The sequence below is a fragment of the Gilvirhabdus luticola genome (assembly GCF_040117515.1).
GTDB classification, from domain to species: Bacteria; Bacteroidota; Bacteroidia; order Flavobacteriales; family Flavobacteriaceae; genus Gilvirhabdus; species Gilvirhabdus luticola.
Genome location: NZ_JBEEEN010000008.1, coordinates 1 through 115,343 on the forward strand (window position 1 = coordinate 1; position 115,343 = coordinate 115,343).

The 115,343-nt window shown below is 32.4% G+C and carries 93 protein-coding genes and 4 tRNA genes; 54 read left to right on the plus strand and 43 right to left on the minus strand.

The window, feature by feature from the left end:
• Positions 1 to 1,536, plus strand: a 1,536-nt coding sequence (locus AAFP94_RS12435; RefSeq protein WP_409628708.1) for a thrombospondin type 3 repeat-containing protein, incomplete at its 5' end; no start/stop codon positions are given.
• A 70-nt stretch (positions 1,537 to 1,606) separates the two neighbouring features.
• Here the strand turns inward: AAFP94_RS12435 and AAFP94_RS12440 are convergent.
• On the minus strand, positions 1,607 to 4,156 hold the full coding sequence (locus AAFP94_RS12440; protein ID WP_316663066.1) for an ATP-dependent Clp protease ATP-binding subunit: 2,550 nt from the start codon (positions 4,154 to 4,156) through the stop codon (positions 1,607 to 1,609).
• 259 nt (positions 4,157 to 4,415) lie between these two features.
• Here AAFP94_RS12440 and gyrA point away from each other — a divergent pair, with 259 nt between their 5' ends.
• Complete coding sequence (gyrA, locus tag AAFP94_RS12445; protein WP_316663067.1) at positions 4,416 to 6,980, plus strand: DNA gyrase subunit A; 2,565 nt, start codon at positions 4,416 to 4,418, stop codon at positions 6,978 to 6,980.
• A 17-nt stretch (positions 6,981 to 6,997) separates the two neighbouring features.
• A complete protein-coding gene (locus AAFP94_RS12450) occupies positions 6,998 to 8,251 on the plus strand; it encodes a tetratricopeptide repeat protein (RefSeq protein ID WP_316663068.1) in 1,254 nt (417 codons plus the stop codon).
• A 49-nt stretch (positions 8,252 to 8,300) separates the two neighbouring features.
• On the opposite strand, the gene AAFP94_RS12455 is transcribed toward AAFP94_RS12450, so the two are convergent.
• Complete coding sequence (locus AAFP94_RS12455) at positions 8,301 to 9,050, minus strand: C40 family peptidase (protein WP_316663069.1); 750 nt, start codon at positions 9,048 to 9,050, stop codon at positions 8,301 to 8,303.
• 7 nt (positions 9,051 to 9,057) lie between these two features.
• Positions 9,058 to 10,236, minus strand: coding sequence for an acetyl-CoA C-acyltransferase (locus AAFP94_RS12460; protein WP_316663070.1), 1,179 nt, complete (start codon positions 10,234 to 10,236; stop codon positions 9,058 to 9,060).
• Positions 10,237 to 10,360: 124 nt separating this feature from the next.
• Between AAFP94_RS12460 and AAFP94_RS12465 the strand changes: the two genes are divergently transcribed.
• From AAFP94_RS12465 to AAFP94_RS12565, 21 genes are all read left to right on the plus strand, one after another.
• The gene (locus tag AAFP94_RS12465; protein WP_316663071.1) at positions 10,361 to 12,409 is read left to right on the plus strand and encodes an HD family phosphohydrolase; all 2,049 of its coding nucleotides are present in this window, start codon (positions 10,361 to 10,363) and stop codon (positions 12,407 to 12,409) included.
• A gap of 93 nt (positions 12,410 to 12,502) precedes the next feature.
• Positions 12,503 to 12,586: transfer RNA gene (locus tag AAFP94_RS12470), tRNA-Ser, on the plus strand.
• An 18-nt stretch (positions 12,587 to 12,604) separates the two neighbouring features.
• Positions 12,605 to 12,679 (plus strand) — tRNA-Pro (locus tag AAFP94_RS12475).
• Positions 12,680 to 12,862: 183 nt separating this feature from the next.
• The gene (locus AAFP94_RS12480) at positions 12,863 to 13,720 is read left to right on the plus strand and encodes an AraC family transcriptional regulator (RefSeq protein ID WP_316663072.1); all 858 of its coding nucleotides are present in this window, start codon (positions 12,863 to 12,865) and stop codon (positions 13,718 to 13,720) included.
• 107 nt (positions 13,721 to 13,827) lie between these two features.
• Positions 13,828 to 15,138, plus strand: coding sequence for an L-fuconate dehydratase (locus tag AAFP94_RS12485; RefSeq protein ID WP_316663073.1), 1,311 nt, complete (start codon positions 13,828 to 13,830; stop codon positions 15,136 to 15,138).
• Between the two features lie 10 nt (positions 15,139 to 15,148).
• Complete coding sequence (locus AAFP94_RS12490; protein ID WP_316663074.1) at positions 15,149 to 16,492, plus strand: alpha-L-fucosidase; 1,344 nt, start codon at positions 15,149 to 15,151, stop codon at positions 16,490 to 16,492.
• Positions 16,493 to 16,498: 6 nt separating this feature from the next.
• A complete protein-coding gene (locus tag AAFP94_RS12495; RefSeq protein WP_316663075.1) occupies positions 16,499 to 17,281 on the plus strand; it encodes an SDR family NAD(P)-dependent oxidoreductase in 783 nt (260 codons plus the stop codon).
• Positions 17,282 to 18,898 (plus strand): sulfatase family protein, encoded by a 1,617-nt coding sequence (locus AAFP94_RS12500; protein ID WP_316663076.1) that lies wholly within the window; start codon positions 17,282 to 17,284, stop codon positions 18,896 to 18,898.
• Positions 18,899 to 18,990: 92 nt separating this feature from the next.
• Complete coding sequence (locus tag AAFP94_RS12505; protein ID WP_316663077.1) at positions 18,991 to 19,845, plus strand: fumarylacetoacetate hydrolase family protein; 855 nt, start codon at positions 18,991 to 18,993, stop codon at positions 19,843 to 19,845.
• A gap of 10 nt (positions 19,846 to 19,855) precedes the next feature.
• Complete coding sequence (locus AAFP94_RS12510) at positions 19,856 to 20,680, plus strand: amidohydrolase family protein (protein WP_316663078.1); 825 nt, start codon at positions 19,856 to 19,858, stop codon at positions 20,678 to 20,680.
• A gap of 11 nt (positions 20,681 to 20,691) precedes the next feature.
• Complete coding sequence (locus tag AAFP94_RS12515; RefSeq protein ID WP_316663079.1) at positions 20,692 to 21,603, plus strand: alkaline phosphatase; 912 nt, start codon at positions 20,692 to 20,694, stop codon at positions 21,601 to 21,603.
• A 20-nt stretch (positions 21,604 to 21,623) separates the two neighbouring features.
• Positions 21,624 to 23,702 carry an alpha-L-fucosidase gene (locus AAFP94_RS12520; RefSeq protein WP_316663080.1) on the plus strand — a complete coding sequence of 693 codons (2,079 nt, stop codon included), beginning with the start codon at positions 21,624 to 21,626 and terminating at the stop codon, positions 23,700 to 23,702.
• A gap of 17 nt (positions 23,703 to 23,719) precedes the next feature.
• Positions 23,720 to 24,499: an L-fucose dehydrogenase gene (locus tag AAFP94_RS12525; RefSeq protein ID WP_316663081.1), complete on the plus strand. Its 780-nt coding sequence runs from the start codon at positions 23,720 to 23,722 to the stop codon at positions 24,497 to 24,499.
• A gap of 68 nt (positions 24,500 to 24,567) precedes the next feature.
• Positions 24,568 to 25,872 (plus strand): L-fucose:H+ symporter permease, encoded by a 1,305-nt coding sequence (gene fucP / locus AAFP94_RS12530; RefSeq protein WP_316663082.1) that lies wholly within the window; start codon positions 24,568 to 24,570, stop codon positions 25,870 to 25,872.
• Positions 25,873 to 25,900: 28 nt separating this feature from the next.
• Positions 25,901 to 26,239 carry an L-rhamnose mutarotase gene (locus AAFP94_RS12535; RefSeq protein WP_316663083.1) on the plus strand — a complete coding sequence of 113 codons (339 nt, stop codon included), beginning with the start codon at positions 25,901 to 25,903 and terminating at the stop codon, positions 26,237 to 26,239.
• 16 nt (positions 26,240 to 26,255) lie between these two features.
• A complete protein-coding gene (locus AAFP94_RS12540; protein WP_316663084.1) occupies positions 26,256 to 27,956 on the plus strand; it encodes a beta-N-acetylhexosaminidase in 1,701 nt (566 codons plus the stop codon).
• A 17-nt stretch (positions 27,957 to 27,973) separates the two neighbouring features.
• Complete coding sequence (locus AAFP94_RS12545) at positions 27,974 to 29,122, plus strand: alpha-hydroxy acid oxidase (RefSeq protein ID WP_409628798.1); 1,149 nt, start codon at positions 27,974 to 27,976, stop codon at positions 29,120 to 29,122.
• 26 nt (positions 29,123 to 29,148) lie between these two features.
• Positions 29,149 to 30,057 (plus strand): nucleotidyltransferase family protein, encoded by a 909-nt coding sequence (locus tag AAFP94_RS12550; protein ID WP_316663086.1) that lies wholly within the window; start codon positions 29,149 to 29,151, stop codon positions 30,055 to 30,057.
• Positions 30,044 to 31,126 (plus strand): phosphotransferase, encoded by a 1,083-nt coding sequence (locus tag AAFP94_RS12555; RefSeq protein WP_316663087.1) that lies wholly within the window; start codon positions 30,044 to 30,046, stop codon positions 31,124 to 31,126. The genes AAFP94_RS12550 and AAFP94_RS12555 overlap by 14 nt, the downstream gene beginning before the upstream one ends.
• A gap of 211 nt (positions 31,127 to 31,337) precedes the next feature.
• A tRNA-Arg gene (locus AAFP94_RS12560) sits at positions 31,338 to 31,411 on the plus strand.
• A gap of 139 nt (positions 31,412 to 31,550) precedes the next feature.
• A complete protein-coding gene (locus tag AAFP94_RS12565) occupies positions 31,551 to 32,750 on the plus strand; it encodes a tyrosine-type recombinase/integrase (protein ID WP_316663088.1) in 1,200 nt (399 codons plus the stop codon).
• A gap of 14 nt (positions 32,751 to 32,764) precedes the next feature.
• Here AAFP94_RS12565 and AAFP94_RS12570 read toward each other — a convergent pair whose 3' ends face one another.
• Both AAFP94_RS12570 and AAFP94_RS12575 read right to left on the minus strand, forming a co-directional pair.
• Positions 32,765 to 33,115, minus strand: a complete 351-nt coding sequence (locus tag AAFP94_RS12570) for a hypothetical protein (protein ID WP_316663089.1) — start codon at positions 33,113 to 33,115, stop codon at positions 32,765 to 32,767.
• Positions 33,116 to 33,920: 805 nt separating this feature from the next.
• Positions 33,921 to 35,000, minus strand: coding sequence for a toxin-antitoxin system YwqK family antitoxin (locus AAFP94_RS12575; protein ID WP_316663090.1), 1,080 nt, complete (start codon positions 34,998 to 35,000; stop codon positions 33,921 to 33,923).
• 305 nt (positions 35,001 to 35,305) lie between these two features.
• Here AAFP94_RS12575 and AAFP94_RS12580 point away from each other — a divergent pair.
• Positions 35,306 to 35,374: transfer RNA gene (locus tag AAFP94_RS12580), tRNA-Arg, on the plus strand.
• Between the two features lie 258 nt (positions 35,375 to 35,632).
• Here the strand turns inward: AAFP94_RS12580 and AAFP94_RS12585 are convergent.
• The 11 genes from AAFP94_RS12585 to tsaD all read right to left on the minus strand — a co-directional run bounded on the left by AAFP94_RS12585 (position 35,633) and on the right by tsaD (position 44,067).
• The gene (locus tag AAFP94_RS12585) at positions 35,633 to 36,274 is read right to left on the minus strand and encodes a hypothetical protein (RefSeq protein ID WP_316663091.1); all 642 of its coding nucleotides are present in this window, start codon (positions 36,272 to 36,274) and stop codon (positions 35,633 to 35,635) included.
• 370 nt (positions 36,275 to 36,644) lie between these two features.
• Entirely contained in the window at positions 36,645 to 37,100 is a 456-nt protein-coding gene (locus AAFP94_RS12590; RefSeq protein ID WP_316663092.1) for a hypothetical protein, read from the minus strand.
• A 249-nt stretch (positions 37,101 to 37,349) separates the two neighbouring features.
• Positions 37,350 to 37,766: a DM13 domain-containing protein gene (locus AAFP94_RS12595; RefSeq protein ID WP_316663093.1), complete on the minus strand. Its 417-nt coding sequence runs from the start codon at positions 37,764 to 37,766 to the stop codon at positions 37,350 to 37,352.
• A gap of 65 nt (positions 37,767 to 37,831) precedes the next feature.
• Positions 37,832 to 39,010 carry a THUMP-like domain-containing protein gene (locus tag AAFP94_RS12600; protein ID WP_316663094.1) on the minus strand — a complete coding sequence of 393 codons (1,179 nt, stop codon included), beginning with the start codon at positions 39,008 to 39,010 and terminating at the stop codon, positions 37,832 to 37,834.
• A gap of 7 nt (positions 39,011 to 39,017) precedes the next feature.
• The gene (locus tag AAFP94_RS12605) at positions 39,018 to 40,106 is read right to left on the minus strand and encodes an AI-2E family transporter (protein WP_316663095.1); all 1,089 of its coding nucleotides are present in this window, start codon (positions 40,104 to 40,106) and stop codon (positions 39,018 to 39,020) included.
• A gap of 20 nt (positions 40,107 to 40,126) precedes the next feature.
• Positions 40,127 to 40,630 (minus strand): TrmH family RNA methyltransferase, encoded by a 504-nt coding sequence (locus AAFP94_RS12610; RefSeq protein WP_316663096.1) that lies wholly within the window; start codon positions 40,628 to 40,630, stop codon positions 40,127 to 40,129.
• Between the two features lie 5 nt (positions 40,631 to 40,635).
• A complete protein-coding gene (locus tag AAFP94_RS12615; protein ID WP_316663097.1) occupies positions 40,636 to 41,280 on the minus strand; it encodes a DUF4159 domain-containing protein in 645 nt (214 codons plus the stop codon).
• A 1-nt stretch (position 41,281) separates the two neighbouring features.
• Complete coding sequence (locus AAFP94_RS12620) at positions 41,282 to 41,986, minus strand: 16S rRNA (uracil(1498)-N(3))-methyltransferase (RefSeq protein WP_316663098.1); 705 nt, start codon at positions 41,984 to 41,986, stop codon at positions 41,282 to 41,284.
• Positions 41,986 to 42,621: a peptidylprolyl isomerase gene (locus AAFP94_RS12625; protein ID WP_316663099.1), complete on the minus strand. Its 636-nt coding sequence runs from the start codon at positions 42,619 to 42,621 to the stop codon at positions 41,986 to 41,988. The genes AAFP94_RS12620 and AAFP94_RS12625 overlap by 1 nt, the downstream gene beginning before the upstream one ends.
• A 93-nt stretch (positions 42,622 to 42,714) precedes the next feature.
• Positions 42,715 to 43,041, minus strand: a complete 327-nt coding sequence (locus AAFP94_RS12630; RefSeq protein WP_316663100.1) for a TfoX/Sxy family protein — start codon at positions 43,039 to 43,041, stop codon at positions 42,715 to 42,717.
• A gap of 3 nt (positions 43,042 to 43,044) precedes the next feature.
• Positions 43,045 to 44,067, minus strand: a complete 1,023-nt coding sequence (gene tsaD / locus AAFP94_RS12635; RefSeq protein ID WP_316663101.1) for a tRNA (adenosine(37)-N6)-threonylcarbamoyltransferase complex transferase subunit TsaD — start codon at positions 44,065 to 44,067, stop codon at positions 43,045 to 43,047.
• Between the two features lie 162 nt (positions 44,068 to 44,229).
• Here tsaD and AAFP94_RS12640 point away from each other — a divergent pair, with 162 nt between their 5' ends.
• The 4 genes from AAFP94_RS12640 to AAFP94_RS12655 all read left to right on the plus strand — a co-directional run bounded on the left by AAFP94_RS12640 (position 44,230) and on the right by AAFP94_RS12655 (position 51,714).
• Entirely contained in the window at positions 44,230 to 48,639 is a 4,410-nt protein-coding gene (locus AAFP94_RS12640; protein WP_316663102.1) for a translocation/assembly module TamB domain-containing protein, read from the plus strand.
• Between the two features lie 142 nt (positions 48,640 to 48,781).
• Complete coding sequence (gene pfkA / locus AAFP94_RS12645; protein ID WP_316663103.1) at positions 48,782 to 49,768, plus strand: 6-phosphofructokinase; 987 nt, start codon at positions 48,782 to 48,784, stop codon at positions 49,766 to 49,768.
• A 13-nt stretch (positions 49,769 to 49,781) separates the two neighbouring features.
• Positions 49,782 to 50,783 carry a type I glyceraldehyde-3-phosphate dehydrogenase gene (gap, locus tag AAFP94_RS12650; protein WP_316663104.1) on the plus strand — a complete coding sequence of 334 codons (1,002 nt, stop codon included), beginning with the start codon at positions 49,782 to 49,784 and terminating at the stop codon, positions 50,781 to 50,783.
• Positions 50,784 to 50,838: 55 nt separating this feature from the next.
• Entirely contained in the window at positions 50,839 to 51,714 is an 876-nt protein-coding gene (locus tag AAFP94_RS12655) for an N-acetylglucosamine kinase (RefSeq protein ID WP_316663105.1), read from the plus strand.
• Between the two features lie 8 nt (positions 51,715 to 51,722).
• On the opposite strand, the gene AAFP94_RS12660 is transcribed toward AAFP94_RS12655, so the two are convergent.
• Positions 51,723 to 52,766, minus strand: coding sequence for a GMP reductase (locus AAFP94_RS12660; RefSeq protein WP_316663106.1), 1,044 nt, complete (start codon positions 52,764 to 52,766; stop codon positions 51,723 to 51,725).
• A gap of 119 nt (positions 52,767 to 52,885) precedes the next feature.
• Between AAFP94_RS12660 and AAFP94_RS12665 the strand changes: the two genes are divergently transcribed.
• Positions 52,886 to 53,815 carry a transporter gene (locus AAFP94_RS12665; RefSeq protein WP_316663107.1) on the plus strand — a complete coding sequence of 310 codons (930 nt, stop codon included), beginning with the start codon at positions 52,886 to 52,888 and terminating at the stop codon, positions 53,813 to 53,815.
• An 8-nt stretch (positions 53,816 to 53,823) separates the two neighbouring features.
• Here AAFP94_RS12665 and AAFP94_RS12670 read toward each other — a convergent pair whose 3' ends face one another.
• Together AAFP94_RS12670 and AAFP94_RS12675 are read right to left on the minus strand one after the other, a co-directional pair.
• Positions 53,824 to 54,204: a RidA family protein gene (locus AAFP94_RS12670; protein WP_316663108.1), complete on the minus strand. Its 381-nt coding sequence runs from the start codon at positions 54,202 to 54,204 to the stop codon at positions 53,824 to 53,826.
• 18 nt (positions 54,205 to 54,222) lie between these two features.
• Positions 54,223 to 56,988 carry a putative LPS assembly protein LptD gene (locus tag AAFP94_RS12675; protein ID WP_316663109.1) on the minus strand — a complete coding sequence of 922 codons (2,766 nt, stop codon included), beginning with the start codon at positions 56,986 to 56,988 and terminating at the stop codon, positions 54,223 to 54,225.
• Positions 56,989 to 57,077: 89 nt separating this feature from the next.
• On the opposite strand from AAFP94_RS12675, the gene AAFP94_RS12680 reads away from it, so the two are divergent.
• The 9 genes from AAFP94_RS12680 (at position 57,078) to bshA (ending at position 67,644) form a co-directional block, all read left to right on the plus strand.
• Positions 57,078 to 58,187 (plus strand): N-acetylmuramoyl-L-alanine amidase, encoded by a 1,110-nt coding sequence (locus tag AAFP94_RS12680; protein ID WP_316663110.1) that lies wholly within the window; start codon positions 57,078 to 57,080, stop codon positions 58,185 to 58,187.
• Positions 58,188 to 58,243: 56 nt separating this feature from the next.
• Positions 58,244 to 59,176 (plus strand): MlaD family protein, encoded by a 933-nt coding sequence (locus tag AAFP94_RS12685; protein ID WP_316663111.1) that lies wholly within the window; start codon positions 58,244 to 58,246, stop codon positions 59,174 to 59,176.
• A gap of 18 nt (positions 59,177 to 59,194) precedes the next feature.
• Positions 59,195 to 60,496 (plus strand): (Fe-S)-binding protein, encoded by a 1,302-nt coding sequence (locus AAFP94_RS12690; RefSeq protein WP_316663112.1) that lies wholly within the window; start codon positions 59,195 to 59,197, stop codon positions 60,494 to 60,496.
• A gap of 7 nt (positions 60,497 to 60,503) precedes the next feature.
• A complete protein-coding gene (locus AAFP94_RS12695; protein WP_316663113.1) occupies positions 60,504 to 60,857 on the plus strand; it encodes a hypothetical protein in 354 nt (117 codons plus the stop codon).
• 9 nt (positions 60,858 to 60,866) lie between these two features.
• Positions 60,867 to 61,658, plus strand: coding sequence for a (Fe-S)-binding protein (locus tag AAFP94_RS12700; RefSeq protein WP_316663114.1), 792 nt, complete (start codon positions 60,867 to 60,869; stop codon positions 61,656 to 61,658).
• Positions 61,658 to 62,143, plus strand: coding sequence for an ABC transporter ATPase (locus tag AAFP94_RS12705; RefSeq protein WP_316663115.1), 486 nt, complete (start codon positions 61,658 to 61,660; stop codon positions 62,141 to 62,143). Before AAFP94_RS12700 ends, AAFP94_RS12705 begins: the two co-directional genes overlap by 1 nt.
• 80 nt (positions 62,144 to 62,223) lie before the next feature.
• Positions 62,224 to 63,447 (plus strand): phosphoserine phosphatase SerB, encoded by a 1,224-nt coding sequence (gene serB, locus AAFP94_RS12710; protein WP_316663116.1) that lies wholly within the window; start codon positions 62,224 to 62,226, stop codon positions 63,445 to 63,447.
• A gap of 137 nt (positions 63,448 to 63,584) precedes the next feature.
• Positions 63,585 to 66,503 carry a glycoside hydrolase family 3 N-terminal domain-containing protein gene (locus tag AAFP94_RS12715; protein ID WP_316663117.1) on the plus strand — a complete coding sequence of 973 codons (2,919 nt, stop codon included), beginning with the start codon at positions 63,585 to 63,587 and terminating at the stop codon, positions 66,501 to 66,503.
• Position 66,504: 1 nt separating this feature from the next.
• Positions 66,505 to 67,644, plus strand: coding sequence for an N-acetyl-alpha-D-glucosaminyl L-malate synthase BshA (gene bshA / locus AAFP94_RS12720; RefSeq protein ID WP_316663118.1), 1,140 nt, complete (start codon positions 66,505 to 66,507; stop codon positions 67,642 to 67,644).
• A 48-nt stretch (positions 67,645 to 67,692) separates the two neighbouring features.
• On the opposite strand, the gene AAFP94_RS12725 is transcribed toward bshA, so the two are convergent.
• Positions 67,693 to 68,172, minus strand: coding sequence for a hypothetical protein (locus AAFP94_RS12725; protein ID WP_316663119.1), 480 nt, complete (start codon positions 68,170 to 68,172; stop codon positions 67,693 to 67,695).
• Between the two features lie 232 nt (positions 68,173 to 68,404).
• Here AAFP94_RS12725 and aroC point away from each other — a divergent pair, with 232 nt between their 5' ends.
• Genes aroC through AAFP94_RS12755 form a run of 6 tightly spaced genes read left to right on the plus strand, consistent with a single transcriptional unit; the run spans position 68,405 to position 74,691 of the window.
• A complete protein-coding gene (gene aroC, locus AAFP94_RS12730) occupies positions 68,405 to 69,469 on the plus strand; it encodes a chorismate synthase (protein ID WP_316663120.1) in 1,065 nt (354 codons plus the stop codon).
• 2 nt (positions 69,470 to 69,471) lie between these two features.
• Positions 69,472 to 70,797, plus strand: coding sequence for a dicarboxylate/amino acid:cation symporter (locus tag AAFP94_RS12735; RefSeq protein WP_316663121.1), 1,326 nt, complete (start codon positions 69,472 to 69,474; stop codon positions 70,795 to 70,797).
• 44 nt (positions 70,798 to 70,841) lie between these two features.
• A complete protein-coding gene (gene gshB / locus AAFP94_RS12740) occupies positions 70,842 to 71,879 on the plus strand; it encodes a glutathione synthase (protein WP_316663122.1) in 1,038 nt (345 codons plus the stop codon).
• A 2-nt stretch (positions 71,880 to 71,881) separates the two neighbouring features.
• A complete protein-coding gene (locus AAFP94_RS12745) occupies positions 71,882 to 72,691 on the plus strand; it encodes a sulfurtransferase (protein ID WP_316663123.1) in 810 nt (269 codons plus the stop codon).
• 5 nt (positions 72,692 to 72,696) lie between these two features.
• Positions 72,697 to 73,527: an N-formylglutamate amidohydrolase gene (locus AAFP94_RS12750; protein ID WP_316663124.1), complete on the plus strand. Its 831-nt coding sequence runs from the start codon at positions 72,697 to 72,699 to the stop codon at positions 73,525 to 73,527.
• Positions 73,528 to 74,691 carry a flavohemoglobin expression-modulating QEGLA motif protein gene (locus AAFP94_RS12755; protein ID WP_316663125.1) on the plus strand — a complete coding sequence of 388 codons (1,164 nt, stop codon included), beginning with the start codon at positions 73,528 to 73,530 and terminating at the stop codon, positions 74,689 to 74,691. It abuts the gene before it with no gap.
• 230 nt (positions 74,692 to 74,921) lie between these two features.
• Here AAFP94_RS12755 and AAFP94_RS12760 read toward each other — a convergent pair whose 3' ends face one another.
• Positions 74,922 to 75,596 carry a hypothetical protein gene (locus AAFP94_RS12760; protein ID WP_316663126.1) on the minus strand — a complete coding sequence of 225 codons (675 nt, stop codon included), beginning with the start codon at positions 75,594 to 75,596 and terminating at the stop codon, positions 74,922 to 74,924.
• Positions 75,597 to 75,625: 29 nt separating this feature from the next.
• Positions 75,626 to 76,348, minus strand: a complete 723-nt coding sequence (locus tag AAFP94_RS12765; RefSeq protein WP_316663127.1) for a DUF3575 domain-containing protein — start codon at positions 76,346 to 76,348, stop codon at positions 75,626 to 75,628.
• A 362-nt stretch (positions 76,349 to 76,710) separates the two neighbouring features.
• Here AAFP94_RS12765 and AAFP94_RS12770 point away from each other — a divergent pair, with 362 nt between their 5' ends.
• Positions 76,711 to 76,965: a hypothetical protein gene (locus AAFP94_RS12770; RefSeq protein WP_316663128.1), complete on the plus strand. Its 255-nt coding sequence runs from the start codon at positions 76,711 to 76,713 to the stop codon at positions 76,963 to 76,965.
• 96 nt (positions 76,966 to 77,061) lie between these two features.
• Here the strand turns inward: AAFP94_RS12770 and AAFP94_RS12775 are convergent, their stop codons facing one another.
• From AAFP94_RS12775 to AAFP94_RS12795, 5 genes are all read right to left on the minus strand, one after another.
• The gene (locus AAFP94_RS12775) at positions 77,062 to 77,475 is read right to left on the minus strand and encodes a thiol-disulfide oxidoreductase DCC family protein (RefSeq protein ID WP_316663129.1); all 414 of its coding nucleotides are present in this window, start codon (positions 77,473 to 77,475) and stop codon (positions 77,062 to 77,064) included.
• Positions 77,476 to 77,570: 95 nt separating this feature from the next.
• The gene (locus tag AAFP94_RS12780; protein WP_316663130.1) at positions 77,571 to 79,745 is read right to left on the minus strand and encodes an endonuclease MutS2; all 2,175 of its coding nucleotides are present in this window, start codon (positions 79,743 to 79,745) and stop codon (positions 77,571 to 77,573) included.
• Between the two features lie 239 nt (positions 79,746 to 79,984).
• On the minus strand, positions 79,985 to 80,671 hold the full coding sequence (locus AAFP94_RS12785; protein ID WP_316663131.1) for a DUF1214 domain-containing protein: 687 nt from the start codon (positions 80,669 to 80,671) through the stop codon (positions 79,985 to 79,987).
• A 177-nt stretch (positions 80,672 to 80,848) separates the two neighbouring features.
• On the minus strand, positions 80,849 to 82,306 hold the full coding sequence (locus tag AAFP94_RS12790; RefSeq protein WP_316663132.1) for a bifunctional metallophosphatase/5'-nucleotidase: 1,458 nt from the start codon (positions 82,304 to 82,306) through the stop codon (positions 80,849 to 80,851).
• A gap of 31 nt (positions 82,307 to 82,337) precedes the next feature.
• Positions 82,338 to 83,831: a YfcC family protein gene (locus tag AAFP94_RS12795; RefSeq protein ID WP_316663133.1), complete on the minus strand. Its 1,494-nt coding sequence runs from the start codon at positions 83,829 to 83,831 to the stop codon at positions 82,338 to 82,340.
• A gap of 63 nt (positions 83,832 to 83,894) precedes the next feature.
• Between AAFP94_RS12795 and AAFP94_RS12800 the strand changes: the two genes are divergently transcribed.
• Complete coding sequence (locus AAFP94_RS12800) at positions 83,895 to 84,560, plus strand: uracil-DNA glycosylase (RefSeq protein ID WP_316663226.1); 666 nt, start codon at positions 83,895 to 83,897, stop codon at positions 84,558 to 84,560.
• 272 nt (positions 84,561 to 84,832) lie between these two features.
• Here the strand turns inward: AAFP94_RS12800 and AAFP94_RS12805 are convergent, their stop codons facing one another.
• From AAFP94_RS12805 to AAFP94_RS12815, 3 genes are read right to left on the minus strand one after another with little or no spacing between them, the layout of a single operon-like run.
• Complete coding sequence (locus tag AAFP94_RS12805; RefSeq protein WP_316663134.1) at positions 84,833 to 85,687, minus strand: substrate-binding domain-containing protein; 855 nt, start codon at positions 85,685 to 85,687, stop codon at positions 84,833 to 84,835.
• A gap of 36 nt (positions 85,688 to 85,723) precedes the next feature.
• Positions 85,724 to 86,665, minus strand: a complete 942-nt coding sequence (locus AAFP94_RS12810) for a DUF1835 domain-containing protein (protein ID WP_316663135.1) — start codon at positions 86,663 to 86,665, stop codon at positions 85,724 to 85,726.
• A gap of 2 nt (positions 86,666 to 86,667) precedes the next feature.
• Positions 86,668 to 86,997, minus strand: coding sequence for a translation initiation factor (locus AAFP94_RS12815; protein ID WP_316663136.1), 330 nt, complete (start codon positions 86,995 to 86,997; stop codon positions 86,668 to 86,670).
• A 231-nt stretch (positions 86,998 to 87,228) separates the two neighbouring features.
• Between AAFP94_RS12815 and AAFP94_RS12820 the strand changes: the two genes are divergently transcribed.
• From AAFP94_RS12820 to AAFP94_RS12830, 3 genes are all read left to right on the plus strand, one after another.
• Positions 87,229 to 89,148 carry an alpha-ketoacid dehydrogenase subunit alpha/beta gene (locus tag AAFP94_RS12820; protein WP_409628801.1) on the plus strand — a complete coding sequence of 640 codons (1,920 nt, stop codon included), beginning with the start codon at positions 87,229 to 87,231 and terminating at the stop codon, positions 89,146 to 89,148.
• A 67-nt stretch (positions 89,149 to 89,215) separates the two neighbouring features.
• Positions 89,216 to 92,476, plus strand: coding sequence for a VPS10 domain-containing protein (locus AAFP94_RS12825; protein ID WP_316663138.1), 3,261 nt, complete (start codon positions 89,216 to 89,218; stop codon positions 92,474 to 92,476).
• Between the two features lie 152 nt (positions 92,477 to 92,628).
• On the plus strand, positions 92,629 to 93,108 hold the full coding sequence (locus tag AAFP94_RS12830; protein ID WP_316663139.1) for an Hsp20/alpha crystallin family protein: 480 nt from the start codon (positions 92,629 to 92,631) through the stop codon (positions 93,106 to 93,108).
• A gap of 46 nt (positions 93,109 to 93,154) precedes the next feature.
• Here AAFP94_RS12830 and AAFP94_RS12835 read toward each other — a convergent pair whose 3' ends face one another.
• Positions 93,155 to 94,450, minus strand: coding sequence for a dipeptidase (locus tag AAFP94_RS12835; RefSeq protein WP_316663140.1), 1,296 nt, complete (start codon positions 94,448 to 94,450; stop codon positions 93,155 to 93,157).
• 93 nt (positions 94,451 to 94,543) lie between these two features.
• Here AAFP94_RS12835 and AAFP94_RS12840 point away from each other — a divergent pair, with 93 nt between their 5' ends.
• On the plus strand, positions 94,544 to 94,939 hold the full coding sequence (locus tag AAFP94_RS12840) for a 3D domain-containing protein (RefSeq protein WP_409628748.1): 396 nt from the start codon (positions 94,544 to 94,546) through the stop codon (positions 94,937 to 94,939).
• Between the two features lie 33 nt (positions 94,940 to 94,972).
• Here the strand turns inward: AAFP94_RS12840 and AAFP94_RS12845 are convergent, their stop codons facing one another.
• A complete protein-coding gene (locus AAFP94_RS12845; protein WP_316663142.1) occupies positions 94,973 to 95,110 on the minus strand; it encodes a hypothetical protein in 138 nt (45 codons plus the stop codon).
• A 529-nt stretch (positions 95,111 to 95,639) separates the two neighbouring features.
• On the opposite strand from AAFP94_RS12845, the gene AAFP94_RS12850 reads away from it, so the two are divergent.
• Positions 95,640 to 96,323, plus strand: a complete 684-nt coding sequence (locus tag AAFP94_RS12850; protein WP_316663143.1) for a hypothetical protein — start codon at positions 95,640 to 95,642, stop codon at positions 96,321 to 96,323.
• Positions 96,324 to 96,396: 73 nt separating this feature from the next.
• Here the strand turns inward: AAFP94_RS12850 and AAFP94_RS12855 are convergent, their stop codons facing one another.
• Entirely contained in the window at positions 96,397 to 98,613 is a 2,217-nt protein-coding gene (locus AAFP94_RS12855) for an APC family permease (RefSeq protein WP_316663144.1), read from the minus strand.
• A 414-nt stretch (positions 98,614 to 99,027) separates the two neighbouring features.
• Here AAFP94_RS12855 and AAFP94_RS12860 point away from each other — a divergent pair, with 414 nt between their 5' ends.
• Positions 99,028 to 99,933: a DUF6268 family outer membrane beta-barrel protein gene (locus tag AAFP94_RS12860; RefSeq protein ID WP_316663145.1), complete on the plus strand. Its 906-nt coding sequence runs from the start codon at positions 99,028 to 99,030 to the stop codon at positions 99,931 to 99,933.
• 12 nt (positions 99,934 to 99,945) lie between these two features.
• On the opposite strand, the gene AAFP94_RS12865 is transcribed toward AAFP94_RS12860, so the two are convergent.
• From AAFP94_RS12865 to ppdK, 5 genes are all read right to left on the minus strand, one after another.
• A complete protein-coding gene (locus AAFP94_RS12865) occupies positions 99,946 to 100,707 on the minus strand; it encodes a CPBP family intramembrane glutamic endopeptidase (protein WP_316663146.1) in 762 nt (253 codons plus the stop codon).
• 85 nt (positions 100,708 to 100,792) lie between these two features.
• Positions 100,793 to 101,866 carry a helix-turn-helix domain-containing protein gene (locus AAFP94_RS12870; protein WP_316663147.1) on the minus strand — a complete coding sequence of 358 codons (1,074 nt, stop codon included), beginning with the start codon at positions 101,864 to 101,866 and terminating at the stop codon, positions 100,793 to 100,795.
• Positions 101,867 to 102,139: 273 nt separating this feature from the next.
• A complete protein-coding gene (locus AAFP94_RS12875) occupies positions 102,140 to 102,871 on the minus strand; it encodes an NAD(P)-dependent oxidoreductase (RefSeq protein ID WP_316663148.1) in 732 nt (243 codons plus the stop codon).
• A gap of 98 nt (positions 102,872 to 102,969) precedes the next feature.
• Entirely contained in the window at positions 102,970 to 106,236 is a 3,267-nt protein-coding gene (locus tag AAFP94_RS12880; RefSeq protein ID WP_316663149.1) for a glycosyl hydrolase, read from the minus strand.
• A gap of 206 nt (positions 106,237 to 106,442) precedes the next feature.
• Entirely contained in the window at positions 106,443 to 109,175 is a 2,733-nt protein-coding gene (gene ppdK / locus AAFP94_RS12885; RefSeq protein ID WP_316663150.1) for a pyruvate, phosphate dikinase, read from the minus strand.
• Positions 109,176 to 109,471: 296 nt separating this feature from the next.
• Between ppdK and AAFP94_RS12890 the strand changes: the two genes are divergently transcribed.
• A complete protein-coding gene (locus AAFP94_RS12890; protein WP_316663151.1) occupies positions 109,472 to 109,744 on the plus strand; it encodes a hypothetical protein in 273 nt (90 codons plus the stop codon).
• Between the two features lies 1 nt (position 109,745).
• On the opposite strand, the gene AAFP94_RS12895 is transcribed toward AAFP94_RS12890, so the two are convergent.
• The 5 genes from AAFP94_RS12895 to AAFP94_RS12915 all read right to left on the minus strand — a co-directional run bounded on the left by AAFP94_RS12895 (position 109,746) and on the right by AAFP94_RS12915 (position 115,323).
• The gene (locus AAFP94_RS12895) at positions 109,746 to 110,900 is read right to left on the minus strand and encodes an MFS transporter (protein ID WP_316663152.1); all 1,155 of its coding nucleotides are present in this window, start codon (positions 110,898 to 110,900) and stop codon (positions 109,746 to 109,748) included.
• Between the two features lie 91 nt (positions 110,901 to 110,991).
• A complete protein-coding gene (locus tag AAFP94_RS12900) occupies positions 110,992 to 112,644 on the minus strand; it encodes a tetratricopeptide repeat protein (RefSeq protein ID WP_316663153.1) in 1,653 nt (550 codons plus the stop codon).
• Between the two features lie 87 nt (positions 112,645 to 112,731).
• Entirely contained in the window at positions 112,732 to 113,661 is a 930-nt protein-coding gene (locus AAFP94_RS12905) for an EamA family transporter (RefSeq protein WP_316663154.1), read from the minus strand.
• A gap of 70 nt (positions 113,662 to 113,731) precedes the next feature.
• Positions 113,732 to 114,841, minus strand: a complete 1,110-nt coding sequence (locus tag AAFP94_RS12910; RefSeq protein WP_316663155.1) for a D-TA family PLP-dependent enzyme — start codon at positions 114,839 to 114,841, stop codon at positions 113,732 to 113,734.
• An 11-nt stretch (positions 114,842 to 114,852) separates the two neighbouring features.
• The gene (locus AAFP94_RS12915) at positions 114,853 to 115,323 is read right to left on the minus strand and encodes a DUF1569 domain-containing protein (protein WP_316663156.1); all 471 of its coding nucleotides are present in this window, start codon (positions 115,321 to 115,323) and stop codon (positions 114,853 to 114,855) included.
• Positions 115,324 to 115,343 lie beyond the last annotated feature (20 nt).

The window sequence follows — 115,343 nt, forward strand, 5'->3', positions numbered from 1 at the left end:
AGTGACGGCACACCAGATTGTATTGATAACTGTCCATCAGACCCTAACAAGACAGAACCAGGAGCTTGTGGTTGTGGTATATCAGATACAGATTCAGATGGTGATGGTACACCTGATTGTAATGACAATTGTCCGAGCGATCCGAATAAGACGGAACCCGGTATTTGCGGTTGCGGAACACCTGATACAGATTCTGATGGTGATGGTACACCTGATTGTAATGACAACTGTCCAAGTGATCCAAATAAAACAGAACTAGGCGATTGTGGTTGTGGCATAGCAGATACAGATGCAGATAGCGACGGTACACCAGATTGTAATGACAATTGTCCGAGCGATCCGAATAAGACGGAACCCGGTATTTGCGGTTGCGGAACACCTGATACAGATTCAGATGGTGATGGTACACCAGATTGTAATGATAATTGTCCAAGTGATCCAAACAAGACCGAACTAGGAGACTGTGGTTGTGGCGTAGCAGATACAGATTCAGATGGAGATGGCACTCCTGATTGTAATGATAATTGTCCATCAGATCCAAACAAGACCGAACTAGGAGACTGCGGTTGTGGCGTAGCAGATACAGATTCAGATGGTGATGGTACACCTGATTGTAATGACAACTGTCCATCAGACCCAAACAAGATCGAACCAGGCGATTGTGGTTGTGGCATAGCAGATACAGATGCAGATAGCGACGGTACACCAGATTGTAATGACAATTGTCCATCAGATCCAAATAAAACAGAACCAGGAGCTTGTGGTTGTGGCGTAGCAGATACAGATACAGATAGTGATGGCACACCAGACTGTAATGATAATTGTCCAAGTGATCCAAACAAGACCGAACTAGGAGACTGCGGTTGTGGCGTAGCAGATACAGATTCAGATGGTGATGGTACACCTGATTGTAATGATAACTGTCCATCAGACCCAAACAAGACAGAACTAGGAGACTGTGGTTGTGGCGTAGCAGATACAGATTCAGATGGAGATGGTACACCAGATTGTAATGACAACTGTCCATCAGACCCAAACAAGACAGGACTAGGAGACTGTGGTTGTGGCGTAGCAGATACAGATTCAGATGGTGATGGTACACCAGATTGTAATGATATCTGTCCAGGATTTGACGATTCAGTTGACACAGATTTAGATGGTGTTCCTGATGAATGTGATAATTGTTTTGATATTGTAAATCCTGATCAGAGTGATGAAGATAATGACGGTATCGGTGATTTATGTGAAAGTTTTGGATTAGAAGACATTGATATAAAAAGTATTAGAGTATTTCCAAATCCGTTTGACAACTCAATTACATTGCAGTTGTCAAATAATGTAGTTTTTGAGAGTTTAGAGATATCTATATATAATTTATTGGGGCAACGCATTTTTTCAAATAGATTTGAAAATGTTGATAGGATTATTGTAATAAAAGATCTAAATTCAGTTCTTTCTCAACAAGGAACATATATATTAAAAATTAAAAATTTAACTAATGATCAAACTGTAATAAAACAGTTAATTAAAAAGTAAATTCTTATTTATTTCAAACAAAGAAACCGCATTATACAAATGCGGTTTTTCTTTTTAATAAAATATAAATTTATGATTCAGCAGGTTTTTCTGCCTTTTCAATTTTTATCTTAAGCTTGCTTTCTTTTTTATCTAAATCCATAATAATTTTATCACCTTCATGAACTTTCGAAGTTATTATTTCTTCGGCCAAAGCATCTTCGATATACTTTTGTATGGCGCGTTTTAAAGGTCTAGCTCCATATTGTTTATCAAAACCTTTTTCAGCAATAAAATCTTTTGCACTTTTACTTAATTTAAGAATGTACCCTAGATCGTTTATTCTGGATAATAGTTTTTCTAACTCAATATCAATAATTTTATTGATATGCTCTTTTTCTAGTACATTAAACACCACTACATCATCAATTCTGTTTAAAAACTCTGGAGCAAAAGATTTTTTAAGTGCATTTTCAATAACACTTCTGGCATTCGCATCTTCTTGTGCCTTTTGTGACGCAGTACCAAAACCAACACCAGTTCCAAAATCTTGAAGTTTTCTTGATCCAATATTCGAAGTCATGATAATGATAGTATTCCTGAAATCTATTTTTCTTCCTAAACTATCAGTTAAATAGCCATCATCTAGAACTTGAAGTAGCATATTAAACACATCAGGATGCGCTTTTTCTATCTCATCCAAAAGAATCACTGCGTAAGGTTTACGTCTTACTTTTTCAGTAAGCTGACCGCCTTCTTCATAACCTACATATCCAGGAGGAGCACCTATTAATCTTGATATAGCAAACTTCTCCATGTACTCACTCATATCAACGCGTACCAATGCATCTTCACTATCAAATAATTCACGAGCTAAAACTTTGGCTAACTGCGTTTTACCAACTCCTGTTTGGCCTAAAAATATAAATGAACCAATAGGTTTATTTGGGTCTTTAAGACCAGCTCGATTACGTTGAATAGCTTTAACAACTTTTGCAACAGCCTCATCCTGACCTATAACTTTTCCTTTTATTAATTCCGGTAACTTTGCTAAACGATTGCTTTCAGTTTGAGCAATTTTATTCACAGGTATTCCAGTCATCATTGAAACGACATCTGCAACATTATCTTCAGTAACGATTTCTCTGTGTTGTTTTGTTTCCTCTTCCCACTTTTCTTGAGCGATTGATAGTTCTTTTTCAAGGCGTTTCTCATCATCACGAAGCTTGGCAGCTTCTTCATACTTTTGTTTTCTTACAACCGAATTCTTTGTTTCCTTAACGCCTTCAAGTTGTTTTTCTAATTCCAATATTTGTTTAGGAACAGCGATGTTGGTAATATGTACACGAGAACCTGCTTCGTCCAGAGCATCTATAGCTTTATCTGGAAGGAAACGTTCTGTCATGTACCTATTTGTTAATTTAACACAGGCTTGAATAGCTTCATTTGTGTAATCCACATTGTGGTGATCTTCGTACTTACCTTTTATATTGTTGAGTATTTCAATAGTTTCTTCAACACTTGTTGGCTCAACAATTACTTTTTGGAAACGTCTTTCTAAAGCTCCATCTTTTTCAATATATTGCCTATATTCATCCAACGTTGTAGCACCTATACATTGAATTTCTCCTCTAGCTAAAGCAGGTTTGAACATATTTGATGCATCCAAACTTCCTGTAGCGCCTCCAGCACCTACAATGGTGTGTATTTCATCTATAAACAGAATAACATCATCATTCTTTTCAAGTTCGTTCATAACAGCTTTCATCCGCTCTTCGAATTGTCCCCGATATTTTGTTCCAGCAACAAGGCTTGCCAAATCTAGTGTAACAACACGTTTGTTGAATAAAATTCGTGAAACCTTTCTTTTAATGATGCGCTCTGCCAAACCTTCTGCAATTGCAGATTTACCAACACCTGGTTCACCAATAAGTAGTGGATTATTCTTTTTTCTTCTACTTAATATTTGTGAAACTCTTTGAATTTCTTTTTCTCGTCCTACAACAGGATCAAGTTTGCCTTCTTCAGCTAGAGCTGTAAGATCTCGTCCAAAATTATCTAAAACAGGAGTTTTTGATTTCTTGTTACTTTTAGTTGTAGATTGACTAAAAGGGTTGTCTTTTGATGTTTCTTCAGAAGTATCGTCTTCATCAGAAAATGATTCAGCTTTTGGCGAATCAAGATAATTATCGTCGCTAGTAATCATAAGTTTAAATTGTTCTTTTACGTTATCGTAATCAACTTTTAATTTATTTAAAAGTTTTGTAGTTGGGTCGTTTTCATTTCTTAAAATGCACAAAAGCAAGTGTGCTGTATTTATAGAAGTGCTTTGAAATAATTTCGCTTCTAAAAAAGTTGTTTTTAAAGCTCGTTCTGCTTGTCTAGTCAGGTGTAGATTTTTCTTTTCGTTTGACAGTTCAGAAACATTTGGATTGGCAGGGCTTAAAATTTCTACTTTTCTTCTTAAATGATTTAAATCAATTTCTAAAGCATTTAATATATTAATAGCTTTTCCACTTCCATCACGTAAAAGACCAAGCATTAAGTGTTCAGTGCCAATAAAATCATGGCCTAAACGCAATGCCTCCTCTTTGCTATAAGCAATCACATCTTTTACTCTTGGTGAAAAATTATCGTCCATAAACTTTCCTCTTTCTGCATTAAAAATACTAAAACATATTTATTAATGGCAAAAACTATACCTTAAATTAATATTAACTGGACTAATTGACAAAAAAAGGCGACTAAATCAAAATATTTTCGTTCATATTTATTAACCAATAAACCGCTTTAAATTGTTAATAAAAAACAGAAAAAACAAGCTATTATGCCTTACTATAACTTATGAAATAATTATATTAGCACGATTTAAAAAATTGTAAAAAAACTAATAAATAATTATGGCAGAAGGAGAAAAACTGATACCAATTAATATAGAAGATGAGATGAAATCGGCTTACATTGATTATTCAATGTCGGTCATAGTGTCACGTGCTTTGCCAGATGTAAGAGATGGTTTAAAACCAGTGCATAGAAGAGTTCTTTATGGAATGCATGAGTTAGGTGTAAGGTCTAATACTGCACATAAAAAATCTGCAAGAATTGTTGGAGAAGTTTTAGGTAAATATCATCCTCATGGTGATACGTCGGTATACGATACTATGGTGCGTATGGCTCAAGAATGGAGTTTGCGATATATGCTTGTTGATGGCCAAGGTAACTTTGGATCAATTGATGGAGATAGTCCTGCTGCAATGCGTTATACCGAAGCGCGTATGCGCAAGATTTCAGAAGACATGTTGGCAGATATAGATAAAGAAACGGTTGATCATAAATTAAATTTTGATGACACGCTTCAAGAGCCTACAGTTCTGCCAACAAGAATACCCGGTTTACTAGTTAATGGAGCATCTGGTATTGCAGTTGGTATGGCAACAAACATGCCTCCACATAATTTGAGTGAAGTTGTTGATGGTACTGTTGCGTATATCGATAACCCAAATATTGAGATTGATGAATTAATAACACATATAAAAGCACCAGATTTTCCTACAGGAGGAACCATCTACGGTTATGATGGTGTTAGAGAAGCTTTCCATACCGGTAGAGGACGTATTGTTATTAGAGCAAAAGCTATTATTGAAGAAGTTGATGGAAGAGAGTCCATTATTGTAACCGAAATACCTTATCAAGTAAATAAGGCAGACATGATTAAGAAAACTGCCGATTTGGTTAATGATAAAAAATTAGATGGCATTTCTACTATTCGTGATGAATCAGATAGAAATGGTATGCGTGTTGTTTATGTGTTGAAGCGTGATGCCATTCCTAATATAGTTTTAAACAAGTTGTATAAATATACAGCATTACAATCGTCTTTTAGTGTAAATAATATTGCATTAGTAAAAGGCAGACCTCAATTATTAAATTTAAAAGAGCTAATACATCATTTTGTAGAGCATAGACATGATGTTGTTGTAAGACGTACTGCGTATGAATTACGCAAAGCCGAAGAAAGAGCGCATATTTTAGAAGGTTTGATTATTGCTTCAGATAATATTGATGAAGTAATTGCATTAATAAGAGCATCTTCAAATGCGGACGAGGCAAGAATGAAGTTAGTCGAACGTTTTGAGCTGTCTGAAATACAAGCTAAAGCCATTGTAGAAATGCGTTTAAGACAGCTTACAGGTTTAGAACAAGACAAGTTACGTTCTGAATATGATGATTTAATGAAAACCATTGAAGATTTAAAAGATATTCTTGATAAAAAAGACCGTAGGATGAGTATTATCAAAGAAGAGCTTTTAGTGGTTAAAGAAAAATATGGAGATGAACGTCGCTCAATTATTGAATATGCAGGTGGAGATTTAAGTATAGAAGATATGATCCCTAACGAAAAGGTTGTTATTACCATTTCGCATGCAGGATATATCAAACGAACCTCTCTTACAGAATATAAAACACAGAATAGAGGTGGAGTAGGACAAAAAGCTTCAACGACCAGAAATGAAGATTTTCTTGAGCATTTATTTGTTGGCACAAACCATCAATATATGCTCTTCTTTACTCAAAAAGGAAAATGTTTCTGGATGCGTGTTTATGAAATCCCAGAAGGAAGTAAAACATCTAAAGGACGTGCGATTCAAAATTTAATAAATATTGAGCAAGATGATAAGGTAATGGCCTTTATTTGTACTCAAGATTTAAAAGATGAAGATTATATTAATAGTCATTATGTGATAATGGCAACGAAAAATGGTCAAGTTAAAAAAACGTCATTGGAGCAATATTCTCGCCCTAGAACAAACGGTATTAATGCAATTACCATTAAAGAAGATGATGTACTTTTAGAAGCTAAATTAACAACAGGAACAAGTCAAGTAATGCTAGCATTAAAGTCTGGCAAAGCCATTCGTTTTGAGGAAGCGAAAACAAGACCTATGGGCAGAGGCGCTTCCGGTGTTAGAGGAATTAAATTAGCCAATGCTAAAGATGAGGTAATAGGTATGGTTACAATAGAAAATCCACAAGAAGAAACAGTATTAGTGGTTTCTGAAAACGGATATGGCAAACGTACTTATATTGATGATCCTGAAGATGGTGAAGCCGTTTATAGAATTACAAATCGTGGTGGAAAAGGAGTAAAAACTATTTCTATTACAGAAAAAACTGGTAATTTAGTAGCCATTAAAACTGTAACTGATAGCGATGATTTGATGATTATTAATAAATCTGGTATAGCAATTAGAATGGCTGTTAAAGATTTAAGGGTCATGGGTAGAGCCACGCAAGGCGTAAAACTCATCAATTTAAAAAATTCAGATTCTATAGCTGCTGTTGCTAAAGTAATGCACGAAGACGATGAAGTTGATGACATAGAAGATGTCGATAATATCACTTCAGAAAAAGAAGATGGCACAACTCTTGATATGAGTCAAGAAGAAAACAATAACAACGAATAAATTAAAGATTAAACAGAATGAAAAAACAATTTTTAGTAGCATTTGCTATATTGATATCTACAATTTCTTTTGCCCAAAAGAAAGAATTGAAAGCAGCAGAAAAAGCTATAAAGGGAAATAACTTTGCCGAGGCTAAAGCAGCATTAAGTTCGGTTTCACCAATGTTATCGTCTCTAGACGCTAAAACCAAAGACAATTATTATTTTCTTAATGCTAAAGCATTGTTTGCTAATGGAGCAGGTAGTAATGATGATATAAACCTGGCTTTAGAAAGTTTGGGTAATATTGGTAATCAAAATTCACCTGAAGTTGGAGAATTGAAACAAGAAATGGTAAATTCATTTTTAACCAAAGGGAATGAGTATTATGAAAAGAATGATTATTCATCCGCCTCGCACAGTTTTGAGCAAGCCTATAGAGCCTCAACTAGAGACACACTTTATCTTTATTATGCAGCATCAACCGCAGTAAGTGTACAGGATTATGATCGTTCTCTAAAATTATATAATGAGCTTAAAGATTTAGGTTTTACAGGAATTGAAACAGAATATGTGGCTACCAACAAAGAAAATGGCGAAGAAGAAGCTTTTCAAAGTGCGAGTTTAAGAGATCTTTCTGTAAAGGCAGGTACTCATATTAATCCTAAAGCAAATAAGACAGAATCTAAACGTGCTGAAATTGTGAAAAACATTGCATTAATTCATGTAAGCAATGGTGAAAATGAAATGGCTTTAGAAGCTATGGATGATGCAAGAAAAGAAAACCCAGATGATATCAATTTATTGTTGTCCGAAGCAAATATCCATTATAGAATGGGTAATAATGAAGAATTTAGAAATCTTTTACAATTAGCTACTCAAAAAGACCCAAACAACCCAGAATTACAATATAATTTAGGAGTTATCGCTGCAGAATCTGGAGATAAAGAAAGTGCTAAAAAATATTATAAAAAATCTATTGAATTAGACCCTAATTATATTAATGCACAAATTAACATGGCTGCTTTAATCTTATCTGAAGAAGAAGCTTTAATTGAAGAAATGAATGGTTTAGGTAGTTCAGCTGCTGATGATAGAAGATATGATGAGTTAAGAGAAGAAAGAAAAGTTTTATACCAGAATGCAATACCTTATCTTGAATCTGCTTTAGAGATTGAATCTGATAATATACAAGCCGCTAAAACACTTATGAACATTTATAGTGTAACAGGTGATGATGCTAAATTTAAGGCACTTAAGGCTAAAGTTGAAGTTCTTGAAAGTGGAAACTAATTAAAATTATTTAATCATAAAAAAAGACCTCTAATTTAGTGGTCTTTTTTTATATAATCTTTTTTATAACTCTTAATTTATGAGTATGAATGTTCTTTTCTACATTATAAATACCAGAATGGTCCAACCTATCAATTCTAACTTTACCATGGGCGTGAATAATATAATTGTCTTTTAGAATAATGCCAACATGAATTATATTACCTTCGTCATTATCAAAAAAAGCTAAATCACCAGGTTCACTTTCTTCTATAAAACTTAATGCCTCACCTTGTGCAGCTTGTTGTGAAGCATCTCGAAGTAATTTATAACCATTTATTTTGTAAACCATTTGAGTAAATCCGGAACAATCAATCCCAAGTGGTGATTTTCCACCCCAAAGATATGGAGCATTCAAAAATAAAAAAGCAGTGTTTATAAGATTCAATTTATCCTGAATACCATGTAATGAATTACCGTCATAACTATGTTCAAAAATTTGTAATCCATTTAATGAAGCACCAAGTGTAATCAAAATCAATTCTTGATTCTTACTTTGAACATATTCAATCAAATCATAGGAATAACTAGAGTTTGTTTCATCCAGATAATTATATTGGTCTTTCGAAATTTCAATGAATTGTTTTTTGTCTACCCAACCTTCGTAGCCATCAAAAGCTACTCTAATTTTACACCAAAGTTTTCGCTTTTCAATAATTTTAAAATGCTCGCCATAAAGTAATTGTGAAACAAGTTCACTTTTGTCAGACGGTTCAAAACGAATTGGAACAATACTTAAATTACAGATTCCGTATTGCATTAAAATTTTAGTTACGTTCAATTATTATTGCCGAAGCACCACCACCACCATTACAAATAGCAGCAGCTCCAATTTTAGCATTGTTTTGTTCAAGAACATTTAATAGTGTAATAATTATTCTAACACCTGAACATCCCAATGGATGACCAAGAGAAACAGCTCCTCCATTCACATTCACATTAGCATCACTTAATCCTAAAAGTTTCATATTTGCTAATCCAACAACCGAAAAAGCTTCATTAAACTCAAAAAAATCAACATCTTTAATAGAAATCCCAGCTTTGTTTAAAGCTTTTGGTAAAGCTTTGGCAGGAGCAGTAGTGAACCATTTTGGTTCTTGAGCAGCATCTGCATAACTTTTTATTGTTGCTAGTGGTTTTAATCCTAATTCATTAGCTTTTTCTCTGCTCATCAAAACTATTGCTCCAGCACCATCATTTATTGTTGAGGCATTGGCTGCAGTTACTGTTCCATCTGATGTGAATGCTGGTCGAAGTGTTGGGATTTTTTCAAGCACTACATTGGTAAACTCTTCATCTCTATTAACTATAATGGGTTCACCACGTCTTTGCGGAACTTCAACTGGAACTACTTCATTGTCAAATTTCCCTGAACTCCAAGCATCAGAAGAACGTTTGTACGATTGAATTGCAAAAGTATCTTGGTCTTCTCTTGAAAAATTATGTTCTATGGCACAAGCATCTGCACAGACTCCCATGGCATTCTGGTCATAAACATCTACCAAACCATCTTTTTGCATTCCATCAATAAGGGTAGCTGGGCCAAATTTTGTAGCTGAACGAGCATGATAATAATGTGGAATCAAACTCATATTTTCCATACCTCCAGCAACTGCAATATCTATATCTCCTAATGCAATGGCTTGGGCAGCTTGCATTACAGCTTTCATACCAGAAGCACAAACCTTATTTATTGTTGTACAAGGTACTGTGTTTGGAATCCCAGCAAATATTGCTGCTTGCCTGCCAGGCGCCTGGCCTGTACCAGCTTGAACAACATTTCCCATTAAGACTTCTTGTACCAATTCTGGTTTCAAGTTAATTCTTTCCAAAGCGGCTTCTATGGCAATTGCCCCTAATTTAGGTGCAGGTATTGTTGAGAGAGAGCCTAAAAAACTACCTATTGGTGTTCGAGCTGCGGAAACTATAACAACATCATTATTCATTTTAAAATATGTTTATTGTGCTTTGGCGAAATTAATGATTTTTGAGAAGAATTTAGAACGATTAGAGTATTTAAATATTCTAATAAAAGGATATTTATTACATTTGATAACCTTAATACTTTAAATGAAAGACCTAACAAATAAGTTATATAGAAATCACTCTTTAGCATATAAAATTTTATTGTTTGTAAGTGCTACGTTTCTAATTGTTTATTTGTTTCCAAAAAGTGGAAAGTTTAAATACAGTTTTGAAAAAGGCAAACCTTGGCAATCTGAAAATTTATATGCTCCATTTAATTTTGCTATCAAAAAAAATCAAAGCGAAATTGATTCTGAAAAGGAAGCTGTTAATAATAATGCTTTTCTATATTTCAATCTTGATTCTGAAGTAAAGCCAAGAATAGTATCGAAATATCTGGAAGCATTGAAAGAGGTTATAGTAGATTCTATTCCTACAAGTGATTTTGAAACTATTACCGCCACTGGAATGCGAATCATTGAGGAATTGTATGAGTATGGCTTTTTAAGCGAAAAATACAATTTTAAAGATGCAAGAAATGTAATTATATTGGAGGATCGCGTAGAAAAATTTCGAACAACATATTCTAATCTCGTTAACCAAGAAAATTTAACAACAATACTTAATAATGCATTACGTGAAGATAATCTGGTAAAGTATAAAAACCTGTTTGCATCACTGTTTTTTGATATTGTTGAACCTAATTTAACATATAATAAAAGTTTTACAGAAAGTGAATTAAATGCTGAATTAGGCAAAATATCTTACACTAGAGGTAGTATAGCAAAAGAAACATTAATTATCTCAAAAGGAGAAGTTGTTGAAGGAGACAAATTTCAAATATTAAAATCATTAGAATCAGAATATGAATCTCAAGTTTGGAATGAATCTAACTATTATTGGATAGTATTTGCATATACATTATTGGTTGCATTAGCTTTATTAATGCTGTTGCTTTTCCTTCGAAAATATAGGTTATCAGTTTTTGAGGATAATACCAAAGTTACCTTTATCTTTTTCAATATATTATTGATGGTATTGCTTACCACACTTGTCGTAAACTACAATTCACAATATATTTATATCGTTCCAATATGTATTTTACCATTGGTGTTGAAAGCTTTTTTTGACGCAAGACTTGGTATGTTTACACATGTATTAACTGTTTTACTATTAGGACTTATTGTGCCAAATAATTTTGAGTATATGTTTTTGCAAATTATTGCAGGAATAGTTACCATATTAACAGTTTCAGAACTTTATAAACGAGCCAATTTATTTATTTCCGTAGGTCAGATTACACTTATTTATATTGTTGCCTATTTTGCATTTTTCATAATTCATGAAGGCAGTATAGAAGCTATGCATTGGGAAACTTTTGGGATGTTTATTTTGTGCGGTTTAGCAACTTTATTTGTACAACCTCTTATTTATGCTTACGAAAAACTATTTGGCCTTGTATCTGATGTTTCTCTTTTAGAACTTTCAGATACCAATACTAAATTGCTTAAAGAATTGTCTAATGTAGCTCCCGGGACATTTCACCACTCACTTAACGTGGCAAATTTGGCTGAAGCTTCTGCAAATGAAATTGGAGCCAATGCCATGCTTGTAAGGGTTGGTGCGTTATACCATGATATTGGAAAGATGAAGAACCCCACTTACTTTACAGAAAATCAATCTACAGGAATTAATCCTCATGACGAATTATCTTCAACAGAAAGTGCAAAAATTATTATAGACCATGTTATTAATGGTATAGAGATAGCCAGAAAACACAATTTACCAGATAGGGTTATAGATTTTATAAGAACACATCATGGTACTAGTATGGTTTATTATTTCTATATGAAGGAAAAGGAAGTAAACGATACTATTGTACATAGTGATTTTAGTTATCCTGGACCAACACCTTTCAGTAAAGAAACTGCAATTTTAATGATGTGCGATAGCGTTGAAGCAGCCTCGAAAAGTTTAAAAAATCCAACATCCTCTAAAATTGATACTTTCGTAGAAAATATTATTAATAAGCAAATGGTGACTGAACAATTTTTAAATGCAAACATTACATTCAAAGAAATTCAATCTATCAAAAAAGTTTTAAAGCACAAACTTGCAAATATTTATCATTTAAGAATAGAATATCCAGAATAAATGATCAAAAAAATAAATAAAATAGTTGCGTTCTTAAAGATGAAAAGTTACATTTGCATCCGCAATTTTATTGCATAAGTTCTTATTAGAATTGGAGAGGTGCCAGAGTGGTAATGGAGCAGATTGCTAATCTGTCAACGCGTAAGTGTTGCCTGGGTTCGAATCCCAGTCTCTCCGCATATTTGATAATCTTTTCGGGGTGTAGCGTAGCCCGGTTATCGCGCCTGCTTTGGGAGCAGGAGGTCGCAGGTTCGAATCCTGCCACCCCGACAAAAATTAACACTAATAGAAACTAAAACCTTGTAAATTGTATGATTTACAAGGTTTTTTATTGATTTCCTATAAAGTTTTTATACTACAAATTAAGGTCAAGCATAATATTATATTTGCTCTTTTTATTAAAAATTTAACTAATTAGTAAAATTCTTATTAGTTTTATTTAAAATAGAGTAGATGAAATTACATCTTACAGATAGGAGTAGTAAGTTAAATAGCTCATTTACGGCTAGGTTAAATCGTTTTCCTCATTTCTTAAAACTTTGGCATTACCATTCTGAATTAGAATTAATACTTATTGTAAAAAGTAAAGGCACAAAATTTATTGGTGATTCAGTCTTAAAATTTGATGAAGGAGAAGTATTGCTACTTGGAGAAAATTTGCCTCATATGTTTTTTAATGAAGAAGAATATTTTTCTCAAAATTCAAATCTTATTGCTGAAGCAATTGTAATACATTTTAAAAAAGAATTTTTAAAATGTATTCCAGAGATGAATCATATTTCAAAATTGTTTGAAAGAGCCAATCATGGAATTCACTTTATTAAGCCAAGAGATGAAATAATCGCAGCATTCAAAAAAATTTTAGATTTGAACAATGATTTTGAAAAAACCTTATTATTCATACAATTACTTAATAGTTTAGCTGGTCAAAAAGATTATAAATTATTAGTAAGCATAGGGTTTTCTAATACTTTTGTTAAGGATGAAGTCGGTAAATTAGATAAGGTATATCAATATATATTTAATAATTTTAATAAACCAATTTCATTAAAAAATGTTGCAGATATTGCCAACATGAATGAATCTGCATTTAGCAGGCTTTTTAAAAAAATAAATAAGAAACCGTTTTCAAAATACTTAAACGAAATAAGAATAGGATATGCTTGTAAGCTTCTTATAGAAAACAAGTACAATATTGCATCCATCTGTTTTGAATCAGGTTATAACAATCTTTCAAATTTTAATAGACAGTTCAAATCTATTACATCGTTTTCTCCATCAGAATATCTTAAGAAACACATTAATATTTGATTTTATTTAAAAGCTTAATTCATTGAAAGCAAAAAAAGTATTAGTGTTAATCAAAATATTGGTGGATAATAGCTTGAAGAAATTATAGATTTGTTATAAAAACGTTAATGACTACCGATCTTATAATTACAGAGATAGAAACTAAAGACATTCGGTTTCCAACAAGCAAAACATTAGATGGATCGGATGCAATGAATCCTGATCCAGATTATTCTGCTGCGTATGTGATATTAAAGACAAATCATCCTAACAATATTGAAGGTCATGGTTTAACTTTTACTATTGGAAGAGGTAATGAGTTGTGTGTAGCCGCAATTAAATCTATTTCCCACTTAATTCTAGGCAAAAGTTTAAATTCTTTTACCAGTAATATGGGTGCTTTTTGGAAAATGATTACCGGAGATAGTCAGTTGCGTTGGTTAGGACCAGAGAAAGGCATTATACATTTAGCTACTGGAGCAGTGGTTAATGCAGTTTGGGATTTATATGCAAAAGTTGAAGAAAAACCACTTTGGAAATTGTTAGCAGATATGTCTTCAGAAGAATTGGTAAGATGTATTGATTTTACCTATATAACGGACGTAATGACGCCTATCGAGGCATTAGAATTAATAAAAAAAAATGAAAACACTAAACAAACACGAATCAATTATTTATTAAAAAATGGCTACACTGCATATACCACATCTGCAGGATGGCTAGGATATTCTGATGAAAAAATGCGTCGTCTATGTAGAGAAGCCAAAGCAGATGGGTTTAAGCACATGAAAATAAAAGTTGGTTCTGATTTAAAGGATGACATTAGGAGAGCTACCATCATTAGAGAAGAAATAGGTGATGATTTAAAACTTATGATGGATGCTAACCAAAAATGGGATGTTGAAGAGGCCATTGAAAACATGACCCAATTAAAGAAGTTCAATCCTTGGTGGATAGAAGAACCTACAAGCCCAGATGATATTTTAGGACATGCAAAAATAGCGAAGCATGTAGCTCCAATATTAGTAGCAACAGGCGAACATTGCCAAAATCGTATAATGTTTAAACAATTATTTCAGGCTAATGCTATTGGAATTTGTCAAATTGATAGTTGTAGAGTTGGTGGAGTAAACGAAATATTAGCTATCTTGTTAATGGCAGCAAAATTCAAAATTCCAGTTTGCCCTCATGCTGGTGGTGTTGGATTATGTGAGTATGTGCAGCATTTGTCAATGATAGATTTTATTACAATAAGCTGTAGTATGGAAAATAGTATAATAGAATATGTAGATCATTTACATGAGCATTTTTGCGAACCTGTAGTGATTAAAAATGGGGCATATATGCCACCACAATTACCTGGTTATAGTATTACAATGAAAGAACAGTCTTTAAAAGATTATAGTTTTCCTGATGGGAAAATGTGGAACTCGAAATAAATTTTAAAAAATGATAAAGAAAAACATATTTATTTTATTTGGTTTATTCATTATTAATCAAAGTGTCATTTCTCAAGAATCATATGTACCTTCTGAAGAAAATATGCAAGCTAGAACATGGTTTCAAGATGCAAAGTTTGGAATGTTTATTCATTGGGGAGTTTATAGTACTCTAGGAGATGCTGAATGGGTGATGCAAAACCAAAACATACCAATAGACAGGTATGAATTATTACCGACATTCTTTAATCCAATTGAATTTGATGCGAAACAAGTGGTAAGCCTTGCTAAATCCTCTGGAATGAAATATATTACAATTACTACTAAACACCATGACGGATTTGCTATGTATAATTCTAAAGTGTCCGACTATAATATTGTTAAGGCAACACCTTTTGGTAGAGATATTTTTAGAGAACTGGAACAAGAGTGTAAAAGACAAAACATTAAATTGTTCGCTTATTATTCACAATTAGATTGGCATCATCCTGATTATTTTCCAAGAGGTTGGACCGGTAGAAAAACTGGAAGACCAGAATCTGGAAATTGGGATAATTATTTAAAGTATCAAGATGCTCAAATAAAAGAACTTGCTGAAAATTATGATATTGCTGGATTTTGGTTTGATGGATGGTGGGACCAAGCACCACACAAAGAAGATTGGCACAAGGCTGTTCCATACCGAATTGATGGAATTAATTGGAACCTAGAAAGAACCTATAAGATGATTCATGATATCAATTCAGCGCTACTTATTGGAAACAATCACCATGAACTTCCAATACCGGGTGAGGATTTCCAAATGTTTGAGAAAGATCTCCCCGGAAAAAACACTACTGGGTTTGGAACTACCGAAATTGGCGAATTACCTTTGGAAACATGTGAAACTATTAATCATTCTTGGGGATTTAACTTACAAGATGGTAACCATAAATCAGTTAGGCAACTTATTCAATATCTAGTAAACGCTGCTGGACGAAATAGTAACTTTTTACTAAATGTTGGACCTATGCCAAATGGTAAAATTCAAGATGAACACGTCAAGCGATTGCTTGAGGTTGGTGATTGGCTAAAACAATTTGGTGAAACCATTTATGGGACTAAAAGTGGAATTATTGAACCCACTGATAAGTTTGTCTCCACACAAAAAGATAATACATTATATCTACATATAATTGATTCTGATTTAAATGAAATTGTCATTCCAAATTTTAAAAATAAAATCAAAAGTATAGCCTTTTTTAAGGATAAAACACCAATAATATTTACTTTAAAAAAAGGGGTATTAAAATTTGTCATTGAAGAGCACCAAATGGACAAAATCGACACGATTGTAGAAATAATATTAAAGTAGAAAGACATGGAGCACTTTAGTCTAAAAGGTAAAAACGTGCTGATTACTGGAGGAGGTAGTGGGATTGGTAAGGCAATCTCTTTAACTTTTGCCAAACAGGGAGCAAAAGTTTATATAATGGATTATAATCTTGAAACTGCTAAAGAAACAGCTGCAGAGATTATCTCAAGCGGTGCATTAGCCGAAGCTTATAAATGTGATGTTGCAAACCAAAATAGTGTTGCAAAGAGCATCACTCGAGTTACCGAAGATGAACCTGTTCATATTTTAATTAATAATGCTGGTATAGCCCATGTGGGTAATATTGAAGATGTTGAAGAGGAAGATTTAGACAGACTATACAATGTAAACATTAAAGGTATTTATAATTGTACAAAGGCTTGCATACCAGTTATGAAGAAAAACAAACAAGGTGTTATTTTAAATTTGGCCTCCATTGCATCATCAGTTGGCGTTTCAGATCGCTTTGCTTATTCAATGACTAAAGGTGCAGTTCTTGCCATGACTTATTCTATAGCCAAAGATTATATAAGTTATGGTATTCGTTGCAATTGTATTTCACCTGCTAGAATTCACACTCCTTTTGTAGACGGATTTATAAAAAAGAACTATCCTGGCAAGGAAGAAGAAATGTTTGACAAACTTTCTAAAACCCAACCAATTGGAAGAATGGGAACACCAGAAGAAGTTGCCAGTTTAGCATTGTATTTGTGTTCTGAAGAAGCCTCTTTTATTACAGGAACTGATTTTCCAATTGACGGTGGTTTTATTAAATTGAATGGAAAATAGATGCGAATAGTCACAATAAAATTTGTAATAGCTTTTAAAAATGCAAAAATAGTTATAAGTTTTATTGCTCTATTCTGTAATTTATACTGTTTTGGACAACCTCAAAAAACAGATGTGAGTTTAGGACAATATCCGAACATTATCTACATTTTAGCAGATGATTTAGGTTATGGAGATATACACGCTTACAATCCAGATGGGAAAATAAGAACTCCTAATTTAGATAAGTTAGCATCAGATGGAATCATGTTTACAGATGCACATACCTCATCAGCAGTCTGTACTCCAACAAGATATGGCATTCTTACTGGAAGATATAATTGGAGAAGCCCACTTAAAAGCGGTGTCCTTACAGGTAAGTCAAAAGCACTAATACCAAAAGAGAGAACGACAATAGCTTCTTTCTTAAAAAAAGAAGGTTATACTACAGCATTTATTGGCAAATGGCATTTAGGTTGGGATTGGGCTATAAAAAGCGGTATAGATAATACAGGTGAAGGTTGGAGCGCTCAAGACTTTAAAGCAATAGATTTTACAAAAGAAATAGCGAATGGTCCTAACGATTTAGGTTTCGATTATGCTTATGGACATAGTGGTTCTTTGGATATGGCACCTTATGTGTATGTTGAAAATGCTAGAATCACACAAGTTCCGGATAAATTAACGAGTAATAATTTAAAATATGGATGGTGGAGAGAAGGTCCAACATCCAATAATTTCATTCATGAAGATGTAACACCACATTTCTTCGAAAAAGCGATTCAGTATATACAAGATATATCCAAAGTTGATAAACCTTTTATGCTGTATCTGGCGTTGCCATCACCACATACTCCTATTTTGCCTTCAGAGAATTGGCAAGGCAAAAGTAAAATAAATCCCTATGGAGATTTTGTGATGATGATAGATGATTATGTAGGGAAGTTATTAAAGGTTATTGAAAATACGGGCATAGAAAATAATACTTTAGTTGTCTTTACGAGTGACAACGGATGTTCACCAGCGGCAGATTTTAATGAGATGATTGCTAAAGGCCATTACCCAAGTTCAATTTATCGAGGGCATAAAGCTGATATTTTTGAAGGAGGACATCGCGTACCATTTATTGTTAAATGGCCAGATAAGATTAAAAAGGGAAACACTTCCGATAAAACAATATGCACGACAGATTTTTTAGCAACCTGTGCAGATATTGTAAACATTCCATTGAAGGATAACGAAGGGGAAGACAGTTATTCTATTTTACCCATATTGTTAAAACCTAATTCCAACAATTATCAAAGAGAAGTTATAATACATCACTCGATAAATGGAAGTTTTGCTATTCGAAAAGGAGCTTGGAAAATGATATTTTGCCCTGATTCAGGAGGATGGAGTCATCCTGAACCCAATTCTGAAGATATCGAAAACTTACCTCCATTTCAATTATATAATTTGGTTGATGACCCTGGAGAAAAGCATAATCTTTTTGGTAAGCATCTTAAAATCAGTAACAAATTATTACAGTTAATGATTACCTATATAGAAAATGGTAGAAGTACTCCTGGAAAAATCCAGAAGAATGACCCAGAAGGTTATGGTTCAAAAACATGGAGTCAATTAAAGGTGTTTTACTAAAAGAAAGGATGAAACAACCAATTGCGAATTTTAAAGCCAACAAAACCCATTGTTTGGGTATAGGAATAAAACAATAAAGTAAATTAAAACAGATGAAAATAATAAGATTTGGAGCACTAGGTAAGGAAAAACCAGGTGTTTTATTAGATAATGGAGAGAAAATAGATGTTTCAGCTTTTGTAACAGACTACGATGAAGATTTTTTTGGAAATGAAGGCATAGAAAAATTGGGCAACTGGTTGAAAAAGAATAAGTCCAATTGCCCTGAAATTTCTAAAAAAGAAAGATTGGGTTCACCTTTGGCTCGTCCTTCAAAATTGGTTTGTGTTGGACTAAATTATGCAAAACATGCCAAAGAAGCTGGAATGCAAATTCCCAATGAACCCGTATTATTCTTTAAATCCACTACTGCCATATGTGGACCTTATGATGATGTTATTATGCCTAAAAATTCAGAGAAAACAGATTGGGAAGTAGAATTAGCAATTGTTATTGGCAAAAAAGCTTCTTATGTAGATTTAGAAAATGCCGAAGATTATATAGCTGGTTATGTATTACATAACGATATTTCTGAACGAGCTTTTCAAATAGAAAAAGAAGGCCAATGGTGCAAAGGTAAGGGCTGTGATACATTTGCTCCTTTAGGTCCATTCATTGCTACAAAAGATGAAATAAAAAACCCTAATAATTTAGAATTATGGTTAGAAGTTAATGGTGAACGTTTACAACACTCATCAACTTCCGATTTTATATTTAATGTGCAAGAAGTTGTTTCATATATAAGTCAATTTATGACTTTGCTACCGGGAGATGTTATTTCAACAGGAACCCCATTTGGAGTTGGTTTAGGCTTTAATCCACCCAAATATCTGAAACCAAATGATGTTATGGAACTGAGTATTGAAGGATTAGGAATTTCTAGACAATATGTAAGAGCATATAAATAATTAAACAAAAATGATAATAGACAGTCATCAGCATTTTTGGATATATGATCCTGTTAGAGATGGTTGGATTGATGAATCTAAAAAGGTTATTAGGAAAGATTTTTTACCTTCAGATTTTGAACTAATTTTAAAGTCTAATAACGTTGATGGTTGTATTGCAGTTCAGGCAGACCAATCTGAAAAAGAAACTAATTTTTTACTTGAATTAGCCGATGAGAATTCTATAATAAAAGGTGTTGTTGGTTGGGTAAATTTACTAGACAGCAATGTAGAAGATAAATTGGCTTATTATTCAAAATGTAAATTCTTTAAAGGCGTGAGACATATTGTTCAAGCGGAATCTGAAGATTTTATGTTAAGAGATGATTTTCAAAAAGGTATTTGTAAATTAGCTCAATTTGGATTAACTTTTGATATTTTGGTCTTTCCTGATCAACTAAAAAATGCTATTGAGTTGGTGCGTAAGTTTCCAAATCAAAAATTCATTCTAGATCATTTGGGTAAGCCATTTATTAAAGATAAAAAAATAAAAAATTGGGAAAGTGATATTCGTAATTTGGCTCAATTTCCAAATGTTGCATGTAAAGTTTCTGGTATGGTCACTGAAGCCAATTGGGAAGATTGGAAAACAAGTGATTTTGATAAATATTTAGATGTGATTTTTGAATCTTTTGGAGTAAAAAGAGTCATGTATGGTTCCGATTGGCCTGTGTGTCTTTTAGCCGCTAGCTACAAACAGCAACTAAATATACTCCAAAATTACTTAAATTCTTTTACTGAAAGAGATAAAAATAAAGTAATGGGAGCTAACGCCATTCAAATTTATAAATTATAGAGATTAAATCAATGAAAACATTCAATCCTTTGAATTTATTATTTCTATTTTTAATTGGTTTTAATTTCTCCTGTTTACAGACCAATAAATCAGAAAATCAGAAACCTCTTGCAAAACATGTTATATTAATAGGTTCGGATGGCTTTGGTGCTTATGCTTTTAATAAAGCTAAAGTCCCAAACTTGAGAAAACTAATGCAAGAAGGCTCTTACTCTTTGGAAGCAAGATGTGTATTACCATCTTCTAGCGCAGTTAATTGGGCATCTATGATTATGGGATCGGGGCCAGAATTACATGGTTATACAGAATGGGGAAGTAAAACTCCAGAATTGCCGTCAAGAATAATTGGGAAAGGGAATATATACCCTACAATATTTAGTTTAATAGAAGAACAACTTCCTGAAGCTAAAAAAGGAGTAGTTTACACATGGGGAGGAATTGGTTATCTATTTGAAAAGAGCATGGTAGATATAGATTATAATGGAAAAACAGATGTTGATACTGCTAAAAAAGCATTAAAGTTTATTGTGGACGAAAAACCAGCCTTAACGTTTATACATTTTGATGAGCCAGATGGAGCAGGACATAACATTGGACATGATACTCCTGAATATTATGAGGCTGTGGAGAAAATAGATAGTTTGGTGGGTATTATAATTACAACTTTAGAGAAAAATAATTTAATGGATGATACCGCAATCATTTTTTCATCAGATCATGGAGGCATTGGTAAAGGTCACGGTGGAAAAACTTTAGAAGAAGTTGAAATACCATGGATTCTTTGTTGCAAAAATATACCTAAAAAAGGAAAGCTTAACTCAAGTATTGTTACATACGATACAGCTGCAACAATAGCACAAATTTTGGGGATTGAACAACCACAATACTGGACTGGACGATCTGTTTTATCTGAAATTAAATAAATCATCAAATGGCTAGGTATATGAATAATATTTTAGGATTAATGGTAGTTTGGTTATTGTGTTCTTGCAACAACATCCAGCCTCCAAAGCCCTTTGGCCCATTACCTTCCAAAAATCAATTAGAATGGCACAAAATGGAACATTATGCGTTCATCCATTTTAATATGAATACTTTCACCAATATGGAATGGGGTTTTGGCAATGAAAGTCCAAGACAATTCAACCCTACTAACTTGGATGCTAGTCAATGGGCAAAAACTATTAAAGATGCTGGCATGAAAGGTGTTATTATTACAGCAAAACACCATGATGGCTTTTGTTTATGGCCTTCAAAATATACCGAGCATTCCGTTAAAAACTCACCTTGGAAAAATGGAAAAGGTGATGTTCTCAAAGATCTTTCTGAAGCGTGCAAGGAATATGGATTAAAAATGGGAGTGTATTTATCACCATGGGATAGAAATCATGCAGATTATGGAAAACCAGAATATATTGAATATTTTCAGAATCAATTACGCGAACTATTAACCAATTATGGTGACATTTTTGAAGTTTGGTTTGATGGAGCCAATGGTGGTACTGGATATTATGGTGGAACCAATGAAACTCGAAAAATTGATAATAAAACATACTATCAATGGGATAAAGTTGCAGAAATTGTAGAAGAATTACAACCTAATGCTGTTATTTTTGGTGATGGTGGTCCTGGTGTTCGATGGGTTGGTAATGAAGAGGGTTGGGCAAATGAGACCAATTGGAGTTTAATTAGAAAAGATGAAGTTTTTCCAGGTTATGATAAATATACTGAACTTCGTTCGGGTCATGAAAATGGTACACATTGGGTACCTGCCGAATGCGATGTGTCTATTAGACCAGGTTGGTATTATCATCCAGCAGAAGATAATAAAGTCAAATCTTTATCTCATTTGGTGAAAATTTATTATGAATCTGTCGGTAGAAATGCTTCATTGTTGCTAAACTTGCCTGTTGACCATAGAGGATTAATACATGAAAAAGATATTGAACAAGTAATGGCTTTAAAACAGCAATTGGATAAGGATTTTGCAAACAATCTTACCAAGAATGTCTCAATAGTAGCAAGCCAAGTAAGAGGAAACAGCACAATTTATGACGCTTCTAACCTTGTTGATGAAGATGAAAATACCTATTGGGCGACTAATGACAATGTTACAGATGCAAATGTTACAATAGAGTTTCCAGAACCAAGAGAATTTAACCGCTTTTTGGTTCAAGAGTATATTCCTTTAGGCCAACGAATTAAAAAATTTTCTATTGAGGTCGAGATAAATGGTCAATGGAAAACAATCGACACCCAAAGTACTATTGGCTATAAGAGAATATTAAAATTTAAACCTATTGTTGCTTCTAAATTAAGGTTTCATGTTTTAGAATCGAAGGCGTGCATTGCAATATCGAATATAGAAATTTACAATGCACCAATAATTGTAGAACCACCTGTTATTGTAAGAAATAAAGAAGGTTTAGTAAGTATCAGTAATACTGAAGAAGAATCCACTATATTTTATTCAACAAACGGGATTGATCCAAATATAGAATCTTCAGTATTCAAGGAAAACTTTTTTGTAAAGACGCCTACCACCATTAAAGCTATTACATACGATTATAAAACGAATCGCTTAAGCGAAATAATAGAAAAGAGATTTGATATTAGCAAAGGACTTTGGACTGTTCTTAATGACCAAAATATGAAAGAATCCATAAAAGCAATCGATAATGACTCTAATACGAATTGTAATATTATGAGTACAACAGGAAGTCCAGAATTGATCGTCGATTTAGGAAAACAAGAATTGATAACTGGATTTACTTACACTCCTGATCAAGGACGGTTTGTAAAGGGAGTTATTACAGATTATTCTTTTTTTATAAGTTCAGATAAAGTTAAATGGAGACTAATAAAAACTGATGAATTTTCTAATATTATCAATAATCCAATTAAACAAATGATTAAATTTAATAGTTCTGTTAACGGCCAATTTGTAAAATTGGTTGCAAATAGTATAATGAATAATGAAGCAAATGCAGTTGTTGCAGAGTTTGGAGTTCTGACTCAATAATTAAATTTTAAATTAAAATGAACTTAAATTTAAAAGACAAGGTTATAATAGTTACTGGTGGATCTAAAGGAATAGGGTTGGGCATTACCCAATCCCTATTGCAGGAAGGCGCTATACCAGTTATAATAAGTAGGAATAAAGCAAGTGTGGAAAGTGTTGTAAACAAAATAACTTCTGAAGGAAAACATGCTAGTTATGTTATTACAGAATTAACTGATCCTGAACAATGTAGAAAAGCTGTAAAGTGTGTAATTGATAAGTTTGGACGCATAGATGGTTTAGTTAACAATGCAGGTGTAAATGATGGAGTTAGTCTTGAAAATGGAAACTACGAAGATTTTATTGAATCATTAAAACGCAATTTAGTCCATTATTATCTTATAGCACATCATGCATTACCTGAATTGAAGAAAAGTAAAGGGAGCATTGTGAACATAAGTTCTAAAACTTCTGTAACAGGTCAAGGAGGAACTTCTGGATATGCTGCAGCCAATGGAGGTAGAAATGCACTAACAAGGGAATGGGCTGTAGAATTATTATCTTTTGGAATAAGAGTAAATGCTGTAATCGTAGCAGAGTGTTATACACCTTTATACGAAAATTGGTTGAATACTTTTGATAATCCAGATAAAAAATTAAAAGCCATTACAGATAAGATACCATTAGAAAACAGAATGACGACCCCAGAAGAAATTGCCAATACAGTTGCTTTTTTATTATCTGATAAATCAAGTCATACAACAGGGCAATTAATTTTTGTTGATGGAGGTTATACGCACCTTGATAGAGCATTGTAAGTTGTTTGACGAAAAAAGTTTTAAACATTAATATCGTTCAGTAATTTTTAAATCTAACACTTTAAAATATGAATAATTCAAAACCTGTTGTTGTATCGAAGAAGTTACTTTTACCCTTTATTTTAGTTACATCTTTGTTTGCATTATGGGGATTTGCTAATGCTGTTACAGATCCAATGGTACAAGCCTTTAAAAAAGTGTTGGAGTTGTCTAACTCTCAAGCAGCTTGGGTTCAAATGGCGTTTTATGGAGGTTATTTTTGCATGGCATTACCAGCAGCAATGTTTATGCGGAAGTATTCATATAAGGTAGGTATTTTAATTGGATTAGCATTATATGCTACGGGTGCCTTACTTTTTTATCCAGCAGCACAAACAGAAAATTTTATGTTTTTCTGTATAGGACTATATATTTTAACTTTTGGGTTAGCCTTTTTAGAAACTGCTGCCAATCCTTATATATTGGCCATGGGAGCAAAGGAAACAGCTACCCAACGTTTAAATTTAGCACAAGCCTTTAATCCGGTTGGATTAATTGGTGGATTGCTTGTAGCTCAACATTTTGTTTTAAAGAATTTACAATCTGATGATGTTGTAGATTTCTCTGTTTTAGACGAAGCCTCTAAAATTGCAATTAAAACTTCGGATTTAATGGTTATTCGTAATCCCTACGTGATATTGGGTTTATTACTTATTGGTGTTTTTGTATTATTTCTAGTGAGTAAAATGCCGCAATCCAAAGACGAAGGAGGTATGCCAAAAATAAAAGACACATTTATCACTCTTGGAAAAAACAAAAAATATGTGCTCGGAGTACTAGCACAAATTTTTTATGTGGGAGCACAAATTATGTGTTGGACCTATATTTACCAGTATGCCGAAGCACTTGCCATAGATAGTGTCACAGCTGGAACATATCAATTAATTGCTTTTATTTTATTTATTGTTGGAAGAGCAATAGGCACCTATTTACTTCGGTTTGTAAGTTCAGGTAAATTACTCATGTACTTTGCAGTATGTTCTTTGTTACTTTCATTAGGGACTATTTTAATTCAAGGCGTTTTGGGGTTATATTGTTTGGTTGGCATTTCGTTTTTTATGTCACTTATGTTTCCAACCATTTATGGAATTGCTTTGAGAGACTTAACAGAGGAACAATCTAAAGTAGGTTCAGCCGGATTAGTCATGGCTATTGTTGGAGGAGCTTTAATGCCAAAATTACAAGGTATAATTATAGATTTGGGAGGTAATGGTGTTGCAGATACTCAAATTATTGGTGTTTCTGAAGTAAATTTCTCATTCATTTTGCCATTGCTATGTTTCTTTTATATTGCTTGGTATGGTTTAAGTGTGAAAAGAAGGTTTGAAACTTAAATTCAAAAGGTAAATCATAAGATTAAAAATGAAAAAATTTAAACGATATTGTTTGGCTTTAGATTTAATTGATGAAAAAGGTTTAATACAAGAATATAAAGATCATCATAAAAACGTTTGGACAGAAATAGTTTCAAGCATAAAAAATTCAGGAATAGAACATCTTGAAATATACTGTGTATCTAACCGATTGTTTATGATTTTGGAAGTTAACGATTCCTTTTCTTTTGAGAAAAAATCAAAAAATGATAAATCAAATCCAAAGGTTCAAGAATGGGAAAACCTTATGTGGAGGTATCAACAAGCATTACCGGTTGCACAGCCCGGTGAAAAATGGTTATTAATGGATAAAATTTATGAATTATAAATAACAAATCTATACAATGAGAATTTCAATTATAACACTTATTTGTTTAATAAGCTTTTCTTGTACTAACAAATACAAAGACATTACAAATACAGCAAACGACTATCAAGTTATACCAAAGCCATTAAAATTAGAAATGCATCCGGGTAAGTTTTTAGTAGACGAAAATACTAAAATTGTAGGTAATGAGATTTTAAAAAACGAGGGTGAGTTTTTAGCAAGCATTTTAAGTGCTGCAACGGGCACAACCATTAATTTTTCATCAGAAGGTTCAGGAAACATCACACTTAAATTAGATAATACTATTGAAAATGAAGAAGGGTACACTTTAAATGTAGTGTTCAACAACATAGAAATATCTGGTAAAACCACTAAAGGCGTTTTTTATGGCATTCAAACATTAAGGCAATTAATACCATTAAATATTGAATCTGCCGAATTAACAATTCCTGCAGTAGTAATAATCGATAGTCCAAGGTTTAAATACAGAGGTATGCATTTAGATGTAGCGCGCCATTTCTTTCCTATAGATTTTGTTAAGAAATATATAGATTTAATTGCAATGCATAAAATGAATACATTTCATTGGCATTTAACCGAAGATCAAGGTTGGAGAATTGAAATTAAAAAATACCCCAAGCTAACCGAAATTGGTGCGTGGAGGTACGGTACTATTATTGGGAAGCATCCAGGTACGGGTAATGATCAGAAAAAATACGGTGGCTTTTATACCCAAGAAGACATTAAAGAGATTGTTGCTTATGCGACTTCAAAACATGTCGCTGTAATTCCAGAAATAGAGTTGCCTGGGCATAGTAGTGCAGCTATTGCCGCTTATCCTAGTTTAAGTTGTTTCCCAGAGGAACCAACGCTTATTCTATCAACTTCGAAAAGAACAAATATCGAAATGGGGTCTGACAAAGGAAAAGAAATTCAAGGATCAGGAACACCAAAAATAGTTCAGGAAACTTGGGGAGTTTTTAACGATGTTTATTGCGCAGGTAAAGATGAAACCTTTATCTTTTTGCAAGATGTTTTAGATGAAGTTATTCCATTATTTCCTTCAGAATATATCCATATAGGTGGAGATGAGTGCCCAAAAGCTAATTGGGAAAGATGTTCAGACTGTCAAAAAAGAATTAAAGTAGAAGGTTTGCATGACGAACACGAGTTACAGAGCTATTTTATAACACGCATTGAAAAATATTTAAATTCCAAAGGCAAAAAAATTATTGGCTGGGACGAAATTTTAGAAGGAGGTTTGGCGCCAAATGCTACCGTTATGTCTTGGCGAGGAACCCAAGGTGGGATTGAAGCAGCAAAACAAAAGCATGATGTGATAATGACGCCTAACCATTCATGTTACTTTGATCATTATCAAGTTAAAACTGATGAAGAAAAAGCTAATGAGCCATTAGCAATTGGCGGAAACATTTCAGTCAAGGATGTATATGCTTATGAACCTATACCGGAGGAATTAACTTCCGAGGAGCAAAAATACGTTTTAGGTGCTCAAGCAAATTTATGGACAGAATATATAAAAACAACCGATTATGCGGAATACATGATTTTACCAAGAATGACAGCATTGTCTGAAGTGGTATGGGCTTCTAAGGAAAATAAAGATTGGGATGATTTTAGTCAACGCCTAAAGACAATGCGTAAACATTATGATGTACTTGGGTTAAATTATGCTAAACATACATTTAAAGATTAAAGCCAGAGATAAAATCTATTCAGATGAATTTTAATACTAAATACCCATCTATTGATGATTTAAGAAAAAAAGCAAAAAAGAGAATTCCAAAATTTGCTTTTGAGTATTTAGATGGTGGCTGTAATGAAAATGTCAATCTTAAAAAAAACACAGATCGAATTCGAGATATAGAACTAAAACCAAACTATTTAATAAGTCATAAAAAATCTAGCTTAAAGACCAAATTATTTGGTCATACATACGATGCTCCGTTTGGAATAGCACCAATTGGGTTACAAGGATTAATGTGGCCTAAATCACCCGAGATATTAGCTAAAGCAGCTTTTGAACATAATATTCCATTTATTTTAAGTACAGTAACTACAGCAAGCATCGAGGTCATTTCTGAAATTACCGAAGGACAGGCTTGGTTTCAACTTTATCATCCTGCTGAAGAAGATGTTACAAGAGACCTTTTAAAACGTGCAGAAAATGCTTCATATAAAGTTTTAGTTATTTTAGCAGATGTACCAACTTTCGGATTTAGGCCCAAAGATATTAAGAACGGCCTTTCAATGCCACCAAGAATGACCTTAAAAAATATATTGAATATTTTATCAAGACCAGAATGGGCCATTAAAACTTTAATTAATGGACAACCTAATTTTGAAAGTTTAAAACCATATATGCCAAAAAATTTGGATATGAAACAATTAGGCAAATTTATGGATGTTACTTTTGAAGGAAGATTGAATGAAGACAAAATAAAACGCTTAAGAGATCTTTGGAAAGGCAAAATAGTTCTTAAGGGAGCAGAATCTATTCATGATGTCGAATCTGCTCATCGTTTAGGAATTGATGGTATTATTGTTTCTAATCATGGTGGTCGACAAATAGATATGGGCGAAGCAACTATAGATGCTGCAAAATCTATTGTGCCGCTCTATAAAAACACATTGCCCATTATGATGGATAGCGGAATTAGAGGAGGTGCAGATATTGCTAGAGTATTGGCAAATGGCGTGGATTTTGCATTTTTAGGAAGAAGTTTTATGTATGGTGTATCTGCTTTAGGACAAAAAGGAGGAGATCATACTATTTCTTTGCTAAAGACCCAATTAAAACAAGTCATGGAACAGCTTTCTTGTCAGAGTACTTCAGATTTTCCAAAATATTTGATAGAATAATTTAAGATCATATTATTACTCTATATATGAAAGAAGAAAAGCTTTCGCTCATTATTATGGCTGCAGGAATGGGTAGTCGATATGGAGGACTAAAACAATTGGATTCCTTCACACCACGAGGATACACAATTATTGATTTTTCGCTATTTGATGCTTTACGTGCAGGTTTTGGAAAGTTTGTATTTGTTATCCGAAAAAGTCTTGATAAAGAGTTTAAAGAAATTTTCAATAAAAAACTTGAGGGTAAAGCAGAAGTTGAATATGTATATCAGGAACTTGAATACGTACCAAAAAAATACGTCAACCCTGAAAGATCAAAACCTTGGGGCACCGGTCATGCGCTTTTAATGGCAAAAAACGAGATCCAAGAAAATTTTGCAATTATTAATGCAGATGATTTTTATGGTAGAGAAGCATTTGAAGTGATGGCAAAAAACTTACGCAATAAAGATAAAAATTCATATGATTTTAGTATGGTTACGTATTTATTAAAGAATACAGTATCGGATTACGGATTTGTTTCAAGAGGAATATGTCAAGTAAATGGCAATGGATATTTGACAGATATCCGTGAGCTAACACATATAAAAAAGACAAACAATGAAATAATTTATAAAGATGAATACGGCAACTTTTATCCAATTCATGAAGACACAATCGTATCAATGAATTTTTTTGGTTTTACTCCAAAATGTTTTGAATTTGTTGAAGAATTGTTTAATCAGGTTCTCGAATTAAATGAAGGAAATATAAAGGCTGAATTTTATCTTCCAGAAATTATAAAAGAGATTTTGAATTCAGGATTAGGAACTGTACAGGTTTTGAGTTCAGATGCCAAGTGGTTTGGAGTCACTTATAAAGATGACAAAGAAATAGTTCAAAAAGCTATTGGTGAATTAATAGAACAAAACATCTATCCTGGTGAACTTTGGTAGTATTATAGAAGAAAAGCTAAAAAATGTATTTGACAAATTTAATCATCAAGGTCAATTTGATTCCTTTTATGAATTGGCTTCAGGGCACATAAATGATACTTACTTTATAAAATCAAGAGTAAAACCAAATTTTATTTTGCAGAGAATTAATGACAAAGTTTTTAAAGATGTACCTGGTATGATTAAGAATAAAATAAAGATTAGTCACCATATACAAAAAAAACTAAATCACTTAAACAAGGATGAATTAAAAAGAAGAGTATTAACATTTGTCTATACGAAAGACGGCAGTACATATTTTAAAGATGATTATGGTTGTTTTTGGAATATGACTATTTTTATAGAAGACAGCAAAACTTTTGAAATTGTTGAGAATGAAGACATAGCCTATGAAGCTGGTAAGTTATTTGGAGATTTTCTCAAGCATACAGACGATTTTAATGTATCTGATTTAGTAGAAGCCATCCCAAATTTCCATAAAATGTCTTACAGATATTCAATATTTGATGAGGCAATATCGAATTCTAATAAAGTAAGACTTGAAAAATCATTCCCTTATATTAATATTGTTAACGAACTTAAAAATGAAATGCATATTCTTGAGAATATGACGAATATGGGTTTATTTAAATTAAGGGTAACTCATAATGACACAAAAATATCGAACGCTTTATTTGATAATGAGAATAAAGGTTTGTGTGTAATAGATACAGATACTGTAATGCCAGGTATTGTGCTTTTTGATTTTGGAGATGCTATTAGGACAATTTGTAATAACGCTACAGAAGATGAAACTAATCTTGATAAAGTGAGCTTTAATTTTAATTATTATTATGCATATAAGAATGGTTTTTTAGAGACATTGGGCAATTCATTATCAGAAACTGAAATTAATCATTTGCCATTAGGAGTTAAAACAACAATATTCATTATGGCTTTACGGTTTTTAACAGATTATTTACTTGGCGATGTATACTATAAAACGGGATACCCCGAACACAATTTGAATCGAGCTAAAAATCAATTCAAATTAATTGAAAGCTTTACAGAAAAAATGAAGTCAATATAAAAGCATTTTATTAATGTAGGTAGAGTTTGCTTGTAGCTATATTACCGAAAAATTCAAGTAAAATGAAATTAATATTGTTAGAAAAAAAACGCAATTTAGGATAATGTTTTTTAATAGTAATTGTATATTTGCCACCGCAAAGATAAATACGATTTAATTTTTAAAGATTTTTGTATTTTTCATATAATATATTCAGGAGTAATCCTTGAATGGTCGCGTAGCTCAGCTGGATAGAGCATCTGCCTTCTAAGCAGACGGTCACAGGTTCGAATCCTGTCGCGATCACATAATAACCTGTTGATTATCAGCAGGTTATTTTTGTTTATACCATTTGGTAATTTTCCAGAGAAGCAGATTATTTTGCTATTTTATCACGCAAAACGTGCACAATACGACGCACACTTTGACCATAATACTTCTAATTATGGCAACGGTAAAAACCACTCTAGACACACGTAGACCAAAAGTTAATGGAGCTTACAACATCATTTTTAAAATTAGACACCACAGCAAAGTCTATACTATTAACTCAGGCATTGCGATCCTAGACCGCTATTGGGATTACGAACATTCTAAGATTACAAAACAGCATCCTAATTCTAAGCTATTAAACTTAAAGCTTTTAAAAGATTACTTTAAAATTGAAAAAGCTATGCTCACATTAGATGATGATTTTACAATTGAAAAACTGCGAAATAACTTTAAAGGAATTGCACCAAATACATCAAAATCGTTTAAAAAGCATGCACAAAAATTAATAGATGAATTAATGGCTACCAATAAAACAGGTAATGCTATTGTTTACAGAACTGCTACCAATAGATTATTAGAGTTTTGTGGCAAGGATATTATGCTTAATGAAATAGATTATAAACTTCTAGATAAATTCATACATCACTTACAACTAAAAGGCCTTAAACAAAACAGCATATCAAACTATTTAAGGACTATACGAGCAATTTACAATAAGGCTATAAAATACAAGCTTGTTGATCGTTCTAGTCATCCATTCTACGACATTAGTATCAAGTCCCAGAAAACAGCAAATAAGGCTATTACAAAAGAGAATTTAGAGCGATTGATAAGTTTACCTTTAGAAGAAGATTCAGCCTCATGGAAGGCCTTAAATTACTTCATGCTAAGCTTCTATTTAAGAGGAATTTCATTTACTGATATGGCCTATTTAAAACGCTCTAATATCATAAATGGTAGAGTAGAATACATTCGTAGAAAAACACATAAGCATTATAGTGTTAAACTATTTGGCAATGCAAAATCTATTATAAACAATTTGCATGAAATGGATCAAGATTATTTGTTGCCCGTATTAAATAATAGTATTGTTGAAGATAGCCTAGATGCTAAACGAATCATAAAGCAATGGATAAAAACGACTAATAAGTATTTGAAACGCTTCTCTGGAGAGATTAAAACCTCGGTTATCATAACCACATATTCTTCCCGTTATTCATTCGCTAATGTTGCTAAACAACTAGGATATTCTAATGAGCTTATTGCTGAGGCACTTGGCCACTCTTATGGCAATAAAACAACAGCAATTTACCTAGATTCATTTGATACAAATAAAATAGATGATATGCACTTCAAGGTTATTTCATTTTAATAAGTGCTAATAACTTAGTTAAAGTTTTTAATTTTTTTCTTGATTTTGTGCATTTTACGCTTTCTTTTAACTTCTTCAAGCAACTCAGGTTTAATTTTACTTATCTTGATTTTTAAAGTTTGATATGCTCTAGATTCAAGACTTACTTTATTATGTCCTTGTTTTGGTTTGTAAATCATATTCCATAGTTCAAAAGGGTGTCTGTCTATCATAAAATCAATACGCACATAGTTGTCTTTCCATTTTATAATATCGTTTAGTCTTATTTTTTTAGAAATCGGTAAAATACTGTTCTCTGGTACGTGTGCAGATGGTTTTAAACATCTAAAATTACCAATTGGTACATTTGTTTTTTTTCTTTTCATTTTTACTAAATTTTTAAGTGTTATTAAATTGAGGAGATGTTAGCAGATACTATTAATCAGCAAGCTTAAAGTTACCTCTCAAGCTCAACAAATACAAGGGGTAACAACACTTTTATGAATATTTCAATGAAAATTTTATTGCTATGATATGGCTAAAAACAAGTTACTATTTGGCTTATTTTGACGTGTTTTTTAACAATTCAAAAAAAAGCATTGCATTATTCGCAATAAAATGGTGTTTTTGTTGAAAGCCTTAACTCAAAAATTAAGTCAATTATGAAAAATTATTGCAAATTTTAGTATAGTTTCTTCTAGTTTTTGATAGAAGGCTATTTTTTTGATTAAATAATAAATAATGATCGCATCCATGAGCTCTATAATTAGCTCGGATGCTCCAGATAAGAATATAAAATTATAGAGTTTATAATACCATTAAACTTTAATTTTTAATGTTAAAAGCTATAATTAAATTTATTGTAGAAAAAAGAGGCGTACTCTAAATACACATATTTTGTTACTTTTTACAGCAGTTAAAAAATCTAAACATTGTATTAATATAGCTTTGTTGATTCTCTGGAGAATGTAAAATGTTAATTTTAATCTATTTGAAACAAATAAAGGTACTTCTTATAACAACGCCCACATGGTTTAAGCAAAAGAGGTGTACTCCCGTCAAGTTTGTCTAAACTAATGCCAAAGCTATGTTTACATAATGTGCTGTTATGATACAGACAAGCTGTAGATCATAACGCCATTATGTAAAATAGCCTCAAGATTGAACGATTTTTTTGAAGAAGTGAGGGTTTTAGTAATTCTTTTCAGAAACTATCTTTCCATCTTCATAGGTGGTTTCTTTAATTAGTTTTCCTTCTTCATCATAGTTTTTCCAAACACCCTCTTCCTTGCCATCTCTATATGTTCCTTCATCCTGTAGATGCCCATTATCATGCCAAAGCTTCAAAACACCATCCTCTTTACCTTCCTTGTACGTTTTTTCTATCCATAACTGTCCATTTTCATACCACGATTTCTTTAATCCTTCCATTTTGCCATCTTCCCATGTTGCTTCAGCTTTTAACTGTCCATTCTCATACCATTCTTTTTTATCAACACGCAGTGCTTGATACTCTTCATATTGATTTGGCCAATAATACATTTCTTCTTCTTTTAACTGCCCGTTTTCAAAATACACTTTCCATGGACCAAACTCTGGGCAATATGTCTTTTGCGCTTTTTTGATACTATCAAGTAATTGATTTGCTTGAGAATAATCACCATTTTTTTTGGAATAATATCTAAGATTATTTATGTAGGACTTAAAACCGTTTTTAACAAGCTTACCATACATTGCGTCCTTAAATTCCAAACGCCTTTCCACATATTCCTTTGGGCTTATCCATACTTGAAGCTCACTCTCTGAAACTGGAAACAATTTAAGCATGCGTCCAGCAAGAGCATGCCATAATAACTCCATTCGCCGATTTGCCTCAATAATCTCCTTCTGAATTTCTGTGGGTGTTTCCTCCCTGAATGCTTCTACAAGATAAGGAGCCAGCTTATATTTTCCATCTGCCGCAAAAAAATTAGCAAAGGCTACATGACTTTCTTTCAGATCAACACCAATAAGCTTTCTAATAGTATCAGCTGTTTTTGGATTCAAATAAATTATTGGGACATGATCCCAAAATCGTGGACTTTCCATCATGGACAAAAAGACTTGATTGGAATTAAATTCTTCGTAATGATCGTAATTGGAAAGTTTTATTAGTAGGTCTGAAGAAAAGGAATTTACAGTTTTCATTCGACCATCAGAATCCTGTATCACCAAATTGCCGAACTTTTCCGCATGCCCAACCGATGACATGATAACCGACCCCCTATTCATTTTTAAAATTGAGTCGATCTTAACTTTAGAAGTTAGGGAGCTTTCGACTTTGCCATTATTTTCTTGACCACAAATTATTTGAGAAATGAATAATAATATAAAAGGCAACTTTTTCACAAGAAATTATAGTTTCAAGGTTAAACACAAACAATCCAAAAAACTATAATTTCCACGGGATAAAAAGAATAATATCTTGAATTGAGTAATAAAGATAAAAAAATCTAAATAATTTATATTTTAATCAGGTTAATGTGTGCACATAGTGAGTACAATTGTTCTCTGGAGCTGAAAAACCCAGCAAAACAGATAGCTCAGCTGGATAGAGCATCTGCCTTCTAAGCAGACGGTCACAGGTTCGAATCCTGTCGCGATCACATTATCAATTAAGCATTTACGTATTTTTCGTAAGTGCTTTTTTTATTATTGTAACACTTTTGTAACACAAACGCTGAATTAAGAGGTAATGTTTTCGATTAGACCAAGTATTTAATTATTCAATTTTAGGAGCATACTTATCAAGACTATGCCCTATATTAAAATAAAAATTAAAAACTATTCTTTTGGGTTGAGATGTAATAAGGAGTTACTTCAAGTAACTCCTTATATTAAACAAATTAATCTAAACAGATTTTTTAATTAGATTTGCTCCCAGGATAAAATGTTAAAGTACCTGTAAATATATGATCTGTTTGATGTTCAGGTAAAAATCCAGCAGGGAAGTTATCCCAGCCACCATCGATCAAATTTACCCAACTGTCTGTGACTCCACCTCCAGTGGCTCCAGCAAAACGACCTGTTCCACCTGTAAACTCAAATGCATCTCCAAACCAAAGTTCATAGAATGGGTCATCAAATACTTGATATATTTGACCTATTACTCCAGCTGGAGGAATATTGAAGTATAACTCATCCCCATTGGCAGCTACAAATACACCTTCTCCTGCTTTATATTGAAAATCAGGACCACCACAAAACGATATGGTTGTAGTAAATTTACCTAAATGGGTACCATTTCCATCTCCAACCTGGTAATTGCCTGGAGCACCAAAATCTTCATTTGGGTTTTCAGAAGCATAAGCAGAACAATCCATGGCAAAAGAATAATCTCTCAACGTATAGAAATTAGCTTTGAATGGCACGGTAACAGCTTTTGGAGTAGCCGTTCTCAAAAATGCTTCATTATTAATTACATTACCATCAATTTGCTCTGTTGAACAAGAAAAAAGGATAAATATGGAGATAAGGGAAATGCATAATAAATTTAAACGATTCATTTTTTTTAATTTATAATTTAAAATTGTAATATAAAATAGTACCAAAAAATGGAGAAAGGGTAATTGTTGGTTAAGAGTTATTTAGTACCTCAATTTATAGCTGCTTTATACCAATGTTATGGCACTGCTTGTGCTTAAAGCACATAAAATTTAATCAAATAATTAGAGTTTACATTTGACAATTATCATGAAAAAATATAAAATAATTTCGTATATTGTTAGTTTTGCTTATCTAAAATAAAAATCTTTACATAGAGAATTCATTTTTAAAACATTTTAATTAATCAGGTTAATGCTTGTACACTATTTGAACAAACTTTCTCTAAAATGACAATAGGCAAATAGTATTGAAGCTTAACTTAAATTATACTTATTGTATAAAGTTAGGGGTTTTAGGTGCTTTAAGTTTTTTCAACATATCAAGAGCCTCTTTTTCAGTAAGCCACTCCAGGTCTGTTCGAGCCATAATCCATCCCATTTTGACTTTTTGTTTGATGAAATACGTTTTTCCCACTTCCGGAGTTACTAAAAGCATAGAATAATTCTCCGATTTACTAATTACTTTTATTTCTCCAATTGCAGGATCCACTTGCCATGACAAATAACTTTTGGGTCCTAATTCTCCAATAAACTTCTCACCTTCATAAATTTTAAATGTTATTGCCGACCCGAACGAACTTGGTCTGAGAACGTAAATCTGGGCCATGGTTTCATTATTATAGTTATTGCCATTTTTATTACTGTCAGAATGCTGAGCATATTGAGTAGTTGAAGCACATCCTAATAATAAAAAAATCAAACCGAATGCCGATATAAAATTTTTCATGATACTTTTATTTAAAATTATTCATTATCTTTTTATAAATAATTATTTTAAGTTAAATGATCCTCAAGTAATTAACAATGATATTTATCATTGGAGAGAAAGGAAGAAAATGATCCTTGAAAGATGTAAAAAGAAATGATGGATTATCTAAGTTATCTGGATAGAACTATTACTTTCTGTGCAGACGGTAACAGATTCAAACCCCGTTGTGAATACACAACAGCGTTGACAGAAATGTTTAGGCTTTTTTTATTCTAAAATTGCATGTCCAAAGTTTACCGAAAAATCAACGCACCAGATAAGAACGAATTTGTGTGTTTCAAAATTAACCCCTTCAGGTAGGCTATAATCGAAGTCGCCTTCAATACCCTGCAATTCTCCTAAAGAGATATAATCTGAAGCATTGGTATCTGTTGCCAAATAAACCTCAAGTATAGGACCAGAATCTGTTTTGAAGTTAGTAAAAGCTAGTATTGTATGTTCCTCATTCACTATGGCTTTGCCAGAGGTAGGATGAGCTGCAGACACAAAACTACCTTCATATAAATCTACTTCTTCCATTATATCTGTTTCTTCATTCTGATTAACTTGAGAATCATCATCATTATTTGTTGAACATGCTAATATTAAAAGAGTTAAGAGAAAGAAGGAATATTTAAACTTCATTTTTAGAGTTTCTTATGTGGAAAATAAGTCGATAGAAATAGTGTAAGCTTACAATGATCAAATTCTTAAACTTTCTGACATATTATTACAATGTAAGTATCATTAATGTCAGTTGTAAAAAACAAAAACAAATTTCCACCTTCTTTTATATTTAGTTTTTTTCTAATCTGTTCAACTGTTTCTGGGAAGTTTCGAGTAACAATATTGGCTTTACTAATCAATTCTTTCTTTAAATATTGTTTTTTATAAGGAATGACTTTGTCAATTATAAATTTTTTGCCAGGAAAATCAATGAGTTGGTTTAATGTATAGATATGTGAATGTTGATGAATTTTAAATAGAGTCAATTTATGGGACAAAGACTTAAATGCGCCTGATTTTAGAATTGCTGCATTAGGCTCATACAAGTAGGTAAGTGGCACGCCGTAATGAACATTTGAAATAGCTTCATCATTTAATTTAAATGAAAACACTTCGTTATTACCTTTATTAATATTTATAGTGCTTATAGAGATTTCATCTTCATAATCTTTTTCTAAAACCCAAAGTAACTCTTTAACTTCATTATTTACTGCAACGATATGTATAGATTTAACATGTTTTAATTCACTTATTCCAACCGATATATCTAGTAATGGAGACGTCTTTATTAAAATATTTTTTGAAAATGGAAATAAAGTTTCCAACTGTTCAGGTACATTGGGTAAACAATCTTTTAGGAAATAGACTTTACCTTTACTTTGATGTCGCCTAGACGGGTCTAAATATATCCAATCGTATTTAGTGTTATTTTGTTTTAGATATTCAATACCATCAATATTCTTTGTTACGATATTTGAAACATTAAGCTGTTTAAAATTATAAGCAGCAATTTCAGAAAGTTCTTGGTCAATTTCACAATATGTAACATTATCAAACTGTTTTGAAAAGTAATATGAATCTACGCCAAAACCACCAGTAAGGTCAATTAAAGATTCACCATGAATTAATTGCGATTTGTAATTTGCTGTAACTTCAGAAGACGTTTGCTCGATGTTTAGTTTGTTCGGATAGTAAGCTTTTGGTATTCTAAACCAAGTAGGTAATTTGGTTTTGCAACGTTTTTTTGCATCAATTTGTTCAACAATTTCCTTGTTCTTTATGCTGCTAAATAATGGTTTTTTTAATAATATTTCAAGCGTATCAGAATTTAAATTATTATTTATAAATTCTTGAACCTTAATATTTAATAATAAATCATTCAAACAATTACTATAAATCTTTGGTAAGCTTCTTTACTATTTTTGAATCTGATAAAAATTCCTTAAGAATTACTTTAATGGCTGTATAACTTGGTACTGCCACTATCATCCCTACAACACCGAACAGTATTCCAGCAATGATAATAACAAGAAATATTTCCAGTGGATGTGATTTTACACTTTTAGAGAAAATGAATGGTTGGCTAAAAAAGTTGTCAACTAACTGTGCAATAACAAATCCAATCATGACATAAATGGTTTTTGGCAAAATAACATCACTAAAACTTTCTCCTAAATTGCTTGTCATAGTTAGAGTAATCATTAAAGCCGCACTAACAAGTGGTCCAACATAAGGGATAAGATTTAACAGAGCACATAAAAAAGCAATTACTATAGCATTGTTAATTCCAAAGATTAACAGAATGATCGTATAAATGATAAAAAGAATTAAAATCTGAAAAATTAAACCAACAAAATAACGTGATAAGAGATCTTTAATTTTCACAGAAGATTGTCTTGATCTTAATTCTTTATCATCAGGAATGACAGTCATAATAGCATCTTCAAAGAGTTTGCTGTCTTTTAAAAAGAAAAATGAAATGAATAAAACAGAGAACAGACCAATACTAAAACTACCCAAACCACTTACTATAGAGTTCAAAAAATTAGGAATGACAGAATAATCAATCTTGGAGAGTAAATTAACAGGTTTCATGTTTTCTCCTACATGGATATTCTTTAAATTGAAATAGTTTTGTACTTGCGTATATAGATTTTCAATATTAGTTTGTAGCTGATCAATATTTAAGAGAGACAAATTGTGGCCTTGTTCAACGATCAAAGGAATAAACAAACGAATTAAACCCAACAACAATCCAATAAACAGAATCATTGTTGTAATGACTGCTAGAGTTACATTAAATTTTAATTTTCTACGTAAAAACAGAACGATAGGTCTTCCAATAAGCGAAATAACAGCAGCAATAGCAATATAGACAATTACAGATTGTATTTTATAAAGAAAAAATAACAGTAAAAAAACACCAGCCAAAATAGCAATGGCTCTTAAAATACCATTCGAAATTATTTTTGAATTCATAAAGTAAATATATGAAACTGTTACAAAAGTTGTTTAGTGATTTCGTATAAAGCTATATTTGTGGCCTGAACCACATTCATACTGCTGTTTTGGCCAAACATGTCAATATGGATTATGTCGTCTGAAAGTTTTAATATCTCTTGAGAAACACCATAATTCTCGTCACCTACAACAAGAACAATTGGTTTATTATCAGAAAATTGAAACACATGAATAGGCTTGCTTGTATCTGTAATTTCTAACGAAATGATTTGATGGTTCTTTGCTTTGAATACTTCAACAACAGTTGAAATATTTCCTGCAACTTCAAAGTTTACAGCATTTTCAGTAGCTCTTGACGTTTTTTTTATTTTTCTACCAAGCGAAATATTGTTTCCGCAAAGTATCAGTTTTTTAACACCGAAAGCATCCGCAATTCTAAACAAACTACCAATATTAGGCGCATTAGAAATATTATCACAAACCAATGTGATTGGGAATGTTTGTGGATTAAACTTGGTGTTGTAATGGGTAAGTTGATTCAAAATGGTCAATTTTCAAAAGCATATTTTACAATATTAGCTCCCATTTTTAGAGCTTTTTCCCTTACATCTTCAGGATCGTTATGCACTTCTGGATCTTCCCAGCCATCACCTAAATCACTTTCAAAAGTGAAGATTAGCATCAATCTGTCTTCATCAAAAATACCGAAAGCTTGAGGCGCTTTTCCGTCATGCTCGTGAATTTTAGGTAAACCTTGTGGAAAATAAAAAGCATTTGAAAAAATAATAAAATCTGAAGGAATCTCAATTAGATATTTATCAGGAAAAACTTTTTTTAATTCTTCTGTAATATAAGGACGCATACCATAGTTATCATCTATATGTAAAAAACCTCCAGATAATAAGTAATTGCGGAGGTTTTCTGCATCTACATCAGAGAAAAAAACATTGCCATGACCAGTCATATGTACAAAAGGGTATTGAAAAATATCTATGTTACCAGCTTCAACAGTTTTTGGTGTCTTATCAATTTTAGTATTGATATTCTGGTTACAAAAAGTAATTAAATTTGGTAGCGAAGTAGGATTACTGTACCAATCGCCACCACCACTATATTTTAGTAAGGCAATCTCTTGTGCCCATAGATTTAAGATAAAAAAGCATGAGGCTAAAAATAAAATGGCTTTTTTCATACTACTCGTTTGCAAAAGCTACTGAATGACAAGCAACAATGGCTGCTGTTTCGGTTCGCAATCTTGTTTTTCCCAAAGTTACTGGAATAAAATTATTTGCCATAGCCATTTCAATTTCTTTAACACTAAAGTCTCCTTCTGGTCCTATTAGAATGATTATATCTGTTTGAGATTTTAATACTTTTTTTAAGGATTTCCTTTCTGTATCTTCACAATGAGCAATAAATTTTTGACCAGTAAAATCTTTTGTAACAAAATCTTTAAATGTTATTGGTTGCTTTAATTTAGGGAGAAAACAATTTAGAGACTGCTTCATTGCAGATTGCAGTATTTTTTCAAAACGATCTGTCTTTATAACTTTTCGTTCACTATGGTCACAAATAATTGGTGTTATTGTGTCTATTCCTATTTCGGTAGCTTTTTCTAAAAACCATTCGTAACGATCATTCATTTTTGTTGGTGCAACTACTAAATGAAGATTATAAGGTTTTTTGTCCTGCAGTTTTTTAGATACTATTTTAGCTTTACAAAGTTTTATATCTGCTAAAATAATTTCTGCAGAAAACAACCAACCTCTACCATTAGTGATTTGTAATTCATCACCTTGTTTTTTTCTTAAAACTTTTGCAATATGCTTGCTTTCATCTTTTGGAAAAGTGAATTCGACTGTAGATTCTGTTACGTCTGGATTATAGAATAGTTGCATTAGCTTTTATGTTCAACAACTTTCAATACTTTTATTTCTTTAATATTCATTGGTTCAAATGTTTTTAACACAACATAGTACCACTGCCTGTCTTCAATATTTACCATATAAAGGTCATTAACATTTGCAGAGTTATTAATAATTGTATCTTCAAATATAGGATGCATTTTCCCTTTAGAAAACCAACCTAAATCACCACCACGTTTAGCATTGCCATCCATAGAATATTTCTTTGCCAAATATTCAAAAGGAACACCATCTTTATATTGAGACATGATGTTTTGCCTTAAACCATCAATTTCAGAATGGGATAATTTCTTACCATCCAAATATATATAACTAACGCGATAATGTGTAATATATGAAGTTTCTACTATTTTGTAGTGAACTTTTTCTACATCATTTTCAACCACAAGTGAACCACCAGAAGATTTACTAAACAATTTTTTTGCTAAAGAGGTTTTATGTTTCTCTTTATTGAAGGTGATAAATTTATTTTCTTTTGAATTTAATGATAAAAGAAGTTCTTCAGCTTGAACTGTGCTTGTTATTGAATCTAATTGACTTGTAATTGATTCTTGAGAATATAATAACACAGAATAACAAAAAAGTAATGGGAATAATAGTTTACGCATTAAAGTTGTTTTATTGAGTAACAAAAAAACAAATAAAATCTTTTAAAATTAAAAGAACTTATAAGGTTATTAACATAAGTTTTAACATGCACTTTACAATTTGCTTTTTGCATGTTCTAAACCAAGTTCTATATAATGCAGTAATTGAGTTTCTGTTTTAAAACCGTCTTCTGAAACATAGACAAATTCTCTCATAGGGCGTTTTGTAAAATCCATTGATCTAACATACTCTTTAGTAAGTTCGTTATTCATTTTATTTTCAATAATTCTAACAGCCAAGTCATTTTTTACAATCCCAACTATCATTTTTCCTTTATATAAAAAAGAAAGTCCTCCAAACATTTTCTTTTCAATAAACTCTTCAGGAAACAATTTGAGTTGTTCTCTGATTCTTGTTGCAATGTGTTCGTTGTATGCCATGTTCTAAATTTTCAATCTTGCAGAAGCTGTAATATTTTGTTCAGAAAAATCCTGTTCAAGATATTTTAAATAGCCAACAATGGCAATCATAGCGGCATTATCTGTAGTAAATTCAAATTTTGGGATATAGGTTTTCCAACCAAATTTTTGTTCGCCTTTCTTTAAGGCTTCTCGAATGCCTGAATTGGCTGAAACACCACCTCCAATAGCAATGTGGTTAATTCCAGTTTGTTTAGAAGCCAATTTAAGTTTGTCCATTAAAATTCCAATAATGGTATATTGAATTGACGCACAAATATCATTAAGATTTTCTGCAATAAAGTTTGAATTGGCTTTTGTTTCTCTTTGAATAAAATACAGAATGGCAGTTTTTAAACCCGAAAAACTAAAATCTAAACCATCAACTTTCGGTTTAGTAAACTTAAAGGCTTTTGGGTTGCCAAGTTTAGCACGCTTGTCTATTTCTGGACCAGCAGGATAATCTAACCCGAGAATTTTTCCGCTTTTATCAAACGCTTCACCAACAGCATCATCAATAGTTTCACCTATAACATCCATTTCAAAATAGCTATTCACTTTTACAATTTGTGTATGACCACCAGAAATGGTCATTGCTAAAAACGGAAAAGGAGGTTTATCAAAACCTTTTTCATCTATAAAGTGTGCCAATATATGTGCTTGCATGTGGTTAACATCAATCAAAGGAATCCCTAATCCATAGGCTAAAGATTTTGCAAAGGACGTGCCAACAAGGAGTGAACCCATTAATCCTGGACCTCTAGTAAAAGCAATTGCATTAAGTTGATCTTTATCGATTTTCGCTTTTTTTAATGCTTGATCTACAACAGGAACAATATTTTGCTGATGCGCTCTAGAAGCCAATTCTGGAACAACGCCACCATAGTCTTTGTGTATTTCTTGGTTGGCAACAACATTGCTTAAAATTTTTCCGTTATGGATAATAGCAGCTGCTGTATCATCACATGAAGACTCTATTCCTAGTATATAAATATTTTGTGAAGCCATTAATAAACTTTAGGCATAATAATTGTTAATTTTGATTTTAACTAAACGTCTATTCAATGAGATTATTCGTAGTTACAAATGTAGTTTATTCTTGAGAAAATTATAACTTTAACAGGTATCAAAAAAATATTAAAAATAATATCAAAACTTGTAGCCATTGTTGTGCTACTTTTCATCATTTTGGTGTTGTTTTTATCTATTCCTGCTGTTCAAACTCAATTAGGAAAAAAAGCCACAAAAAAATTAAACGAAGAATTTGGCACTAATATCAATATTGGGAAAGTAGGCTTACAATTTAATGGAGATGTTGAACTAAAAAATATCTACATCCAAGATTATAAGAAAGATACTCTGATAAACATTAATGAGCTCAATACGTCAATTTTGAGTTTCAAGAATTTATACGAAGGCAAACTTGCCTTCGGAGATATTGATATTATAGGTCTATTTTTTAACATTAAAACATATAAAGACACCGATGAAACAAACCTTGATGTTTTTGTAGCAAAATTTGAGGATGATAATCCAAGAAAAGAAAAAAGTACTTTTTTATTTTCTTCTAGCGATGTTTCTATATATGATAGCACGTTTAAATTAACAAACGAGAATAAGGAAAACTCTGATGGGCTTAATTTTAAGGATTTAAATATTAATGCCACAAATTTTTTAATTAATGGTAGTGATGTTAGTGCAAGAATAAACACACTTGCTTTTGTAGATAGTAGAGGTCTGGTTATGAAAAATATGACCACTAATTTTGTTTACACCTTACAGGACATGACATTTGCTAAATTGGATATAAAAACCATTGACTCCGAATTGAAAGGTGACGTAAAGTTTGAATATAAGCGAGAAGATTTACAATTTTTTACTGATAGTGTAAAAGTATCTGCCAATTTTAAAGATGCTAATATTGCTTTAAGTGAGTTAAACACTTTTTATAATGAATTTGGTCAAAATCAAAAAGCTAAAATAAGTGTTAACCTATCGGGGACTTTAAATAATCTGTCTGCTAAAAATCTTTATGTAAATACAAGTAGAAGAACAAGAATTTATGGTAATATTCTATTTAAAAACTTATTCAACAGTAGTGAGAATAATTTTTATATGAATGGAAATTTCAGAGATTTGTCTTCAAATTATAGAGATTTAAAAGATTTATTACCAAATGTGCTTGGTGAAGCAATACCATCATCTTTTGACAGATTAGGCAATTTTACTATTGTAGGCAATTCGCAAATCACACCTTCTACAATAAATGCAGTTTTAGTTATAGATACAGATTTAGGTCTGATAAACTCCAACCTTAAACTTACAAATATTAATGACATAGATAATGCATCTTATGAAGGAAAGGTAATTTTTGACAAGTTTAATATTGGGACATTTATGGAAAATCCAAAACTAAAAAGGACGTCATTGAATTTGGATGTCAATGGTTCTGGGTTTACTAGAAAAAATATTAATACAAATTTAAATGGAGTAATTGATTTTATAGAGTATAATAATTATTCTTACTCAAACCTTGTGGCTTCAGGAAATTTACGGGATAATGTTTTTAATGGTAAACTAGTCTCTAACGATATTAATTTCATGTTCAACTTTGATGGTTTAGCTGATCTTTCTCAAGACGTATACACCTTCGATTTTGTTGCAAATGTGCAACGTGCAGATTTAAGAATATTAAATTTCACTAAAGAAAATCAAACCTCCATTTTCAAAGGCATAGTTGATATGAAAATGAAAGGAACCAATATTAATGATGCCTTTGGCGATATATCATTTAATAACACTTATTATAAAAATGATATTGATGAATATTTCTTTAAAGATTTTCAATTAACTTCTAGGTTTACAGAAGAAGGGATTAGACATATTAATGTTAATTCACCTGATATTACTGAAGGTTATTTAAGTGGTAAATTTCTTTTTGAGGATATAGGAAATCTATTTGAAAATGCTCTTGGAAGTATATATACAAACTATGTGCCCTATAAAGTAAAAACCAATCAATATATTGACTTCAATTTTAAGATTTACAACAAAATAGTTGAAATATTTTACCCAGAATTAGAACTTGGAAAGAATACTTTTATAAGAGGTAGAGTGGAGAGTGATGAAAAAGGGTTCAAACTTACGTTTAGATCACCAAAAATTACTCTTTTTGATTACTTCGCTGATAACATTGAAATAAAAGTTGATAATAAAAATCCATTATTCAATACATACATAGATATTGATAGTATAAAAACCAAATACTACAATGTTTCAAAATTTAATTTGATAAACGTTACCCTTAACGACACACTTTTTATGCGATCAGAATTTAAAGGAGGTAAAAGCAATAAAGATATGTACAACTTAAGTTTTTATCATACTATTAATAAAAACAACCAATCAGTAGTTGGGTTTAAAAAATCTGATATTACATTTAAAAACAATACATGGTTTATAAATGAACTTCAAAATAAATTAAACAAAGTAACTTTTGATAAATCACTTAACAATTTCAATATCGATGAATTTGTTATGAATCATAATAATGAGGAAATAAAGCTTTTAGGTATAATAAAAGATTCAACTTATAAGGACATCAAACTTAATTTTAAAGATGTAGATCTGGCAAAAATAACACCACCTATAGATAGTCTTTCGCTTGCTGGAAATGTAAATGGCAAGTTAGATATTCTCCAAAACAATGGTGTTTACTTGCCTAATTCTTCAGTCACTATTGATGATTTTATAGTAAATGATTATCATTTGGGCTCTTTTGATGCCAAAATTAAAGGAAATGAATCTTTGACCAATTATGTTGTAGATATTAGTATTAAAGATGATATAGCCCAATCATTTAAAGCTTTTGGTAATATTAACGTTGTTAAAAATGCCTCAACAATAGATGTAGATTTAGATTTCAATGATTTTAATTTGGAGCCACTTAATCCGTTTGGTCAAGGTGTTATATCAAACATTAGAGGTATAATAGATGGTCGGGCAAAAGTGGTTGGAAGTTTAAAAAAACCAGATATAATCGGTCAGCTTACTTTAAATGAAACAGGATTATCTGTGCCATATTTAAATATTGATTATCAGATTAAAGATAATTCAAAAGTTAAACTAGAAGATCAGAGTTTTATTTTTGATAATGTAGAATTAACCGATACGGCATTTAATACTAAAGGACTTCTGGATGGATATTTAAATCATGATAATTTATCAGAATGGGCTTTAGGATTAACCATAAGTTCTCCAAGAATTTTAGTTTTGAATACAGAAGAAACAGAAGAGTCTTTATATTATGGCACAGGGTTTTTGGGTGGTTCTGCATCTATTATTGGACCTACAGAAGAGCTGGTTATTAATGTTACGGGCGAAACTGAAAAAGGAACTGTTTTTAAAATTCCATTGAATGATACTGAATCTTTTGGTGATAATTCTTTTATTCATTTCTTAACACCAGAAGAAAAGAGAGCTAGGTTGCAAGGTAAAGAAGTAGTTTATAAAGATATTAAAGGACTTGAATTAGACTTTAATTTAGATGTTACCGAAGACGCAGAAATAGAATTATTACTGGACAAAAATACTGGTAGTACAATAGTCGGTAGAGGAATAGGAGGTATGCTTGTTGAAATAAATACGAACGGAAAGTTTAATATATATGGTGACTTTTCTGTATTTGAAGGTGTTTATAATTTTTTATACGGAGGTGTAGTTCAAAAAAAGTTTATTGTTGAACCTGGTGGTACACTTGCTTGGGAAGGAAATCCAATGAACGCCTTAATAAATATTAAAGCTATTTATGAAACAACTGCAAATCCATCACCTTTACTAGATAATCCAATTAACAGAAGTATTCCCGTAAAAGTAGGTATTACATTATCAGGACAATTGGCAAAACCTGAACCTGATTTCAGTTTTGAATTTCCTACGGCAAATTCTACGGTAAGGTCAGAATTGCAATACCGATTAGATTCAAAGGACGAAAGAGACAATCAGGCTCTATATTTATTGACTACTGGTTCTTTTTCGAGTGGTTTAAACAATATCAATCCATACGGAACACTTACAGAAAGGCTTACTGGAATTGTAAATAGCTTATTTACTAACAATGACAACAAACTTCAAGTGGGAATTAATTATGAGAATGCTGAAAAAACACCTGAATACCAAAGTGATGCAAAACTTGGACTCAATATACAAACCAGAATAAGCGACCGTGTATTGATTAATGGAAATGTTGGAGTTCCTATTGGAGGAGTTAGTGAAACTGTGATTGCCGGCGATGTAGAAATAGACTTTTTACTTAATGAAGATGGTACACTAACGGCAAAGGTATTCAATAGAGAAAATAGTATTCAAAATTTTGGGGAAGAGATAGGTTATACACAAGGTGTTGGAATTTCTTATACAGTAGAATTTGACACATTTAAAGAGTTAATCCAGAAAATTGTAAAAAGTAGTAAAAAGAAAGAAGAAAATATTCAAGATAAAGAAACTAATATTGAAAACACTTCCGAAAACCCTTTACCAGATTTTGTGAATTTCAAATCTGATTCAGATGCTAAAAATTAGTGTTTTAAGCCTTATTTTATCAACATTTCTATTTTTTTTGTTAACGAAATCGTTTGAGTTTTTGTTATTACATAAAATCTTTAAAAACATTGTATTTTTATAAGATAAGTTTAGTAGTTTTACTTTTCAAATTTGATATTTTATGTCAAAAATTATTAAAAAAATAGGTGTTTTAACTTCTGGTGGAGATTCATCAGGAATGAATGCTGCAATTAGATCTGTTGTTAGAACTTGTGCATTTCATGGATTGGAATGTGTTGGTATTTATCGAGGATATGAAGGATTAATGGAAGGAGATTTTATTAATCTTGATGCTAGAAGTGTTAAGGGTATAATTAATAAAGGAGGAACCATTTTAAAATCTGCTCGCTCTGAAGAATTTAAAACTAAAGAAGGAAGACAAAAAGCATATGATAAGCTTATAGAATCTAATGTTGATGGTTTAGTTGTTATTGGAGGAGATGGATCGTTTACAGGTGCTATGATTTTTAATCAGGAATTTGATTTTCCAGTTATGGGAATTCCTGGTACTATAGATAATGATATTTTTGGAACTACACACACGTTAGGTTTTGATACAGCCTTAAATACAGTAGTCGAGGCTATAGACAAAATAAGAGATACAGCAAGTTCACACAATAGACTCTTCTTTATTGAAGTTATGGGACGTGATGTTGGTCATATAGCATTGAATGCAGGCGTTGCTGGTGGAGCAGAAGAAATCTTGATACCAGAAGAAGATTTAGGATTGGAAAGATTAGAAGAATCTTTAAGACGCAGTAGAAAATCTGGCAAATCTTCAAGTATCGTTATTGTAGCTGAAGGTGACAAAATTGGAAAAAACATTTTTGAACTTAAAGAATATGTAGATGAGAATATGTCTGGTTATGATGTTAGAGTTTCAGTTCTAGGTCATATGCAACGAGGTGGTTCACCGTCATGCTTTGATCGTGTCCTTGCCAGTAGAATGGGAGTAAAAGCAGTAGAATCTATATTAGAAGGAAAAACAAATTTTATGGTCGGGTTATTAAATAATAAAATGGAATTAACTCCATTAGAAAATGCCATAAAAGGAAAATCGAAAATAAATTTAGAATTATTAAGGGTGTCAGATATCATGACAACATAAAACAAATTAAACAATGTCAAAAACAAAAATTGGAATTAATGGATTTGGTAGAATAGGCAGAATAGCTTTTAGAGTTGCTGTAAATAGACCAAATATTGAAGTAGTTGGAATAAATGACTTATTGGCCGTTGAGCATTTAGCATATTTATTAAAGTATGATTCAGTTCACGGACGATTTGATGGAACCATAGACATAAAAAATGGAAACCTAGTGGTTAATGGAAATGAAATTAGAGTAACCGCAGAGCGTAATCCAGAAGATTTAAAATGGGACGCTGTAGGAGCAGATGTTGTATTAGACTGTACAGGTATTTTTACAACTTTAGACAAAGCACAAGCGCACATTACTGCAGGTGCTAAAAAAGTAGCTATTTCTGCACCTTCAGCAGATGCTCCAATGTTTGTAATGGGCGTAAACCATGATAAGATTACGGATAAAGACACCATTGTTTCCAATGCATCTTGTACCACAAACTGTTTAGCACCACTTGCTAAAGTAATTAATGATAAGTTCGGCATAGTAGAAGGTCTTATGACAACAGTTCATGCAGCTACAGCTACTCAATTTACAGTTGATGGCCCGTCAAAAAAAGATTTTAGATTAGGTCGTGCATCGCTTAATAATATTGTACCAGCTTCAACAGGAGCTGCCAAAGCTGTTGGTAAAGTTATTCCTGAATTAAATGGAAAATTAACGGGAATGGCTTTTAGAGTTCCAACAGTTGATGTTTCAGTAGTTGATTTAACTTGTAGATTGGAAAAAAGTGCAAGTTTTGATGAAGTGAAAGCCGCATTAAAAGAAGCGTCAGAAAACGAATTAAAAGGTATTTTAGGTTATACTGAAGAAGGTGTTGTGTCACAAGATTTTGTTTCAGAACCAAAGACAAGTACATTTGATGCTAATGCAAGTATTGGATTAAATGACAATTTTGTTAAACTGATTTCTTGGTATGATAATGAATTTGGTTATTCAACAAAATTAGTTGATTTAGCTGAATACATAAATAAAATATAATTTATAATCCTAAAAGGCTTTCAATATGAAAGCCTTTTGTTTATCTTTTTAAATTATGATTCTAATTGTTGATAGTGGTTCTACAAAATGTGATTGGATTGCTGTAGATGAACACGGTATACAGTTAATGGAAAAAATCCGAACAAAAGGACTTAACCCAGCAATTTTATCAGAAAGTAAATTAAAAGCAATTATTAAGAAAAGCAAGCCCTTAATGTTGCATAAAAATGAGGTTACACATGTCTTTTTTTATGGTGCTGGTTGCGGTACTATCAAACCAAGGACCTTACTAACACATGTTCTTCAATTTATTTTCCTTAATGCCATAATAGAAGTACAAGAAGATACAATGGCCGCGGTTCGCGCTACTTTAAATAGCGATGAAGAAGCCGCTGTAGTATGTATTATGGGAACAGGATCTAATTGTAGTTATTATGATGGTCAAAGGTTGCAACAACGAGTAATTTCATTAGGTTATACAATCATGGATGATGCTTCTGGAAACTATTATGGTCGTCAATTGATAAGAGATTACTATTTTAATCACATGCCAGAAGTTTTAAAAATTGCTTTTGCTGAAAAATATAATATTGAAGAAGATTACATAAAATACAACCTATATAAACAACCAAATCCAAATGCATATTTGGCATCCTTTGCAGAATTTATGTTTTTGAACAAAGATTCAGATTATATTAGAGAATTGATCAAAAAGGGTGTAAGACTATTGACGACCAATATGATTATGCAATATAAGGAAGAGATTAAAACTTGTCCTGTTCATTTTGCTGGTTCAATTGCATACTTCTCACAAGATGAAATCAAAGAAATTGGTGATGAAATGGGATTTAAAGTTGGAAATTTTGCACGCCGTCCAATTGAAGGTCTTATGTCATATCACACAAAAAAATTGAAAGAAGAAGAGATTTAATAGTTTACTTATTCTTCAGTATAAATTCTGTTTTCTTGTTCAGCTACTCTAATAAAAGTGGTGCGTTTGGTAAGTTCTTTTAATCGTGAGGCTCCAACATAAGTGCATGTGCTTCTTAAACCACCTAATATATCATTTAAAGTATTTTCTACTTGACCTCTGTAAGGCACTTCAACTGTTTTCCCTTCACTGGCTCTATAATCGGCAACTCCTCCAACATGTTTTTCCATTGCGGTAGAAGAGCTCATACCATAAAACTTTCTATAAGGTTTTCCATTGCGTTCTACTACTTCACCACCACTTTCATCATGACCTGCAAGCATGCCACCTAGCATTACAAAATCTGCTCCAGCCCCAAAAGCCTTAGCAACATCTCCTGGAGAAATGCAACCACCATCGCTAATAATTTGTCCGCCTAAACCATGCGCAGCGTCTGCACATTCAATAATTGCCGATAGTTGCGGATAACCTACACCTGTTTTAACTCTTGTAGTACAAACTGAACCTGGCCCAATCCCAACTTTTACAATATCTGCTCCAGACAATAATAGTTCTTCAACCATTTCACCTGTAACAACATTACCAGCAATAATAACTTTGTCTGGATATTTTTTTCGTGTTTCACTCACAAAATTTACAAAATGTTCTGAATATCCATTCGCAACATCAATGCATATAAATTTATACTGTGGATTAAACTCAAAAACTGAAGCTAGCCGTTCTGCATCATTTTTACCAGTCCCACTGCTTATTGCCATATAATCTTCTATACCTTCTGGAGCATTTGATGAAAAAACATTCCAATCTGTAATGGAGTAGTGCTTATGGATGGTTGTAAATAGCTTCTTCTTAAAAAGAGCTTTTGCCATTTCAAAAGTTCCAACAGTGTCCATGTTGGCAGCCATAATTGGAACGCCTTTCCAATTAACATTGCTATGCAAAAAGTTAAACTCACGCGTCAATGTTACTTGCGATCTACTTTTTAAGGTGGAACGTTTCGGACGTATCATTACGTCTTTAAAACCAAGTTTTAAGTCACTTTCTATTCTCATGACACTGCTTTGGGATTACTTTCAAAGATATTAATTTTTAGAAAGTTTAAGAAAAAAGTATGATTTAAAAATGACTTTATTTATTTTAGAAAAAATTTCTTTTATATTTAATATTCTCAATGGAAGTTTTATATAATAAATTGTCTTTTAGTAAACTAATTTTAATTCTATTTCTAGTTGCATTTATCAACTTAAACGCACAGGATATAGAACCACGACGTTGGGCTCCTATGCCTCTGGGTACTCAAGCAATAGGCATGGGATATGGTTATACAAGTGGGAAGATATATTTTGATCCTTTACTGCAAGCAGAAAATGTCACAACCGATATTCATGGTATAGCTACAGTTTATATACAACCCTTTAGAATAGGAAATAAACTTGCAAGAATAGACGTATTGCTACCTTATGCTAACGCACGTTGGGATGGTTTATTATCTAGCGAGCCTACTACAAAGACAAGAAGTGGTTTTGCTGATCCCAGAATTAGGTTTTCGGTAAACCTGATTGGGCCATCTGCAATGGGCCCCAAAGAAATGATGGAATATATGAAAGAGCATCCTGTAAACACTTTATTCGGAGCTTCAGTAGCAGTGACCTTTCCATTAGGTAAATATGATGAAACAAAATTGCTGAATATAGGACAAAACAGATTTGTTATAAGACCACAAATCGGGATGGTGCATAATTGGGGTTTATGGTCTTATGAATTATCAGGATCACTTTTTATATATACCAATAACAATAAATTTTATAATGATCAAGTAAAAAAACAAGATCCCGTTTTTGCTTTTCAGACACATATAATAAGAAGGTTTAATAATAGGATGTGGCTGTCTGCAAGTGCAGGTTACGGATTAGGAGGAAGGTCTATTGTAAATAGTCAACCTAATGATGATCTACGCGGAGATTTCTTATGGTCTTTATCTTATGGACTACCAATAACAAAAACACAAGCTATTAAATTTGTTTTTTTACGTTCTGTTACATCAAAAGATGTAGGTGCAGATACCAATACTTTGGGTATGTCTTGGTCTAAAATTTTATAGAAGAAATATTATTTTACTGCAATCATGCTAATCTCAACATTTACAAATTTTGGTAGGTTGGCAACTTCAACTGTTTCTCTGGCTGGAGCGGTATTATTATTAAAGTATGTTCCGTATACCTCGTTTACCTGCGAAAAATTATTCATATCACTTAAAAAAATGGATGTTTTCACTACATTTTCTAAAGACATGTTAGCGGCTTCAAGAACAGCTTTCATATTCTCCATAACTTGTTTGGTTTCTGTTTTAATATCATCTAAAACAAGTTCCATAGTGTTTGGATCTAAAGCTATTTGTCCAGATGTATAAAGTGTATTTCCTGCTAAAACAGCTTGATTGTAAGGTCCTATTGGTGCAGGTGCTTTTGAGGTAGTTATTATTTTTTTCATTCGAAAGGTAATTTTATTTTAAAGTTGAACATCAGGTCTTCTGCGCTGATCATATTTAATATCACTCAAAATGCCCGATTTTATTCCTATAAAGAAATACCATGAGCTTCTGGAGCTAAAAGGAACCCAGTTAAAACTCATTCTCCAGCTTAATAAATCTCGTTCAAAGCCAAGCGATGTATATGTAAAACCATTATTTTTAAAATCATAACCGGAAGAAGCATTAACTGACCATCTCGGAGATAATTCAATATCTCCAGAGAACATCAATGAATTTGAAGATATTGAACTTTCTCTCCTCTGATTGGAATAATTTATAGTATAAGCTAATCTTAAACTCCATGGAATTTTATAATTGTAAAACTCACTTTTATCTTCTTCTTTTTCCTCTTCATCTTCATAAAATCTAGGATCAGAAAAATCTTCCGATCGACCAAACATATCATCATCACGACCGCCACTTTGTAAGCTTTCTTCTTTACTTCTTTCATTTTCTTTACCACCACTAAATTCCTTGCTAGAAATTGAATAATTCATAGTTAGGTTTGCGCTTGTTAACCTAAAAAGACTACCTCCATTATTAATGTTGAAAGTATTAATTCTGCTATTATTATTATCCAAAGCATAAGGATCTAAAGTGGCGCCAAAATTTACGCTCATCTTCTTATCAAAAAATTGAGTTCCTCCACTAAGTCTTACAGGACTCCATTTTAATGAATCTGCAGCAAAATTATATGCTGTAGAAAAGTTAAGATTATTAAGTAGAATAATCTTTTTTGGTTCGGTGGCTGTGCTATCTTTATCTTTTACTTTGGCTTCTAAATTGTTAGAAACAGAAATCCCCATTGAACTGGAAAATCTATTTCCAGGAGCTCCAAAGATAGCATCCTCAAACCGAGTGTATTCTTCTTCTCTAATAGTTGTACCGTTAGCATCTATCACTTCAAAAGTGTCATAGTAATTATCAAAAGCAGGGTTTATATTATAACTAATGGAAGGTCGCATAACATGTCTTATTGCTTTAATTTTCTTATCTTGCCCTTCTTTTTCAAAATTGAACATTCCGTAAATTGTGGTTCCTAAACTTGTACTAAAATTATACGTTCTATATGAGTCAAATCCATTAATTGTTTCTTCAATAATTTCTTCGTTTACACTATCGTAATATTTGTTGATGGTTTTAAATGTCCAAACTTCTTCAAAGTTTGTACTTGCACTCATACTAAAATATTTAAACAACTTAAAATTGGTTGTTAATGGGATGCTATGTTGTACACCTGCTTTTGCTTCATCAAACATTTCCTTTTTAAAGAAAAGTGAATCTGTGGTTTGAATTCTATTCTCCGCACGAAGGTTATACTGAAAGTTAACATTTTGAATAATGCCTTTTTTAGTGCCTACTTTAGGCGCAAATGGAAATATTCTGGCAACACTACCTTGTAGTGTCGGTAAGGTCATGTTAATCTGTTCTGTATTTGTGTTTTGGGAATGTGTAGCTGTAGCACTTAAGTTTACCTGTGGTTCTCCTTGAAATGTCTTGGAATATGAAACTGAAGATGATAGTGTATTATTTAAAAAATTATTGGTATTAATCTGATTTGCAGAGTTCTTATAATACTTACTACTTCCAAGATTAACAGATGCAGAAAAACGTGAATTTGGACTTGCCTTACCGTCCTGGCTATGAGACCACCTAATATTATAAATTGTACTTTTAGAATAGTCTGGAAATCCTTTTTCACTATTTATAATGCTTTCGAATCTAAACCCAACATTTCCTCTAAATTTATATCGTTGAGCATATGCACTTTCCATACGTAAGCCATAACTTCCATTTGTATAATAATCACCTAAAACAGCTAAATCAAAATAATCACTAATAGCAAAATAATATCCGCCATTTTGTAAAAAATAACCCCTTTGATTTTCTTCTCCAAAAGTAGGCATGATAACACCTGAAGTCTGTTTTTTGGTTAATGGAAAATATGCAAAAGGAAGACCAATTGGTGTTGGGACATCATAAATAAAGAGATTGGTCAATCCTGTAGCTACCTTTTCATCTGGAACAACTTTTGCCTTCCGTAATAAAAAATAATATTCTGGATCTTCGCGATCTTTAGATGTTGTAAACTTTGCATTCCGAATAAAGTAAACAGAATCGTTCATTTTTTTGGTTAGTTCGGCATCTATAAATCCGCCTGATTGTTCAGTTCTTGAATTAAAAATCAATGCTTTTTCTGTATCAAAATTAAAGCGTATAGAATCAGGTTCTATAACATCAACTCCTTGCTTAAATACTGGGTTTTGTGAATAGATTCCTAAAGAATCTTTTATCCTTCCTGCATAAACTTCATTTTTATTATAATCAATTACTATAATACCAGCTGTAATATCCATATCCTCATAAGTAATATGAGCATTATTATAGAGATACAGCTTTTGTTCTCTTTGGTTAAAGGAAGTGTAATCTGTTGCACTATATTTAACAATATCTGTTAAAAATTCTTTTGGTCTAATACTGTCTTGTAAAGCACTATCCTGAATTTTTTCAGGAATGATGGCTTCACCAATACTATTTAAGTCTATTTGTGTACTATCTTTTTGAATACTGTCTTGAACTTTTTCAGGTTGAACCTCAATAATAGGTTTAGGTATGTCTTGAGAAAAGCAGAACGTGTTGATAAACACTGTAAAACTTAAGGCAAAAAGTATTTGAAAGATGTTTGTACGCAATGCTTTTAAATGTATTTTTGTAAAAGTATGGCTCGGTTTTTGAATTGCCAAAATTACATATATTTTTTTGTGATTGATTTAATATTCCAATAAAATAATAATTCAGTACAAACCAAGTTTTAAACTATATAATAGACTTTATGCAAACGCAAAAATTAGTTCATTTCGTATTCATTATAATTCTATTAACATTTTTGCCTATAAGTGTTTTTGGAAACAATAATGAACGCGAAAAGTTTGTAGTAGTTTTAGACGCTGGTCATGGAGGACATGATCCTGGTAATTTGGGTAATGGGTATAAAGAAAAAGATATAGCACTTAATATAGTTCTAGAAATAGGTAAGGAACTTGAAAAAGATCCTAATATTGAGGTTGTTTATACAAGAAAAAAAGATGTCTTTGTGGATTTATTTGTAAGAGGGAAAATTGCAAACGAAGCAAATGCAGACTTGTTTGTTTCAATTCATTGTAATTCACATAATTCACCAGCACATGGTACAGAGACCTTTGTATTGGGAATTCATAGAAACCAGACCAATTTTGATGTTGCTAAAAAGGAAAATTCCGTAATTCTTCTAGAAAATGACTATGAAAAAAATTATGGAGGATTTGACCCAAATTCACCAGAAGCAGTGATAAGTATTTTATTGGGTCAAGAAGAATATTTGGACCAAAGTATTATGCTGGCGAGTAAGATTCAGGATAATTTTACAAATGGATTGAAACGTAAAAATCGTGGCGTAAAGCAAGCTGGATTTATTGTATTGCACCAAACAGTAATGCCTAGTGTTTTGATAGAAACAGGATTTTTAACTTATAAAAGCGAAGGCGCATACCTAAACTCTAACAAAGGGCAAAAGGATATGGCTAATTCTATTAAAGATGCCATTTTAGATTATAAAAAAGAGCTTGACCAAAATGTTGTAAGCAATTTATATACAGATGACTTATTTGAAGAAGAGAACACAACAGTTGCTTATGACATGAATGTAACATATAAAGTTCAGATAGCAGCTAGTTCAAGAAAGCTAGCTTTAAGACCATATAATTTTAAAGGTTTAGATAATATTACTAAAGAGGAAGAAGGTAAGCTTTATCGGTATTTTTATGGTCAAACTTCAGATTATAATGAAATAGTCGAACTTCAAAAAGAAGCTAAACAAAAAGGATATACATCATGTTTTATAGTGGCTTATAAAAATGGCGAAAAAATATCTTTAGCAGACATATCAAAAACTACTGCAAATTAAAACCGTTCTTTTTAAATTTATTTCTAATTTTGTTATACAATCTAACCTAATTTAATTTGAAAATATCAAGAGAAGTTAAAACAGCCATATTAATAATAGCAGGAATAATTTTATTTATTTTTGGATTTAATTATTTAAAAGGGAAGAATCTCCTTAACGCTTCGCGAACATTTTACACTTCTTATGACAATGTAGAAGGACTTGCAGTTTCCACACCTGTAACAATTAATGGTTTGATTGTAGGAAAGGTTCAGAATATAGCTTTTGATGATGATGGCTCTGCAAGACTTAAAGTAACGCTTTTGGTAGAAAATAGTATTCCATTTTCTAAAAATAGTAAGGCAGAACTTTATGAAGCTGGATTAATAGGAGGTAAAGCTATTGCCATTGTACCTGCTTTTGATGATGCTGAAAACGCTAAAAGTGGTACAACATTAGAAGGAACAATAAAAGCTGGATTAAGTGAATTGGTTAATCAACGTTTGACACCATTACAGGAAAAGATCGAAACTATGATGGTGAGCGCAGACTCTTTACTTAATAACCTGAATGATGTTTTTGATGAGCAAACAAAAAACAATTTAAAAAGTAGTATTGCTGGTCTTAATGCAACTATCTTGTCTTTTAAAGCGACCTCAAATTCTTTAAACCAGTTGATAAGCAACAATAAAGATAAATTTGATAGAACATTGACCAACGTTGAAAATTTATCTTCAAATTTATCTAAAGTTTCAGATTCTTTAGCTAATGCTAATGTTGGAGAAACCATAAAAAGTCTGGAATCAACAATTAATAATTTTGATAAGCTTCTAGCTGCAATGAATGCTGGAGAAGGTTCAATGGGTAAGTTGCTAAAAGATGAGGCTTTATATAATAATTTGGAAGGTGCAACCAAAGAAATGAAAGAACTTTTAAGAGATATAAAATTGCACCCAAAACGGTATTTTAGAGTTTTATCTAAAAAAGAAATTCCTTACGAGCAAGAATAGTAACTATTCTATAAACTCATGAATTATTTACCAAACATAATATTTGTTGTTGCCCTAATTTTAGGCTTGGGCTACTTTGCAAAAAATGCAAAGAAACTTATTAGGAATATAAAATTAGGTCATGATATAGATGTGAGTGACAATAAGTCACAACGCTGGAAAAACATGGCAATGATTGCTCTTGGACAAAGCAAAATGGTGAAACGCCCAATTGCTGGTTTTTTTCATATTATCGTTTACATAGGTTTCATAGTAATTAATATAGAGGTTCTTGAAATCATTATTGATGGAGTATTTGGAACACATCGTATATTCTCTTCAATTGGAAGTCTATATGGTATACTAATAGGTATTTTTGAAATTCTGGCTGTTCTTGTTTTTATTGCTGTTATCATTTTCTGGATTCGTAGAAACATCTTAAAGCTTCAACGCTTTTGGAAACCTGAAATGACAGCCTGGCCAAAAAATGATGCGAATTATATACTTTACTTCGAAATGATTTTAATGACCTTGTTTTTGGTTATGAATGCTACAGACATTCATTTCCAAAATATGAATTCAGGTAATGTTATTAGCCAGTTCATTGCACCTTTTTTTAAAAATTTTTCTGAAGGCACATTGCATTTTATTGAAAGGTCAGCATGGTGGCTTCATATTTTAGGGATACTTGTTTTTTTAAACTATTTATATTTTTCAAAGCATTTACATATTTTGTTAGCATTCCCAAATACATTTTATGGAAGTTTGAAACCGAAAGGCGAATTTGATAATATGCAATCTGTTACTAATGAAGTTAGGTTAATGATTGATCCCAATATAGACCCATTTGCAGCTCAACCAGAATCTACCGAAGCTCCAGCAAAATTTGGAGCAAGCGATGTTCAGGATCTTAATTGGTTACAGCTATTAAATGCCTATACTTGTACTGAATGTGGTAGATGTACTAGTGAATGCCCTGCCAATCAAACAGGAAAAAAGTTGTCACCACGTAAAATTATGATGGACACTCGTGACAGGCTTGAAGAAGTTGGGAAAAATATCGATTTAAATAAAGGAGAATTTAAAAATGATGGCAGGCAATTATTGGATGATTACATTACCAGAGAAGAACTTTGGGCATGTACTTCATGTAATGCATGTGTTGAGGCCTGTCCTGTAAGTATCAATCCATTGTCAATAATTATGGAAATGAGACGTTATTTGGTTATGGAGCAGTCTGCTGCACCTGTAGAATTGAATAATATGATGACCAATATAGAAAATAATGGAGCACCTTGGCCGTACAACCAAATGGATAGATTAAATTGGAAGAATGAATAAATGAAAAATGAAACGCCTAAAAATCTCATTAATAATTTTATGTTGCACTTTTGCGTCTAACGGATTTTCACAAAGTGGTTATCAAAAAGATTCTTTGCAAATAAAAGTTTATACAGAAATTGAATATGTAGAAAGGCTCGTAAAAGATATAACAGTAAAAAAAGTCTTTTGCGATTATTGTTCAGAATTTCAAACAGAGCAAATAAAGAAAGAAGCAATAAGAAGAAGTTATTTAGTTCGGAATGATGTTGATATACGACTAGAAAATGGAATATATAGACATGCTTTATACATCAGAATTTCAAAAAAAGATTTTTCAGAAATGAAAAAAGAAAGCACTCAAGAAAATATTAATAACTAACATGCTAAAATGAGTGATACGTTGAAAGTACCAACAATGGCAGAATACATGGCTCAAGGCAAACAACCGGAAGTTTTGTTTTGGATTGGCTGTGCAGGCAGCTTTGATGATAGAGCAAAAAAAATCACAAAAGCATTTGTGAAATTATTGAATAAAGCTAATGTTGAGTTTGCTGTACTTGGTGCTGAAGAAAGCTGTACAGGTGATCCTGCCAAAAGAGCTGGAAACGAATTTTTGTTTCAAATGCAAGCTATGACCAATATTGAACTTCTGAATGCTTACGAAGTAAAAAAAATAGTGACAGCTTGTCCACACTGCTTTAATACGCTTAAAAACGAATATCCTTCACTAGGTGGTAATTATAAAGTAGTACACCATACTCAATTTTTAAAAGATTTGTTAGATGAAGGTCGATTAACTATAGAAGGAGGAAAATTTAAAGGTAAACGAATTACATTTCATGATCCTTGTTATTTAGGTCGAGCGAACAATGTTTATGAAGCTCCACGAGAACTTATTCAGAAACTGGAAGCCGAACTGGTCGAAATGAAAAAATGTCGTCAAAACGGTTTATGTTGTGGTGCTGGAGGCGCACAAATGTTTAAGGAGCCTGAAAAAGGTGATAAAGATGTTAATGTAGAACGCACAGAACAAGCTTTAGAAACTAAACCACAAATTATTGCAGCTGGTTGTCCATTTTGTAATACCATGTTAACCGATGGAATAAAAGCCAAAGAAAAAGAAGATTACGTTTCGGTTATGGACGTTGCAGAACTAATAGCTAATGCACAAGATTTATAATGTTAGTAGATTTTAACACATTACCAGAAGAATCTAGAATTTGGATCTATCAAGCAAGTCGTTCTTTTTCAGAACAAGAACTTGAAGAAATACAATTAAGACTCGATACTTTCATTGAGAATTGGACAGCTCATGGTTCCGATTTAAAATCTGGATATACTATAAAGTATAAACGATTTATCATTATAGCTTTAGACCAAAAATTAAATCAAGCAACAGGTTGTTCTATTGATGCTTCAGTCAGTTTTATTCAACAATTAGAAAAAGACTACAATGTAGATTTATTGGATAAAATGAATGTTTCCTACAAACAAGGTCAATTCGTTGTATACAAAACATTATCAGACTTCAAAAAAATGGCTAAAGAAAGGGCCATTTCAAAAAACACCATTGTTTTCAATAATTTAGTGACTAATATTGCAGAGTTTAAAGAAAACTGGGAAGTACCTGCAAGCGAAAGTTGGCATAAAAGGTTTTTGAATTAACATGCTATTAACCCAAAAAACTTTCATATTTCAAATAGAATATTCATTTTTACAACCTTTAAAAGCTTAAGGACTAAAATATGGCTACAGATATTTTCTTATTAAATATTTCAGGACCGGATAAACCAGGACTAACTTCAGGATTAACAAGTGTTTTAGCACAATATGATGCAAAAGTGTTAGATATTGGGCAAGCAAATATTCATGATACCTTGTCATTAGGAATGATGTTTGAAATTGAATCTGGAGAAAAATCATCAGCTGTACAAAAAGATTTACTTTTTAAAGCCTATGAATTAGGAATTAAAGCAAGATTCACTTCAATTTCCCTTGACGACTATGAGCATTGGGTTAGTCTGCAAGGGAAAGACAGATACATTGTTACCATTTTAGGAGAAAAACTTTCAGCCGATCAGATATCTAAAATAACAAAAGTTATTTCTGAAAAGAATTTAAACATTGATGCCATCAAAAGATTGACAGGACGTTTGTCTCTTGTTAGAGAGGAAGTTTACCCAAGAGCTTCGATAGAATTATCAATTCGAGGAAAAATAGTAAATAAGGTAGAACTCACTGAAAAATTTATGCAAATTTCTCATGATTTGGATGTTGATATTGCGTTTCAAGAGGATAATATTTATAGAAGAAACAGACGTTTGGTATGTTTTGATATGGATTCAACATTAATACAAACTGAAGTTATTGACGAATTGGCTGAATTAGCTGGTGTTGGAAAAGAAGTAAAAGCAATTACAGAATCAGCAATGCAAGGTGAAATAGACTTTAATGAAAGTTTTAAGAAACGTATGACACTTTTAAAAGGTTTGAGCGAAGAAGCTCTTGAAAAAGTAGCTATCAATTTACCAATAACCAAAGGAGCAAGAAGACTTATCGATACTTTAAAAAGTTATGGATTTAAAACAGCTATTTTATCTGGAGGGTTTAGCTATTTTGGAAACTATTTGCAAAAAGAATTAGGTATAGATTATGTGTATGCCAATCAATTAGAAATAAAGGATGGAGCATTAACAGGCAATTATATTGGTGATATAGTTAATGGAGAAAAGAAAGCGGAGTATTTGAAAGAAATTGTAGAAAAGGAAGGCATACATATCAATCAAACTATTGCTGTTGGTGATGGCGCAAATGATCTTCAAATGCTAAACCTTGCTGGTTTGGGTATTGCATTTCATGCAAAACCTACTGTTAAGGATAATGCTCAAAATTCCATTTCGAGTATTGGTTTGGATGGTGTCTTGTATCTATTAGGTTACCATGATAGACATATAGATTTATTAGAATAATTTTTTTTTACAAACTGTTACTAATTGTTTAAAACATTCTTTATAAAACTATCTTAAAGTCTTTTATTCTTCGTTTTAAAAATACTATTTTGGCATAGTTTTTAATTAATAAATAAAAAGGGCTATTAACTTTTAGTATGCACAAGACTTTTTTCCTCTTATCTTTCTTACTTACTCTATTTAATACATATTCTCAAGTATATAATAATCCATTATTATCTGATGATTTTGAGTCTCAAAAAAAATGGGTAGATAGTGTTTATAATTCCATGACTTTAAAAGAGAAAGTCGGCCAATTGTATATGGTTCAAGTGTTTTCCAATGGAGACAATGCCCATAAGGCACAAATAAGAAAGCATATTAATAACAATCATATAGGAGGTATTATATTTTCGTTAGGTGGTCCGGTAAGGCAAGCAAAGCTAAATAATGAACTTCAAGCTATTTCTAAAATTCCTTTACTAGTTGGTATGGATGCCGAATGGGGTTTGAATATGCGTTTGGATTCTACATATGCGTTTCCATGGAATATGACACTTGGAGCTATAAAAGACAACAAATTAATCGAGCAAACTGGTAGGCAGATAGGTGAGCATTGCAAGCGATTGGGCGTTCATTTTAACTTTGCACCTGTTGTTGATATCAATACAAATCCAAAGAATCCTATTATTGGTAATCGCTCTTTTGGCGAAGATAGAAATAATGTTACCGAAAAGGCTTTAGCTTTTATGAATGGTATGCAAAGTGCTGGAGTATTAGCAAATGCTAAACATTTTCCAGGACACGGTGATACAGATGCAGACTCTCACAAAACACTGCCAACAATAAACTTTGATGAAAAGCGCATTGATTCAGTTGAACTTTATCCTTATGAACCATTAATTAAATCTGGGCTATCAAGTGTTATGGTAGCTCATTTAAATGTACCGAGTTTAGAGCCAAGATCTGGATATCCTTCATCGTTGTCAAAGCGCATTGTAACAGATATTTTAAAAGGTAGATTAGGTTTTAAAGGATTGATCTATACTGATGCACTTAATATGAAAGGTGCTTCAAATTTTGATGAATCAGGAGAAATAGATTTAGCTGCATTTAAGGCAGGAAATGATGTGCTATTAGTTTCAGAAGATGTTCCTACAGGTATAACTAAAATAATTGATGCTTATGATAAAGGAGATATAACAGAAGAACGATTAGAGCATTCAGTAAAGAAAATTTTGCAAGCCAAATATAAAGTAGGTCTTAATAATTATCAGCCAGTTGGGCTTTATAATTTGGTTGATGATTTAAATAGAATCGAAGATGATATCTTATACGAAGAGTTAATAGAAAATGCCATTACATTAGCTAAAAACAAATCAGATTTACTTCCGTTGCAAAATTTAGACACTAAAAATATTGCCTATGTCCATATGGGAGACGATTCAGGTTCAGTATTTCTTGATGAATTAAAAAAGTACACTAAAGTTCATGAAATAAAAAGTGATAAGCTTGATGACCTAATCAGACAATTAAACGCCTATAATACAGTAATTGTTGGTTTACATCGTTCTAATGATAATCCTTGGAAAAGCTATAAGTTTACAAATCAAGAGTTAGTTTGGCTATATGAAATTGCAAGAACCAATACCGTTATTTTGGATGTATTTGTAAAACCGTATGCTCTTAATGATTTGCAATCTATTGAAAACATAGAAAGTATTATTGTAAGTTATCAAAACAGTGATTTGGCGCAACAAAAATCTGCTCAAGTCATATTTGGCGCTTTGGGAGCAAAAGGTACATTACCAGTTTCAATTGGAGAGAATTTTTCGGTGGATGATGGCATATTAACAAATTCTATGTCTAGATTAGGATATACCATTCCAGAAAGAGTTGGTATGAGTTCAGAATTATTAAATAAAATTGATTCTGTTGCTAACTTTGCCGTCAATTTAAAAATGACACCTGGTATACAATTACTGGTGGCAAGAAAAGGAAAAGTAGTTTATAATAAGAATTTTGGAAAACATACTTATGAAGGTTCAGATCAAGTAAAAACTGAAGATATTTATGATGTGGCTTCATTAACCAAAATTTTAGCTACATTACCTTTGTTAATGGAATTAGTTGAAAAAGGGATTGTAAGTTTAGATACTAAACTTTCAAAAATACTTATTGGCTTTGATGAATCAAATAAGACCAACATTACTATAAAACAAATGCTATCTCATTATGCAAGATTAAAACCTTGGATTCCGTTTTATCAAGCTACACTAGATTCTGTAACAAAAAAGCCAGATGAAAAATATTATAGATCAGAATATGATCCAAAGTTTAATATTAAGGTGGCAAATAACCTTTACTTACGTAGTGATTATCAAGATTCTATTGTAAAAGTAATAAAGGAAAGTGACTTATTAAGAAGACTGCGTTATAGATATAGTGACCTTCCTTATTATCTACTTAAGAAATTTATTGAAGATCATTACGACAAACCTTTAGACCAATTGGTTCAGGATCATTTTTATCGGTCGATTGGGGCTAATTATACGATGTATAATCCATATAATCTAGTAAGCGATAAAAACATCGTGCCGACTGAAATAGATAATTATTACAGACATCAAAAAATACATGGATATGTACATGATATGGGAGCTGCAATGCAAAACGGAGTAGGTGGGCATGCTGGTATTTTCAGCAATGCTAACGATGTTGCAAAAATAATGCAAATGTATTTGCAAAAAGGATTTTATGGAGGCAAACGATACTTTAAGTCTGAAACAATAGATAAATTCAATACATGTTATTATTGTGAAAATAATAACAGGAGAGGAATTGGTTTTGATAAACCTCAATTAGGTGAAGAAGGACCTACTTGTGGCTGCATTTCAATGACAAGTTTTGGTCACTCTGGTTTTACAGGTACGTATGCGTGGGCTGACCCTGATGAAGAAATAGTGTATATCTTTTTAGCGAATAGAACTTATCCGAGAGCAGAAAATAATATTTTATTAAGGGAAGATATCAGAACTAAAATACAACGGTTAATTTACGAAGCAATTATAGAATAAAATGAGAGTAGGAATAGTTTGTTATCCAACATTTGGTGGTAGTGGTGTTGTAGCTACAGAGCTTGGATTGGAGCTTGCTAAAAGAGGGCATGAAATCCATTTTATAACCTACAGTCAACCAGTAAGATTAGACTTGTTAAGTCATAATGTACACTATCATGAGGTTAATGTTCCTGAATATCCTTTATTTCATTATCAACCTTATGAGTTGGCTTTATCAAGTAAATTAGTCGATATGGTAAAACTTTATAAAATTGAAGTTTTACATGTGCATTATGCAATTCCGCATGCTTATGCTGCCTATATGGCACAAAAAATGCTTCGTGAAGAGGAAATTTATGTACCAATAGTAACAACGCTTCATGGTACTGATATAACCCTTGTTGGAAACCATCCATTTTATAAACCTGCTGTTACTTTTAGTATTAATAAATCTGATGCCGTAACTGCAGTATCTCAAAGTTTGAAGGAAGATACTTTACGATTATTCAATGTAACAAATGACATTAAAGTCATTCCAAACTTTATTGATTCTGAAAAAGGGAAATCTTCATTTAAAGATTGCCAGAGAGAAATGATGGCTAATGATGATGAAAAGATTATTACTCATGTTAGTAATTTCAGAAAAGTTAAGAGAATTGAGGATGTTATTGCTGTATTCTATAACATTCAAAAGGAAATTCCGGCCAAATTAATGATGGTTGGTGAAGGTCCGGAAAAAGAACCTGCAGAACTATTGTGCAGAAAACTAGGCATAGAAGAAAAAGTTGTTTTCTTTGGAAACAGTAATGAAATAGATAGAATTTTATGTTTTTCAGATTTATTTTTGTTACCGTCGGTAACCGAAAGCTTTGGGTTGGCAGCTTTAGAAGCTATGTCATTTGGAGTTCCAGTTATTTCTAGCAATACAGGAGGTATCCCAGAAGTTAATAAGCATGGTGTGTCAGGATACTTAAGTGATGTTGGAGATATAGAGGATATGACTAATAATGCGCTGACTATTTTGGGCAATGAAGAGATTTTAAAAATGTTTAAGCAAAATGCCAAAAAAGAGTCTCAACATTTTGATATTCATAAAATCGTACCACAATATGAAACAATCTATAAAGAGACATTATCTAAATGTATACTTTATAAATAAAAAAAAGCCACTTAAACATGTGGCTTTTTTAGTGAGTTTATTCTTATTCTAGAATTGATAGCGAATACCTAGCGCTATATCAAAATCAAAATCATCATTAAAATCTCCAAAACCTATTTCTGGTCTGAAATCAAGTGAGATTAGTAATGGAATTTCAAAATCATATTCAACACCAATGTCACCAGCTACAAATATAGATGTATCATCTGTGCCATCAAATACGTCTTTACCAGAAAAAGAAGCTAATCCACCACCAGCACCTACATACCAATTAAAGTTACCATCCAGATGCATAACCCATTGGTACAAGCCAGTGATCTTAAAGGCATCATAGTCATTACCACTTCGCCAGCCTAAATCAAATTCAAGTCTAGAATCCGCATCCAAACCTCTTTGATAAGAGATTTCTGCACCAAATCCATCACTTCCTCCCATACGAAGACCGATAGCATTTGGAGAAACATTCTGTGCACTTGTTGAAAAGGCCAAGCCTATTAATGCAATTGATAAAAAAAATAATTTTTTCATAAAGTTTAAGATTTTTAAGATTTAAAGATTTTTAACAAAAAAATATCGTTTATTACTTAACTAAACGATAGTATTTATTGAAAATTGGATTATGTAATATAAAATTAATCAAAAAAGATTAACATTTATATGTATTTACGTAAATAAAAAACTTTTGGACTATATGATATTAGTTGTTTGTATTTTTGTTTCTCTAATAATAGATTTACTTTAGTAGCATAAAAATATATTTATGGCAGGAAATTCCTTTGGTAAAATTTTTAACCTTACTACGTTTGGAGAATCACACGGTGAAGCTATTGGAGGTGTAATAGATGGATGCCCTTCAGGATTAGAACTTAATTTAGACAAAATTCAAAATGAGTTAAATCGAAGAAAACCTGGTCAGTCCGAAATTGTTACTCAAAGGAAAGAACCAGATTCTGTTAAATTTTTATCTGGTATTTTTGAGGGCAGGACTACAGGAACACCTATAGGTTTTATTATAGAAAATGCCAATCAAAAATCAAAAGACTACTCACACATAAAAGATGTTTACCGCCCAAGCCATGCCGATTTTACTTATGATAAAAAATATGGTAATCGAGATTATCGTGGCGGTGGTAGAAGTTCGGCTAGAGAAACAGCTTGTCGTGTTGTAGCTGGTGCCGTAGCAAAACAACTTATTTCTTCAATTAAAATAAATGCGTATACCTCTTCTGTTGGAGATATCTATCTTGAAAAACCTTATCAGGAATTAGATTTTAATAATATAGAAGAAAACATTGTGCGATGTCCAGATAATGATGTTGCAGCAACAATGATTGCTAAAATTAGAGAAATTAGAAAACAAGGCGACACCGTTGGTGGTACAGTAACTTGTGTAATTCAAAATGTACCAATTGGACTAGGTGAACCGGTTTTTGATAGATTAAATGCAGAGCTCGGCAAAGCCATGCTCTCTATAAATGCTGTAAAAGGTTTTGAAATTGGTAGCGGATTTTGTGGTACCAAAATGAAAGGAAGTGAGCATAATGATATTTTCAATTCTGACGGAAGCACAAAAACAAATCTTTCAGGCGGAATTCAAGGAGGCATAAGCAATGGCATGGATATTTACTTTCGAGTAGCATTCAAACCTGTGGCTACAATTATGCAAAAACAGAATACCATTGATAAAGATGGCAACAATTTAGAAATGCAAGGCAAAGGAAGACACGATCCATGTGTTGTTCCAAGAGCTGTACCAATTGTAGAAGCTATGGCCGCTTTGGTTTTAGCAGATTACTACTTACTTAATAAACTATCTAAACTCTAACTATGAAAAAGCTCGAATTGCATTGGAAAATACTAATAGGAATGTTACTCGGATTGGTATTTGGGTATATCATGTTGCAAGTAGATGGTGGAGATAGCTTTATTAATAAATGGATACAACCTTTAGGAACTATATTTGTTAAGCTTCTTAAGCTAATTGCTATTCCGTTAATTTTAGCCTCTTTAATAAAAGGTATTTCCGATTTAAAAGACATTTCTAAATTTGCTAATATTGGTTTAAGAACTATTATTATTTATGTTTTTACAACCGTTATTGCTATAACTATTGGATTATTATTGGTTAATACTCTCCAACCTGGTAATGGCGTTTCAGAAAGTACCATTGCTCAACTCACTGAAACTTATGCCAACGATAACAATGTACAATCAAAAATAAGTGAAGCCACAAGACAGAAAGAAAGCGGACCACTTCAGTTTCTTGAAGATATGGTACCAGACAACGCCTTTTCCGCTTTGAGCGATAACAAATTAATGCTACAAGTAATTTTCTTTGCTATTTTTCTAGGTATTTCAATGCTATTAATTGGAGAAAAATCAGCTAAACCACTCAAAGACTTTTTTGACTCGTTAAATGAAGTTGTATTGAAAATGGTAGATTTAATCATGCTTACTGCTCCTTATGCAGTTTTTGCTTTATTGTCTAGTGTTGTAGTTTCATCAGGTGATCCAGAATTATTGTATGCGTTATTATATTATTCTATTGTTGTAGTAATTGGATTAATATTAATGATAGTTTTCTATTGTTTGATTGTAACCTTTATTATCAAAAAAAATCCGTTTTGGTTTTTAAAAGAAATTAGTCCTGCTCAACTTCTTGCTTTTTCTACAAGTAGTAGTGCGGCTACACTACCTGTAACCATGGAACGTGTCGAAGAGCATATAGGAGTTGATAAAGAGGTATCAAGTTTTGTCCTTCCAGTAGGTGCAACAATTAATATGGATGGGACTAGCCTGTATCAGGCAGTTGCAGCTGTTTTTATTGCGCAAGCACTTGGTTTTGACCTTACATTTACAGATCAGCTAATCATTGTTCTTACTGCTTTATTAGCTTCAATTGGGAGTGCTGCAGTTCCCGGAGCTGGTATGGTCATGTTGGTGATTGTTTTGGAAGCAGTAGGCTTTCCAGCAGACAAATTAGCCATTGGATTAGCCCTGATCTTTGCTGTAGACAGGCCTTTAGATATGTGCAGAACTGTTGTTAATGTTACAGGAGACGCAACAGTATCTATGTTAGTTGCCAAATCTGTTGGTAAACTTGGTAAACCAAAAATTAAAAATTGGGATGACAATTATGAAGAGGTTAAATAAATTTTATAATTTAAGAGGCACTTAATTTCAAAAAGAATATCTAAATGAATGTTTGTTTTTTAATGTATCCTTGGGAAAATATTGACCCTGAAAACGATACAAGTCTTGCCTTAATTAAAGAATGTTCAAAACGAGGCCATGGTGTTGCCTTATGTACACCAGCCAACTTAACTATTAGAAATAGCGTTACAAATGCGTTTTGTACTGTTGTTGGTCGGATGGATAAAGTTCCTAGTTCATTAAAATCATTCTATAAAAAAGCCGAAATCAGAGAGGAAATGCTTCCACTTGCAGGATTTGATGCTATATTCTTCAGAGCCAATCCGCCTTTAGATCCAATCATGCTTAATTTTTTGGATTCGGTTAAAGACGACGTATTTATCATCAATTCTTTAGAAGGTATGCGTGAAGCAAACAACAAATTATATACTGCAGCTTTTGGTGATGCTCACAGCAATATTATTCCAAACACGCATGTTTCAAAAAACAAAAAATACTTAATTAAGCAGATTAAAGAATCTAAAGCTGATAAAATGATTTTAAAACCACTTAATGGGTTTGGAGGATCAGGTGTGATATTAATTGAAAAATCTGCAATGAGCAACATTAATTCTTTGTTGGATTTTTATATAACAAGTTCAGATGGATCTTCGAATTATGTTATTCTGCAAGATTATATAGAAGGAGCTGACCAAGGCGATGTAAGGATTTTATTATTGAATGGTGAACCAGTAGGAGCGATGAAACGTGTTCCAGGTCATGATGATCATCGTTCTAATGTTTCGGCAGGTGGTTCAGTACAAAAACATAACTTAACAAAAGCTGAAGCAGCTTTATGTAAGCAGATCGGTCCAAAATTGGTTAAAGATGGTTTGTATTTCGTTGGTATAGACGTGATTGGAGGGAAATTGGTTGAAGTCAATGTGATGTCCCCAGGTGGAATTACTTATATGAATAAAGTATATAAGAGTAAAGTTAAAGTAGAAGAGAAAGTCATTGATTTTTTAGAGAGCAAAGTGCTAGATAATTTGGAAGCATTTAACAGACGCTCACGACTTCGTAAAACTGTTGAAGATGCTTAATTATGAAAAACAATATTATTCTTACACAACCTATTGTTTCAGCAACTTGGTTAAAAACAAATTTAAATGCACTAAATCTAGTTATTTTAGATGCTTCCTTTCCACAACCTGAAGAACAAATACCAAACACTCGATATTTTGATATTAAGAAAAAATTCAGTGATGCATTTGCTCCTTTTCCTAATACATTACCATCTGAAGAACAATTTATTGAGGAAGCCAGAAAACTTGGTATTAATAACAGTAGTGCAATAGTAGTTTATGATGACAAAGGCATTTATTGGAGTGCAAGGGTTTGGTACATGTTTAATGCTTTCGGTCATAATAATGTTGCTGTTTTAAGTGGAGGACTTCCAGCATGGATCAGATCAGGCTTTGAAACAGAACCTCAAACGAATTACGAAGTAGAATCTGGTAATTTTTCAGGAACATACAATCCTAAATTCTTTAAGTTTTTTGATGATGTTAAAAAGGAATCCCAAGACAAAAGTCACACTATTGTAGATGCACGTTCTGAAAAGAGGTTTAAATCCCTTGAACCAGAACCTAGAGAAGGTTTGCGACGTGGTACTATTCCTAATTCCATTAATTTGCCATACACAACATTGTTGGATAATGGTTGTTTGAAAGATGAAAAGGAATTGAAAAATATCTTCGAAACACTTGTAAAAGAGGACAGCCAACTAACATTTTCATGTGGTTCTGGTATTACGGCTTGTGTCTTAGCTTTAGGAGCAACAATAGCTGATCATAAAAATATTTCTGTTTATGATGGTTCATGGACAGAATGGGGAAGTTTAACCAAAGAATAATATCAATGCAAAAACTTTCGGTAAAAGAGATTGTCAAGAAAATTAACAATGAAGAGTTGTTCGAAGCTGTTTCAGAAGATTATGCTTTTACTATAAAAATTGATAGTTATGTATATTATGCCTGTGCTGCTATTCATGACGGACATCAATTTAGAAAGGAGCTTTGGGATAATTGCATACATACAGAATACGAACGTTGGTATGAAGAGGATCCATGCACAAAAGACATGGTAAAAACACATCCAATAGTTATTGCTGGTTGCGATTCCCGGTTTGAATACGACCTCAATCGTCCTCCAGAAGAAGCAGTTTTTGAAACTGCTTGGGGAAAACAACTTTGGAAAAATCCTTTGGTAGAAGAGATGAAAGCTAGAAGTCTACAAAAGCACACGAGTTTTTTTCAAGTTGTAGAAGCTTTAATTGGTAAATTAGAAGATAAATTCGGTATTTGTGTTGTTTACGACATGCACAGCTATAATTGGAGACGTTGGGATAGGGAAGTACCAACCTGGAATTTAGGTACAAGTAATATAGATAATGACAGATTTGGTAATGATGTTGAACTTTGGAGACAAAGCCTTTCAGAGATTAAATTTCCGAATGGAATTCAATCAACTTCAAAAATCAATGATACTTTTTTTGGCAATGGATATTTCCTGAAATTTATTACAAAAAACTTTAAAAATACATTAGTTTTGGCAACCGAAATTGCAAAGGTATATTGTCACGAGTATGATCAAATAATATATCCAGAAGTGGTTGCAACTGTTGAGTCTGAACTAAAAATACGTTTACCAGAACACGCTTCATTGTTTTACCAAAAGCAATCAAATTAAATGATAGAACAAAAGCTTATTGCAAAACATCAAAGCTTATTTGATATTGATGCCAATCTTAACAGATTGGTAAAGAATATTGAATTACTAAATTATATCAATCCTTTGAACATTGAGAGTGAGAAGAAACAATTTTTTGCTTCAAAGTTTAAATACAATCCAGATTTTCATTATCCAAAACTGAAATTTAATGGATATAAACTTCACAGACTGTTTTATTCACAGCGTTTGGAGCGTATTGAGGAAGATGACATCAGACAGTTGTATGAGGACATTATTTATGAGTATTCTGGACTCATAGAGTGTATTGAGACCATAAATCAAGGTAAGAAATTTTATTACAATAGCTTAAAAAGTTTTGGTACTCCAACCGAAGTTGAAATAGAAAATGCCAAGTTTATACTTCGGTTTGACGATTCAGAATTTGATGAAGATATGCTTCCTATTTACAATGTAAATGATGCCAGAGCATATTTTGAAGAATTCTCAAAGCGCTATGACTTTCAATATAAAATAAAACTGTCTACAAATATTTCGGCGGCAGCAATGGTACTGAATAACAGGCAGACACTTGTTTTGAGAAAAAACCATAAGTTTAGTAAAAACCAATTAAAAGTATTGGCTAATCATGAAATAGGAGTGCATTTAGTTACAACTTTTAATGCACTAGAACAACCACTTAATGTATTTTCGAATGGATTTCCAAATAATGTAGAAACACAAGAAGGTCTGGCAGTCTATTCAGAATACATGTCTGGTTGTTTAACCTTGACCAGATTGAAAGAATTAGCATATCGGGTTATTGCTGTAGACAGTTTAATAAAAGGTTACTCATTTGCTGATACTTTCGATCTATTGGTAAATCAATATAAATTAAACAAGAATAAAGCATTCATAGTTACTTTACGTGTGCATAGAGGAGGAGGCTTTACTAAAGACCATTTATACCTATCTGGATTGAAAAAAGTATTTCAGTTTGCTAAATCTGGAACCGAAAAACTTGATGATTTGCTTTCTGGAAAAGTTTCTTTAGAATATTTGGAAACCATAAGGAAGCTTCAGAACCTTGGTTTAGCAGTTCCTTCAAAATATATTACAGACTCTTACCAATCAAACAAAGAGCTTAATAGAAATCTGGATTTTATACTAAAGAGTTTGAAATAGTTTATACTATAATGGATGAATGTTTTATGCATTTTGTAGATATTTTTTACAAAACATTATTTTTCAACAAATATTTAAACTAATTGTCGACTATTTGATAATGAACACTTTAGGATTTGTTATATTCGATATAAATTAATGTGCTATTAATTTTTGGTTGGTTTAGTTAGTTAAAAAAAGCCTTAAGATAATATTATCTTAAGGCTTATTTATATTTGAAGAAATATAGATTATTTTTTCTGAAGTGCTTCAGTTATTTTTTTAGTATACTCTTGTGCATTCTTTGTTACATCTTGAGGGTCTTCAATTTTTGAAGTCACTACAGCAGCCAATTGCTTACCATCTTCTTGATCTAGATCATAAGCTACAGTTTCCAAAATAAAAGTTTTAACAGTAGATGTAGATGTAGTACTTGGTATATAACTACCAAAAGTTGAATATGAATATGGATGATGATAATAACCATAGAAACCTCCATAATACATAGGATAATATGCAGAATAAGTTCCACCAGCATAATAACCACCATCTGTTGTTGTTCTGGTAGATTCTTGATAATCCTTTATAACAGTGACAACAACTCCATTATACCCTTCATTATTTAAAAAGGCTGTAAAGTTCTTCCTTTGCTCGTCTGTTAGTTCTTTTTCAGGATTCATATTTGCAGGAAATACAGAATAACTAGAAGTAGCATTAAAACCACTGGCTGTTAATTGTTTGGTAATTTCGCTTTCGAAAGCAATTCTTGCCTGGTTGTTTGATGTTCTGGCTATAACAAGTAAGTTGTTATCTTTAATATCTGCAACACTATCAGATTTCCATGCATCGAGAACTTTTATGCCTGAACAGCCCAAAAAGAAAGTTAATAATAAAAATGAGGAGATAAATTTAAAGGTCTTTTTCATAATTAGGATAAAATGGATTAATAAAATTTTTAAAAACTGTAGCCCAAAGATACACCATATCTGAAAGAAGGCAATATAAAATCTATTCTTTCATTTAGCTGTGATAACCTAAACTCAATATTCAGGCTCTCAAAATAGTTTTCTAAAGCTTCATTAAGGTCATCATAGAATTCATCTGGAAGATCTTTTTTGTTTTTCATAGAATAATCATGCCAAACCACACCTGGCCCTGCAATTAAAAAATCTATGGTAAACCTTTTACCTATAGGCAGTTTGTAACCAACCATAAAACCAACAGAGGTTACTTTTAATTTAGTATCAAAAAGAAAATCATAATCTATATCCTGACTATCTGTATAAATACCATCGAAATCAGATTGAAAAGCATTATGTTTTAAGTATGCTCCAAGATAAAAACCATCAAGCCTTTCACTTTGGGTTTTACTGATGTAATATCTTACTTCCGGAATAATTTTAATCCCATGGTACGTTATATCTCCAGTTTTTAACCTTGGCCTATCTATACCAGATAATCTTATAAGACCTTCTTCTGTTTTATAGCCTACACCAATATTAAAGGAGAAATTTTTTCCCAATGCACGTTCGTAAGAAACCTGCAAGGTGCCATCAATTATATCTATGATATCAACACCTATTTCATTTTTATACATAAATCCTTCATCTTTAGCTTCTTGGGAGATGGCTACGAAACTTATCGAAAATAACATGATAAGCAGTTTGAGATTTTTCATGGTCAATTAGTTATTTGTTAAGTATTACTAAAACATAAAAGTAAAGTTAGCATTTTTTATGATTTAACTATAGATTTTAGAAGGTACTCAAAAATTATTTTGAAATCAAAATAACATTTATCGTTAAAAGGTAAAATTCATCGTTTTTTTACCATTCGTCGATAAAATACCTACTTTTTGGTTAAAAATTCAATCTATCAAATCTCTAATTTCATCAAAATTGATAAAAAACTTACCGTTCGTCGATGTTTTTGGATTATATCAAATTTTCATCAAATAGTTTTGAGTTTTAACGAGTATTTTTCCGTTCAGACAATTCATCATATACTTTTACCTCGTTGAATGATAACAAAAACAATATTATGAAACGTTTATTTTTACCAGTTTTAATTTTATCTTTTTCTTTTGCTTCGGCTCAAGACATAGTTACTAATGAAGTAGTTAATGAAGAGAATGTTAATGTTGTTTCTTCTGATGAGGTAATAAATGACAATGAAGATATAATAGCTTATACTGCTAAAACGTTAAGAGATCCTGATAATATTGATTTTGACAACTTACATATGGAAAGACAATTAGAGCTTTTCATTACTGAAACTAAACAAGACATTTGCTAATTATCATATTTTAAGGGATTTATTGTTTGATACAATAATTCAAATTTTTTCAATAAAGTTTTTTCAAGTTAAAGTCCGATTTAAATCGGACTTTTTTTATTCCAAAAATTTAGATTTTAGTTCCGGAGTAGGAATCATACATTGGTCTCGTTTGCCATACCAATTGTATCTGTTTCTCGCTACAAAATCATAAACCCAATTTCTTATAAAAGGAGGAATAATAAAAAACACCACCATTAGATTAGTTGGAAAACCTAAATGCTTTGCAATTTTCAATGCAGCAGTAGATTTATAAGATAACTTGCCTTCTTCGGAATATAAGATGATAGAATCGGTTTTTATAGTATCAATGTCATGCTCTTTAATAATTTGCTGACCAACATCGCTTTGTAGAGCAGTAAACATAAATAGATTCATTTTATCGCGTTTTATCACATATTGTACAGAACTATTGCACAAATTACAAACACCATCAAAAAGAATGAGTTGTTTATGTTTAGGTAAGTTCATTATGAATTTTCTTTAATCTTTATCTGTCATACTGGACTTGATTGAGCATTTTTTAAATGAGTGGATTCCTCATCAAGTAATGAATGACAATTAAATTACTTCTTCGTTTCTACAAGTTCTAACAAATCAACACTTACATTAGTCGTAAAGATACCATAGTTTACAACAGCTTTGTTCTTTTCTATAGTGTCAATACTACCAATAGCTCTGCCATCGTGCATACGTACTCGGTCTCCAACTTTAAGAACAGGTTTTGGTTTTGGCACTTCAACCTTTTGTTTAGCTGCCTTTTTCTTTTTCCTGATAACTGCAACTTTCTTTTCGGCTTCTTGTTTTACTTGGGTTTCTTTGGCTTTTATTACTTTTTTCTGTTTAGCAGAAACCTTTTTACGTTTGGAATTCTCTATTTGAACGATCTTAAAGAATTCTGCCATAAGTTCGCGTTTCTGTTTATTTTCAAAATATTTCTCTGAAATATCGTTTATTTTTTGACCTAAATAGATTAAGCGTTGATTGCTATCATACAATTCCTGATAGCTTTCCAATTTTTTCTGAATCTTGGCATTAATGAGTTCCAGTTTATCGGCTTCGGTTTGCTTCTTTTTTTCGTTGATTTTTAGCGATTCACTGGTTTTTTCAAGCTTGGAGCGTTCTTTCTGAAGTTTGGCAATAGTAGCATCAAAACGGACTTTACTCCGTTCTATTTTCTTTTTGGCTCTATTAATTAAACCATAAGGAATACCGTTTTTTTGTGCTACTTCAAACGTAAAAGAACTTCCTGCTTGACCAGTTACCAGTTTAAATATGGGTTCCAAACTTTTTTCATCAAACAACATGTTGGCATTAAGCATATATGGTAACTCATTAGCTAGCATTTTTAAATTGGCATAATGTGTAGTTATTATTCCGAAAGCTTCACGGTGGTAGAATTCTTCCAGAAAGGTTTCTGCCAGAGCTCCACCAAGTTCTGGATCACTTCCTGTACCAAATTCATCTATTAAGAATAAAGTATTCTTATTGCATTTCTTCAAGAAATAATTCATTTGCTTTAAACGATAACTATAGGTACTTAAATGGTTTTCAATTGATTGATTATCGCCAATATCGCTTAAGATTCGATCAAACAAACACACCTTACTTCGTTCATGTACAGGAATAAGCAATCCGCTTTGCAACATAACTTGCAATAGACCAACAGTTTTAAGCGTTATACTTTTTCCACCTGCATTTGGTCCCGAAATCACAATGATCCTGCTGTCTTGTTTGAGTTCTATGGTTTGCGGAAAAGTCTTTTCCTTTTTTTCCAAATTGGTCAAGTAGAGTAGTGGATGATACGCATCACGAATATAGAAATGTTTGTTGTCTGTAATTTCAGGCAAAATAGCATTCAACCGTTGTGCATACTTTGCTTTGGCTGCAATGACATCCATTTCGGTAAGAAAGTGTTGATATTGTTCCAATAACGGCAAAAACGGACGAATATAATTGGTAACTTCCTTTAAAATCCTGATAACTTCTTCCTGCTCTTCATATTCAATATTCTGAAGTTCTCGCGAGTACTTTAAGGTAGTTTCAGGTTCTATATAAACAATGCTTCCTGTTTTACTGCTTCCCATGATCACACCTTTAACCTTACGTCGGTACATAGATTTTACTGCCAGAACACGTCTGTTCTCTACAACAGATTCTTTGATATCATCAAGGTATTCCAGTTTAAAATTGGCATTCAAAGCTGTTGCAAAACTCTGGCTGATCTTACCTTTTAAACTGTTGATCTGTTTACGAAGTTCTTCAAGCAGAGTAGAAGCACTATCCTTAATATCACCAAAGCGATCTATAACAGCATCAACCTTTTCTATAATGGCTTTGGTAACTTCTATGTTAGAAGCAAAGCTGTTTAAGGTTGGGTAGTAGTCTTCAAACTTTTTTAAGAATGTGATGATCTCATTAACTGTTAATGAAATTGAAACCAACTTTTTTAAACCATGAACTTCCAGATAAGTGTTCTCAATCTTGAGTAGCTTAAGCTCTTTAGTGATGCTATCAAAACCATGATTAGGTATACGATTATCATTCTGAAAAGAAGACAGATATTCATTGGTTAACTGCAAAGCATTCAACAACGCATCTTTATTTTTAAAAGGCTGTATTTGCAAAGCAGATGCATGACCAAGTGGTGTGACACAATGTTCACTTACGTGCTCTAACACTGTAGAAAGCTCCAGATCCTGTAAGGTCTTTTGGTGAATATGTATAGTACTATTTGCCATGATTTTTTAAAACCATGCAAAGTTACAACTTATGTTTGGGATGTGGAATTTTTTGGAGTTACGCTTATCAGTTAGTATAAAAGCAGTAGTGGATTAAACACACCTACTTTCCTGATATAATTATACTTAATTAAATACAAAAACGGTTCGGGAATACACCCAAACCGCTATTGCTTTTATACATTGTTGTATGCCGTTTTTTTAAGGTCGACCAAAAGGCCCATTAAATTCTATGAGATTTAATTTACTTTTTTCACACCGGGCATTATGTATGTTCTATCCAATACTACTTTTTTCGGATAGTACATTCTAAATGTCAATTCAAATTCCTCACCAGCTTGTGGACTTGGTAACCAATTTGATGTTAGTTTTTCTGGTGCATCTGCTTGAATAAGAATATCTAAAGAACCATCCTCATTATAGGTTAGGTCTTTCATACCTCCTAAATTGTATCTGTCAATTGCATTGTCAACTAAAAAGCCTTTCTTATCATACAGTGTTAAAGACCAAAATCCATTTACAGGAGGCAAATGATCGGCATCAAAATGTAAGACATACTTATTTGATCCATTATATTTATTTCCGTCAGAGTCTACCGCAGAGTTTGGATATATAGCATCTTGAGGTTGATTTGCACCATAACCAATTTTAGTTACATAGGCTCTCAAAAAGTATTCCGTTCCATACTCACCTAAGCCAGCAGTAATTACGTTCCACCCGTTTTGTAGGTTTTCTACTGGAGGGTTTTCAGTCATCTTTGTAAATAAAGATTGAACGTTAGCCGGAACCTTTTTAATTAGGTCTTGTGCAGCTGGACTAAATTGATTTAAATCAAAGGTTCCACCAGATTCAAATCCGATTGTTTTTAATTCATCTAACAATGGTTTATCATCTGAGTAAGCACGTATTGCCGCAAAGAGAATCACGTACAGCGAGCATGAGTAAGCCCATAAAGTGAGTTTGAGTAAGCTTTGAGCAATTGCTTACAACGATATGATATGAACTTTAAATATTGTTTATATCAGACGATAAGCGAAGTTAGTTTTTTTAAAAAATTATTGTCAAGACATTAAGCAAGCTCTTAACAAAAGGTATTAACACATTTACTGAAACCTAAAATAACGTGAACAGCTTGGGTAATCTACAGTGCTATTTATATTTTCAAGATAATAAATAAGGGTTTCGGCAGCTGTTAAGGTTTGTATATCTCCAGCCATAGTAAAATAGCTGTCGTGTACTGCTGGTATATAATCGTTGGTGCCTAAAGTCAATACGACGTTGTCAGCTAACAGGCTATTATTTATATCTCGTATCTCAACCGTATTACCAACCTGATCTATATGAATACCAGAATAATAAAATCCAGAACCAGAACCCCTTAAAAAGTTTTTAATCTCTGCTACGGTCATACTGTAAATCATGGTTCCATTATTAAAGGGTGAGATCTCAAAGATCTCACGTACTGTGATATTACCTTCATTAAGGTCTGACCTTATACCACCACTATTTTGAATAGAGAAATCTACATTCATAGCACCTCTTAAAGCATCGGTATAGAAACATCCTACCTGTGGTCTATTGTGATAGCGTTGCGAATTGCCAATAATTTCGGTGAGATAAGGCAGGTTATTGTAGTCGTCAATAATGGCTTTTAAATCATCATCTTCATTAAAATAATTATTTAAATTGAGTAGACTATGGTCAATAGATTGTATGGTTTTGTCTTTAATCTTAATGACCGCCTTACCTAAATAATTGAGATTAGAACCTGATTGATAAATTGGAATGCCGTTTATGTTATCATCAATGATCTGATGCGAATGCCCACCAAGAATCAAATCGAAATACGGAAACTGGTTCGCAATATCTGAATCTGAAATAGAACCTCCAAAGGATTGATATCCTAAATGCGTTAAGGCAACCATCAGATCAGAACCTTCTTGCTCCTTAACATCAGAATATTGAGCAATAACATCTTCAGGTCTCTGAAAAGTAAGGTTTTGCACACGCCATGGATGTGTGGAAGGAATGATATCATCATCTTTTCCGTTGGTTTCTACCAAACCTAAAAAGGTAACTTTAATGTCATCAACTGTTACTGTTGTGTATGGTGATGACTGCGGAATGGTCGAGCTGCTCATATCTACATTGGCACAGACCCATTGAAAATTTGCTTGGTTTACGCGGTCTGTAAAAATAGCCTCGCCATAATCAAACTCATGATTTCCAATTACAGATACATCAAAACCTACCTGATTCATAATGTCTATCATGGGAAAGCCTTTTTCTGGATAGTTATCTACAACAGGATTTCCTGAAAAAATATCGCCACTACAAGCCACAATAACATTGGTTGATTCTTTTGCTTCATCTACAATGTATTTAATTTTGGCGAAATTATCTAATTGTCCATGCTGATCATTTATAAAATAAATAGTAAGGTCTTTTGTGGTATCTGGTGTATCTGGTGGATTTGGAGTATTACCACCATTGTTGTTATTATTGCTTGAACAGCCTATAAGCAACAGAAAAACGAATATGTAATACCAGAATCTTTTCATTATTGAAACCTAATTAAAAATACAATTGATGTTATATATACACTGAAATCGTTAGCATTGCCATTATAAACACCAATAAAATAATTACCAAAGGCATTACAAATTTAAGCCATTTATTATAACCAACTTTTACAATGGCTAAAGTTGCTAAAATTAAAGAGGTTGGATTGATAAATGCAAACAAACCTTGTCCGTAATTATAAGCATTTACAATAAGTTCTCTACCCAAGCCTACACCATCTGCTAAAGGAGACATAATAGGCATTGTGAGAACGGCCATACCTGAGGACGAAGGAATAAAAAATGATAAACCAGCATAGATGTAGAACATAGCATTAATGAACAAGCCTTTATTCATACCATCGGTCATACCACTTGCATAATAGAGTAGTGTGTCACTTATTAAGCCATCATTCATAATAACTGTAATTCCTCTTGCAATACCAATAATAATGGCTACGCCAAGTAAATCGTTAGCTCCTTTTATAAAGGTATCTACAAAGACGTCCTCTTTCATTCTGGCTAGAATACCAATAATAATTGCACCAACAAAAAAGGTAGCTGTCATCTCTATAAACCACCATTCCAATTGAGACACGCCATACACCATGACCACAAAGGTCATGATAAATACAAAGAGCATGAATCTCATACGTGTATTGAGTTTTAAGGTGGAATGTGTAATGCTACCAAAAATATTCTCTATGGTGTCTCTTTCTTCATAAATCACAGATTTGGTTGGGTCAGCTTTTACCCGCTTAGCATATCTTAAAATATAAATAATACAAATGGCTGTGCAAAGCGTATACATTAAAAGCCTAAAGTACAATCCTGTTGTCCAGTTTATTCCTGCCGCATCAGAACCTATAATCACACTAAACGGATTTGTTGTAGAACACATGCTACCAACCGAAGAACCTAAAAAGATGCATGCCAATGGCACCATAGCATCATATTTAGCAGCCAGAAAGATTGGAATCAAAATAGGGTAGAAGGCAATGGTTTCTTCTGCCAGACCAAAAGTTGTACCACCAATAGAAATTAAAAATGTTACCGAAATAATCAGCCAATATTCTCTGCCTTTTAATGTTTCTGCTAGCCAGGCAATGCCAGCCTCAAAGGCTCCAGTTGAATTCATAATGCCTATTAAGCCACCAATAAAAAGAACCAGAAAAATAATATCTGCCGCTTCAATAATCCCTTTGATAGGAGACAAAATTAGTTCAATTGGTCCTTGTGGTTTGGCTTCTAATTCTTTGAAAGTATTAGGAATACTGATAGGCTTCCATATATCACCACTAGTAAACTTCTCTAAAGGAATTTTAATTTCAAGATCATCCAATGTTTGTTGAGTTGCAGGAAGTGTTGTTGATGCTTCTTGACTAATAACAGAAAATGTTTTTGTCTCCTGATTATATGCAAGAGAATTATATTTTCCTGCAGGAATAAGCCATGTAAGTATGGCTACCAAAGCTGCAATAATCAATAAAATGGTTTGTGCAGTTGGAAATTTTATTTTTTTCAATGGTTTAATTTTTAAAAAGACTAAAGATAGTATTATTTTAGAATGCCAAAAGAATTTATTGTTATGGATGTAAACATACACGAAAGTTGGAAATCATTATTACAGGATGAGTTTGATACGTCTTATTTTAAAGAATTAACAACATTTGTTAGAAACGAATATGAAACGCACAGATGTTTTCCACGAGGAAAGGAAATATTTAATGCTTTTGAGCATTGTCATTTTGATGATACGAAAGTTGTTATCATAGGTCAGGATCCTTACCATGGTGTTGGCCAGGCTCATGGCTTGTGTTTTTCAGTTAATGATGGTATCGCTCATCCACCATCTCTAATCAATATTTTTAAAGAACTGGAAAAAGATTTAGGAATACCATATCCAAAAAGTGGTAACTTGCTGCGTTGGGCAGATCAAGGAGTGTTATTACTTAATGCTACCTTAACTGTAAGAGCTCACCATGCTGGTAGTCATCAAAATAAAGGATGGGAAACATTTACAGACTCTGTTATAAAAACCATAAGTGATAACAAAGAAAATGTAGTCTTTCTTTTGTGGGGAAGTTACGCTAAAAACAAATCTAAACTAATAAGTTCTAAAAATCATCATATATTAACATCTGGACATCCTTCGCCATTAAGTGCTAATAGAGGATATTGGTTCGGCAATAAACACTTTAGTAAGACTAACTTCCTGTTGGAGCAAGTTGCCTTGAAGCCGGTTGCTTGGTAAGTTGTGTAGTAACTAGAGTAAGCTCATTAACTTCAATTTTACGCTTTGTTGTCTTGTTGCAACTGAACATAAGTAGTAAGAAGTTAATTGCTATCAATACTGTAAGTACAATAGTAATTGTTAATATCATTTGCGATTTGGTTTGGTTCACAATTTTTTAAATATACGAATATATTGTTATTTAAAAAGTAAAATTCAAAATTTTGTTAACACCATGTTAACATTTTAAGTATTAATTAATTGTTATTCAGAATATTATCATTCTATTTATCTCATATATTTACAAAAATATCGTGATATTTTAAGGTGCTTTTTATGATCTTTACTTCTAAAAGTTTTTGCTGAATTGTGCTAAAAGTTAATTCGTCAATATTATGTTGAGACCATTCTGTAAGGCTTAACCACTGCTGTACATCTTCCAATTGTTGGCCATATCTGTTGGAAATTGTTTTGTCTATACTTGGAATATTTTTAAATTCTATGGTTGTATTATTGATAATATTTAAAATACTTTTTAATTCTTTAAAGTTGTTATTTAAGGCCTTTTCGGTTACGGCAATAACAAAGCATGGCCAAGGTGTTGGACAATTTCCTATACGTCTAAAAATGTGATCATCAACCAATGGTTTTGTGGTAAATTTTTCCCATAAAAAGTAATCTGCTTTGCCAGATGTGAGCACTTCTACAGCGCCATCGAGATTATTAACAATTTCAAAATTAAGGTCTTTGTCTATGTTCCATTGATGATTTTCTGCATTAATGTAAGCCATAAGGTGCGATCCCGAGCCAAAACGACTTATGGCAGCTTTTTGACCACGAATATCTTCAATAGTCTTGTAATTAGAATCTTGTGCCACGTGTATTCCCCAAATAAGTGGTGATTGAACAAATGTTTGTACGATTTTAGATGGATTACCTTCTACAATGTCTTTTATGATACCTTCCGTAAGGATAACTGCAAGGTCAATATCATTATTTCGAAGCGCTTTGCACATGGCACCTGTTCCTTCAGCATAATCCTGCCAACGAAGATTAATTCCTTCTTTCTTGTATTCACCATTTTTGAGTGTTAAATACCAAGCCAAATTAAAATGTTCTGGAACACCTCCAATTTTAATAGTAGTCATTTACAGAAATTAGTTTGATTTTTAAACTTAAGAATTTTAATTGGGGTTCAAAATGGTTTTTATAAGTTTATTTTGGTCTTTATTAAATTGGAAATCTAATTTATTGATGCCTCCAAATTTAATGTTGTCATTAATTTCAGAAGAAAAATTATGATGTCCTAAAAGTGCTTCATGACCTTTTCTATTCAATTTAATAGAATCTTCGGTTTCTGTAAAGAAAATTGACAGCTTATCTATAATCCTATCCAATTGCAAATCACCAAATCCATAATAACCTTGATAATTTAATGCGTAGCCCAATAGATGATGTCTTGATTTTATTTCCTTTTCATGAATGATTTTTAGAATATTTTCTTCCAAACCACAAAGCCCATTTTTAGAGCTTGGAAAGCGTTCCAAATGTGCTTTAAGACAACTACTCATATACTTGAAAGAAGATTTTTTTAAAATGTATGGCTTTAATAAGTTGTGATCTTTACCACAATACGTTTTCCATAAGGTTACTGCCAAATCTAAATCTGCATCGGTAAGTTTCACACGATTCCGATAATGTTTAAGAAGTTGGTCTGGTTTTAACTCCGATAAACCTTTTAATTCTGTTTCGCCTTTAATCCTTCCACTACAGACCAAATATAAAGGGAGTTGTATGTTTTTTTGCTTTAAAAGACTAACAACACCTAAAAGGTTTATATGGCAAAATAAATCGTATTCAAACCATAAAATAATTTCAGAATATTTTTCTGCACAATCAAGCTTTTTGAGTTCTTGCCTATATTCAATTTCATCGATTTCTATATTATAGGTTGCGTTCAAAAATGTCTTTCTTCTATTTAAAAAATCTTCAGAATCTACACGCACAACCACTGGGCCTTCACAAAGCATTTCTTCCCAAGTCAAAATTTCTCCTTTAAAATCAAGCTCTTTTAAATAATCAGTAAGGCTACTTCCATTAGTAATATGAAGAATTTTCTTTTCCATAATTAATTACCAACTCGTTTAACAGCAAAACCTTTTTTCTTAAGAATTTGCATTATTTTATCTCTATAGTCACCTTGTATAATGATTTTATCATCCTTATAGCTTCCGCCAACACTTAATTTTGTTTTAAGCTCTTTTGCCAAAGCTTTAAAGTCATCAGTAGCACCTGTGTAACCTTCTAAAATAGTTATGGGTTTTCCTTTGCGTTTTTCATATTTGCACACAATAGGTTCGTCCTGCATCCAAATATTGTTATCAATATCTTCATTAATTTCTTCGTTGCTTATTACATGATCTGGGAACAAATTTTTTAGCTGGTCATGTAAATCCATAAGAAATGGTTTTATAAACTATCGAAATAATTCATTAACGCTGAAAAACAAATGTATAAAAAACATTACAGAAAATATGTAGAGATTTTAAGAAATCGTTAATTTTTTGGCTCTTAATTTATATATATTTGATAAATTCATTTTATGAGTACCAATACATCATTTGAAAATAATTTCAACTATTCTCAATACAACCTAAACACTTCTGTATTAGTAGATTTGTATAAAAACATGCTTCTTTCTAGATTGATTGAGGAGAAAATGTTAATTCTTTTACGGCAAGGAAAAATTAGCAAATGGTTTTCTGGTATTGGGCAAGAGTCCATTTCAGTCGGTGTCACTATGGCTTTAAATTTGGAAGAGTATATTTTGCCAATGCACAGAAACTTGGGCGTTTTTACAACAAGACATATTCCTTTATACAGGTTGTTTTGCCAGTGGCAAGGAAAAGCAAGTGGTTTTACGAAAGGAAGGGATCGTTCTTTTCATTTTGGAACACAAGATTATAAGATAGTTGGGATGATATCTCATTTGGGACCTCAATTAGGAGTTGCCAATGGAATTGCTTTAGCCTCCAAACTGAACAACAAACATCAAGTCACAGCTGTATTTACAGGCGAAGGAGGAACTAGTGAAGGCGATTTTCATGAGGCATTAAATATAGCTTCTGTGTGGCAGCTTCCTGTTTTGTTTTGTATAGAGAACAATGGTTATGGGCTTTCTACACCAGCAAGCGAACAATATAATTGTGAACATATTGCTGATAAAGCCTTGGGTTATGGTATGGAAGCACATATTATTGATGGCAATAACATTATAGAAGTATATTCCAAAGTTAGTGAGATAGCTAAAAACATTCGTGAAAATCCGCGACCAGTTTTATTAGAGTTTAAAACTTTTAGAATGCGTGGTCATGAAGAAGCAAGCGGTACAAAATATGTCCCTCAAGATTTAATGGATTTCTGGGCAAAAAAAGATCCTGTTATAAATTTTCAAGCTTATTTAAGAGAGCATCATATTTTAAGTGAAGGAGAAGAAGTGAAAATTAAGGCTGATATTATTCATGAAATAAATGATCATTTAGATAAAGCTTATGCCGAAGATGAGATATTACCTGATTTAATTAATGAGTTAAATGATGTTTACAAACCATTTAAATATCAAGAATTTAAAGCAAATGGAGGGTTTAAAGAAATAAGATTTATTGATGCCGTTTCAGAGAGCTTAAGACAATCTATGGAGCAGCATTCAGATTTGGTAATTATGGGACAAGATATCGCAGAATATGGCGGTGTTTTTAAAATTACCGAAGGCTTTGTTGAATTATTTGGAAAAGAACGGGTACGAAATACGCCTATTTGTGAGTCTGGTATTGTAGAAGCTGCTATGGGTTTGTCTATTGCTGGGATTAAAAGTGTCGTAGAGATGCAATTTGCCGATTTTGTTTCTTCAGGATTTAACCCTATTGTCAACTATCTTGCAAAATCTCATTACAGATGGAATCAAGAAGCCGATGTGGTAATTAGAATGCCTTGTGGTGCAGGCGTTGGAGCAGGACCTTTCCATTCTCAAACCAATGAAGCTTGGTTCACAAAAACACCAGGTTTAAAGGTGGTATATCCAGCATTCCCTTATGATGCTAAAGGTTTATTGGCCACATCTATCAATGATCCTAACCCAGTTTTATTTTTTGAACATAAAGCTTTATATAGAAATATTAGGCAAAATGTGCCAACAGATTACTATACTTTACCACTTGGTAAAGCATCACTTTTAAAAGAAGGAAATGATATAAGCATTGTAGCTTTTGGAGCAGCTGTACATTGGGCAATTGAAGTATTAGACACAAATAACCATATTAATGCAGATCTTATTGATTTAAGAACGCTTCAACCATTAGATACTGAAACTATTTTTAGTTCAGCTAAAAAAACTGGAAAAGTGATTATTCTACAAGAAGACTCCTTGTTTGGTGGAATTGCAAGCGATATATCTTCTTTAATTATGGAAAATTGTTTTGAATATCTGGATGCACCTGTTAAACGAGTCGCTAGTCTTGAAACACCTATCCCTTTTGCTAGTCAATTAGAAAATCAATATTTATCCAAAAGCAGATTTGAAAAAGAATTGATAGAATTATTAGAATACTAGCACTATATTTTAAAAATAATTTATCTTGTAGCATCAAGAATTTTTAACTCTTAACTATAGCCAATCAATGAAAAAACATATTAATCCCTCCATTATTGCCCTCTCATTTTTTCTTCTTATTTTTTCTTTAAAAGCCCAAACCAAAGATTCCGATACTATTTTTAATGGTTTTAAGTTTAGAAGCCTTGGACCAGCCTTAACATCAGGAAGAATAGCAGATATTGCAATCCATCCAGAAGATGAAAATATTTGGTATGTTGCAGTAGGTTCAGGAGGTGTTTGGAAAACAGAAAATTCGGGGACAACTTGGACACCGATATTTGATAAGCAGTCAAGCTATTCTATTGGGTGTATAACTGTGGATTCAAATAGTCCAAATATTATCTGGGTAGGGACTGGTGAAAATGTTGGAGGCCGTCATGTTGGATTTGGTGATGGGATTTACAAAAGTGAAGACGATGGTAAAACATGGAAAAACTTGGGTTTACAGAATTCAGAACATATTTCAAAAATTATAGTGCATCCAGAAGACTCAGATATTATTTGGGTTGCAGTACAAGGTCCGCTTTGGAATTCTGGAGGAGAAAGAGGTTTTTATAAATCTATTGATGGTGGTGCCACTTGGAGAAAAACTCTGGGAGATGAAGTCTGGACAGGTGTTACAGATATAATTCTTGATTTTAATAATCCTGATATCTTGTACGCGGCTACTTGGGATAGACACAGAACTGTTGCTGCTTATATAGGTGGAGGCCCAGGTTCAGGAATACATAAAAGTACAGATGGAGGAGAAACTTGGAAAAAATTATCCGAAGGCATCCCAAAATCTAACCTAGGAAAGATTGGTTTAGCGATTTCACCTTTTGATAGTGATGTCCTTTATGCTGCCATTGAATTGGATAGAAAAAAAGGTGGTGTTTTTATGAGTACTAATAAAGGTGAATCATGGAGTAAACAATCTGATGCGGTATCTGGTGGTACAGGACCTCACTATTATCAAGAATTATATGCATCACCACATCAGGAAGGAACCTTATATCTCATGAGTAATTTTGCTCAAATATCATTGGATCATGGTAAAACATTCACTCAAATGAACGAAAATGAAAAGCATGTTGACAACCATGCTTTAGTTTTTAAAGAATCCGATCCAAATTATTTGATGTTTGGAACAGATGGTGGTTTGTATGAAACTTTTGATTTAACCAAGAATTGGCGATTTATAAGCAATTTACCAGTAACACAATATTATAAAGTGGCTGTTGATGATTCTGCTCCTTTCTATAACATTTATGGAGGTACTCAAGACAATGGTTCTCATGGAGGCCCATCACGTACTATAAGTGAAACAGGTATCACTAATGCTGATTGGTGGATTACTTTAGGTGCAGATGGTCATCAATCTGCTGTAGAACCTGGTAATCCAAATATTACCTATGGAGAGTATCAAGAAGGCTGGTTATTTAGAATTGATCAGACTACTGGAGAAACTGTATTTATTCAACCACAACCGAGAGAAGGAGAGCCTTATGAACGTTTTAATTGGGATGCGCCAATTTTAGTGAGTCCACACAAGCCAACTCGATTATATTTTGCATCACAACGTGTTTGGAAATCTGAAAATAGAGGAGATGAATGGACACCTATTTCAAAAGATCTAACTAAAAATCAAAATAGAATAGAATTACCAATAATGGGTAAACAGCAAAGTTGGGACAATGCTTGGGATATAGATGCTATGTCTAATTATAATACGATTACATCATTAGCTGAATCACCTAAACAAGAAGGATTGCTTTATGCCGGAACTGATGATGGTATTATTCAAGTATCTGAAAATGGTGGTGAAACATGGCAAAAAATTCAAGTCGGTTCAATTTCTGGAATTCCTGATACAGCTTTTGTAAATGATATAAGAGCAGATCTTTTTGATGCTTCAACGGTTTATGCTGCTTTAGACAATCATAAATATGGAGATTTTAATCCTTATTTGATAAAAAGTATGGACAAAGGTAGAACCTGGTCATCAATTAATGGAGATCTTCCAAAGAAACTCTTGACATGGCGTTTAGTTCAGGATCATGTTAATAAAGATCTTCTTTTTGCAGCAACAGAATATGGTGTATATATTACTTTTAATGGTGGCAAAAACTGGAAACAGCTTAAAGGTGGAATTCCAACTATTTCTATTAGAGATATTACGATTCAGCGCAGAGAAGACGATCTAGTTGCTGCATCTTTTGGTAGAGGTTTTTATGTATTGGATGATATCTCTGCATTGAGAGAATATGGAGCAATCAAATATAAAGAAGACCCTATTTTATTTAAGGTCAAGCCAACTTATTGGTATTTTCAAAAAGATGCAATTTATGGACAAGGTGATAATCAATATGCAGCAAAGAATCCTCCGTTTGGTGCTAACTTTACTTATTATTTACCCGAAAAAATACAATCTCTAAAATCACAGAGAAAAGAAACAGAAAAATTAAATAAAAAGAATAATACTAATGTCAATTTTCCAGGCTGGAAAGAATTGGAAAAGGAAACTCATCAAGAAGAACCCGTTATTATATTAACGATAAAAGATAGTGATGGTAAGGTAGTAAATACCGTTGGAGGAACAAACATTAAAGGATTTAATAGAGTGAATTGGGAATTAAGTTATCCAGAACACCATGATGGAGTTAAACTAATAAAGCCTGCTAAAGTTGATAGCCCTTGGTCTAACAATTCTATTTTAGCAACTCCAGGAGATTACAGTGTAACCCTATCACAGCGTGTAGATGGAAAAACAACGCAATTGGGTTCAACCCAACAATTTAAAGTCATTCCTTTAAAACAAGGTGCTTTAAAAGGAGCGTCGTATGACGAAATAAAAAAATTCACCAGAGATTTTCAAGTGTTCCAGGATGAGTTAGTTTCTACAAAAACGACTTTATCTAATAAACTGTTATTAATTGATGCCATGAAACGTGCCGCAGAAAAATCATTGAATTCAACAGATGAATTGTTTGAAAAAATACATAACACAAGAATGAATTTACTTGCTTTAGATAAAGAATTAACCGGTGATAAAGTGAAGGCTGAAATAGGAGAGAAGTTTAACCCAACACCAGAAATCGGAAATACTTTAGGTACCTACGCTGTTCAAAATTCTTATGGCCCAACACCAAACCATAAAATGGCCGTAGAGAGAGCTCAAAATCAATTAAAAGGTATTAAATCAAAACTAAAGACAATCATAGAACGCGATATTTCTCAAATTGAAAATGAACTGGAAAAATCAGGTGCTCCATGGATTGAAGGCCAAGGTCTCATAAAAAATTAAGTTTAATATTATTATGTCTAAATGTCTGTTTTAAAGTTGTTTGTGTTGTAATTTTGTCAGTTGTCCTGAAATATTTTCAGATTTTTTGAATTGGTATTTTTTTTGTTATATATAAGTTGAAAAATTGATTGTTTAACTTAAAAAATATAATTATGAGTACTTTAATTCCAACTTTGAGAAATGGTAGTAAAAAAACTTTAGATACAAGTTTTAATGCTCTACCTAGCTTACCATCTTGGTTTGATGACATTCTTGGTAAAAGTTTTGGTAATGAGTTTATGTCTAACTTTAATACAGGTATAACTTTACCGGCTGTAAATGTTATAGATTCTGCAAATGAATTTGTAGTAGAAATGGCAGTGCCAGGATTGAAAAAAACTGATTTTGAGATTAGCATTGATAATCATGTTCTTGCAATTGGTGTTGAGAAAAAAATGGAAAACAACGAAGAATTAGAGAACTACACCAGAAGAGAATTTGGTTATTCTTCATTCAAACGTACATTTGCTATTCCAGAATCTGTAGATGTTGATAAAATTTCTGCATCTTACAATGATGGTATAATGAAAGTCTTACTTCCTAAAAGAGAAGAGGCAAAGAAAAAACCATTAAGAAATATTAAAATTTCTTAAGTATTTTAGGAATGCAAAAAGAAAGAGAGCAAATTCGCTCTCTTTTTTATTTTAAAGTATTAGCAATTGCCTGAACTTCGTCTAAAACACGAAGCAAATTACCGCTCCAGAGTTTATTTATGTCTTCTTCTGAATAGCCTCTTTTAACCAATTCTAGAGTAACATTAAAGGTTTCTGAAGCATCATTCCAGCCTTTAATACCGCCGCCGCCGTCAAAATCACTACTGATACCTACATGGTCGATTCCAATTTTTTCTACCATATAATCAATATGATCAACGAGGTCAGATACGCTCACAGCTGGAGGAAAACCGTCTAATTCTTCAACCTTTTTGTCTGCAATTGCAATGATTTCTCTCTTTTTGGCAACGTAATCAATTAACTCGTTTTCTATTAAATTTTCTTGCATATTTTCCCAAGTTTCGTACCATGGCAATCCTAAAGAATCTGCAACTTGCATTCTAACAGTCATCATTTTAGCATTTCTGGTATCATTTTTCTTTTTATCTAAAAACTGATCCAATGCTACCGCTTGTACAACACCACCATTCTGTTTCATCCATCCAAGTTGTTCATCATCTAGGTTTCTACTAACATCATTCAAAGCTCTTGCCGAAGAATGAGAAGCTATGATTGGCGCTTTGGTTATTTCGAGCATTTGTCTCATTGCTTCTTTAGATGGATGAGACACATCTATCATGATACCATATTTGTTCATTTCTTTAATAACTTCTTTACCAAAGTCACTTAAACCGTTATGCAGCCAGACATTATTCTCTTCACCATTGTTGCTATCGCTCAATTGGTTATGACCTTGATGAGCCAAAGACATATAACGACCACCTAATTCATAAAACTCTTTTACTCTATTAATATCCAAGCCAACAGGATAGCCGTTCTCAATGCCTATCATGGCAACCAATTTTCCTGATGCATGAATTCGCTTAACATCATCAGATGTTGTTGCTAATTCGATCTGATCAGGAGCATATTGCTCTGTCAACTTATGTATAGCTTCAAATTTTGACAATGCATTATCATAAGCTTTAGCAAAACCTTCATCTGTTAAAGAATCCTGAGCTGTAAAAACAATAAACCAAGCCACATCAAGTCCACCTTTTTTCATTTTAGGCAAATTAACTTGGGTCTGTAAGTTTTGAGAATAATTTACGGAATCAGTAAAGTTAATTACATCAATATCGCAGTGTGTATCAAGTACAATTACATTTTTATGGATGCTCTTTGCTTTTTCTATGAGCTGTGAATCGGTCATCTTTTCTGTAGTTTCCTTGCAAGAAATGATTAGCATTATAGAAAAAAAAATACTATAAAATCTTTTCATGAATTAATGGATTAATAATGCATCGAATATACAAAAAGGTATGGAGGAAAAGTGAGCTGCTATAAAAATAGTATTTTAGTAAAAACTTATAGTATGTTTCGTGTCACTAAATTTTTCTTGATATTATTTTTTTTGGCGAGTTGTTCGACTAATAATTATAACTGGCATGCTATAGAGGTTACTGCTACAGCCTATAATTCTATTGCATACCAGACAAGTTCAAATCCATTTATAACAGCTTTTGGCGATAGCTTAATTCCAGGGAAAAAATATATTGCCGTATCAAGAGATTTATTATCACTTGGTCTGAAACACAATACACCTGTGAAAATTGAAGGTTTTGAAGGTGTCTTTTTGGTTAAGGACAAGATGAACAAGCGTTGGACAAAAAGAATTGATATTTATATGGGACAAGATGTTCAAAAAGCCAAAGAATGGGGAAAACGTAAAGTGACCATTACTTACGGCGTCCTAAAAAAAGACCAGTAAAATTTACTGGTCTTGTCATTTTAAAAGGTGCTATTAATGTAGGTATCGTTTTATTCCTGTCCAAATTTCATTCTCGGTATTACTCCTATGAAAAATTTCTGATCTGTTGCCTATTGTATTGTTCTTAATAACACCATTTAAGCATCTGGTCATTTTTAGCGTTGTGCTCATGATGTTCGTATTTTAATTGATTAATTCAATGTTTCTAATTATCTGAAACGTCTTTTACTGTTCCAAGCATAACTCTTACTATTTGGTAATGTGCTTGTTAATTGATTGTTGTCTAAAGTTCTCATTGTGTTTGATTTTAATTGATTGATGATTTTTTTTGTTTATCTAAAACGTCTCTTACTATTCCAGTTATAACTTTTTGTAGTGATTAAAGTTCCAGATATTTGATTGTTGTTTAAAGTTCTCATTTTGTTTTTATTTTAATTGTTATACTAGATAGACGACCATTTAACATTTTTGTTACAGTACTTTGTATAACATAGTAATAAATTAACATATTTTAACAAATTGTGCTAGAGTAGAAGAAACTAAAATAAATATAATTTACTATATTACAATCACTTACATAATTTATTACAGTTTGTGAATTAGGGTATAGTTTTTGATTTATTGTGATAATAATAACTTAATAACCATAATAAATAAATATATTTGCTTTAAATTGTTGTCAAAAGAAATTGCTTTTAGTGTGAAGTACCTACTTTTTTTCATATTAATTTTTTTTGTATTCATTGATGCTTCTGCACAATTGGATAGCCAAAATAATTCTACCGTTATTCCTGCCGAAGAAAATAAAGATGCCAATACTCCTGCATTAGATATTAAACCTTTAAATAATGATGGTTTAAGCGATCTTAAGAAAGATGACAAGGTTAATGGTTTATCAGTGCCAGCCAATAATGATCTTGTTATTGATAAAAATGACTTCTCTATGTTTGATGAAGAAAAGTTTGCAAATCCAGCAGAATTGTTCGATAAGCAACTACGAAAAAACCTGAAAATGCCTAATGATATTGAAACCAAACAATATGGTAGTACAACCAATCAATTTTTAGGGGATTTTACAACCAAAGCTTTATACATTAAAGTAGTATATAGAGATCATGAATATTTTGATGGAGACCGAATAAGAGTTTTTGTAAATGATGATGTCTATCAATCCAACATACTGCTAGAAAGTGACTATAAAGGTTTTAAACTTGATTTGGTTGAAGGTTTCAATAAAATAGATTTTCAGGCTTTAAATCAGGGAACTTCTGGACCTAATACTGCAGAATTTCAAGTTGTTGATGATGCCGGTAATATTATTTCTTCCAATAGATGGAATCTTGCCACAGGTGTAAAGGCCAGTATTATGATCATTAAAGAATAACTTATACTTTATTTATTGTTACCAGATTCCTTCAGCAATGTTAATTAAATTGAGATATTTTTAAATATTTAGGCTAGTCCTTTGTTAAACTAAAAATTACAGGGATATCGTTTTCCATACCATTATTCTGTGTAAACACAACCACTTTTAGATTTGCTACAATACGTTCCATTATATGGGTGCGCTTCTCAAAATTATCAACATCTCTTGCGAGTCCGCAAAAAACAATATCGGCCTTCCTACTTTTATCTATTAGGGTACCTAAAACATCTTCACTGTCTTTAATTAGAACATTAATTTCTGCATCAATGCGTGCCTCATGAATAGAAAATTGAATTAGAGCCTCTAATGTCCTTTTTTCTTCTTTAGTATTAGCTACCGATAAAATATTGATCACAGCCTTCTTCCATTTTCTATTTAACCTTATCAAATAGGAGAGTAGGAGCATTAAGTCACCATTTCTATCTTCACCACGCCACCAAATATCAATACGTTTATTGGAGCGCTCTGAAAATGGTTTGTTAATATGTGCGATTAATATATTCTTTCCAGAAGCTGCAATATTATTAACGATTTGAAGCTCTTGAATTTTGCCTTCTAAAGTACTAGACCAGCCAAATACCACGGTATTTGTTTTTATACCTGCAATACCATGTGAGGCTGCAACCTGAAACATCCCATGTTTTAAATCATTAACTACGTTAACTTCAGTTAAAGCTTGTAATCCTTCTTTTTCTAATTCCTTTTGCATTTCAAAAGCAATCCGATTACGCCTTTTTAATTCCTGTTTATCTTCAAAAGTAACGAGTTTAGAAATGGTTAATAATCCACTATTTTGCCCTAGCATTTCCATTAATTTTATCAAGGGCATGTGTCCTTTCAATTCATTTACAAATAGGATAATTATAGGACGCCAGTTTCTGCTATGTACATTTTTAGAATTCAACCGAAGTAAAGCATATCTTCCCATGTGCATCCAAATACCTGTAGCTGCATCGCCCCATTGTTGCTCTAGTTTTTTGCTAATTAAATAGATGAGAATAACAGCTTCAAGACCCAAAGCAAAAATAAAAGCCAGCGGATTAATTAACCACATCACAACCATAGCGGCTATGGCACCTAAAAGTGATACAAACCATGGTACATGTATTTTTGGTCGATACGATGGTTCCTTAATGAGTTGTTCGATTGCTGCACTTACATTAACTGCCACATAAAGGGTTAAAAATAAAACTGATACATATTGAGCAATTGTATTTAAACCGCCAAGAAATACGGCTGCAATAGCAATTATTCCACTAATCCAAGTAGCTATAGTTGGTTGCCCAGATTTAGATAACTTGGATAAAAACTTTGGCATTAAACCATCCATAGATAACGCTTGAAGAATTCTTGGTCCACCCAAAATACTTCCAAATGCTGATGACAGAACAGCGCCCCAAACAGCCGGATAAACAATCCAAGGTCCAAAAACAGCTATACGCGTCCAAATAGTTACGCCAGCATTGGGATCTGCCATTTGCTCTAAAGTTAGTATTGCGGTAATTGATAAAACTAGTGGAATAATAAGATAAATGGCCGCTCCAGAAATTACTGCAGCTAATGTGCCTTTAGGAATTGATTTTTTTGGGTCAATCAAATCGCCACTCATACCAATTCCAGCAGTAAACCCTGTAACGGCTGGAAAAAATACAGCAAACACGTACCAAAAACCTTCAGGTGCTGTTTGATAGGTTGCCCTTGTAACAGGAGAATGAATATCATGACTTAACACACCAATAATTAAAGCTAGAATGGATAGTCCAACAATAATCATAATTGGAATTTGAGATTTTAAAACGAGTTTTGCACTTTTGCCAGATAGTACAGTAACAAGAACAATAAAAGCAATAGTTAAACCCTGTAAAGCATAAGAAGGTAAGACGCCTTGACTTTCTGGCCATAGCACTATAATAGCTTCAGAAAGACCATAACAATAGAAAGTTACACTTAAAGTTCTACACAAATATAACGGAATACCAATAGCGCCACCAGCTTCTAAACCTAAACTTCGTGAAATCATATAATATTCACCACCAACGCCAACCTTAATATTGGTGGCTATAGCAGAAGCGCTTAAGCCAGTTATAAACGTTATAGAACTGGCCATTAAAACAATAGTAATTGTTTTAAGGAGACCTACATTTCCAACAACCCAACCAAACCTTAAGTACATAATTAGACCAAGAATGGTCAATATACTAGGCGTATAAACACCTAGAAATGTTCCAAATTTATGTGGCTTGCTCATTCGATGCTAATTATTTTATCTGCTTCTGTTAAAGATAAAACAAAATTGAATAGGGTTTTTTAAATAATATAGGATGGTTTTTTTTCTACGATTTTTTGTACAATTAATGTCTACATTATAAACATGTTTGTCCTTGCTATTTATACGTTATAAAAGTTGAAATTATTAAAGAAGAAATAAATGATTTGATATGTTACTTAAAGTTCTATTTCTTTTATTAAACCAATTGAAGTAGAGTTGAGATAAAATATTCTATTTTACATAATATAAATTATAGTACATCTATGGATAATTCAACTAAAAGTGTATTTATAATATATTTGACATACTTATAGATATAATAACACATTGTTTTTATCTTTTTAAAGAGTCTACAAATAAACTTTGTATCTTACAACTCAATTACATATATGTATGGTTAAATATGTTTTGAGTGTTTTATTTTGTTGCCTTTTTTTGCAAGGAATCTCTCAAAACTATTTTGATATTGCAAAATTATCATATACCAATACACCACCAAACGATTTTGACGTTTCGAATGAGAAAACTACTGTTGAAGAATTAGCGTTAGAACTTAACTTTCCCATTTTAATTAATGAAAAAACAATTTTACTTACTGGGCTATTTGCCAATAAAACTAGCGTGAAACTAAATGCAAACATGCCTAGTACCAACTTAAATGTTGTTGGAATAAATTTTGGTGTTAATAAGACCTTTAATGACAAATGGTCTGCCACCGTTATGGCTTTTACTAAAATTGCTTCAGATAAAATTAAGCTCTCAAGCGGTAACTTTCAACTTGGATTATTATCATTATTCACAAATACAAAACAAAGTGATCTGAAATACAGATATGGTGTGTATGCCAATACTGAAATGTATGGATTAATTATAGTTCCAATTTTCGGTTTATATTATGTGAGTAATAATAAGAAATTTGAAGCTAATTTGAATTTGCCCATTATTGGGGATATCAATTATAGAATGAGTAATAATATTTGGTTAGGAATGCGGTTTGATGGTCTTGGCACTACCTATAATTTAAGTGATCAGAGTTATAGTGAAAATGGTGCTTACGTTTCTAAAACTTCTAATGAGCTGGTGAGCTATTTAAGGTTAAAATTGAGTAAATCACTCTATCTAAATACTAACATTGGCTATGCTATTAGCAGAAGTTATAAAGTATTTGATTCTGAAGACAAAGTAGATTTTGCATTAAGTGGTCTATATTTTGGAGATGACAGAACCCAACTAAATGAAAATTTTAAAGATGGTGTTCTTTTTAAAGTTGAATTGATGTATAGACTTCATTTTGATTAATTTTAAATAAACTTAACTTAAATACAATTGCACCATCAATATCGTATCCATATAGACATGCGCCAGAATTAAAACCCAGATTCTTTTATTAAGATATAAATAACTCATTCCCAATGCCAGTCCCATAAAGCTGGTTTGAACAATGCCCATTGGACCCCAACTATAATGAGCAAAACCAAAAACTATAGCACTAATAATTACAACTATAATTCTTCCTGATTTACTTGATAGGCCCAATTCTGAAATCCTATTTATTAAAAAAGCTCTATAAATTACTTCTTCGCCAAATGACGCCACGATATAAACACCAAATAATGTTAACATGAGCATCCCTAAATTGTCCTTTAAATAATCATAATTACTCATATTAGAACCTTCAGGAATGCCTGTAATATTGGCCATAATGACGGATCCAATAATGAAACCAGTGACTGCCAAAATAAAGACTATAATAGATTGTAGAACTGTTTTAAACCCAATCTTCCACGTCAACTTTTGAAGGCTTAATCCAAAATGACTTAAGCCTTCGCCACGTAATTTAATGCCTGTAAAAACCAATGTGAGCATAGCAATATTTGCAAGCCATATGATTGTCTGATTATAGACAAGGTCTGTCGGGTCGTCAGAAACGAAGATCACTACAATTAAAAATGCGACTAGAAATACTGAAAGTATTTCTATAATTTTAGCCAGCTTATTTGTTTTTAGTGTCTGCCCAAGTTTTCTAAAAAAAGGGTGTTCTGGTGCTTTCTTGAAATGGTTTTCTAATAACATGTTTATATTATTTTGATTGATTTACAATGCAATAGTATAGCATATATCTATAAGAATCGTTCGAAATCAGGAAGTCGAACCTTTTTTACAATGAATTTTTAAATTGTGTAGGTGTTTGATTGGTAAACTTTTTAAAGGCCGTATTAAAAGAAGATTTTGAATTAAAACCAGAATCATACATCACTTCTTGTATGGTCAACTTTTTATCGGCTTGATTCTCGAAAAGTGATTTTGCTGCTTCTACCCGATACCTATTCACAAAATCGAAAAAGTTACAAGCATAGCCTTCATTAATGACCTGCGATAAGGTTTTAGATGGAATCTCTATTTCGGTTGACAAATCTGTTATGCTTAATTCACTATCCAAAAAGCGTTCTTGCCCTTTCATATAGCTATCTAGTCTCGTCATATATGTTTTTAATTCAGCTTCAGATAATCGTGATCCAGCATATTTTTCTTTATAGTCAGCTTGAGTTATCGCTCCACTGTCATTAGAAGATTGATTTAACAGTTTCAACAAAATTGAATTGATAAAGTAAAACATCGACAGAACCAATAACAACATCGTCATAAATAATCCGTTTTGAGCACCAACAGCAAGAATTATTGAATGAAATAAGGATAACCCAAATAGTATAATAAAGGAATTAAGAACAAATTTTAGTAGCTTGAAATTATCTTGATTGAATGTTGAATATAAATCTTTTGTTTTTCCAATTACTTTTTTGATTTCTAGTTTAGATCTAAATAAATAATAAAAAATATGAGCCAAAATGAATAATTCTCCAAATCGAAAATAGACAGGCATTCGATGATTATTCATTTGATCTGTTGCTTGAGAAATGGTATGAGCATCTACAAAGAAAAAGATTCCTAAAACAAAACAAACAGCTATAATAAAAGGGATAAAATGAAGATAACTTTTCTTTAGTAATTTATAATTTTTAAATACGACCGATTGGGTAAAGAGATATAGTAAGGGTCCATAAGCAAACATAAAAGTATCATCAACATACAGGAGTTGTGGGATCCTAATTTCTACTCGAAACACATTAAAATACAGTGCAACAACACTTACGAAAATCATAAAGAAAACCACAGCCAATAGCTTATTGCTTAAGGCTTTTCCTTTTTTGCTTTGAAATAAAAAAAGCGACATAAACAGAAATTGAAACCCTAAAACATAAAATAATATTTTTAACACACTAATGTCCATCTATAAAATTATGATAATTAATTGGTCTAAAGCTATTAAAATAAACATAGTAGTTGACAAAAGTTAAAAGACAATTTAATATCGAAAGTCATTTAAACCAAGTAAATCAAAATCAGTTTTAGAATGTGATAAGACTAGATACAGCTTTTCCAACCTAACTGCACGACTAAATCTTACGATATCCTTATAAGACTTCTATAATTTTATGTTAAAAATTTAATCTAGATGTGATTTGCTGTAAATGACTGGCATCTGTCCTTTCCATGCATTCCAAAGCTTATTATCGTTAATTAGACTTGCCATAAAGTGCGCCACATTGATGCGACTTACTTTACCAGCATTAAAAATAGCACTTCTAGTTGGTGAAGGATGTATTTCATAATCGGTAACTCTGTCTTCATTAATTAAACCATCTGGTCTTACTGCAACCCATTCAATAAAATTATTGTTTTGACCAATTTGTGTTCGTAAATAATCTGCTGCCTTTTCATTATCTACATGAGGTGGTAACAATAAACGAAGCAACCCAATTACACCTTTTTGAGCAAAAGAAATGGGTTCGTTTAAGTCACGATTTCGATTGCCTGTAGTGTTCATTAATACATATTTTGTTGAACTTTGCAAATCATTTGATTGTATAGCTTTGCATAAGCGTCGTGCGGCATCTGTTACAAGTCTTCTAGGTTGCCCATAAATACCTTTAAATGTTAAATTATGTCCAAGACAAGACGCAACGGCCTGACAATCATGTACAATATTCTTCAATTCGGCATCACTCAATTCTAAAACACTTGCAGTAATAATTTGCAGATTATCATTGGTTTTCCAAGAATCTGGTAACTTTTTTGGAGACCTTACGATTACTTTTACTTTATGGTTTTGATTCAAAAGTTGCTGAACTAATTTACTTCCTGTTGCTCCACTAGCACCTACTACTAAAACTGTCATACTATTTAAACTTGTAAAATGAATGTTACGCTATTATAGACGTTTTATTTATAAAATTGTTTCACTTTAAGAGCTACTTTTTATTGCATTGTTTACCATTAGTTTTTATTTTCAAAACCACGATTTGGCGTGTAGCCAGAACCTGCTTTGTATAGCTTCTCCTCCAGCGTTTTCATGTTTACATTATAGAGAGTCTCTACTCTTTTCTTAATAACATCTATTTCTCTTTTGGCAATTACATAGCTATCCAAATGTGTTTTTGTTGGCGACGATGTTGTATATTTTTGCTCATAACTCATATTGCCAATTCTAGCTGATGGCGATTTTGGCTGATCAATATCCAGTTTGGTTTTTACCGGATCTCCATTTAATGCAATGGTAACGTCATTAATTTTATCTTCAATATCAACAGTCATATTGTGCAACTCTGCAAAAGGCTGTTCTGATCGTTCTATTGCAGATTTTATATGCTTTAGTTTATCATTCATTTCGGTTAACATTGTATTGCATGCTCCTAGATCTGCCACCAGTTGTGCGACTTGCTTTTGGAAAGCCACTTTTGCCTCTCTATTATCAGCTGGCATCACGGTATTATTTAACGCTTTTATGTTAAACGAAACCGGACCATATAAATGAGTTGAATTTCCGTTATTAAATAATAGCATGTCTATAGTATAGGTTCCCGGTTGTACCAGTGTACCTTCATCTTTTGGTTCCCAAGGATTGTAAAATGAAGGTTTTTCTAAATTAATTGGATTAGGAAGCGTATATCTTAAATTCCAATGAAAACGTTGAACGCCTTTTGTTGGTTTTTTAAATTCTTTTTTAACGACTCTACCACCGGCATCTTTTATGGTAAAAATTAATTTGGGTTCTTTTTCATTGGTTTCAGATTTATACTCGTTGTAATTTGGATATGGTGCATCCTTTTTGTTCTTAATGAGGTCTTTCTCTACTTCAATTCTTTTCTCTTTAATTGATTTATAAGATTCATCATAGTAATATGTAAAAATGGCTTCTGGTCCTAAATTGGTTGCCGTAAAGAAATTATCACCTTGAAAAGATTTTCCTGGTAAGCCTAATGGCAGACTGGGTTCCCAGATTAGAGCCTCTCGTATAGGATAAACAATAGCCTTTTCTGAAGGATATGAATTTTCTATATTTCGTAATGCAGAATAATCATCAAGTATGTAAAAGCCTCTTCCGAAAGTGCCTAATACCAAATCGTTTTCTCGCTCCTGTATAGCAATATCTCTAACTGCTATTGTTGGTAATCCAGACGCAAGTTCTCTCCATCTATTTCCTTTGTTAGGTGAAAAGTAAGCTCCGTATTCGGTGCCACAAAAAATTAAGCCCTTATCAATGTGATCCTCTTCTATGGAGTAAACACTTCCTTTTGGTAAGTTATTACTTATGCTTGCCCAAGTCTTGCCTTTATCGTTCGACCTGAAAATATAAGGTTTGAAATCTCCATATTTATGATGGTTAAATGCTGCATACACAACATTGGCATCGTGCTTTGAAAGATATACTGCATTGACATAGGATTGTTTGGGTGCTCCAGGAATGTTATCAATTTTTCTCCACGATTGTCCTCCATTTTCTGTAATATGAATAAGCCCGTCATCGGTACCAATGGCCAATAAACTTTCATCAAGTGACGATTCTGACAAAGCCACAATATTTCCATATAGTGATGTAGACCCGTTTTTCATTACGGCATCAATACTCACAATGCGATCATATACTTTGAGTTTATTTCTGTCTAATTGACGTGTTAGATCTTCGCTAATAACTTCCCAACTGTTGCCATAATCATCAGACCTAAAGACTTTATTGGCAGCAAAATACAATCTCCCTGAAGCATGCTTACTAGCAACCAATGGCGAGTCCCAATTGAATCGATAAGCATCTTCTCCTTCTCTTTCGGTAGGTTGAATACCTACAATCTCTCCGCTTTGCTTATCAAATCTCACTAAAAATCCGTTTTGAGCTTGTGCATAAACAATGTTTGGGTTTTCAGGATCGATTTGAGATTCAAAACCATCACCTCCATTCGTGATAAACCAATCAAAATTAGTAATTCCATGATTTGTCATTACTCTTGACGGACCGCCAATACTAAAATTATCTTGTGTTCCTCCATAAACATTATAAAATGGATAATCGTTATCTACGGCTACTTTATAAAATTGTGTTACAGGAATATTCTCTTTATAATCCCAAGTTTTAGCAGCATCATAAGTCTCATAAATTCCTCCGTCACAACCAACTAACCAATGCTTATTGTTGTTTGGGTCTATCCACATACAATGATTATCCACATGTTTAAAGACTTCTCCTACTTTTTCAAAAGTTTTTCCGCCGTCATGTGAAACAGACATCCATGTATCCATAGAATATAGCGTGTTCGGATCTATTGGGTCGGCAATAATTTCCTGATAATAATTACCACTGGTGACATGGTCGCCTCGTTTTTCCCATGAAGCACCTCTATTTGTTGATGCAAAAACACCGCTTTTGCTATCAGCAGCTTCAACAATGGCATAAATAATTTCTGGATTTGCAGGTGAAATAGCTAGCCCTATCCTACCCAGTTCTACTTCGGGTAGTCCTTGATGTATTTTAGTCCATGTAGCGCCTCCATCTGTACTTTTATGTATTCCTGAACCAGGTCCTCCACCGACATAGGTATAGACATGTCGTCTTCTTTGTAATGTTGAAGCATATAGAACATTAGAATCTCTTGGATCCATTACTATATCATTCACTCCTGTGTGTTCATCAATTGTTAAAATGGCTCGCCATGTTTCACCTCCATCTTCAGTTTTGTACAAGCTACGATCTCCACCCTTGCTCCATAGTGGTCCAATAGCAGCTACATACACTATATTTGAATTTTCAGGATGCACAATAATTTTTCCAATATGTTCTGACATATTTAGACCCATGTGCTTCCAGGTTTCACCACCATCCAAGGATTTATAAACACCATCACCATAAGCTACAGATCTTTGATTATTATTTTCACCTGTTCCAACCCAAATTATATTACTATTATTAGGGTCCATTGTGATGCAACCAATTGAGTATGACCCTTCTTCATCAAAAATAGGTTTATATGTTACACCAGAATTAACCGTTTTCCATACACCACCTGATGAAGAAGCGACATAATATTCAAATGGATTGTTTGGATTTATGGCAATGTCTGAAATTCGACCAGAAGTTAATGATGGGCCAATACTTCTCCAAGTTAATCCAGAAATATCTATTGAATCTAAAGGTTTTATAGCTTCTTGAGCTTGTAATAATGATGTGTTTATTAGGAATAAAAATAGAAGGGAAACGAGTATCTGTTTCATGAATAAGAATATTTATTAATGAGTAAATTTATTTGCCGAAAGATAAAATTAATTTACTGTTTAGCCTGATAGCTGTGCGATTTTCTTATTTAAAAGTTAAATACTTTATGTAATGAAAATAAAGAATCAAATTGAAAATATAAAAAACAGACCACTGGTTATTTTGGCCAATGGTCTGTTAAGGTTGAATTAATTGCTATTATCGGTTAGTTCAATTTACTTTTAATAACAGCTTGTGCTGATGCCAGGCGAGCAATTGGTACTCTAAATGGTGAACAGCTTACGTAGTCCATGCCAATATTATAACAGAACTCTACAGAATTTGGTTCCCCTCCATGTTCTCCACAAATTCCGACTTTAAGTTTTGGTTTGGTACTTCTACCTCGCTCTGTACCCATTTGTATCAATTGACCAACACCTTCTTGGTCTAATACTTCAAAAGGATCAACTTTTAAAATGCCTTTTTCTAGATATACTGGTAAGAATTTACCAGCATCGTCACGAGAATAGCCAAAGGTCATTTGAGTCAAATCATTAGTTCCAAATGAGAAGAAATCGGCATGTTTCGCGATCTCGTTAGCCATTAAGGCTGCACGAGGAATTTCGATCATGGTACCAATAGAATACTCTACCTTATCGTTTCTTTCTCTAAATACTTTTTTAGCAGTAGTACGAATGATTTCTTCTTGGAGCATAAACTCTTCTACAGTACCAACTAAAGGCACCATAATTTCTGGTTTACTTTTAATTCCTTTAGCCTTTAAATTTAAGGCCGCTTCAATGATAGCTCTTGCTTGCATTTCAGTAATTTCTGGATACGTATTACCCAATCTACAACCTCTATGACCAAGCATTGGATTGAATTCCTGCAATTCGGCCACTTTATTTTTAACTGCTTGTAATGAAATGTGCATATCTTCTGCCAAATCTTTTTGAGTAGTCAATTGATGAGGTACAAACTCATGTAATGGAGGATCTAATAACCTAACAGTTACAGGAAGTCCGTCCATAGCTTCAAAGATACCTTCAAAATCACTTCGTTGCATCGGTAATAATTGAGCCAATGCTTGCTTTCTACCTTTAACAGTATCAGCCATAATCATTTCACGCATGGCTTGAATTCGGTCTACTTCAAAGAACATATGCTCTGTACGTGTTAAGCCTATACCTTTTGCACCAAAATTACGTGCCACTTTGGCATCGTTTGGTGTATCCGCATTGGCACGAACATTCATGGTTGCGTATTTATTGGTCAATTCCATAAGTTCCGCAAACTCGCCACTTAATTCAGGCTCAACTGTAGCCACTTTGCCATCAATGATATTACCTGTAGAACCGTTTAGAGAGATCCAATCGCCTTCATGGAATTCTTTACCATCTACAGTTAATGTTCGTGCTTTATAATTGATTTTTAATGCTCCTGCTCCAGACACACAGCATTTACCCATACCTCTAGCAACCACTGCAGCATGAGAGGTCATACCACCTCTAGCTGTTAAAATACCTTTCGCAATGTTCATTCCTTCAAGGTCTTCTGGAGAAGTTTCTATACGAGTAAGAATAGCATTTTTAAATTTATAAGCTTCGTCAGCAAAAAATACAATTTGTCCTGTAGCTGCGCCAGGAGAAGCTGGTAAACCTTGTGCAATTATATGAGCAGTCTTTAAAGCATCTTGGTCAAAAACTGGATGTAATAATTCGTCTAATTTGTTAGGTTCCATTCTTACCAATGCTTCTTCTTCAGAAATTAATCCTTTTTTAAATAAATCGATCGCTATTTTAACCATAGCTGCACCAGTACGTTTACCGTTTCTTGTTTGAAGTATCCATAATTTACCATCTTGAATTGTGAATTCCATATCCTGCATATCTCGATAATGCTTTTCGAGTTTTTCCTGATAATCGTTTAATTCTGAAAACAATTTTGGCATAATCTCTTCAAGTGAAGGATATTTTTCCAATCGCTCCTCCTCTTCTACTCTTGCTAGTTTTGCCCAACGTTGAGAACCTAACTTGGTTATTTGCTGTGGAGTTCTTACTCCTGCTACAACATCTTCCCCTTGCGCATTAACTAAATATTCTCCATTAAATACGTTTTCACCTGTACCTGCGTCTCTGGTAAAGCATACACCTGTAGCAGAATTCTCTCCCATATTTCCATAAACCATAGCTTGAACATTAACAGCTGTTCCCCAATCTGCTGGATAACCATGCATGTTTCTGTAATACACTGCACGATTTCCATTCCAACTATTGAATACAGCAAAAATTGCTCCCCAAAGTTGGTCCCAAGGATCTGTTGGAAAATGACGTCCTGTACGTTTTTTTACTGCATCTTTAAAATCATAAACTAAATCTTGCAAGTCTTGTACGGAAAATTCTGTATCTAACTGAATGCCTCTTTTTTCTTTAAGATGCTCCATAATTTCCTCAAACGGATCTATATCGTCTTTAGACTTTGGTTTCATACCAAGTACAACACCTCCATACATTTGAATAAAACGACGATAAGAATCCCAAGCAAAGCGTTTATTGTTTGTTTTTTTAGCAAGACCTATAACTACCTCGTCATTTAATCCTAGATTCAATACAGTGTCCATCATCCCAGGCATCGAGACTCGAGCCCCAGAACGCACGGAAATTAATAGAGGATTTTCTTTATCACCAAATACCGTACCCATAATATCTTCTATATTCGCAATGGCTTTTTCGACTTCTTCTTTAATCTTTTTAAGCACTGAAGCTTTACCCAACAGGTTGTACTCGGTACAAACTTCTGTGGTAATGGTGAATCCTGGAGGCACGGGAATACCAATTGCACTCATTTCTGCGAGGTTCGCACCTTTTCCACCTAAAAGGTTTTTCATAGTACTATTACCATCTGCTGTTTTATTTCCAAATTTATAAACCCTAGTTTTGGTTTCTTCAAGTAATTCCATAATAAAGAAATTTTAATTATATCATATTTTAATGAGTATAAAGCTATTGAATAACCAATAGCTATCTTATGATAAAAATCATGTTTTTAGATTGACTTTTAGGGACTTTGAGAAATTTGATACCTAAACTAATTTATTTAGGTCTATGAACATTAAAATTTTATCGATTAATGGGTTTTGACTTTCCGTTTATCGAATATTATTGAGGTTTGTCAAACTATTTTGAAGCTGTTTCAAGCAATGTTTACCTTATTACTAATTAACTATGAAACCCAAATCATTAAAACCTATTTAATATGGACGCAAATCTTTCTTTATTCAATCAGATTAACAGCTTGTCATATTGGTTCTTACTGGAAAGCAATTACAAGAGTATTGTAGTATTAGACGCTGAAAAAGACACATACTTTATTAATATTAAAAAAGGAAAACAACCACTTTATACCCATTGCATTAATCATTTTAGTAAAAAGAACAAAAATTTCCTGAAGTTTGAATTAATCGCTATAGTGAATAGTCTACTACATATTAAGGATACCATAATGAGCAGAAGACCAGAAAGTGCGTGAATTAACCTTTTTTCAGCTCTTTTTTAAATTGGAATAAACGCCAGGAAATAGGTATAAAAGATAAGGATGCGACTACAAATAATAGAAATGCTAATTGTAATCCGAAGGCATTGGATAAATAGCCTATTAGTGGTGGTCCTAGAAAAAACCCTACTAGTCCATAAGTAGAGAGTATGGATATAGCCATACCTGGCGCATATTTTTTGGAATATCCCGCCAAAGAATATGTCATTGGGAAAATTGATGAAGTACCAAAACCTACCAGACAGAAACCAATCATAGCCGGCCAAAAGTATGGGAAAATTACAGCAATCAATATCCCAGAAGCCAAAAATATTGCACTTAAAACATAGGTGTTTTTCATTCCAATATTATCAATTAACCTGTCGGAAAAAAATCTTGATAATGCCATACATGTCATAAAGGTTAAATAACCATAGGTAAAGACTTCTACCTTAATTACATCTTTAAAGTATACGCCGCTCCAATTAAACATACCTCCTTCACAAACAGCTGCAAAAAATATTAACATACCAAGGTATAAAATGTACTTGTCAGGTTTCCCGATAATAAGTTTATTTCCCGTTTGGGCGACATCTTTTTCCAAGACATGTTTATAAGCTATAATTGAAAGAATAATAGTTAAAATTGCAATAATTACCATATGAGTCTGCATGCTGATATAATATTTGACCATAATAGTGGAAAAACCTACACCAATCATGCCTCCAGAACTCCAAATACCATGCAAGGAACCCAAGATTCTTCTGTTATAAATCTTCTGTAAATTAATGGATTGTGTATTTACTGAAATATTGAAAATCCTCATAAAAAAGGCAAATAAACCCAAACTAATGACGAGCATAAAGATGGAACTTGAAAAACCAATTAAAACCAATGAAGCCGTTAATACAAAAATAGATGCCAGCATTGGTATTCTGCTTTCATATTTGGTCATTAGCCAACCAGAAATAGGTAAACCGATCATAGAACTAATGGGCAATGCCAAAAGGATTGTTCCTAACTCTGCATCATTTAGGTTATAAATTGATTTTATGGTTGGTATCCTAGATGCCCATGAAGCAAAATTAAAACCCGATAAGAAAAAGAAAACGCTTAATGCTAAACGTTGGTGTTTTATATTATGGTATACCATTTATAGCCTATAAAAGATAGGCAATAAATATATGCTTCATTTTGAAATTAAATCTATTTATATCAAAAAAATACTTGTGATTTAAATCTTATTAGTTATCATTTGCAATCTTATTAAGCATCATTTTCGCATTTTGGCCTGTTGGCCCATCTGGATCCATTTTTAGTGCCTTACTATAGAATTCTTTAGCCTTTTCTTTATTGCCGGCATTTAAATAAGCTTCTGCAAGACTATCCCAAGCATTTGCTGAATTAGGAAATAATTCAGTTGTAAATTGAAACACAAAAATGGCTTCATCATGTTGCCCATTACCTAAAAGTCTATAGCCTGCTTGATTGAATTCACTCTCAAAGTTGAAATATCCATATCTGGGATCGTCAACCATTTTTATGGCATCTGCCTTCAATTGGTCAATTTTGCCTGCAAGAAATAACTCCGTTAGATGTCCCATGGGATCTGTTATGAAGCCTTCATCTGAAAATGATAATATGGCATCCATTACTGGATCTTTGTTGGTTTTGTATTCTTCAAAGCTCATATCAACATTAATGTGTGGTGCCATCCATGGAGCATTTTCCCATTGTGGTTTATCTTGCCACCAGGCAAATGATAAGTAAACGGAAACCTGACTATTAGGGAGTTTTACCTCTCTATTATCACCATAAAAATTGATATTTTCACCTGTTGGCTCACCTACAAAAATGACATTGGTGTAATTATCCAACTCATTTACCAAATTTTGGCAAGCTGAAAATGTTCTTCTGCCAATAATCACAAAAAGGTTTCCAGTCTTGTTTATTTTCTCTGATTTAATAATTCCTGTAACAATGGGTTTGTTTTTATAATTGTTTCCTCCTCCATTAAGTCTTACATCCAAAACTAAACGCTCTACATCATTATTATCTATATAATTGAATAATCGTTCATAAAAAGCAGGAATATCCTCGTCAGGGTCATCCTGAATCTGGCTATGCCTTACATAAACCGTTTTATTTTCTGGAAGATATTCGAAATAATATATTTTATCGAGTTTATCAAGATATAATGGTGTACTGGTCTGATCTCTGGCACTTAACCATGAATCTTGATGTCTGGTTAAGGTATATTGTCGGGGTACATTTTCTCCGGCAGGAAGTGATTTTAACAATTGTTTGAATGTTTTTCCATTTTTTTCTAAAGTCATTTCAACTGGATCTGAAATATTATCAATAACACCTTGAGCATGTAATACTTCCAGTGAAACTAAATATAGCATTCCATAAGCTTTGAAAAATTGCTCATTTTCTACAGGCACTACTGGATAAATAGCCTTGAGAGCCTCATCGATATTCATATTGCCAATCTTGAGAACTTTGGCTCCTAATGCATTCTTGTAATCTTTATGTGCGCCTTCAATAAAAACTCCATCACTGAAGTGATAAAAATTCACAGGTAAAAAATCCAATGGTATTGGCGCCGATTCAAATCCTAATCTGGTGTGACCATACTTAAATAATGCAATTATTTTAGATAGACCAACTATAATTTCATGATCAGATAAATTAGGAATTTCATTATACAACTGTTCTACCTCATGGTCAAAAACGTCTGCTGCCGTTTTTTTGAATAAGAATGAATAGTCTTTGTGAACTGTTTCCTGAAGAAATTTAAGATCGTCTTGCCATTGTTGTGTTGTGAATTTTGTTTGACTAAAAGCATTACAAACCATAGCTATAGCCAATAATAATAGGGTAGCTTTTTTCATTTTTGATTGATTTTTAAAACGGTTTATATTGAAAAGACAACTAATTACTCGATTTGTTACAAAAAATAGTGCAATATTTAAAAGAAATTATTTATTGCCACTACTTGAAAAACGTCTGAAAATTGTCAATTTTTTCTTTGTATTGATAAAATAAACACCTGTAAGCAAAATAGCTGCTGCAATTACAGATTGAGTGCTAATTTGTTCGTTAAGAAAGTACCAGCCTAATATTAATGCAATAATCGGGTTTACGTAGGTAGATGTTGCTACTTTGTCTGGAGAAACTACTTTTAGTAAATAATTAAAAGAAGTAAAAGCAACAATGCTTCCAAATAATATTAACAGCAGCATAGACCAGAGTGCCTTATTACTCCACATAGTTGGTGATGACCATGTTTCTCCAAATAAGATACTGGCAATAAAAAGCATTAAACCTCCAACCACCATTTGGTAGCCAGTATTCACGAAATAGTTAGATGGTAGATTAGCCTTACCAACAAACAAACTACCATAAGCCCAGCTTAACATGCAAATAAAAATCATAATCATTCCGGTAACACTGCCTTCTTGACTCACTATTTCTTTTTGGCTTACGAGTAAATAAATTCCTATAACACCTAATATGACACCAATATAAGACATTAGCTTGATTTTCTTACCTTGATGAATGCGCATTAATATAAGAACCAATAAGGGCTGTGCCGATATCTCTAATGCAGTAAAACCACTATCCACAAACATGAGTGCCCAAACCATTAAACCATTTCCAAGAGTTAAAAACAAAAACCCTGCAATTACTGTATTGATTAATTGTTTAATACTGACTTTTATTGACTTACCCATAATTATGGCAATGATAAAAATCAATATGCCAGCAACGATAAACCGAATTGAAGCCAACATGAAAGGAGGTAATTCTGCAACAACTATTTTATTCAATAAATATGTAGATCCCCATATTACATAAATTGAGAAGAAGGCTAAAATGATTAGTACATTTTTTGGGATCTTGATCATAAGTGATATTGAGATTAATCATCAATATTAAAAAAACTTAATCTAGGAAAAATTCTTTTAGGAAAGAACTTTAAATGGTTAATTTTCTCTTTCTAGCAGAAATTTCCCAAACATCTATATTTTTACTATCGGATATAACAGTAATATCATCATACAAATTTATTGTTGGGCAAATATGATACGGAACACCATATAGAACATCACCTATTTCAATTTTAGAATCATGTTCTACAGATAAGACACCATGCTCTTCGCTTTGCGAAAGAAGAGTATACTTTGATAAATTTAAAAATCTTATGCGTTTATCTATAGGATTTTCTGATGCAACAGCTTTATGCCCAAGATCTATGGTAACTATTCCTTTTTTTGGCATTGACACGACTCTGGTTATTACTAAAACGGCAAACTTAAACTGTTGTTCAGCTAATTTTTCATTATAGCCAAAATCCCAAAAGACGCAAGTCCCTGGACTACAAATTCTGTTGGGCTCTAATAAATGTGATGTAAAAGAAGGTGTTCCACCACATATGAGCTGAATATTGGGATATGATTTTTTTAAAGAGTTTTGGATTGTAATGATTTCTGAAAATGAATCTTCTATCCTATTTTTTCTTTCTTGAAAATTAGGATCTCTAAAATGACCATCGTAAACATGTAATCCTTTGAAATATAAATTATTATGTGACTTTATGTTATCTACTAATTCATATACATTGTTATTAGGCTCAATTCCCGAACGATTCATTCCATTGTTTACATCTATAAAAATACCTATCTCTACATGATGTTTTTGAGCTGCTTCATTAAGTAATCTCACACTTAATTTATTATCTACAATTGTTAAGAATTGAGTCTCTGGAAAATGGTTAATTAAATTACAAAAGCGGTCAATTTTTGGACCAACAAGTTGGTGTGCTAATAAAACGGACACTGCTCCTGCTTTGGCGGCAATTTCAGCTTCAGAAATCGTTGATGCCTTAAAATTCAAAATACCTAAAGCAATAAAATGGTTTAAAACTTTAGGCATTTTGTTTGTCTTAATATGCGGCATCAGGATTTCCGGTTGATTATTTACCATTTCCAGCATTTTATGGAGGTTATGCTCAAAATGATTTTTATATAAAACCAGTGATGGAGAATCTATGTCTTGAATTCTATCTATTTCGTACCAATTATTCATTGTTAACGATGCTATTTCGTATTTAAAATATCTCTTATAATCTTTAAATGATGTTCCGTATGAATTTCTAAAAACAATTGCGTTTCTCTTTTATTCAATAGCCCAAAAATAAAGTGTACAAAATTAGCATGACTCTCTAAAGTCTCAATGTCATGTACATTTTGTTTTGCAAGATTTTGCAATTCATTCAGGTTTTCTAATGAAAAGGATTCTGGGGGAAGTACTCCTTTAGGAGCTCTAGCTACACCTCTAGGAAGATATTTTTTTGTAAAATACTTTTCTCTATATTCATTTAAATTTGTTTTGTAATCTTCAGGTCTAGAAACTTTAATCGAATCGGCTACAACATTGATAACCTTTAAAATATGGTAAATCTGCCATCCTACCGATACATCAGATATTTTGTTGTTTAAAACATCTTTGTATTTAAAATACGATTCTACCTCTATGAGTTGAATTGAAAGGGATTTTGTTTCTGACATTCAATAAAATTTTTAAAAGC

Coding starts and splice junctions, on each gene's coding strand:
- AAFP94_RS12440 (WP_316663066.1), bottom strand. CDS start 4,156: ATGGACGATAATTTTTCACCAAGAGTAAAAGATGTGATTGCTTATAGC.
- gyrA (WP_316663067.1), top strand. CDS start 4,416: ATGGCAGAAGGAGAAAAACTGATACCAATTAATATAGAAGATGAGATG.
- AAFP94_RS12450 (WP_316663068.1), top strand. CDS start 6,998: ATGAAAAAACAATTTTTAGTAGCATTTGCTATATTGATATCTACAATT.
- AAFP94_RS12455 (WP_316663069.1), bottom strand. CDS start 9,050: ATGCAATACGGAATCTGTAATTTAAGTATTGTTCCAATTCGTTTTGAA.
- AAFP94_RS12460 (WP_316663070.1), bottom strand. CDS start 10,236: ATGAATAATGATGTTGTTATAGTTTCCGCAGCTCGAACACCAATAGGT.
- AAFP94_RS12465 (WP_316663071.1), top strand. CDS start 10,361: ATGAAAGACCTAACAAATAAGTTATATAGAAATCACTCTTTAGCATAT.
- AAFP94_RS12480 (WP_316663072.1), top strand. CDS start 12,863: ATGAAATTACATCTTACAGATAGGAGTAGTAAGTTAAATAGCTCATTT.
- AAFP94_RS12485 (WP_316663073.1), top strand. CDS start 13,828: ATGACTACCGATCTTATAATTACAGAGATAGAAACTAAAGACATTCGG.
- AAFP94_RS12490 (WP_316663074.1), top strand. CDS start 15,149: ATGATAAAGAAAAACATATTTATTTTATTTGGTTTATTCATTATTAAT.
- AAFP94_RS12495 (WP_316663075.1), top strand. CDS start 16,499: ATGGAGCACTTTAGTCTAAAAGGTAAAAACGTGCTGATTACTGGAGGA.
- AAFP94_RS12500 (WP_316663076.1), top strand. CDS start 17,282: ATGCGAATAGTCACAATAAAATTTGTAATAGCTTTTAAAAATGCAAAA.
- AAFP94_RS12505 (WP_316663077.1), top strand. CDS start 18,991: ATGAAAATAATAAGATTTGGAGCACTAGGTAAGGAAAAACCAGGTGTT.
- AAFP94_RS12510 (WP_316663078.1), top strand. CDS start 19,856: ATGATAATAGACAGTCATCAGCATTTTTGGATATATGATCCTGTTAGA.
- AAFP94_RS12515 (WP_316663079.1), top strand. CDS start 20,692: ATGAAAACATTCAATCCTTTGAATTTATTATTTCTATTTTTAATTGGT.
- AAFP94_RS12520 (WP_316663080.1), top strand. CDS start 21,624: ATGAATAATATTTTAGGATTAATGGTAGTTTGGTTATTGTGTTCTTGC.
- AAFP94_RS12525 (WP_316663081.1), top strand. CDS start 23,720: ATGAACTTAAATTTAAAAGACAAGGTTATAATAGTTACTGGTGGATCT.
- fucP (WP_316663082.1), top strand. CDS start 24,568: ATGAATAATTCAAAACCTGTTGTTGTATCGAAGAAGTTACTTTTACCC.
- AAFP94_RS12535 (WP_316663083.1), top strand. CDS start 25,901: ATGAAAAAATTTAAACGATATTGTTTGGCTTTAGATTTAATTGATGAA.
- AAFP94_RS12540 (WP_316663084.1), top strand. CDS start 26,256: ATGAGAATTTCAATTATAACACTTATTTGTTTAATAAGCTTTTCTTGT.
- AAFP94_RS12550 (WP_316663086.1), top strand. CDS start 29,149: ATGAAAGAAGAAAAGCTTTCGCTCATTATTATGGCTGCAGGAATGGGT.
- AAFP94_RS12565 (WP_316663088.1), top strand. CDS start 31,551: ATGGCAACGGTAAAAACCACTCTAGACACACGTAGACCAAAAGTTAAT.
- AAFP94_RS12570 (WP_316663089.1), bottom strand. CDS start 33,115: ATGAAAAGAAAAAAAACAAATGTACCAATTGGTAATTTTAGATGTTTA.
- AAFP94_RS12575 (WP_316663090.1), bottom strand. CDS start 35,000: ATGAATAGGGGGTCGGTTATCATGTCATCGGTTGGGCATGCGGAAAAG.
- AAFP94_RS12585 (WP_316663091.1), bottom strand. CDS start 36,274: ATGAATCGTTTAAATTTATTATGCATTTCCCTTATCTCCATATTTATC.
- AAFP94_RS12590 (WP_316663092.1), bottom strand. CDS start 37,100: ATGAAAAATTTTATATCGGCATTCGGTTTGATTTTTTTATTATTAGGA.
- AAFP94_RS12595 (WP_316663093.1), bottom strand. CDS start 37,766: ATGAAGTTTAAATATTCCTTCTTTCTCTTAACTCTTTTAATATTAGCA.
- AAFP94_RS12605 (WP_316663095.1), bottom strand. CDS start 40,106: ATGAATTCAAAAATAATTTCGAATGGTATTTTAAGAGCCATTGCTATT.
- AAFP94_RS12615 (WP_316663097.1), bottom strand. CDS start 41,280: ATGAAAAAAGCCATTTTATTTTTAGCCTCATGCTTTTTTATCTTAAAT.
- AAFP94_RS12620 (WP_316663098.1), bottom strand. CDS start 41,986: ATGCAACTATTCTATAATCCAGACGTAACAGAATCTACAGTCGAATTC.
- AAFP94_RS12625 (WP_316663099.1), bottom strand. CDS start 42,621: ATGCGTAAACTATTATTCCCATTACTTTTTTGTTATTCTGTGTTATTA.
- AAFP94_RS12630 (WP_316663100.1), bottom strand. CDS start 43,041: ATGGCATACAACGAACACATTGCAACAAGAATCAGAGAACAACTCAAA.
- tsaD (WP_316663101.1), bottom strand. CDS start 44,067: ATGGCTTCACAAAATATTTATATACTAGGAATAGAGTCTTCATGTGAT.
- pfkA (WP_316663103.1), top strand. CDS start 48,782: ATGTCAAAAATTATTAAAAAAATAGGTGTTTTAACTTCTGGTGGAGAT.
- gap (WP_316663104.1), top strand. CDS start 49,782: ATGTCAAAAACAAAAATTGGAATTAATGGATTTGGTAGAATAGGCAGA.
- AAFP94_RS12655 (WP_316663105.1), top strand. CDS start 50,839: ATGATTCTAATTGTTGATAGTGGTTCTACAAAATGTGATTGGATTGCT.
- AAFP94_RS12660 (WP_316663106.1), bottom strand. CDS start 52,766: ATGAGAATAGAAAGTGACTTAAAACTTGGTTTTAAAGACGTAATGATA.
- AAFP94_RS12665 (WP_316663107.1), top strand. CDS start 52,886: ATGGAAGTTTTATATAATAAATTGTCTTTTAGTAAACTAATTTTAATT.
- AAFP94_RS12670 (WP_316663108.1), bottom strand. CDS start 54,204: ATGAAAAAAATAATAACTACCTCAAAAGCACCTGCACCAATAGGACCT.
- AAFP94_RS12680 (WP_316663110.1), top strand. CDS start 57,078: ATGCAAACGCAAAAATTAGTTCATTTCGTATTCATTATAATTCTATTA.
- AAFP94_RS12690 (WP_316663112.1), top strand. CDS start 59,195: ATGAATTATTTACCAAACATAATATTTGTTGTTGCCCTAATTTTAGGC.
- AAFP94_RS12695 (WP_316663113.1), top strand. CDS start 60,504: ATGAAACGCCTAAAAATCTCATTAATAATTTTATGTTGCACTTTTGCG.
- AAFP94_RS12700 (WP_316663114.1), top strand. CDS start 60,867: ATGAGTGATACGTTGAAAGTACCAACAATGGCAGAATACATGGCTCAA.
- AAFP94_RS12705 (WP_316663115.1), top strand. CDS start 61,658: ATGTTAGTAGATTTTAACACATTACCAGAAGAATCTAGAATTTGGATC.
- serB (WP_316663116.1), top strand. CDS start 62,224: ATGGCTACAGATATTTTCTTATTAAATATTTCAGGACCGGATAAACCA.
- AAFP94_RS12715 (WP_316663117.1), top strand. CDS start 63,585: ATGCACAAGACTTTTTTCCTCTTATCTTTCTTACTTACTCTATTTAAT.
- bshA (WP_316663118.1), top strand. CDS start 66,505: ATGAGAGTAGGAATAGTTTGTTATCCAACATTTGGTGGTAGTGGTGTT.
- AAFP94_RS12725 (WP_316663119.1), bottom strand. CDS start 68,172: ATGAAAAAATTATTTTTTTTATCAATTGCATTAATAGGCTTGGCCTTT.
- aroC (WP_316663120.1), top strand. CDS start 68,405: ATGGCAGGAAATTCCTTTGGTAAAATTTTTAACCTTACTACGTTTGGA.
- AAFP94_RS12735 (WP_316663121.1), top strand. CDS start 69,472: ATGAAAAAGCTCGAATTGCATTGGAAAATACTAATAGGAATGTTACTC.
- gshB (WP_316663122.1), top strand. CDS start 70,842: ATGAATGTTTGTTTTTTAATGTATCCTTGGGAAAATATTGACCCTGAA.
- AAFP94_RS12745 (WP_316663123.1), top strand. CDS start 71,882: ATGAAAAACAATATTATTCTTACACAACCTATTGTTTCAGCAACTTGG.
- AAFP94_RS12750 (WP_316663124.1), top strand. CDS start 72,697: ATGCAAAAACTTTCGGTAAAAGAGATTGTCAAGAAAATTAACAATGAA.
- AAFP94_RS12755 (WP_316663125.1), top strand. CDS start 73,528: ATGATAGAACAAAAGCTTATTGCAAAACATCAAAGCTTATTTGATATT.
- AAFP94_RS12760 (WP_316663126.1), bottom strand. CDS start 75,596: ATGAAAAAGACCTTTAAATTTATCTCCTCATTTTTATTATTAACTTTC.
- AAFP94_RS12765 (WP_316663127.1), bottom strand. CDS start 76,348: ATGAAAAATCTCAAACTGCTTATCATGTTATTTTCGATAAGTTTCGTA.
- AAFP94_RS12770 (WP_316663128.1), top strand. CDS start 76,711: ATGAAACGTTTATTTTTACCAGTTTTAATTTTATCTTTTTCTTTTGCT.
- AAFP94_RS12775 (WP_316663129.1), bottom strand. CDS start 77,475: ATGAACTTACCTAAACATAAACAACTCATTCTTTTTGATGGTGTTTGT.
- AAFP94_RS12780 (WP_316663130.1), bottom strand. CDS start 79,745: ATGGCAAATAGTACTATACATATTCACCAAAAGACCTTACAGGATCTG.
- AAFP94_RS12790 (WP_316663132.1), bottom strand. CDS start 82,306: ATGAAAAGATTCTGGTATTACATATTCGTTTTTCTGTTGCTTATAGGC.
- AAFP94_RS12800 (WP_316663226.1), top strand. CDS start 83,895: ATGGATGTAAACATACACGAAAGTTGGAAATCATTATTACAGGATGAG.
- AAFP94_RS12805 (WP_316663134.1), bottom strand. CDS start 85,687: ATGACTACTATTAAAATTGGAGGTGTTCCAGAACATTTTAATTTGGCT.
- AAFP94_RS12810 (WP_316663135.1), bottom strand. CDS start 86,665: ATGGAAAAGAAAATTCTTCATATTACTAATGGAAGTAGCCTTACTGAT.
- AAFP94_RS12815 (WP_316663136.1), bottom strand. CDS start 86,997: ATGGATTTACATGACCAGCTAAAAAATTTGTTCCCAGATCATGTAATA.
- AAFP94_RS12820 (WP_409628801.1), top strand. CDS start 87,229: ATGCTTCTTTCTAGATTGATTGAGGAGAAAATGTTAATTCTTTTACGG.
- AAFP94_RS12825 (WP_316663138.1), top strand. CDS start 89,216: ATGAAAAAACATATTAATCCCTCCATTATTGCCCTCTCATTTTTTCTT.
- AAFP94_RS12830 (WP_316663139.1), top strand. CDS start 92,629: ATGAGTACTTTAATTCCAACTTTGAGAAATGGTAGTAAAAAAACTTTA.
- AAFP94_RS12835 (WP_316663140.1), bottom strand. CDS start 94,450: ATGAAAAGATTTTATAGTATTTTTTTTTCTATAATGCTAATCATTTCT.
- AAFP94_RS12840 (WP_409628748.1), top strand. CDS start 94,544: ATGTTTCGTGTCACTAAATTTTTCTTGATATTATTTTTTTTGGCGAGT.
- AAFP94_RS12845 (WP_316663142.1), bottom strand. CDS start 95,110: ATGAGCACAACGCTAAAAATGACCAGATGCTTAAATGGTGTTATTAAG.
- AAFP94_RS12855 (WP_316663144.1), bottom strand. CDS start 98,613: ATGAGCAAGCCACATAAATTTGGAACATTTCTAGGTGTTTATACGCCT.
- AAFP94_RS12860 (WP_316663145.1), top strand. CDS start 99,028: ATGGTTAAATATGTTTTGAGTGTTTTATTTTGTTGCCTTTTTTTGCAA.
- AAFP94_RS12865 (WP_316663146.1), bottom strand. CDS start 100,707: ATGTTATTAGAAAACCATTTCAAGAAAGCACCAGAACACCCTTTTTTT.
- AAFP94_RS12870 (WP_316663147.1), bottom strand. CDS start 101,866: ATGTCGCTTTTTTTATTTCAAAGCAAAAAAGGAAAAGCCTTAAGCAAT.
- AAFP94_RS12875 (WP_316663148.1), bottom strand. CDS start 102,871: ATGACAGTTTTAGTAGTAGGTGCTAGTGGAGCAACAGGAAGTAAATTA.
- AAFP94_RS12880 (WP_316663149.1), bottom strand. CDS start 106,236: ATGAAACAGATACTCGTTTCCCTTCTATTTTTATTCCTAATAAACACA.
- ppdK (WP_316663150.1), bottom strand. CDS start 109,175: ATGGAATTACTTGAAGAAACCAAAACTAGGGTTTATAAATTTGGAAAT.
- AAFP94_RS12890 (WP_316663151.1), top strand. CDS start 109,472: ATGGACGCAAATCTTTCTTTATTCAATCAGATTAACAGCTTGTCATAT.
- AAFP94_RS12895 (WP_316663152.1), bottom strand. CDS start 110,900: ATGGTATACCATAATATAAAACACCAACGTTTAGCATTAAGCGTTTTC.
- AAFP94_RS12900 (WP_316663153.1), bottom strand. CDS start 112,644: ATGAAAAAAGCTACCCTATTATTATTGGCTATAGCTATGGTTTGTAAT.
- AAFP94_RS12905 (WP_316663154.1), bottom strand. CDS start 113,661: ATGATCAAGATCCCAAAAAATGTACTAATCATTTTAGCCTTCTTCTCA.
- AAFP94_RS12910 (WP_316663155.1), bottom strand. CDS start 114,841: ATGAATAATTGGTACGAAATAGATAGAATTCAAGACATAGATTCTCCA.
- AAFP94_RS12915 (WP_316663156.1), bottom strand. CDS start 115,323: ATGTCAGAAACAAAATCCCTTTCAATTCAACTCATAGAGGTAGAATCG.